The organism is Escherichia sp. KS167_9B (genome assembly GCF_030295215.1).
Taxonomy (GTDB): Bacteria; Pseudomonadota; Gammaproteobacteria; order Enterobacterales; family Enterobacteriaceae; genus Escherichia; species Escherichia coli_F.
Window position 1 is genome coordinate 1,095,760 of record NZ_AP025754.1, and the last position, 114,538, is coordinate 1,210,297.

Annotated in this window: 118 protein-coding genes, 2 tRNA genes and 2 pseudogenes (2 of these 122 running past the window's edge); 84 read left to right on the forward strand and 38 right to left on the reverse strand. The window is 50.4% G+C overall.

Annotated features, from left to right (window positions below):
* The 7 genes from ftsK to dmsC form a co-directional block, all read left to right on the forward strand.
* Window positions 1-1,179: the end of a DNA translocase FtsK gene (gene ftsK / locus QUE34_RS05335; protein ID WP_103253269.1), read on the forward strand. The gene continues 2,889 nt to the left of window position 1, outside the view; the window shows 1,179 of its 4,068 coding nt (coding positions 2,890-4,068); its start codon lies beyond the left edge, outside the window; it ends in the stop codon at window positions 1,177-1,179.
* Between the two features lie 158 nt (window positions 1,180-1,337).
* Window positions 1,338-1,949, forward strand: coding sequence for an outer membrane lipoprotein periplasmic chaperone LolA (gene lolA / locus QUE34_RS05340; RefSeq protein WP_001295343.1), 612 nt, complete (start codon window positions 1,338-1,340; stop codon window positions 1,947-1,949).
* Between the two features lie 10 nt (window positions 1,950-1,959).
* On the forward strand, window positions 1,960-3,303 hold the full coding sequence (rarA, locus tag QUE34_RS05345; protein ID WP_000067769.1) for a replication-associated recombination protein RarA: 1,344 nt from the start codon (window positions 1,960-1,962) through the stop codon (window positions 3,301-3,303).
* A 90-nt stretch (window positions 3,304-3,393) separates the two neighbouring features.
* Window positions 3,394-4,686 (forward strand): serine--tRNA ligase, encoded by a 1,293-nt coding sequence (serS, locus tag QUE34_RS05350; protein WP_000886683.1) that lies wholly within the window; start codon window positions 3,394-3,396, stop codon window positions 4,684-4,686.
* Between the two features lie 238 nt (window positions 4,687-4,924).
* Window positions 4,925-7,369, forward strand: a complete 2,445-nt coding sequence (gene dmsA / locus QUE34_RS05355) for a dimethylsulfoxide reductase subunit A (protein ID WP_000850333.1) — start codon at window positions 4,925-4,927, stop codon at window positions 7,367-7,369.
* A 10-nt stretch (window positions 7,370-7,379) separates the two neighbouring features.
* Window positions 7,380-7,997: a dimethylsulfoxide reductase iron-sulfur subunit DmsB gene (gene dmsB / locus QUE34_RS05360; RefSeq protein WP_000213098.1), complete on the forward strand. Its 618-nt coding sequence runs from the start codon at window positions 7,380-7,382 to the stop codon at window positions 7,995-7,997.
* A gap of 1 nt (window position 7,998) precedes the next feature.
* A complete protein-coding gene (gene dmsC / locus QUE34_RS05365; RefSeq protein ID WP_000534649.1) occupies window positions 7,999-8,862 on the forward strand; it encodes a dimethyl sulfoxide reductase anchor subunit DmsC in 864 nt (287 codons plus the stop codon).
* A gap of 35 nt (window positions 8,863-8,897) precedes the next feature.
* Here dmsC and ycaC read toward each other — a convergent pair whose 3' ends face one another.
* Window positions 8,898-9,524, reverse strand: a complete 627-nt coding sequence (ycaC, locus tag QUE34_RS05370) for an isochorismate family cysteine hydrolase YcaC (RefSeq protein ID WP_000165876.1) — start codon at window positions 9,522-9,524, stop codon at window positions 8,898-8,900.
* Window positions 9,525-9,838: 314 nt separating this feature from the next.
* Here ycaC and QUE34_RS05375 point away from each other — a divergent pair, with 314 nt between their 5' ends.
* Both QUE34_RS05375 and QUE34_RS05380 read left to right on the forward strand, forming a co-directional pair.
* Entirely contained in the window at window positions 9,839-10,987 is a 1,149-nt protein-coding gene (locus QUE34_RS05375; RefSeq protein ID WP_000109295.1) for an MFS transporter, read from the forward strand.
* Between the two features lie 209 nt (window positions 10,988-11,196).
* Window positions 11,197-12,627 (forward strand): APC family permease, encoded by a 1,431-nt coding sequence (locus tag QUE34_RS05380; RefSeq protein WP_000918528.1) that lies wholly within the window; start codon window positions 11,197-11,199, stop codon window positions 12,625-12,627.
* Here QUE34_RS05380 and QUE34_RS05385 read toward each other — a convergent pair whose 3' ends face one another.
* Window positions 12,628-13,536 (reverse strand): LysR family transcriptional regulator, encoded by a 909-nt coding sequence (locus QUE34_RS05385; protein ID WP_001242673.1) that lies wholly within the window; start codon window positions 13,534-13,536, stop codon window positions 12,628-12,630. It abuts the gene before it with no gap.
* A 99-nt stretch (window positions 13,537-13,635) separates the two neighbouring features.
* Between QUE34_RS05385 and QUE34_RS05390 the strand changes: the two genes are divergently transcribed.
* Window positions 13,636-14,226 carry an NAD(P)H oxidoreductase gene (locus QUE34_RS05390; protein WP_032302794.1) on the forward strand — a complete coding sequence of 197 codons (591 nt, stop codon included), beginning with the start codon at window positions 13,636-13,638 and terminating at the stop codon, window positions 14,224-14,226.
* An 81-nt stretch (window positions 14,227-14,307) separates the two neighbouring features.
* Here the strand turns inward: QUE34_RS05390 and pflA are convergent, their stop codons facing one another.
* From pflA to ycaO, 4 genes are all read right to left on the reverse strand, one after another.
* The gene (gene pflA / locus QUE34_RS05395) at window positions 14,308-15,048 is read right to left on the reverse strand and encodes a pyruvate formate lyase 1-activating protein (protein WP_000111043.1); all 741 of its coding nucleotides are present in this window, start codon (window positions 15,046-15,048) and stop codon (window positions 14,308-14,310) included.
* 191 nt (window positions 15,049-15,239) lie between these two features.
* Window positions 15,240-17,522, reverse strand: coding sequence for a formate C-acetyltransferase (gene pflB, locus QUE34_RS05400; protein ID WP_001292814.1), 2,283 nt, complete (start codon window positions 17,520-17,522; stop codon window positions 15,240-15,242).
* Between the two features lie 54 nt (window positions 17,523-17,576).
* Entirely contained in the window at window positions 17,577-18,434 is an 858-nt protein-coding gene (gene focA, locus QUE34_RS05405) for a formate transporter FocA (RefSeq protein WP_000642546.1), read from the reverse strand.
* A gap of 405 nt (window positions 18,435-18,839) precedes the next feature.
* A complete protein-coding gene (gene ycaO / locus QUE34_RS05410; protein WP_032302795.1) occupies window positions 18,840-20,600 on the reverse strand; it encodes a 30S ribosomal protein S12 methylthiotransferase accessory factor YcaO in 1,761 nt (586 codons plus the stop codon).
* A 129-nt stretch (window positions 20,601-20,729) separates the two neighbouring features.
* On the opposite strand from ycaO, the gene QUE34_RS05415 reads away from it, so the two are divergent.
* The 15 genes from QUE34_RS05415 to QUE34_RS05485 all read left to right on the forward strand — a co-directional run bounded on the left by QUE34_RS05415 (window position 20,730) and on the right by QUE34_RS05485 (window position 37,323).
* Window positions 20,730-21,422 carry a DUF421 domain-containing protein gene (locus tag QUE34_RS05415; protein WP_000642852.1) on the forward strand — a complete coding sequence of 231 codons (693 nt, stop codon included), beginning with the start codon at window positions 20,730-20,732 and terminating at the stop codon, window positions 21,420-21,422.
* Window positions 21,423-21,620: 198 nt separating this feature from the next.
* The gene (gene serC, locus QUE34_RS05420) at window positions 21,621-22,709 is read left to right on the forward strand and encodes a 3-phosphoserine/phosphohydroxythreonine transaminase (RefSeq protein ID WP_000057129.1); all 1,089 of its coding nucleotides are present in this window, start codon (window positions 21,621-21,623) and stop codon (window positions 22,707-22,709) included.
* A gap of 70 nt (window positions 22,710-22,779) precedes the next feature.
* The gene (gene aroA, locus QUE34_RS05425) at window positions 22,780-24,063 is read left to right on the forward strand and encodes a 3-phosphoshikimate 1-carboxyvinyltransferase (protein WP_000445247.1); all 1,284 of its coding nucleotides are present in this window, start codon (window positions 22,780-22,782) and stop codon (window positions 24,061-24,063) included.
* A gap of 213 nt (window positions 24,064-24,276) precedes the next feature.
* The gene (gene tnpA / locus QUE34_RS05430; RefSeq protein ID WP_000502112.1) at window positions 24,277-24,735 is read left to right on the forward strand and encodes an IS200/IS605 family transposase; all 459 of its coding nucleotides are present in this window, start codon (window positions 24,277-24,279) and stop codon (window positions 24,733-24,735) included.
* 208 nt (window positions 24,736-24,943) lie between these two features.
* Complete coding sequence (ycaL, locus tag QUE34_RS05435) at window positions 24,944-25,708, forward strand: metallopeptidase YcaL (protein WP_001353317.1); 765 nt, start codon at window positions 24,944-24,946, stop codon at window positions 25,706-25,708.
* A gap of 172 nt (window positions 25,709-25,880) precedes the next feature.
* The gene (gene cmk, locus QUE34_RS05440) at window positions 25,881-26,564 is read left to right on the forward strand and encodes a (d)CMP kinase (RefSeq protein WP_000125016.1); all 684 of its coding nucleotides are present in this window, start codon (window positions 25,881-25,883) and stop codon (window positions 26,562-26,564) included.
* A gap of 110 nt (window positions 26,565-26,674) precedes the next feature.
* The gene (gene rpsA / locus QUE34_RS05445; protein WP_000140327.1) at window positions 26,675-28,348 is read left to right on the forward strand and encodes a 30S ribosomal protein S1; all 1,674 of its coding nucleotides are present in this window, start codon (window positions 26,675-26,677) and stop codon (window positions 28,346-28,348) included.
* A gap of 159 nt (window positions 28,349-28,507) precedes the next feature.
* The gene (gene ihfB / locus QUE34_RS05450; RefSeq protein ID WP_000167336.1) at window positions 28,508-28,792 is read left to right on the forward strand and encodes an integration host factor subunit beta; all 285 of its coding nucleotides are present in this window, start codon (window positions 28,508-28,510) and stop codon (window positions 28,790-28,792) included.
* 205 nt (window positions 28,793-28,997) lie between these two features.
* Window positions 28,998-31,262 (forward strand): ComEC family protein, encoded by a 2,265-nt coding sequence (locus tag QUE34_RS05455; protein ID WP_103253260.1) that lies wholly within the window; start codon window positions 28,998-29,000, stop codon window positions 31,260-31,262.
* A 36-nt stretch (window positions 31,263-31,298) separates the two neighbouring features.
* The gene (msbA, locus tag QUE34_RS05460) at window positions 31,299-33,047 is read left to right on the forward strand and encodes a lipid A ABC transporter ATP-binding protein/permease MsbA (protein ID WP_000551266.1); all 1,749 of its coding nucleotides are present in this window, start codon (window positions 31,299-31,301) and stop codon (window positions 33,045-33,047) included.
* Window positions 33,044-34,030: a tetraacyldisaccharide 4'-kinase gene (gene lpxK, locus QUE34_RS05465; protein WP_032302796.1), complete on the forward strand. Its 987-nt coding sequence runs from the start codon at window positions 33,044-33,046 to the stop codon at window positions 34,028-34,030. The genes msbA and lpxK overlap by 4 nt, the downstream gene beginning before the upstream one ends.
* A 36-nt stretch (window positions 34,031-34,066) precedes the next feature.
* Complete coding sequence (gene ycaQ, locus QUE34_RS05470) at window positions 34,067-35,299, forward strand: crosslink repair DNA glycosylase YcaQ (RefSeq protein WP_000056506.1); 1,233 nt, start codon at window positions 34,067-34,069, stop codon at window positions 35,297-35,299.
* A gap of 51 nt (window positions 35,300-35,350) precedes the next feature.
* Complete coding sequence (ycaR, locus tag QUE34_RS05475) at window positions 35,351-35,533, forward strand: protein YcaR (protein WP_000350058.1); 183 nt, start codon at window positions 35,351-35,353, stop codon at window positions 35,531-35,533.
* A complete protein-coding gene (gene kdsB, locus QUE34_RS05480) occupies window positions 35,530-36,276 on the forward strand; it encodes a 3-deoxy-manno-octulosonate cytidylyltransferase (RefSeq protein ID WP_000011605.1) in 747 nt (248 codons plus the stop codon). Before ycaR ends, kdsB begins: the two co-directional genes overlap by 4 nt.
* Before the next feature lie 153 nt (window positions 36,277-36,429).
* On the forward strand, window positions 36,430-37,323 hold the full coding sequence (locus tag QUE34_RS05485; protein ID WP_286338935.1) for a YcbJ family phosphotransferase: 894 nt from the start codon (window positions 36,430-36,432) through the stop codon (window positions 37,321-37,323).
* On the opposite strand, the gene elyC is transcribed toward QUE34_RS05485, so the two are convergent.
* On the reverse strand, window positions 37,300-38,079 hold the full coding sequence (gene elyC / locus QUE34_RS05490; RefSeq protein ID WP_000899583.1) for an envelope biogenesis factor ElyC: 780 nt from the start codon (window positions 38,077-38,079) through the stop codon (window positions 37,300-37,302). The genes QUE34_RS05485 and elyC overlap by 24 nt on opposite strands.
* A gap of 135 nt (window positions 38,080-38,214) precedes the next feature.
* Here elyC and cmoM point away from each other — a divergent pair, with 135 nt between their 5' ends.
* The 7 genes from cmoM to gloC all read left to right on the forward strand — a co-directional run bounded on the left by cmoM (window position 38,215) and on the right by gloC (window position 48,975).
* Entirely contained in the window at window positions 38,215-39,000 is a 786-nt protein-coding gene (cmoM, locus tag QUE34_RS05495) for a tRNA uridine 5-oxyacetic acid(34) methyltransferase CmoM (protein ID WP_032302797.1), read from the forward strand.
* On the forward strand, window positions 38,997-40,319 hold the full coding sequence (gene mukF, locus QUE34_RS05500; RefSeq protein WP_001288847.1) for a chromosome partition protein MukF: 1,323 nt from the start codon (window positions 38,997-38,999) through the stop codon (window positions 40,317-40,319). Before cmoM ends, mukF begins: the two co-directional genes overlap by 4 nt.
* Window positions 40,300-41,004: a chromosome partition protein MukE gene (mukE, locus tag QUE34_RS05505; protein ID WP_001295347.1), complete on the forward strand. Its 705-nt coding sequence runs from the start codon at window positions 40,300-40,302 to the stop codon at window positions 41,002-41,004. Before mukF ends, mukE begins: the two co-directional genes overlap by 20 nt.
* Window positions 41,004-45,464 carry a chromosome partition protein MukB gene (mukB, locus tag QUE34_RS05510; RefSeq protein ID WP_000572670.1) on the forward strand — a complete coding sequence of 1,487 codons (4,461 nt, stop codon included), beginning with the start codon at window positions 41,004-41,006 and terminating at the stop codon, window positions 45,462-45,464. Before mukE ends, mukB begins: the two co-directional genes overlap by 1 nt.
* A gap of 260 nt (window positions 45,465-45,724) precedes the next feature.
* On the forward strand, window positions 45,725-47,572 hold the full coding sequence (gene ldtD / locus QUE34_RS05515) for a L,D-transpeptidase (protein ID WP_032302798.1): 1,848 nt from the start codon (window positions 45,725-45,727) through the stop codon (window positions 47,570-47,572).
* 180 nt (window positions 47,573-47,752) lie between these two features.
* Window positions 47,753-48,301 (forward strand): peptidoglycan L,D-endopeptidase MepK, encoded by a 549-nt coding sequence (mepK, locus tag QUE34_RS05520; protein ID WP_001295932.1) that lies wholly within the window; start codon window positions 47,753-47,755, stop codon window positions 48,299-48,301.
* 26 nt (window positions 48,302-48,327) lie between these two features.
* The gene (gene gloC, locus QUE34_RS05525) at window positions 48,328-48,975 is read left to right on the forward strand and encodes a hydroxyacylglutathione hydrolase GloC (protein WP_001109455.1); all 648 of its coding nucleotides are present in this window, start codon (window positions 48,328-48,330) and stop codon (window positions 48,973-48,975) included.
* A 49-nt stretch (window positions 48,976-49,024) separates the two neighbouring features.
* Here gloC and aspC read toward each other — a convergent pair whose 3' ends face one another.
* From aspC to pncB, 4 genes are all read right to left on the reverse strand, one after another.
* Window positions 49,025-50,215, reverse strand: coding sequence for an aspartate transaminase (gene aspC / locus QUE34_RS05530; RefSeq protein WP_000462687.1), 1,191 nt, complete (start codon window positions 50,213-50,215; stop codon window positions 49,025-49,027).
* A 184-nt stretch (window positions 50,216-50,399) separates the two neighbouring features.
* Complete coding sequence (gene ompF, locus QUE34_RS05535; protein ID WP_000977917.1) at window positions 50,400-51,488, reverse strand: porin OmpF; 1,089 nt, start codon at window positions 51,486-51,488, stop codon at window positions 50,400-50,402.
* 601 nt (window positions 51,489-52,089) lie between these two features.
* Window positions 52,090-53,490, reverse strand: coding sequence for an asparagine--tRNA ligase (gene asnS, locus QUE34_RS05540; RefSeq protein WP_000117877.1), 1,401 nt, complete (start codon window positions 53,488-53,490; stop codon window positions 52,090-52,092).
* A gap of 168 nt (window positions 53,491-53,658) precedes the next feature.
* A complete protein-coding gene (gene pncB / locus QUE34_RS05545; RefSeq protein WP_001354882.1) occupies window positions 53,659-54,861 on the reverse strand; it encodes a nicotinate phosphoribosyltransferase in 1,203 nt (400 codons plus the stop codon).
* Between the two features lie 265 nt (window positions 54,862-55,126).
* Between pncB and pepN the strand changes: the two genes are divergently transcribed.
* The gene (pepN, locus tag QUE34_RS05550; protein WP_286338936.1) at window positions 55,127-57,739 is read left to right on the forward strand and encodes an aminopeptidase N; all 2,613 of its coding nucleotides are present in this window, start codon (window positions 55,127-55,129) and stop codon (window positions 57,737-57,739) included.
* 205 nt (window positions 57,740-57,944) lie between these two features.
* Here the strand turns inward: pepN and ssuB are convergent, their stop codons facing one another.
* The 5 genes from ssuB to ssuE are packed head-to-tail and all read right to left on the reverse strand — an operon-like array spanning window position 57,945 to window position 62,181.
* Window positions 57,945-58,712 (reverse strand): aliphatic sulfonates ABC transporter ATP-binding protein, encoded by a 768-nt coding sequence (gene ssuB, locus QUE34_RS05555; RefSeq protein ID WP_032302800.1) that lies wholly within the window; start codon window positions 58,710-58,712, stop codon window positions 57,945-57,947.
* A complete protein-coding gene (gene ssuC, locus QUE34_RS05560; RefSeq protein ID WP_032302801.1) occupies window positions 58,709-59,500 on the reverse strand; it encodes an aliphatic sulfonate ABC transporter permease SsuC in 792 nt (263 codons plus the stop codon). The genes ssuB and ssuC overlap by 4 nt, the downstream gene beginning before the upstream one ends.
* Window positions 59,501-59,511: 11 nt before the next feature.
* Window positions 59,512-60,657: an FMNH2-dependent alkanesulfonate monooxygenase gene (ssuD, locus tag QUE34_RS05565; RefSeq protein WP_032302802.1), complete on the reverse strand. Its 1,146-nt coding sequence runs from the start codon at window positions 60,655-60,657 to the stop codon at window positions 59,512-59,514.
* Entirely contained in the window at window positions 60,654-61,613 is a 960-nt protein-coding gene (gene ssuA, locus QUE34_RS05570; protein WP_032302803.1) for an aliphatic sulfonate ABC transporter substrate-binding protein SsuA, read from the reverse strand. The genes ssuD and ssuA overlap by 4 nt, the downstream gene beginning before the upstream one ends.
* A complete protein-coding gene (gene ssuE, locus QUE34_RS05575; protein ID WP_032302804.1) occupies window positions 61,606-62,181 on the reverse strand; it encodes an NADPH-dependent FMN reductase in 576 nt (191 codons plus the stop codon). The genes ssuA and ssuE overlap by 8 nt, the downstream gene beginning before the upstream one ends.
* A 236-nt stretch (window positions 62,182-62,417) precedes the next feature.
* Here ssuE and pyrD point away from each other — a divergent pair, with 236 nt between their 5' ends.
* The gene (gene pyrD, locus QUE34_RS05580; RefSeq protein ID WP_032302805.1) at window positions 62,418-63,428 is read left to right on the forward strand and encodes a quinone-dependent dihydroorotate dehydrogenase; all 1,011 of its coding nucleotides are present in this window, start codon (window positions 62,418-62,420) and stop codon (window positions 63,426-63,428) included.
* A 173-nt stretch (window positions 63,429-63,601) separates the two neighbouring features.
* Complete coding sequence (gene zapC, locus QUE34_RS05585) at window positions 63,602-64,144, forward strand: cell division protein ZapC (RefSeq protein ID WP_286338937.1); 543 nt, start codon at window positions 63,602-63,604, stop codon at window positions 64,142-64,144.
* Here the strand turns inward: zapC and ycbX are convergent.
* Window positions 64,141-65,250, reverse strand: coding sequence for a 6-N-hydroxylaminopurine resistance protein YcbX (ycbX, locus tag QUE34_RS05590; protein ID WP_032302807.1), 1,110 nt, complete (start codon window positions 65,248-65,250; stop codon window positions 64,141-64,143). The genes zapC and ycbX overlap by 4 nt on opposite strands.
* A gap of 97 nt (window positions 65,251-65,347) precedes the next feature.
* On the opposite strand from ycbX, the gene rlmKL reads away from it, so the two are divergent.
* The 6 genes from rlmKL (at window position 65,348) to rmf (ending at window position 73,386) form a co-directional block, all read left to right on the forward strand.
* Entirely contained in the window at window positions 65,348-67,456 is a 2,109-nt protein-coding gene (rlmKL, locus tag QUE34_RS05595; RefSeq protein ID WP_001086527.1) for a bifunctional 23S rRNA (guanine(2069)-N(7))-methyltransferase RlmK/23S rRNA (guanine(2445)-N(2))-methyltransferase RlmL, read from the forward strand.
* A gap of 11 nt (window positions 67,457-67,467) precedes the next feature.
* Window positions 67,468-69,375, forward strand: coding sequence for an ABC transporter ATP-binding protein (locus QUE34_RS05600; protein WP_032302808.1), 1,908 nt, complete (start codon window positions 67,468-67,470; stop codon window positions 69,373-69,375).
* A 129-nt stretch (window positions 69,376-69,504) separates the two neighbouring features.
* Window positions 69,505-70,758 (forward strand): membrane integrity-associated transporter subunit PqiA, encoded by a 1,254-nt coding sequence (gene pqiA, locus QUE34_RS05605; RefSeq protein WP_032302809.1) that lies wholly within the window; start codon window positions 69,505-69,507, stop codon window positions 70,756-70,758.
* Window positions 70,759-70,762: 4 nt separating this feature from the next.
* A complete protein-coding gene (pqiB, locus tag QUE34_RS05610) occupies window positions 70,763-72,403 on the forward strand; it encodes an intermembrane transport protein PqiB (protein ID WP_000445539.1) in 1,641 nt (546 codons plus the stop codon).
* Complete coding sequence (pqiC, locus tag QUE34_RS05615; RefSeq protein WP_032302811.1) at window positions 72,400-72,963, forward strand: membrane integrity-associated transporter subunit PqiC; 564 nt, start codon at window positions 72,400-72,402, stop codon at window positions 72,961-72,963. Before pqiB ends, pqiC begins: the two co-directional genes overlap by 4 nt.
* 255 nt (window positions 72,964-73,218) lie before the next feature.
* Window positions 73,219-73,386, forward strand: a complete 168-nt coding sequence (gene rmf, locus QUE34_RS05620) for a ribosome modulation factor (RefSeq protein WP_000828648.1) — start codon at window positions 73,219-73,221, stop codon at window positions 73,384-73,386.
* Window positions 73,387-73,455: 69 nt separating this feature from the next.
* Here rmf and fabA read toward each other — a convergent pair whose 3' ends face one another.
* Together fabA and QUE34_RS05630 are read right to left on the reverse strand one after the other, a co-directional pair.
* Window positions 73,456-73,974, reverse strand: a complete 519-nt coding sequence (gene fabA, locus QUE34_RS05625) for a bifunctional 3-hydroxydecanoyl-ACP dehydratase/trans-2-decenoyl-ACP isomerase (RefSeq protein WP_000227927.1) — start codon at window positions 73,972-73,974, stop codon at window positions 73,456-73,458.
* Window positions 73,975-74,042: 68 nt separating this feature from the next.
* On the reverse strand, window positions 74,043-75,803 hold the full coding sequence (locus tag QUE34_RS05630; protein ID WP_105268692.1) for an AAA family ATPase: 1,761 nt from the start codon (window positions 75,801-75,803) through the stop codon (window positions 74,043-74,045).
* 185 nt (window positions 75,804-75,988) lie between these two features.
* Between QUE34_RS05630 and matP the strand changes: the two genes are divergently transcribed.
* Window positions 75,989-76,441, forward strand: coding sequence for a macrodomain Ter protein MatP (gene matP / locus QUE34_RS05635; RefSeq protein ID WP_000877161.1), 453 nt, complete (start codon window positions 75,989-75,991; stop codon window positions 76,439-76,441).
* 75 nt (window positions 76,442-76,516) lie between these two features.
* Here matP and ompA read toward each other — a convergent pair whose 3' ends face one another.
* Window positions 76,517-77,569 (reverse strand): porin OmpA, encoded by a 1,053-nt coding sequence (gene ompA / locus QUE34_RS05640; protein WP_000750415.1) that lies wholly within the window; start codon window positions 77,567-77,569, stop codon window positions 76,517-76,519.
* 356 nt (window positions 77,570-77,925) lie between these two features.
* Window positions 77,926-78,435 carry an SOS-induced cell division inhibitor SulA gene (sulA, locus tag QUE34_RS05645; RefSeq protein ID WP_000288710.1) on the reverse strand — a complete coding sequence of 170 codons (510 nt, stop codon included), beginning with the start codon at window positions 78,433-78,435 and terminating at the stop codon, window positions 77,926-77,928.
* Window positions 78,436-78,653: 218 nt separating this feature from the next.
* Between sulA and sxy the strand changes: the two genes are divergently transcribed.
* Complete coding sequence (gene sxy, locus QUE34_RS05650) at window positions 78,654-79,283, forward strand: CRP-S regulon transcriptional coactivator Sxy (RefSeq protein ID WP_000839153.1); 630 nt, start codon at window positions 78,654-78,656, stop codon at window positions 79,281-79,283.
* Here sxy and yccS read toward each other — a convergent pair.
* Both yccS and QUE34_RS05660 read right to left on the reverse strand, forming a co-directional pair.
* Window positions 79,246-81,408: a YccS family putative transporter gene (yccS, locus tag QUE34_RS05655; RefSeq protein WP_000875038.1), complete on the reverse strand. Its 2,163-nt coding sequence runs from the start codon at window positions 81,406-81,408 to the stop codon at window positions 79,246-79,248. The two genes, sxy and yccS, sit on opposite strands and share 38 nt — an antisense overlap.
* Window positions 81,409-81,417: 9 nt before the next feature.
* A complete protein-coding gene (locus QUE34_RS05660) occupies window positions 81,418-81,864 on the reverse strand; it encodes a YccF domain-containing protein (RefSeq protein ID WP_001261235.1) in 447 nt (148 codons plus the stop codon).
* A 122-nt stretch (window positions 81,865-81,986) separates the two neighbouring features.
* Here QUE34_RS05660 and helD point away from each other — a divergent pair, with 122 nt between their 5' ends.
* Entirely contained in the window at window positions 81,987-84,041 is a 2,055-nt protein-coding gene (gene helD / locus QUE34_RS05665) for a DNA helicase IV (protein ID WP_286338975.1), read from the forward strand.
* Window positions 84,042-84,072: 31 nt separating this feature from the next.
* Here the strand turns inward: helD and mgsA are convergent, their stop codons facing one another.
* Together mgsA and QUE34_RS05675 are read right to left on the reverse strand one after the other, a co-directional pair.
* Window positions 84,073-84,531, reverse strand: coding sequence for a methylglyoxal synthase (gene mgsA, locus QUE34_RS05670; RefSeq protein WP_000424181.1), 459 nt, complete (start codon window positions 84,529-84,531; stop codon window positions 84,073-84,075).
* A gap of 95 nt (window positions 84,532-84,626) precedes the next feature.
* Window positions 84,627-85,289 carry a DUF2057 family protein gene (locus tag QUE34_RS05675; protein WP_032302814.1) on the reverse strand — a complete coding sequence of 221 codons (663 nt, stop codon included), beginning with the start codon at window positions 85,287-85,289 and terminating at the stop codon, window positions 84,627-84,629.
* 172 nt (window positions 85,290-85,461) lie between these two features.
* On the opposite strand from QUE34_RS05675, the gene QUE34_RS05680 reads away from it, so the two are divergent.
* Entirely contained in the window at window positions 85,462-85,875 is a 414-nt protein-coding gene (locus QUE34_RS05680) for a CoA-binding protein (RefSeq protein WP_000665218.1), read from the forward strand.
* Window positions 85,876-85,919: 44 nt separating this feature from the next.
* Here QUE34_RS05680 and hspQ read toward each other — a convergent pair whose 3' ends face one another.
* Both hspQ and rlmI read right to left on the reverse strand, forming a co-directional pair.
* Window positions 85,920-86,237 carry a heat shock protein HspQ gene (gene hspQ, locus QUE34_RS05685; protein ID WP_001295356.1) on the reverse strand — a complete coding sequence of 106 codons (318 nt, stop codon included), beginning with the start codon at window positions 86,235-86,237 and terminating at the stop codon, window positions 85,920-85,922.
* 57 nt (window positions 86,238-86,294) lie between these two features.
* Entirely contained in the window at window positions 86,295-87,485 is a 1,191-nt protein-coding gene (gene rlmI / locus QUE34_RS05690) for a 23S rRNA (cytosine(1962)-C(5))-methyltransferase RlmI (RefSeq protein WP_000116275.1), read from the reverse strand.
* Window positions 87,486-87,579: 94 nt separating this feature from the next.
* On the opposite strand from rlmI, the gene yccX reads away from it, so the two are divergent.
* Window positions 87,580-87,858, forward strand: coding sequence for an acylphosphatase (gene yccX / locus QUE34_RS05695; protein ID WP_000048228.1), 279 nt, complete (start codon window positions 87,580-87,582; stop codon window positions 87,856-87,858).
* Here yccX and tusE read toward each other — a convergent pair.
* From tusE to dicB, 7 genes are all read right to left on the reverse strand, one after another.
* On the reverse strand, window positions 87,855-88,184 hold the full coding sequence (tusE, locus tag QUE34_RS05700) for a sulfurtransferase TusE (RefSeq protein WP_032302816.1): 330 nt from the start codon (window positions 88,182-88,184) through the stop codon (window positions 87,855-87,857). The two genes, yccX and tusE, sit on opposite strands and share 4 nt — an antisense overlap.
* A gap of 90 nt (window positions 88,185-88,274) precedes the next feature.
* Window positions 88,275-88,934, reverse strand: a complete 660-nt coding sequence (yccA, locus tag QUE34_RS05705; protein WP_000375142.1) for an FtsH protease modulator YccA — start codon at window positions 88,932-88,934, stop codon at window positions 88,275-88,277.
* 406 nt (window positions 88,935-89,340) lie between these two features.
* Complete coding sequence (locus tag QUE34_RS05710; RefSeq protein WP_001364438.1) at window positions 89,341-90,360, reverse strand: tyrosine-type recombinase/integrase; 1,020 nt, start codon at window positions 90,358-90,360, stop codon at window positions 89,341-89,343.
* Entirely contained in the window at window positions 90,329-90,580 is a 252-nt protein-coding gene (locus tag QUE34_RS05715; RefSeq protein WP_000273162.1) for a DUF4224 domain-containing protein, read from the reverse strand. Before QUE34_RS05715 ends, QUE34_RS05710 begins: the two co-directional genes overlap by 32 nt.
* 66 nt (window positions 90,581-90,646) lie before the next feature.
* Window positions 90,647-93,130 (reverse strand): 3'-5' exonuclease, encoded by a 2,484-nt coding sequence (locus QUE34_RS05720; RefSeq protein WP_100733987.1) that lies wholly within the window; start codon window positions 93,128-93,130, stop codon window positions 90,647-90,649.
* A gap of 93 nt (window positions 93,131-93,223) precedes the next feature.
* Window positions 93,224-93,415: a DUF1482 family protein gene (locus QUE34_RS05725; protein WP_001098307.1), complete on the reverse strand. Its 192-nt coding sequence runs from the start codon at window positions 93,413-93,415 to the stop codon at window positions 93,224-93,226.
* Window positions 93,412-93,600, reverse strand: a complete 189-nt coding sequence (gene dicB / locus QUE34_RS05730; protein WP_000413705.1) for a cell division inhibition protein DicB — start codon at window positions 93,598-93,600, stop codon at window positions 93,412-93,414. Before dicB ends, QUE34_RS05725 begins: the two co-directional genes overlap by 4 nt.
* A gap of 577 nt (window positions 93,601-94,177) precedes the next feature.
* Here dicB and QUE34_RS05735 point away from each other — a divergent pair.
* Complete coding sequence (locus QUE34_RS05735) at window positions 94,178-94,624, forward strand: hypothetical protein (protein ID WP_075843310.1); 447 nt, start codon at window positions 94,178-94,180, stop codon at window positions 94,622-94,624.
* Window positions 94,625-94,713: 89 nt separating this feature from the next.
* Here the strand turns inward: QUE34_RS05735 and QUE34_RS05740 are convergent, their stop codons facing one another.
* The 4 genes from QUE34_RS05740 to QUE34_RS05755 form a co-directional block, all read right to left on the reverse strand.
* Window positions 94,714-94,929, reverse strand: coding sequence for a hypothetical protein (locus QUE34_RS05740; protein WP_001171961.1), 216 nt, complete (start codon window positions 94,927-94,929; stop codon window positions 94,714-94,716).
* Window positions 94,930-94,958: 29 nt separating this feature from the next.
* Window positions 94,959-95,087 (reverse strand): protein YdfB, encoded by a 129-nt coding sequence (gene ydfB / locus QUE34_RS05745; RefSeq protein ID WP_000344891.1) that lies wholly within the window; start codon window positions 95,085-95,087, stop codon window positions 94,959-94,961.
* 1 nt (window position 95,088) lies between these two features.
* A complete protein-coding gene (locus QUE34_RS05750; RefSeq protein WP_050866356.1) occupies window positions 95,089-95,244 on the reverse strand; it encodes a DUF1391 family protein in 156 nt (51 codons plus the stop codon).
* Window positions 95,245-95,542: 298 nt separating this feature from the next.
* Window positions 95,543-95,962, reverse strand: a complete 420-nt coding sequence (locus QUE34_RS05755) for a helix-turn-helix domain-containing protein (RefSeq protein WP_000233320.1) — start codon at window positions 95,960-95,962, stop codon at window positions 95,543-95,545.
* A 79-nt stretch (window positions 95,963-96,041) separates the two neighbouring features.
* Between QUE34_RS05755 and QUE34_RS05760 the strand changes: the two genes are divergently transcribed.
* From QUE34_RS05760 to QUE34_RS05940, 37 genes and pseudogenes are all read left to right on the forward strand, one after another.
* The gene (locus QUE34_RS05760) at window positions 96,042-96,296 is read left to right on the forward strand and encodes a helix-turn-helix transcriptional regulator (RefSeq protein ID WP_075843309.1); all 255 of its coding nucleotides are present in this window, start codon (window positions 96,042-96,044) and stop codon (window positions 96,294-96,296) included.
* The gene (locus QUE34_RS05765) at window positions 96,293-96,718 is read left to right on the forward strand and encodes a toxin YdaT family protein (RefSeq protein WP_000693896.1); all 426 of its coding nucleotides are present in this window, start codon (window positions 96,293-96,295) and stop codon (window positions 96,716-96,718) included. Before QUE34_RS05760 ends, QUE34_RS05765 begins: the two co-directional genes overlap by 4 nt.
* 71 nt (window positions 96,719-96,789) lie before the next feature.
* Window positions 96,790-97,830, forward strand: a complete 1,041-nt coding sequence (locus tag QUE34_RS05770; RefSeq protein WP_123059908.1) for a DnaT-like ssDNA-binding domain-containing protein — start codon at window positions 96,790-96,792, stop codon at window positions 97,828-97,830.
* A complete protein-coding gene (locus QUE34_RS05775; RefSeq protein WP_000139472.1) occupies window positions 97,823-98,284 on the forward strand; it encodes a replication protein P in 462 nt (153 codons plus the stop codon). Before QUE34_RS05770 ends, QUE34_RS05775 begins: the two co-directional genes overlap by 8 nt.
* Before the next feature lie 34 nt (window positions 98,285-98,318).
* Complete coding sequence (locus tag QUE34_RS05780) at window positions 98,319-99,080, forward strand: DUF1627 domain-containing protein (RefSeq protein ID WP_286338938.1); 762 nt, start codon at window positions 98,319-98,321, stop codon at window positions 99,078-99,080.
* A gap of 56 nt (window positions 99,081-99,136) precedes the next feature.
* The gene (locus QUE34_RS05785) at window positions 99,137-99,391 is read left to right on the forward strand and encodes a DNA-binding protein (RefSeq protein WP_077630125.1); all 255 of its coding nucleotides are present in this window, start codon (window positions 99,137-99,139) and stop codon (window positions 99,389-99,391) included.
* A complete protein-coding gene (locus tag QUE34_RS05790; RefSeq protein WP_000699805.1) occupies window positions 99,388-99,621 on the forward strand; it encodes a hypothetical protein in 234 nt (77 codons plus the stop codon). The genes QUE34_RS05785 and QUE34_RS05790 overlap by 4 nt, the downstream gene beginning before the upstream one ends.
* Window positions 99,608-99,931 (forward strand): annotated as a pseudogene (locus QUE34_RS05795) (ead/Ea22-like family protein); the annotation flags it as partial. The gene QUE34_RS05790 and the pseudogene QUE34_RS05795, both read left to right, overlap by 14 nt.
* Before the next feature lie 139 nt (window positions 99,932-100,070).
* Window positions 100,071-100,427: a hypothetical protein gene (locus tag QUE34_RS05800; RefSeq protein WP_077902809.1), complete on the forward strand. Its 357-nt coding sequence runs from the start codon at window positions 100,071-100,073 to the stop codon at window positions 100,425-100,427.
* Window positions 100,428-100,475: 48 nt separating this feature from the next.
* Complete coding sequence (locus QUE34_RS05805) at window positions 100,476-100,688, forward strand: hypothetical protein (protein WP_075843161.1); 213 nt, start codon at window positions 100,476-100,478, stop codon at window positions 100,686-100,688.
* A gap of 35 nt (window positions 100,689-100,723) precedes the next feature.
* Window positions 100,724-101,047, forward strand: coding sequence for a hypothetical protein (locus QUE34_RS05810; protein WP_077902808.1), 324 nt, complete (start codon window positions 100,724-100,726; stop codon window positions 101,045-101,047).
* Between the two features lie 291 nt (window positions 101,048-101,338).
* A complete protein-coding gene (gene hokD, locus QUE34_RS05815) occupies window positions 101,339-101,494 on the forward strand; it encodes a type I toxin-antitoxin system toxin HokD (protein WP_000813254.1) in 156 nt (51 codons plus the stop codon).
* Window positions 101,495-101,661: 167 nt separating this feature from the next.
* Window positions 101,662-101,940: a hypothetical protein gene (locus QUE34_RS05820; protein ID WP_001360563.1), complete on the forward strand. Its 279-nt coding sequence runs from the start codon at window positions 101,662-101,664 to the stop codon at window positions 101,938-101,940.
* A 1-nt stretch (window position 101,941) separates the two neighbouring features.
* Entirely contained in the window at window positions 101,942-102,991 is a 1,050-nt protein-coding gene (locus QUE34_RS05825) for a DUF968 domain-containing protein (RefSeq protein ID WP_001360564.1), read from the forward strand.
* A gap of 12 nt (window positions 102,992-103,003) precedes the next feature.
* The gene (locus QUE34_RS05830) at window positions 103,004-103,375 is read left to right on the forward strand and encodes a RusA family crossover junction endodeoxyribonuclease (RefSeq protein WP_075843160.1); all 372 of its coding nucleotides are present in this window, start codon (window positions 103,004-103,006) and stop codon (window positions 103,373-103,375) included.
* The gene (locus QUE34_RS05835) at window positions 103,368-103,736 is read left to right on the forward strand and encodes an antiterminator Q family protein (protein WP_024212281.1); all 369 of its coding nucleotides are present in this window, start codon (window positions 103,368-103,370) and stop codon (window positions 103,734-103,736) included. The genes QUE34_RS05830 and QUE34_RS05835 overlap by 8 nt, the downstream gene beginning before the upstream one ends.
* A 153-nt stretch (window positions 103,737-103,889) precedes the next feature.
* Window positions 103,890-104,708, forward strand: coding sequence for a CPBP family intramembrane glutamic endopeptidase (locus QUE34_RS05840; protein WP_105283012.1), 819 nt, complete (start codon window positions 103,890-103,892; stop codon window positions 104,706-104,708).
* Window positions 104,709-104,995: 287 nt separating this feature from the next.
* Complete coding sequence (locus QUE34_RS05845; protein ID WP_000917767.1) at window positions 104,996-105,193, forward strand: hypothetical protein; 198 nt, start codon at window positions 104,996-104,998, stop codon at window positions 105,191-105,193.
* 150 nt (window positions 105,194-105,343) lie between these two features.
* Window positions 105,344-105,742: pseudogene (locus tag QUE34_RS05850) on the forward strand (DNA-methyltransferase); the annotation flags it as partial.
* A gap of 28 nt (window positions 105,743-105,770) precedes the next feature.
* Window positions 105,771-105,893: a hypothetical protein gene (locus QUE34_RS05855; RefSeq protein ID WP_236922851.1), complete on the forward strand. Its 123-nt coding sequence runs from the start codon at window positions 105,771-105,773 to the stop codon at window positions 105,891-105,893.
* Window positions 105,894-106,007: 114 nt separating this feature from the next.
* Window positions 106,008-106,083 (forward strand) — tRNA-Thr (locus tag QUE34_RS05860).
* A gap of 3 nt (window positions 106,084-106,086) precedes the next feature.
* A tRNA-Gly gene (locus QUE34_RS05865) sits at window positions 106,087-106,161 on the forward strand.
* Between the two features lie 343 nt (window positions 106,162-106,504).
* A complete protein-coding gene (locus QUE34_RS05870; RefSeq protein ID WP_038813804.1) occupies window positions 106,505-107,047 on the forward strand; it encodes a hypothetical protein in 543 nt (180 codons plus the stop codon).
* 213 nt (window positions 107,048-107,260) lie between these two features.
* Complete coding sequence (locus QUE34_RS05875; protein ID WP_000466935.1) at window positions 107,261-107,686, forward strand: tellurite resistance TerB family protein; 426 nt, start codon at window positions 107,261-107,263, stop codon at window positions 107,684-107,686.
* On the forward strand, window positions 107,683-107,835 hold the full coding sequence (locus tag QUE34_RS05880; RefSeq protein WP_000833649.1) for a DUF3927 family protein: 153 nt from the start codon (window positions 107,683-107,685) through the stop codon (window positions 107,833-107,835). The genes QUE34_RS05875 and QUE34_RS05880 overlap by 4 nt, the downstream gene beginning before the upstream one ends.
* 89 nt (window positions 107,836-107,924) lie before the next feature.
* A complete protein-coding gene (locus QUE34_RS05885) occupies window positions 107,925-108,317 on the forward strand; it encodes a putative holin (protein WP_075843157.1) in 393 nt (130 codons plus the stop codon).
* Window positions 108,307-108,582 carry a phage holin family protein gene (locus tag QUE34_RS05890; protein ID WP_075843156.1) on the forward strand — a complete coding sequence of 92 codons (276 nt, stop codon included), beginning with the start codon at window positions 108,307-108,309 and terminating at the stop codon, window positions 108,580-108,582. Before QUE34_RS05885 ends, QUE34_RS05890 begins: the two co-directional genes overlap by 11 nt.
* Before the next feature lie 2 nt (window positions 108,583-108,584).
* The gene (locus QUE34_RS05895) at window positions 108,585-108,962 is read left to right on the forward strand and encodes a M15 family metallopeptidase (RefSeq protein ID WP_075843155.1); all 378 of its coding nucleotides are present in this window, start codon (window positions 108,585-108,587) and stop codon (window positions 108,960-108,962) included.
* A 14-nt stretch (window positions 108,963-108,976) separates the two neighbouring features.
* Window positions 108,977-109,159, forward strand: a complete 183-nt coding sequence (locus QUE34_RS05900; protein WP_137566531.1) for a hypothetical protein — start codon at window positions 108,977-108,979, stop codon at window positions 109,157-109,159.
* 174 nt (window positions 109,160-109,333) lie between these two features.
* The gene (locus QUE34_RS05905; protein ID WP_001585563.1) at window positions 109,334-109,630 is read left to right on the forward strand and encodes a hypothetical protein; all 297 of its coding nucleotides are present in this window, start codon (window positions 109,334-109,336) and stop codon (window positions 109,628-109,630) included.
* 61 nt (window positions 109,631-109,691) lie between these two features.
* A complete protein-coding gene (locus QUE34_RS05910) occupies window positions 109,692-110,042 on the forward strand; it encodes an HNH endonuclease (RefSeq protein WP_075843154.1) in 351 nt (116 codons plus the stop codon).
* 147 nt (window positions 110,043-110,189) lie between these two features.
* Window positions 110,190-110,672 (forward strand): phage terminase small subunit P27 family, encoded by a 483-nt coding sequence (locus QUE34_RS05915; protein ID WP_001406049.1) that lies wholly within the window; start codon window positions 110,190-110,192, stop codon window positions 110,670-110,672.
* On the forward strand, window positions 110,672-112,429 hold the full coding sequence (locus tag QUE34_RS05920; protein ID WP_100733970.1) for a terminase large subunit: 1,758 nt from the start codon (window positions 110,672-110,674) through the stop codon (window positions 112,427-112,429). Before QUE34_RS05915 ends, QUE34_RS05920 begins: the two co-directional genes overlap by 1 nt.
* A gap of 11 nt (window positions 112,430-112,440) precedes the next feature.
* The gene (locus QUE34_RS05925; protein WP_075843152.1) at window positions 112,441-112,623 is read left to right on the forward strand and encodes a hypothetical protein; all 183 of its coding nucleotides are present in this window, start codon (window positions 112,441-112,443) and stop codon (window positions 112,621-112,623) included.
* On the forward strand, window positions 112,623-113,864 hold the full coding sequence (locus tag QUE34_RS05930; RefSeq protein ID WP_075843151.1) for a phage portal protein: 1,242 nt from the start codon (window positions 112,623-112,625) through the stop codon (window positions 113,862-113,864). The genes QUE34_RS05925 and QUE34_RS05930 overlap by 1 nt, the downstream gene beginning before the upstream one ends.
* Entirely contained in the window at window positions 113,842-114,492 is a 651-nt protein-coding gene (locus QUE34_RS05935; RefSeq protein WP_286338939.1) for an HK97 family phage prohead protease, read from the forward strand. Before QUE34_RS05930 ends, QUE34_RS05935 begins: the two co-directional genes overlap by 23 nt.
* 11 nt (window positions 114,493-114,503) lie before the next feature.
* Window positions 114,504-114,538, forward strand: partial view of a phage major capsid protein gene (locus tag QUE34_RS05940; RefSeq protein ID WP_089540288.1) — the start only. Its footprint extends 1,192 nt past the window's final position; the window shows 35 of its 1,227 coding nt (coding positions 1-35); it begins with the start codon at window positions 114,504-114,506; its stop codon lies off the right edge, out of view.

A 114,538-nucleotide genomic window follows, 5' to 3' on the forward strand; every position in this document is an offset into this window, starting at 1 on the left:
TTACCGAATAAAAAACGACAAACCGTTTATCTGCGCGAAGTTTTGGATAACGCCAAATTCCGCGATAATCCGTCGCCATTAACCGTGGTGCTGGGTAAAGATATCGCCGGTGAGCCGGTGGTTGCCGATCTGGCGAAGATGCCGCACTTGTTGGTTGCGGGGACTACCGGTTCCGGTAAATCTGTCGGTGTGAACGCGATGATCCTGAGCATGCTTTATAAAGCACAGCCAGAAGATGTGCGTTTCATCATGATCGACCCGAAAATGCTGGAGCTTTCGGTTTATGAAGGCATTCCGCACCTGTTAACGGAAGTTGTTACCGATATGAAAGATGCCGCCAACGCGCTGCGCTGGTGTGTTAACGAGATGGAGCGTCGTTATAAACTGATGTCTGCACTGGGTGTGCGTAATCTGGCGGGTTATAACGAAAAAATTGCTGAAGCCGATCGCATGATGCGTCCGATTCCAGACCCGTACTGGAAGCCGGGTGACAGTATGGATGCCCAGCATCCGGTGCTGAAAAAAGAACCGTACATTGTGGTGTTGGTGGACGAATTTGCCGACCTGATGATGACGGTAGGTAAAAAAGTGGAAGAGCTGATAGCACGTCTGGCGCAAAAAGCCCGTGCTGCAGGTATCCACCTCGTACTGGCAACGCAGCGTCCATCGGTTGATGTTATTACTGGTCTGATTAAAGCGAATATTCCGACCCGTATTGCCTTTACCGTTTCCAGCAAGATTGACTCCCGTACCATTCTTGATCAGGCTGGCGCGGAATCACTGCTGGGTATGGGGGATATGCTTTACTCTGGGCCGAACTCCACGTTGCCGGTACGTGTTCATGGTGCTTTTGTTCGCGATCAGGAAGTTCATGCCGTGGTGCAGGACTGGAAAGCGCGTGGTCGCCCACAGTATGTTGACGGCATCACCTCCGACAGCGAAAGCGAAGGTGGTGCGGGTGGTTTCGATGGCGCTGAAGAATTGGATCCGTTGTTCGATCAGGCGGTGCAGTTTGTCATTGAAAAACGCAAAGCGTCAATTTCAGGCGTACAGCGTCAGTTCCGCATTGGTTATAACCGTGCAGCGCGTATTATCGAACAGATGGAAGCGCAAGGGATTGTCAGCGAACAGGGGCACAACGGTAATCGTGAAGTGCTGGCCCCACCGCCGTTTGACTAATTAATGCATCGTAGGCCGGATAAGGCGAGGTAGCGTTGCATCCGGCACTCTATCAACTGAAAATTCAGTATTTTCTTCTTTCCTCAAGCTGATTATTAGCCTGGAATAGAGAGTAGAGGGAACTCCCGATCGGGAGTGACGTAATTTGAGGAACAATGATGAAAAAAATTGCCATCACCTGTGCATTACTCTCAAGTTTAGTGGCGTCCAGTGTTTGGGCTGATGCCGCAAGCGATCTGAAAAGCCGTCTGGATAAAGTCAGCAGCTTCCACGCCAGTTTCACACAAAAAGTGACTGACGGTAGCGGCGCTGCGGTGCAGGAAGGTCAGGGCGATCTGTGGGTGAAACGTCCAAACTTATTCAACTGGCATATGACTCAACCTGACGAAAGCATTCTGGTTTCTGACGGTAAAACACTGTGGTTCTATAACCCGTTCGTTGAGCAAGCTACGGCAACCTGGCTGAAAGATGCCACCGGTAATACGCCGTTTATGCTGATTGCCCGCAACCAGTCCAGCGACTGGCAGCAGTACAATATCAAACAGAATGGCGATGACTTTGTCCTGACGCCGAAAGCCAGCAATGGCAATTTGAAGCAGTTCACCATTAACGTAGGGCGTGATGGCACAATCCATCAGTTTAGCGCGGTGGAGCAGGACGATCAGCGCAGCAGTTATCAGCTGAAATCCCAGCAAAATGGGGCTGTGGATGCAGCGAAATTTACCTTCACCCCGCCGCAAGGCGTCACGGTAGATGATCAACGTAAGTAGAGGCACCTGAGTGAGCAATCTGTCGCTCGATTTTTCGGATAATACTTTTCAACCTCTGGCCGCGCGTATGCGGCCAGAAAATTTAGCACAGTATATCGGCCAGCAACATTTGCTGGCTGCCGGGAAGCCATTGCCGCGCGCTATCGAAGCTGGGCATTTGCATTCTATGATCCTCTGGGGGCCACCGGGTACCGGCAAAACAACCCTCGCTGAAGTTATAGCCCGTTATGCGAACGCTGATGTGGAACGTATTTCTGCCGTCACCTCTGGCGTGAAAGAGATTCGCGAGGCGATCGAGCGCGCTCGGCAAAACCGCAATGCTGGTCGCCGCACTATTCTTTTTGTTGACGAAGTTCACCGTTTCAACAAAAGTCAGCAGGATGCATTTCTGCCACATATCGAAGACGGCACCATCACTTTTATTGGTGCAACCACTGAAAACCCGTCATTTGAGCTTAATTCGGCACTGCTTTCCCGTGCCCGTGTCTACCTGTTGAAATCCCTGAGTACAGAGGATATCGAACAGGTACTGACTCAGGCGATGGAAGACAAAACCCGCGGTTATGGTGGTCAGGATATCGTTCTGCCGGGTGAAACAAGACGCGCCATCGCTGAATTGGTGAATGGCGACGCGCGCCGCGCGTTAAATACGCTGGAAATGATGGCGGATATGGCTGAAGTCGATGATAGCGGTAAGCGAGTCCTGAAGCCTGAATTACTGACCGAAATCGCCGGTGAGCGTAGCGCCCGCTTTGATAACAAAGGCGATCGCTTTTACGATCTGATCTCTGCACTGCATAAATCGGTGCGTGGGAGCGCACCCGATGCGGCGCTGTACTGGTATGCGCGAATTATTACCGCCGGTGGAGATCCGTTATATGTCGCGCGTCGCTGCCTGGCGATTGCGTCTGAAGATGTGGGTAATGCTGACCCACGGGCGATGCAGGTGGCAATTGCGGCCTGGGATTGCTTTACTCGCGTTGGTCCGGCTGAAGGTGAACGTGCCATTGCTCAGGCGATTGTTTACCTGGCCTGCGCGCCAAAAAGTAACGCTGTCTATACCGCATTTAAAGCCGCGCTGGCCGATGCTCGCGAACGTCCGGATTATGACGTGCCGGTTCATTTGCGTAATGCGCCGACGAAATTAATGAAGGAAATGGGCTACGGTCAGGAATATCGTTATGCTCATGATGAAGCAAACGCTTATGCTGCCGGTGAGGTTTACTTCCCGCCGGAAATAGCACAAACACGCTATTATTTCCCGACAAACAGGGGCCTTGAAGGCAAGATTGGCGAAAAGCTCGCCTGGCTGGCTGAACAGGATCAAAATAGCCCCATAAAACGCTACCGTTAATGTTATCGTTGCGGTAATGTTGTTACTGTATCCCTGTGGTCGCAGGCTGTGGCCACATCTCCCATTTAATTCGATAAGCACAGGATAAGCATGCTCGATCCCAATCTGCTGCGTAATGAGCCAGACGCAGTCGCTGAAAAACTGGCACGCCGGGGCTTTAAGCTGGATGTAGATAAGCTGGGCGCTCTTGAAGAGCGTCGTAAAGTATTGCAGGTCAAAACGGAAAACCTGCAAGCGGAGCGTAACTCCCGATCGAAATCCATTGGCCAGGCGAAAGCGCGCGGGGAAGATATCGAGCCTTTACGTCTGGAAGTTAACAAACTGGGCGAAGAGCTGGATGCAGCAAAAGCCGAGCTGGATGCTTTACAGGCTGAAATTCGCGATATCGCGCTGACCATCCCTAACCTGCCTGCAGATGAAGTGCCGGTAGGTAAAGACGAAAATGACAACGTTGAAGTCAGCCGCTGGGGTACCCCGCGTGAGTTTGACTTTGAAGTTCGTGACCACGTGACGCTGGGTGAAATGCACTCTGGCCTCGACTTTGCAGCTGCAGTTAAGCTGACTGGTTCCCGCTTTGTGGTAATGAAAGGGCAGATCGCTCGCATGCACCGCGCACTGTCGCAGTTTATGCTGGATCTGCATACCGAACAGCATGGCTACAGTGAGAACTATGTTCCGTACCTGGTTAACCAGGACACGCTGTACGGTACGGGTCAGCTGCCGAAATTTGCTGGCGATCTGTTCCATACTCGTCCGCTGGAAGAAGAAGCAGACACCAGTAACTATGCACTGATCCCAACGGCAGAAGTTCCGCTGACCAACCTGGTACGCGGTGAAATCATCGATGAAGATGATCTGCCAATTAAGATGACCGCCCACACCCCATGTTTCCGTTCTGAAGCAGGTTCATATGGTCGTGACACCCGTGGTCTGATCCGTATGCACCAGTTCGACAAAGTTGAAATGGTGCAGATCGTGCGCCCGGAAGACTCAATGGCGGCGCTGGAAGAGATGACTGGTCATGCAGAAAAAGTCCTGCAACTGCTGGGCCTGCCGTACCGTAAAATCATCCTTTGTACCGGCGACATGGGCTTTGGCGCTTGTAAAACTTACGACCTGGAAGTATGGATCCCGGCACAGAACACCTACCGCGAGATCTCTTCCTGCTCCAACGTTTGGGATTTCCAGGCGCGTCGTATGCAGGCACGTTGCCGCAGCAAGTCGGACAAGAAAACCCGTCTGGTTCATACCCTGAACGGTTCTGGTCTGGCTGTTGGCCGTACGCTGGTTGCGGTAATGGAAAACTATCAGCAGGCTGATGGTCGTATTGAAGTACCAGAAGTTCTACGTCCGTATATGAACGGACTGGAATATATTGGCTAATACCCAATTTTTCTGAATCTAAAAAGCGCCTGCGGGCGCTTTTTTTGTCTCCCTTTGATACCGAACAATAATTACTCCTCACTTACACGTAATACTACTTTCGAGTGAAAATCTACATATCTCTTTGATTTTCAAATTATTCGATATATACAAGCCTATATAGCGACCTGCTATAGAAATAATTACACAATACGGTTTGTTACTGGAATCAATCGTGAGCAAGCTTGAGTGAGCCATTATGAAAACGAAAATCCCTGATGCGGTATTGGCTGCTGAGGTGAGTCGCCGTGGTTTGGTAAAAACGACAGCGATCGGCGGCCTGGCAATGGCCAGCAGCGCATTAACATTACCTTTTAGTCGGATTGCGCACGCTGTTGATAGTGCCCTTCCGGCAAAGTCAGACGAAAAGGTAATCTGGAGCGCCTGTACAGTTAACTGTGGTAGCCGCTGCCCGCTACGTATGCACGTTGTGGACGGTGAAATTAAATATGTTGAAACGGATAATACCGGCGATGACAACTATGACGGCCTGCACCAGGTGCGCGCCTGTCTGCGTGGGCGTTCCATGCGTCGCCGTGTCTACAATCCGGACCGCCTGAAATATCCGATGAAACGAGTCGGGGCGCGCGGTGAAGGCAAATTCGAGCGCATTAGCTGGGAAGAAGCCTACGACATCATCGCGACCAATATGCAGCGCCTGATCAAAGAGTACGGCAACGAGTCTATCTATCTGAACTATGGTACCGGTACGCTGGGCGGCACCATGACCCGCTCCTGGCCGCCGGGAAATACCCTGGTCGCTCGCCTGATGAACTGCTGCGGCGGTTATCTGAACCATTACGGTGACTACTCTTCCGCGCAAATTGCGGAAGGTTTGAACTATACCTACGGCGGCTGGGCAGATGGTAACAGCCCGTCGGATATCGAAAACAGTAAACTGGTAGTGCTGTTTGGTAATAACCCTGGCGAAACGCGAATGAGTGGCGGTGGGGTGACTTACTATCTTGAACAGGCGCGCCAGAAATCTAATGCTCGCATGATCATCATCGATCCGCGCTATACTGACACCGGTGCCGGGCGCGAAGATGAGTGGATCCCTATTCGTCCGGGAACAGATGCCGCACTGGTTAACGGTCTGGCGTATGTCATGATCACCGAAAACCTGGTGGATCAGGCATTCCTCGATAAATATTGCGTTGGCTACGACGAGAAAACACTGCCAGCCAGTGCGCCGAAAAATGGTCACTATAAAGCTTATATTCTGGGTGAAGGGCCAGATGGCGTGGCTAAAACGCCGGAATGGGCCTCGCAAATCACCGGTGTTCCGGCAGACAAAATCATCAAATTGGCTCGTGAAATCGGTAGTACCAAACCGGCGTTTATCAGCCAGGGATGGGGCCCGCAGCGTCACGCTAACGGTGAAATCGCAACCCGTGCTATCTCGATGCTGGCGATTCTGACCGGTAACGTTGGTATTAACGGGGGCAACAGCGGCGCGCGTGAAGGTTCATACAGCTTACCTTTTGTCCGTATGCCGACCCTCGAAAACCCGATCCAGACCAGCATTTCGATGTTTATGTGGACCGATGCCATTGAACGAGGCCCGGAAATGACAGCGCTGCGTGATGGTGTGCGCGGGAAAGATAAGCTGGATGTGCCGATCAAAATGATCTGGAACTATGCCGGTAACTGCCTGATTAACCAGCATTCTGAAATCAACCGTACCCATGAAATCCTTCAGGATGATAAGAAGTGCGAGCTGATTGTGGTTATCGACTGCCACATGACTTCATCGGCGAAATATGCTGACATCCTGCTGCCTGACTGCACCGCTTCCGAACAGATGGACTTTGCACTGGATGCATCCTGCGGGAATATGTCTTACGTGATTTTCAACGATCAGGTGATTAAACCGCGCTTTGAATGTAAGACCATCTATGAAATGACCAGCGAACTGGCAAAACGTCTTGGCGTTGAGCAACAGTTTACTGAAGGCCGTACACAGGAAGAGTGGATGCGGCATCTGTATGCCCAGTCGCGGGAAGCGATTCCTGAACTGCCAACGTTTGAAGAGTTCCGCAAGCAGGGGATCTTTAAAAAGCGCGACCCACAAGGGCATCACGTTGCTTATAAAGCCTTCCGTGAAGATCCGCAGGCAAATCCACTGACCACGCCATCGGGTAAAATTGAGATTTATTCGCAGGCGCTTGCTGACATTGCCGCTACCTGGGAATTGCCAGAAGGCGATGTGATCGATCCACTGCCGATCTACACGCCGGGCTTTGAAAGTTATCAGGATCCGCTGAACAAACAATATCCGCTGCAGCTTACGGGTTTCCACTATAAATCTCGCGTTCACTCAACTTACGGCAACGTTGATGTGCTGAAAGCGGCTTGCCGTCAGGAAATGTGGATCAACCCGCTTGATGCGCAAAAACGCGGTATCAACAACGGCGATAAAGTCAGGATCTTTAACGATCGTGGTGAGGTTCATATTGAGGCGAAAGTGACGCCACGAATGATGCCGGGTGTGGTCGCACTGGGTGAAGGTGCCTGGTATGACCCGGATGCAAAACGTGTCGATAAGGGCGGTTGTATCAACGTACTGACCACTCAACGTCCGTCTCCTCTCGCTAAGGGGAATCCGTCACATACAAACCTTGTTCAGGTTGAAAAGGTGTAAGGAGTAACCGATGACAACCCAGTATGGATTTTTTATTGATTCCAGCCGTTGCACCGGTTGCAAAACCTGCGAGCTGGCTTGTAAAGACTACAAAGATTTGACGCCAGAAGTCAGTTTCCGCCGCATTTATGAATATGCTGGCGGCGACTGGCAGGAAGATAACGGTGTCTGGCACCAGAACGTGTTTGCCTACTATCTGTCGATTTCATGTAACCACTGCGAAGATCCGGCTTGTACTAAAGTCTGCCCGAGCGGTGCGATGCATAAACGTGAAGATGGTTTTGTTGTGGTCGATGAAGATGTATGCATTGGCTGCCGTTACTGCCATATGGCTTGCCCGTATGGCGCACCGCAATATAACGAAACGAAAGGCCATATGACCAAATGCGATGGTTGTTATGACCGTGTTGCGGAGGGGAAGAAGCCGATCTGTGTTGAATCTTGCCCGCTGCGGGCGCTGGATTTCGGCCCTATCGACGAGCTGCGTAAAAAACATGGCGATTTGGCGGCTGTTGCGCCGTTGCCGCGAGCTCACTTTACCAAACCGAATATTGTGATCAAACCCAATGCCAACAGCCGCCCGACCGGGGATACCACTGGCTATCTGGCAAACCCGAAGGAGGTGTGAGATGGGAAGTGGATGGCATGAATGGCCGCTGATGATCTTCACGGTCTTCGGGCAATGTGTAGCAGGTGGTTTTATCGTTCTGGCTTTGGCGCTGCTCAAAGGCGACCTGCGAGCAGAAGCCCAGCAGCGTGTTATTGCCTGCATGTTTGGCTTATGGGTGCTGATGGGTATTGGCTTTATCGCCTCTATGCTTCATCTTGGTTCACCGATGCGCGCCTTTAACTCGCTCAACCGGGTAGGGGCTTCAGCACTCAGTAACGAAATCGCCAGCGGTTCGATCTTTTTTGCTGTTGGTGGCATCGGCTGGTTACTGGCAATGCTGAAAAAGCTGTCACCGGCATTGCGTACGCTGTGGCTGGTGGTGACGATGGTTCTTGGCGTAGTCTTTGTCTGGATGATGGTGCGTGTCTATAACAGCATCGATACCGTACCCACCTGGTACAGCATCTGGACACCGATGGGCTTCTTCCTGACGATGTTCATGGGCGGCCCGTTACTGGGTTACCTGTTACTGAGTCTGGCTGGCGTCGATGGCTGGGCGATGCGTCTGCTGCCAGCTATTTCTGTACTGGCCCTGGTAGTGAGTGGCGTGGTGTCAGTGATGCAGGGCGCAGAGCTGGCGACTATTCATAGCTCTGTGCAGCAGGCCGCAGCGCTGGTGCCGGACTATGGTGCGCTGATGTCCTGGCGGATCGTGCTTTTGGCTGTTGCCCTGTGCTTGTGGATTGCACCACAGCTAAAAGGTTATCAGCCTGCGGTTCCGCTACTTTCCGTATCATTCATTCTGCTTCTGGCAGGGGAATTAATCGGTCGTGGCGTATTCTATGGTTTGCATATGACCGTGGGGATGGCCGTCGCAAGTTAATGAGTAACAACCGGGGTTTCGGCCCCGGTTCTCTTTTATTTCTGCTTCGTTAACGTGTCATAACTGGTCATCAAATTACGATAATCAGGAATATGGTTAGAGAACAACGTCGCCAGTCCTTCAATATCATTACGCCAGTCGCGATGCAGCTCGCACGCCACGCCGAACCATGTCATCAATTGCGCACCCGCTTGCGACATTCGATCCCACGCCGAGTGCCGGGTAATTTCGTTAAAGGTTCCTGACGCGTCAGTCACGACAAAGACATCAAACCCTTCTTCAATTGCCGAAAGTGCCGGGAACGCAACGCAAACTTCGGTTACCACACCAGCGATAATCAATTGTTTTTTACCTGTCGCTTTTACCGCTTTCACAAAATCTTCGTTATCCCAGGCGTTAATATTTCCCGGGCGAGCAATGTAAGGTGCATCAGGGAACTGTGCTTTCAGTTCCGGAACTAATGGGCCGTTAGGGCCGGTTTCAAAACTGGTAGTAAGAATTGTTGGTAAGTTGAAGTATTTAGCTAAGTCGCCCAGCGCCAGCACGTTATTTTTAAACTTATCGGGTTCAATATCCCGTACAAGGGAAAGTAAACCAGCCTGGTGATCAACAAGCAAAACGGCAGCATCATTTTTATCGAGACGAACATACGGTTTGGTCATCCTCTTCTCCTTTCGAGAGTCAGCGGTACGTCTGAAATCGGTCAGACGCGATGCATTGCTCTGAAAGCATAGACGGGAAATATGAGTTTGCTGTGACCATGAAATTTTTCGACTGAACGAAGCGTATGAAATTTGTGTTAGATCAATAAAAACAATCAGATGAGATTAATCGTCTCTCCAGCATTAGCGTTATGAATGAGTAATATAAATCGATAATACCTCAGCTGCGATATGCGCGTATTTTCACCCATTGACAATGTTTTTGGCGGTGGCATGATGCGCATGAAATTTGAACTTCCTCACGGTTTTAATTCATGTCCACGTATACCCGGCCTGTCATGCTTTTGCTGTCTGGCCTGCTTTTGTTGACTTTGGCGATCGCAGTGTTAAATACACTCGTGCCGCTTTGGCTCGCCCAGGAACATATGTCCACATGGCAGGTAGGCGTTGTCAGCTCATCCTATTTTACCGGCAACCTGGTCGGTACATTGCTGACAGGGTATGTCATTAAGCGCATTGGCTTTAACCGCAGCTATTATCTGGCCTCCTTCATTTTTGCCGCTGGCTGTGCCGGCCTTGGCCTGATGATTGGATTCTGGAGCTGGTTGGCGTGGCGTTTTGTCGCCGGCGTCGGCTGTGCCATGATTTGGGTGGTTGTTGAGAGCGCGCTGATGTGCAGTGGGACGTCACGTAACCGTGGGCGTTTGCTTGCTGCGTATATGATGGTTTATTACGTGGGAACGTTTTTAGGCCAGTTACTGGTCAGCAAAGTTTCAACCGAGCTGATGTCCGTATTGCCGTGGGTTACAGGTTTGACGTTGGCAGGGATCTTACCGCTGTTGTTTACGCGTGTGCTGAATCAGCAGGCTGAAAACCATGATTCGACGTCAATTACGTCCATGCTAAAACTCCGTCAGGCGCGGCTTGGCGTGAATGGCTGCATTATCTCAGGAATCGTTCTGGGATCTCTATATGGCCTGATGCCGCTGTACCTCAATCACAAAGGGGTGAGCAATGCCAGCATTGGTTTCTGGATGGCGGTACTGGTCAGTGCGGGTATCCTTGGACAATGGCCGATTGGACGTCTGGCGGATAAGTTTGGTCGACTGCTGGTGTTGCGTGTCCAGGTCTTTGTCGTCATTCTCGGCAGTATCGCGATGCTTAGCCAGGCGGCGATGGCCCCAGCGTTATTCATCCTCGGTGCCGCTGGCTTTACGCTATATCCGGTGGCGATGGCATGGGCTTGCGAGAAAGTTGAACATCATCAACTGGTGGCGATGAACCAGGCCTTACTGTTGAGCTATACTGTGGGAAGTCTGCTTGGCCCGTCATTTACTGCCATGCTAATGCAGAATTTCTCCGATAATTTATTGTTTATCATGATCGCCAGCGTATCGTTTATCTATTTGCTGATGCTGCTTCGCAACGCCGGTCATACGCCGAAACCCGTTGCTCACGTGTAAATGAATTAACGCAGAGTGTGAACTTACTGTTTCACACTCTGCTTTTTTGTTTCTTCTCTCTGACTTGCTTTTTTCAAAATTTTATTCGTTTCAAAATAAAATGTGCAGCAGGTTATAATTTTGCATTTCGCTATTTCCGCACTTCTTATTTGCCGCGCATAATCCCTCGTTTTACAGATGCCCCTTTAATTTTGGCGAAGGATTTGTCTATGGCTGGGAATGTTCAGGAAAAACAGCTGCGATGGTACAACATTGCGCTGATGTCTTTTATCACTGTCTGGGGTTTTGGCAACGTTGTTAATAACTACGCCAACCAGGGGCTGGTGGTTGTTTTTTCATGGGTGTTTATCTTTGCGCTCTATTTCACACCTTATGCGCTAATTGTTGGTCAGTTAGGCTCGACCTTCAAAGATGGGAAGGGCGGGGTCAGTACCTGGATTAAACACACGATGGGACCCGGACTGGCTTACCTCGCCGCGTGGACCTACTGGGTAGTGCATATTCCCTATCTGGCACAAAAACCCCAGGCAATACTGATTGCGCTCGGTTGGGCGATGAAAGGCGACGGTTCGTTAATCAAAGAATATTCCGTCGTAGCGTTACAGGGGTTAACGCTGGTGCTGTTTGTCTTCTTTATGTGGGTTGCTTCACGCGGTATGAAATCGCTGAAAATCGTCGGTTCTGTGGCAGGGATTGCGATGTTTGTTATGTCGCTCCTGTATGTGGCGATGGCGGTAACCGCGCCTGCGATTACTGAAGTGCATATTGCGACCACAAACATTACCTGGGAAACGTTTATTCCTCATATCGACTTTACCTACATTACCACTATTTCAATGCTGGTCTTTGCGGTTGGTGGAGCAGAGAAGATTTCTCCCTACGTTAATCAAACGCGCAACCCAGGAAAAGAATTTCCAAAAGGGATGTTATGCCTGGCGGTGATGGTTGCGGTGTGCGCGATCCTTGGATCGCTTGCAATGGGGATGATGTTTGACTCCCGCAATATTCCCGATGACTTAATGACCAACGGCCAGTATTACGCCTTCCAGAAGCTGGGCGAGTATTACAGCATGGGTAATACTTTAATGGTGATTTACGCCATTGCGAATACTCTGGGTCAAGTAGCTGCGCTGGTATTCTCGATTGATGCGCCGCTTAAAGTATTATTAGGCGATGCTGACAGCAAATATATTCCTGCCAGTTTATGTCGTACCAACGCATCTGGTACGCCCGTTAATGGCTATTTTCTGACCCTGGTGCTGGTGGCGATCCTGATTATGCTGCCGACTCTCGGCATCGGTGATATGAACAATCTCTATAAATGGCTGTTGAATCTTAACTCGGTAGTGATGCCGCTGCGTTATTTATGGGTATTTGTTGCATTTATTGCAGTTGTTCGCCTGGCGCAGAAATATAAGCCGGAATATGTCTTTATTCGTAATAAGCCGCTGGCAATGACCGTCGGAATTTGGTGTTTTGCCTTTACCGCTTTTGCCTGCCTGACTGGTATTTTCCCGAAAATGGAAGCCTTCACCGCAGAGTGGACATTCCAGTTGGCGCTGAATGTTGCAACGCCGTTTGTGCTGGTGGGATTAGGGCTGATATTCCCGCTGCTGGCGCGTAAAGCGAATAGCAAATAATTATTGTGGTCGGTGACGCTGACTCTGGCAGATCTGACCCGTTTTTACATAATCGAGAAATGCGCGCAAGCCGCAGGACATATACTGGCGGTTTGGGTAATAGATCTGGAAGCCTGGACGCTCTGTGATCCAGTCTTCCAGTACACATTCTAAACGACCGGTATCAAGGTACTCCTTGATCTGTTCATAGAGCAGATACCCGATACCAGCACCCATCAAAACGGCATCCAGTTCAGCATCAACATCATCCAGAATGATATTTCCTGCGACAGCAATTTCCAGCTCCTTTGCAAATTGCCAGTGGAAAGGTTTGCCGCTGGGATAACGAAAAACAACACATTGATGATTAAGCAGATCATGAGGATGGCGGGGTTTGCCATATCTTGCAAAGTACTCTGGCGTTGCTGCTACACATAATTTCACTGGCGGGCCGATCGCCACGCTGATCATATCTTTTTCGACGATGCCACTAAGTCGAACGCCAGCGTCAAAGCCCTGCTGGACGATATCAACAAGAGAGTCGTCAGTTGTGAGCTCGACTTTAATATCAGGATATTCACGTGTGAAACCAACCAGTAAAGGCATTAAAAATATACGTGCAGCTACCCGGGCGGCATTGATTTTGAGCGTACCTGTCGGTGTCAGACGAAAATCATTCATCTCATCTAACATGATCTGGATTTCGTCGAAAGCTGGGCGCAATCGTTCATAGAGATTAGAACCCGCTTCCGTTAACGATACGCTTCGGGTTGTCCGATTGAATAAGCGAATTTTAAGACGTTGTTCCAGTGTTTTAATACTATGGCTAATGGCGGACGAAGATAAGCCTAACTCATCGCCTGCTGCACGAAAGCTTTGATTACGGGCCACGGCAAAGAAAGTGGCAAAGTCAGACATATTCATCCGCATTAGTGAAAATCCTTCATTAACTCATCCTGAATCATCACGTTTACAGGATGATGCCGCCTGCGTAAAGTGCGCTCCAGAACTTAACGTGGAGGTAAAATTATGCAGTCTGAACGTATTTATTTGGTATGGGCCCATCCTCGTCATGATTCATTGACCGCACATATTGCTGATGCGATCCATCAGCGGGCAATGGAGCGGAAAATACAGGTGACGGAACTCGATTTATATCGGCGTAATTTCAACCCGGTGATGACGCCGGAAGATGAACCAGACTGGAAGAATATGGATAAACGTTATTCTCCAGAGGTTCATCAGCTTTATTCAGAGCTGCTTGAACATGACACGTTAGTGGTGGTTTTTCCTCTCTGGTGGTACAGCTTCCCAGCAATGCTAAAAGGATATATTGACAGAGTATGGAATAATGGGCTGGCTTATGGAGATGGGCACAAATTACCATTCAATAAAGTTCGTTGGGTGGCGCTGGTTGGAGGAGACAAAGAATCATTTGTCCAGATGGGCTGGGAAAAAAATATAAGCGATTATTTGATAAATATGTGCAGTTATCTTGGTATTGAAGATGCCGATGTCACTTTCTTGTGTAATACAGTGGTATTCGATGGGGAAGAACTTCACGCGAGCTATTATCAGTCGTTATTATCTCAGGTACGGGATATGGTAGATGCACTATAAGATGTGTTAAAAACGCTGTAGCAGAATGAAGCGCGGAATAACAAAGCGGCAACTCAATAAAGTTGCCGCTTTACGGGGAAATTAGAACATTACCTTATGACCGTACTGCTCAAGAATGCCTTTCACGCGTTCCATGGTCTCTTTCTTCGGTGGTTTAACACCATCAAGTTTGTATTCTTCACCCATCGCCACCCATTTGTGTTTGCCCAGCTCGTGGTAGGGGAGAAGCTCGATTTTCTCAACGTTGCCCATATCACGGGTAAATTCACCGAGGCGATGCGCTGAATCGTCATCGTCAGACCAGCCTGGGACAACAACGTAGCGGATCCACACCTTCACATTTTTATTCGCCAGATATTTAGCAAACTCCAGCGTGCGGTGGTTGGAAACTCCAACCAGATTTTGGTGGATCTCGTCGTTCATCTGTTTGAGATCGAGCATTACCAGGTCGGTTACTTCCAGCAGTTCATCAATCACCGGATCGTAACGACGAACAAAACCGTTGGTATCCAGACAGGTATGAATGCCTTCTTTTTTGCAGGCGCGGAACCAGTCACGAACAAACTCAGCTTGCAGGATTGCTTCACCGCCGGATGCGGTAACGCCGCCGCCGGAAGCGTTCATAAAGTGGCGATAGGTCACCACTTCCTTCATCAAATCTTCAACGGTAACTTCTTTACCGCCATGCGTGTCCCAGGTGTCGCGGTTATGACAATACAGGCAGCGCATCAGGCAGCCCTGGAAAAAGGTGATAAAGCGAATACCCGGGCCGTCTACGGTTCCACAGGATTCAAAGGAGTGAATGCGACCAATAACTGACATTGCGGTGTTTCTCCAGATGTGGCCCATCTGAGGCCGTGTTGGTGCGCAGCTCGAAGGCTACGTCGAGTCTGTTTTGGCAGTCACCTTAAAGTATAGATAGCTGACAAAAAAGGCTCTCGTGCTAAAAAAGGCCCCACTTTCGTGGAGCCTTTATTGTACGCTTTTTACTGTACGATTTCAGTCAAAACTAATTACATAGATTGAGTGAAGGTACGAGTAATAACGTCCTGCTGCTGTTCTTTAGTCAGCGAGTTGAAACGTACTGCGTAGCCAGATACACGGATGGTCAGCTGCGGATATTTTTCCGGGTTTTCCATCGCGTCGAGCAGCATTTCACGGTTCATCACGTTAACGTTCAGGTGCTGACCACCTTCGATGGATGCTTCGTGGTGGAAGTAACCATCCATCAGACCAGCCAGGTTGGTCTTACGAACTTCGTCGTCTTTACCCAGTGCGTTCGGAACGATAGAGAAGGTGTAGGAGATACCATCTTTAGCGTAAGCAAACGGCAGTTTAGCAACGGAAGTCAGAGATGCTACAGCACCTTTCTGGTCACGACCGTGCATCGGGTTAGCACCCGGTCCGAACGGCGCGCCAGCACGACGACCGTCTGGGGTGTTACCAGTTTTCTTACCATACACAACGTTAGAAGTGATGGTCAGAACAGACTGAGTCGGGATTGCGTCACGGTAGGTGTGCAGTTTCTGAATTTTCTTCATGAAACGTTCTACCAGGTCAACAGCCAGGTCATCTACACGCGGATCGTTGTTACCAAACTGCGGGTATTCGCCTTCGATTTCGAAGTCGATAGCCAGACCGTCTTCGTCACGAATCGGTTTAACTTTCGCATATTTGATTGCAGACAGGGAGTCAGCAGCAACGGACAGACCAGCGATACCACACGCCATGGTGCGGATAACGTCACGGTCGTGCAGCGCCATCAGAGAGGCTTCGTAGCTGTACTTGTCGTGCATGTAGTGGATGATGTTCAGTGCGGTGATGTACTGTTTAGCCAGCCAGTCCATGAAGTGATCCATGCGCTCCATCACTTCATCGTAGTTCAGGACGTCGCCTTTGATCGGTTCAGATTTCGGACCAACCTGCATTTTCAGTTTTTCGTCAACACCGCCGTTGATTGCGTACAGCATGGTTTTTGCCAGGTTTGCACGCGCACCGAAGAACTGCATTTGTTTACCAACGATCATCGGGCTTACGCAGCAAGCGATAGCGTAGTCATCGTTGTTGAAGTCCGGACGCATCAGGTCATCGTTCTCATACTGCAGAGAAGAGGTATCGATGGACACTTTAGCAGCGAATTTCTTGAAGTTCAGCGGCAGTTTTTCAGACCACAGAATGGTCATGTTCGGTTCCGGAGACGGACCCATGGTGTACAGGGTGTTCAGGAAACGGAAGCTGTTTTTGGTAACCAGGGTACGACCGTCGAGGCCCATACCACCGATAGATTCGGTTGCCCAGATCGGGTCGCCAGAGAACAGTTCATCGTATTCCGGAGTACGCAGGAAGCGAACCATACGCAGTTTCATGACCAGGTGGTCAACCATTTCCTGCGCTTCTTGTTCGGTGATCTTGCCAGCTTTCAGGTCACGTTCGATGTACACATCCAGGAAGGTGGAGGTACGACCGAAGGACATTGCAGCACCGTTCTGAGACTTAACAGCAGCCAGGTAGCCGAAGTAAGTCCACTGGATTGCTTCCTGAGCGTTGGTAGCCGGACCAGAGATGTCGTAGCCGTATTTCGCAGCCATTTCTTTCATCTGACCCAGAGCGCGGTGCTGTTCAGCGATTTCTTCGCGCAGACGGATAGTCTGTTCCAGGTTTACGCCGTTTTCCAGATCAGCCTGCAGAGAGGTGAACTGAGCGTATTTGTCTTTCATCAGGTAGTCGATACCGTACAGCGCAACGCGACGGTAGTCACCGATGATACGACCACGGCCATAAGCATCTGGCAGACCGGTCAGAACACCGGATTTACGGCAACGCAGGATGTCCGGAGTGTAAACGTCGAACACGCCCTGGTTGTGAGTTTTACGGTATTCAGTGAAGATTTTTTTGATCATCGGGTCCAGTTCGCGGTTGTACGCTTTGCAGGAACCTTCGATCATTTTGATACCACCGAACGGGATAAGAGCACGTTTCAGCGGAGCTTCAGTCTGCAGACCAACAACTTTTTCCAACGCTTTGTTGATGTAGCCAGCGTCGTGAGAGGTGATGGTGGAAGCAACAGCGGTGTCAAAGTCAACTGGCGCGTGAGTGCGGTTTTCCAGTTTAACGCCTTCCATTACTTTGTCCCACAGGGTGGTGGTCGCTTCAGTAGCGCCAGCCAGGAAGGACTCGTCACCCTCGTACGGAGTGTAGTTTTTCTGAATGAAGTCACGGACGTTTACTTCATTCTGCCAGTCACCTTTGGTAAAACCTTCCCAGGCTGTGGCTAACTTTTCATTAAGCTCGGACATGTAACACCTACCTTCTTAAGTGGATTTTTTATTTACTGCGTACTTCGACAACCATTAATGGTGATCGTTTTCACGCAGGTAAATGACCCAGTATGTCAACCCAACCAACAAACCACCGCCGATAATATTACCGATCGTAACCGGAATCAGGTTATCAGTGATGAAGTTCATCACGGTCAGGTGAGAAAAATTTTCCGGTGCAGAACCGACAGCGGTCCAGAATTCCGGAGATGCGAAGTCGCGGATTACAATACCCATCGGGATCATAAACATGTTTGCGATACTGTGCTCAAAACCGCTGGCAACAAACATCGCGACCGGCAGCACCATAATGAACGCTTTATCCATCAGGCTGCGGCCAGAATAACTCATCCATACTGCCAGACATACCATCAGGTTTGCCAGGATACCAAGGCAGACGGCCTCAATAAAAGTATGGTGCACTTTGTGGTCGGCGGTTTGTAGGACGTTTAGTCCCCATTGACCATTCGCGGTCATATACTCGCCGGAAAGCCACATTAAAAGTACAAACAGCAGTGCGCCGACCAGGTTGCCAAAATAGACATTTAGCCAGTTTTTCGCCAACTGACCCCAGGTGATGCGCCCACTCGCCTTAGCAACAACAATCAACACTGTGGAAGTAAAGAGATCGGCTCCGCAGACAACACAAAGAATCAGCCCCAGAGAGAAGCAAATGCCGCCAACCAGTTTTGCCATGCCGAAGGGCATTGTTCCTGTGCCAGTGGTTGCTGTGATATAGAAGACGAATGCGATTGAGATGAAAACACCGGCGGTAATCGCCAGATAGAAAGTCTTAAGCGGATGTTTCGTTGCTTTATAGACACCTGCCTCTTCGGCCACTTTGGCCATTGCTGCAGGAAGTAAAAGATCAAAAGGGTTGTCAGCTTTCACACTAACTCTCTCTTTATTAAGTCGGCGACGAGATACTAACAAAGCATTATAGATGAGAAATTGATATAGATCATATCTCGCCTGGCTTATAGGCCCGTAACTCGCATGGTTTTTATGCAAATACGGAGTAAATATTTGATTATCCAAATAAAAATAAATTTTAAAAATTAACAAATGAGTTGAATTTTTTCCGCATCCTCCGCTAAAACAGTTAATTAAAAGGGAGCACCAGGCGAATAAAGTAACAATATCGATCGTATTTATTAAATACAAATTACCGATATTTAACTTTATAATTACAATTATTTTATTAATGCAAATATATGTAAAACGGGGCATTAAAAAAACGCCCCGTAATATAACTCAGACGAATCATTAAGCCTACATTGCGTAGGCTATTTGATTTTATTTTGCCCAGAATGCTGCTTTGGCGCGCTGCAGCTTTTCGTATGCCTTCAACAACGACTGATGTGCAGCAAACGCGTGCAGATCGCTATCTACTGGTTGCAAGCCATAAAACGCCGCTTCGCCGCTCATTGCCGCACTGGCGGCTTCCACGGCATCTGCGCCGTACATGCGAACAAACGCATTCAGATATTGCAGCGGCTGGCGATCTTCTTCCTGCGCCAGTAATAACAACGTTTGCAGGCAGCGATAATAGTTGGCGCGTTCCGGATTAAATACTGATGAGTTAAACTCCATCGTCCATTCGGTCCAGACCAGAGCCTGTTCCAGATCGCCACCAGCCAGCGCCAGCATGGCTTTTAATTCTCCGATACGCAGGGTGTACCAACCGTTATCCGACCCGGTCGCCAGACCCAACAGCTCACGCACGCGAGTAAAGTCATCAAAACCTTCTTCATCCAGTTGCTCGATGAGGTTCAGGTAATCTTCTTTTTCCCACTCGCTGCCTGGGAGTGAAAGAATCGTTTCACGTAAATGGCTGCCCATGCTGTTATTCGCCAGCCACAGATCTTCTGCCGGATAAATATCGGACATGCCAGGCACGATAATGCGGCAAGCATAAACGCCCAGATGCTCGTAATCGGCAATATAAACTTCTTTATCTTCTTTGTTGAAGATAGCCATCAGCGTAGCAAACTCTTCTTCCGTGGTGCCTGAGAAGCTCCAGTCCACAAACGGATAATCGGCATCCTGCTTGAACAGGTCCCAGGAGATTAAACCGCTGGAATCGATAAAGTGCGTTTCGAGGTTGGTATGTTCAGCAACTTCTTCATCATCGAAGGTTGGCGGAGTAAACACATCCAAATCTTTCAGGCCACGACCTTGCAGCAGCTCGGTCACGGTACGCTCCAGTGCTACGCCAAAATCAGGATGCGCACCGAAAGAGGCAAAGCAGGTACCGTTAGCAGGATTGAACAGTACCACGCAAATCACCGGATACTGGCCGCCAAGCGAACCATCATAAGCAAAGATTGGGAAACCTTCTGCTTCCAGCGTTTCGATGGCTTCAACCACCGCTGGGTAACGCGCCAGCACGTCTGTCGGGATTTCCGGCAAGCTGATGCTTTCAGCAATAATGCGGTTTTTCACGTAGCGTTCGAAAACTTCGGACAACCCCTGAACGCGTGCTTCGTTTCGGGTATTGCCAGCGGACATACCGTTAGAAACGTACAGGTTACCAATGATATTCATCGGAATATAAACGATCTGATTGTCGGACTGGCGCGTAAACGGCAGACCGCAAATACCACGATCTTCGTTACCAGATTGTAGGTCAATCAGCATGCTGCCGGTCAGTTCATTCTCCGGATCGTAAAATGCGCGCAGACGGTCATCGAGCAGCCCTTCTGGTACATCGTCGTTTTCGGTCAGTGGGAACCATTTTTCGTTGGGATAATGCACGAATGGACCGTTGGCGATGGTTTCGCCCAGCCAGAAGTCAGCAAAAAAGTAGTTGGTAGACAGACGCTCGAAATATTCACCGAGTGCAGAAGCCAGCGCCGCTTTTTTGGTTGCGCCTTTACCGTTGGTAAAACACAGTGCGCACTCTTTGTCGCGAATATGTACAGACCAGACGTTAGGCACGGGATTCAGCCAGGAGGCCTCTTCAATCTGAAAACCGAGGTCTGAAAGTTTTTGCTGGAAGCGAGCGATGGAATCTTCCAGAGCGGCATCTTTGCCGGGGATAAATGTTTGCGTCATGAAAATCACTTTAGTCGTACGGAAAGCGCGCAATAATACGGGTTTTATCTCAAAGGCGCTATCACCGCCGCCAGGCAGATGAACTGTTGACTATGCTTTTAGTGGATAAACCACGATAAGAGCATAAAAATGAAGGCGTTTGATCTCCACCGTATGGCATTTGATAAAGTGCCTTTTGATTTCCTTGGCGAAGTTGCACTACGTAGTCTTTATACCTTTGTACTGGTTTTTTTGTTCCTCAAAATGACCGGCAGACGCGGTGTGCGGCAGATGTCGCTGTTTGAAGTGTTAATCATTCTGACGCTGGGGTCAGCGGCGGGAGATGTGGCGTTTTATGATGATGTGCCGATGGTTCCGGTGCTTATCGTCTTTATTACTCTGGCGTTGTTATACCGTCTGGTAATGTGGTTGATGGCGCACAGTGAAAAACTGGAGGATCTTCTGGAAGGCAAGCCGGTTGTCATTATTGAGGATGGTGAGCTGGCCTGGTCGAAACTCAATAACTCCAACATGACGGAATTTGAGTTCTTTATGGAGCTACGATTGCGCGGTGTAGAGCAGCTGGGGCAGGTACGTCTGGCGATACTCGAAACCAACGGGCAAATCAGTGTCTATTTCTTTGAAGATGACAAGGTTAAACCGGGTTTACTTATTTTACCCAGTGACTGTACTCAGCGTTACAAAGTGGTACCCGAGTCGGCGGACTATGCCTGCATCCGTTGCAGTGAAATCATTCATATGAACGCGGGGGAAAAACAATTATGTCCGCGCTGTGCAAATCCAGAATGGACGAAGGCAAGTCGGGCAAAACGGGTGACCTGACAGTAAAAACATCGGCTTTTTGCTAATAATCCGAGAGATTCTTTTGTGTGATGCAAGCCACATTTTTGCCCTCAACGGTTTTACTCATTGCGATGTGTGTCACTGAATGATAAAACCGATAGCCACAGGAATAATGTATTACCTGTGGTCGCAATCGATTGACCGCGGGTTAATAGCAACGCAACGTGGTGAGGGGAAATGGCTCAAATCTTCAATTTTAGTTCTGGTCCGGCAATGCTACCGGCAGAGGTGCTTAAACAGGCTCAACAGGAACTGCGCGACTGGAACGGTCTTGGTACGTCGGTGATGGAAGTGAGCCACCGTGGTAAAGAGTTCATTCAGGTTGCAGAGGAAGCCGAGAAGGATTTTCGCGATCTTCTTAATATCCCCTCCAACTATAAAGTATTGTTCTGCCACGGCGGTGGTCGCGGTCAATTTGCTGCAGTACCGTTGAATATTCTTGGTGATAAAACCACTGCAGATTATGTTGATGCCGGTTACTGGGCGGCAAGTGCCATTAAAGAAGCGAAAAAATACTGCAAGCCAAATGTCTTTGACGCCAAAGTGACTGTTGATGGTCTTCGTGCGGTTAAGCCAATGCGTGAATGGCAGCTCTCTGATAATGCCGCTTATATGCATTACTGCCCAAATGAGACCATCGATGGTATCGCCATCGACGAAACGCCAGACTTTGGTAAAGAAGTGGTGGTTGCAGCCGACTTCTCTTCAACGATTCTTTCCCGTCCAATTGACGTCAGTCGTTACGGTGTGATTTATGCTGGCGCACAGAAAAATATCGGCCCGGCGGGCCTGACAATCGTCATCGTTCGTGAAGACTTACTGGGTAAAGCGAATATCGCTTGTCCGTCGATTCTGGATTATTCCATCCTTAACGATAACGACTCAATGTTTAACACGCCGCCGACATTTGCCTGGTACCTGTCCGGTCTGGTATTCAAATGGCTGAAAGCGAACGGCGGCGTGGCTGCAATGGATAAAATCAATCAGCAAAAAGCAGAACTGCTGTATGGGGTGATTGATAACAGCGATTTCTACCGCAATGACGTGGCGAAAGCTAACCGTTCGCGGATGAACGTGCCGTTCCAGTTGGCGGACAGTGCGCTTGACAAATTGTTCCTTGAAGAGTCTTTTGCTGCGGGGCTGCATGCCCTGAAAGGGCATCGTGTGGTCGGCGGTATGCGTGCGTCAATTTATAACGCAATGCCTCTGGAAGGCGTTAAAGCGCTGACAGACTTCATGATTGAGTTCGAACGCCGTCACGGCTAATGCCGAAATTTTGCTTAATCCCCACAGCCAGCCTGTGGGGTTTTTATTTCTGTTGTAGAGAGTTGAGTTCATGGAATCCCTGACGTTACAACCCATCGCTCGTGTCGATGGCACCATTAATCTGCCCGGTTCCAAGAGCGTTTCTAACCGCGCTTTATTGCTGGCGGCATTAGCACATGGCAAAACAGTATTAACCAATCTGCTGGATAGCGATGACGTGCGCCATATGCTGAATGCATTAACCGCGTTAGGGGTAAGTTACACGCTTTCAGCCGATCGTACGCGTTGCGAAATCATCGGTAACGGCGGTCCATTACACGCAAAAAGTGCCCTGGAGTTGTTCCTCGGTAACGCCGGAACGGCAATGCGTCCGCTGGCGGCAGCTCTTTGTCTGGGTAGCAATGATATTGTGCTGACCGGTGAACCGCGTATGAAAGAACGCCCCATTGGTCATCTGGTGGATGCGCTGCGCCTGGGTGGGGCGAAGATCACTTACCTGGAACAAGAAAATTATCCACCATTGCGTTTACAGGGCGGCTTTACTGGCGGCAACGTTGACGTTGATGGCTCCGTTTCCAGTCAGTTTCTCACCGCACTGTTAATGACTGCGCCTCTTGCACCGGAAGATACGGTGATTCGTATTAAAGGCGATCTGGTCTCTAAACCTTATATCGACATCACACTCAATCTGATGAAGACGTTTGGTGTTGAAATTGAAAATCAGCACTATCAACAATTTGTCGTAAAAGGCGGGCAGTCTTATCAGTCTCCGGGTACTTATTTGGTCGAAGGCGATGCATCTTCGGCTTCTTACTTCCTGGCAGCAGCAGCAATCAAAGGCGGCACTGTAAAAGTGACCGGCATTGGACGCAACAGTATGCAGGGTGATATTCGCTTTGCTGATGTGCTGGAAAAAATGGGCGCGACCATTTGCTGGGGCGATGATTATATTTCCTGCACGCGGGGTGAACTGAACGCTATTGATATGGATATGAACCATATTCCTGATGCGGCGATGACCATTGCCACGGCGGCGTTATTTGCAAAAGGCACCACCACGCTGCGCAATATCTATAACTGGCGTGTTAAAGAGACCGATCGCCTGTTTGCGATGGCAACAGAACTGCGTAAAGTTGGTGCGGAAGTAGAAGAGGGGCACGATTACATTCGTATCACTCCACCGGAAAAACTGAACTTTGCCGAGATCGCAACATACAATGATCACCGGATGGCGATGTGTTTCTCGCTGGTGGCGTTGTCAGATACACCAGTGACGATTCTTGATCCCAAATGCACGGCCAAAACATTTCCGGATTATTTCGAGCAACTGGCGCGGATTAGCCAGGCAGCCTGAATGAACAACGTGCAATAAATAGCCAAATCTTTCTTTATCAAAACGTCGGCACATTGCCGGCGTTTTTTTTGTGCACAGAAAACCCCCAGCTAGGCTGGGGGTTCCGGAAAGCTTTCAGCTTTGAGCCAGTTATTAAAACCCCTTTTGATTTGTTAAAACACCTTGCGGTCTGGCAACTGCAAGTGTCAAACAAGAAATCAAAAGGGGGTCCCAATGGGGGACGAAAAGAGCTTAGCGCACACCCGCTGGAACTGTAAATATCACATAGTTTTTGCGCCGAAATACCGAAGACTGGCGTTTTACGGAGAGAAGCGTAGGGCGATAGGCAGTATTTTGAGAAAGCTGTGTGAGTGGAAAAGCGTACGGATTCTGGAAGCAGAGTGCTGCGCAGATCATATCCATATGCTTGTGGAAATCCCACCCAAAATGAGCGTATCCGGCTTTATGGGATATCTGAAAGGGAAAAGCAGTCTGATGCTTTACGAGCAGTTTGGGGATTTGAAATTCAAATACAGAAACAGGGAGTTCTGGTGCCGAGGGTACTATGTCGATACGGTGGGTAAGAACACGGCGAAGATACAGGACTACATAAAGCACCAGCTTGAAGAGGATAAAATGGGGGAGCAGTTATCGATTCCATATCCGGGCAGCCCGTTTACGGGCCGTAAGTAACGAAGTTGAATGCAAATGTCAGATCGTATGCGCCTGTTAGGGCGCGGCTGGTAACAGAGCCTTACAGGCGCATTTGAAAAACCTCCGGCTATGCCGGAGGATATTTATTTCGGACCTTGTGAGTCATTTTGATTAATGATAGCGTCGTTTGTCGATGTAAGTTATTGATACATAATATTTATATATGATTAATCAACGGATGATTCACATGAAGAATACTAAATTACTGCTGGCGATTGCGGCCTCTGCAGCTTTACTGACAGGGTGTCAGAATACCCACGGTATTGATACCAATATGGCTATCAGCTCAGGTTTAAATGCCTATAAAGCAGCAACGTTAAGCGATGCTGATGCAAAAGCGATTGCCAATCAGGGCTGTGCCGAAATGGACAGCGGCAATCAAGTCGCAAGTAAATCCAGCAAGTACGGTAAACGTCTGGCAAAAATCGCCAAAGCATTGGGTAACAATATTAATGGCACGCCGGTCAACTATAAGGTTTATATGACCAGCGACGTCAACGCATGGGCGATGGCGAACGGCTGTGTTCGTGTCTACAGTGGCCTGATGGACATGATGAACGACAACGAAATTGAAGGCGTTCTGGGTCATGAACTGGGCCACGTCGCGTTGGGTCACTCGCTGGCTGAAATGAAAGCTTCTTATGCGATCGTTGCCGCACGTGATGCGATTTCCGCTACCAGCGGTGTGGCTTCCCAGCTTTCTCGCTCACAATTAGGTGATATCGCAGAAGGCGCGATCAATGCTAAATACTCCCGCGATAAAGAGTCCGAAGCAGATGATTTCTCCTTTGATCTGTTGAAGAAACGTGGCATCAGCACCCAGGGGCTGGTTGGCAGCTTTGAAAAATTGGCCAGCCTGGATGGCGGCCGGACCCAGTCCATGTTTGACTCTCACCCACCATCAACAGAGCGTGCGCAACACATCCGTGATCGTATCGCCTCTGGTAAGTAAATCATTGTCATCTTTCGGGCTGGTCTTCTGCCAGCCCGCTATAATTGCGCAATAAATCCCCATCTGAATACAGACAAAACTGGTTTTTGCACACAACGTTAACGATTTGTGGCGTCGGCGCGTATAATGCGCGCGGTTATGTTAACGGTACGCCTGTTTTAAGGAGATAAAGATGACGGCAATTGCCCCGGTTATTACCATTGATGGCCCAAGCGGTGCAGGGAAAGGCACCTTGTGTAAGGCTATGGCGGAAGCGTTGCAATGGCATCTGCTGGACTCGGGTGCAATTTATCGCGTACTGGCACTGGCGGCATTACATCACCATGTTGATGTTGCATCGGAAGATGCGCTCGTGCCGCTGGCATCCCATCTGGATGTACGTTTTGTGTCGACCAATGGCAATCTGGAAGTGATCCTCGAAGGGGAAGATGTCAGCGGCGAAATTCGTACTCAGGAAGTGGCGAATGCTGCTTCACAAGTCGCGGCATTCCCACGCGTTCGTGAAGCATTATTGCGTCGCCAACGCGCGTTTCGCGAATTACCAGGCTTGATTGCCGATGGCCGCGATATGGGAACGGTGGTATTCCCTGATGCGCCAGTGAAAATTTTCCTTGACGCCTCCTCGGAAGAACGTGCGCATCGCCGCATGCTACAGTTGCAGGAGAAGGGCTTTAGTGTTAACTTTGAGCGCCTTTTGGCCGAGATCAAAGAACGCGACGACCGCGATCGTAACCGAGCGGTAGCGCCACTGGTTCCGGCAGCCGATGCTTTAGTGTTGGATTCCACCACCTTAAGCATTGAGCAAGTGATTGAAAAAGCGCTACAATACGCGCGCCAGAAATTGGCTCTCGCATAAGCGACCGAATTTGCAGTACCCCCGTTGCAATGGAATGACAGCGGGTATGTTAAACAACCCCATCCGGCATGGAGCCAGGTGGACGTTAAATATAAACCTGAAGATTAAACATGACTGAATCTTTTGCTCAACTCTTTGAAGAGTCCTTAAAAGAAATCGAAACCCGCCCGGGTTCTATCGTTCGTGGCGTTGTTGTTGCTATCGACAAAGACGTAGTACTGGTTGACGCTGGTCTGAAATCTGAGTCCGCCATCCCGGCTGAGCAGTTCAAAAACGCCCAGGGCGAGCTGGAAATCCAGGTAGGTGACGAAGTTGACGTTGCTCTGGACGCAGTAGAAGACGGCTTCGGTGAAACTCTGCTGTCCCGTGAGAAAGCTAAACGTCACGAAGCCTGGATCACGCTGGAAAAAGCTTACGAAGATGCTGAAACTGTTACCGGTGTTATCAACGGCAAAGTTAAGGGCGGCTTCACTGTTGAGCTGAACGGTATTCGTGCGTTCCTGCCAGGTTCTCTGGTAGACGTTCGTCCGGTGCGTGACACTCTGCACCTGGAAGGCAAAGAGCTTGAATTCAAAGTAATCAAGCTGGATCAGAAGCGCAACAACGTTGTTGTTTCTCGTCGTGCCGTTATCGAATCCGAAAACAGCGCAGAGCGCGATCAGCTGCTGGAAAACCTGCAGGAAGGCATGGAAGTTAAAGGTATCGTTAAGAACCTCACTGACTACGGTGCATTCGTTGATCTGGGCGGCGTTGACGGCCTGCTGCACATCACTGATATGGCCTGGAAACGCGTTAAGCATCCGAGCGAAATCGTCAACGTGGGCGACGAAATCACTGTTAAAGTGCTGAAGTTCGACCGCGAACGTACCCGTGTATCCCTGGGCCTGAAACAGCTGGGCGAAGATCCGTGGGTAGCTATTGCTAAACGTTATCCGGAAGGTACCAAACTGACTGGTCGCGTGACCAACCTGACCGACTACGGCTGCTTCGTTGAAATCGAAGAAGGCGTTGAAGGCCTGGTACACGTTTCCGAAATGGATTGGACCAACAAAAACATCCACCCGTCCAAAGTTGTTAACGTTGGCGATGTAGTGGAAGTTATGGTTCTGGATATCGACGAAGAACGTCGTCGTATCTCCCTGGGTCTGAAACAGTGTAAAGCTAACCCGTGGCAGCAGTTCGCGGAAACCCACAACAAGGGTGACCGTGTTGAAGGTAAAATCAAGTCTATCACTGACTTCGGTATCTTCATCGGCCTGGACGGCGGCATCGACGGCCTGGTTCACCTGTCTGACATCTCCTGGAACGTTGCAGGCGAAGAAGCAGTTCGTGAATACAAAAAAGGCGACGAAATCGCTGCAGTTGTTCTGCAGGTTGACGCAGAACGTGAACGTATCTCCCTGGGCGTTAAACAGCTCGCAGAAGATCCGTTCAACAACTGGGTTGCTCTGAACAAGAAAGGCGCTATCGTAACCGGTAAAGTAACTGCAGTTGACGCTAAAGGCGCAACCGTAGAACTGGCTGACGGCGTTGAAGGTTACCTGCGTGCTTCTGAAGCATCCCGTGACCGCGTTGAAGACGCTACCCTGGTTCTGAGCGTTGGCGACGAAGTTGAAGCTAAATTCACCGGCGTTGATCGTAAGAACCGCGCAATCAGCCTGTCTGTTCGTGCGAAAGACGAAGCTGATGAGAAAGATGCAATCGCAACTGTTAACAAACAGGAAGATGCAAACTTCTCCAACAACGCAATGGCTGAAGCTTTCAAAGCAGCTAAAGGCGAGTAATTCTCTGACTCTTCGGGATTTTTATTCCGAAGTTTGTTGAGTTTACTTGACAGATTGCAGGTTTCGTCCTGTAATCAAGCACTAAGGGCGGCTACGGCCGCCCTTAATCAATGCAGCAACAGCAGCCGCTAAATTTGCCTTTAAGGAACCGGAGGAATCATGACCAAGTCAGAATTGATAGAAAGACTTGCCACCCAGCAATCGCACATTCCCGCCAAGACGGTTGAAGATGCAGTAAAAGAGATGCTGGAGCATATGGCCTCGACTCTTGCGCAGGGCGAGCGTATTGAAATCCGCGGTTTCGGCAGTTTCTCTTTGCACTACCGCGCACCACGTACCGGACGTAATCCGAAGACTGGCGATAAAGTAGAACTGGAAGGAAAATACGTTCCTCACTTTAAACCAGGTAAAGAACTGCGCGATCGCGCCAATATTTACGGTTAAGTTTTTACTCAAACTTGAACGCGAGAAAAGCACCTGTCGGGTGCTTTTTTCATTTCTCTAATCTGGAACTGGAAGCTGCCTCGCAGAGTTTTGAGCAGTTTTCACCCTGTCGTTAAATTCTTCTGAACGTGCCTCGGGGAACGCAAAACTCCCACCAGACAACCATTCAACAAAGTTGCACACTTTCTATAAACAGGGAGGGTGCATGAAAATAACGACAGTCGGAGTATGCATAATTTGCGGAATTTTTCCGTTGCTGATTTTGCCCCAATTGCCAGGGACAGTAACCCTTGCGCTTCTGACTATCTTCGCCTGTGTACTGGCATTTATCCCTGTTAAAACCGTCCGTTATATCGCGCTGACGTTGCTGTTTTTCGTTTGGGGCATATTAGCAGCAAAGCAAATTTTGTGGGCAGGAGAAACCTTAACTGGCTCGACGCAGGATGCAATTGTTGAGATCATTGCTACTGACGGCATGACCACTCATTACGGTCAAATTACTCATCTACAAGGTCGACGTATATTCCCTGCGCCAGGCCTCGTACTGTATGGCGAATATCTTCCGCAAGCGGTTTGTGCCGGACAAGTATGGTCAATGAAACTCAAAGTTCGTGCAGTTCATGGTCAACTTAATGATGGCGGCTTTGATAGCCAGCGTTATGCCATTGCCCAGCATCAACCGCTCACCGGCCGTTTTCTGCAGGCAAGTGTCATTGAACCGAATTGTAGCCTGCGTGCACAGTATCTGGCGTCACTACAAACAACGCTGCAACCCTATATGTGGAACGCGGTTATTCTTGGATTAGGTATGGGGGAACGGTTATCCGTCCCCAAAGAAATCAAAAATATCATGCGTGATACTGGAACGGCGCATTTAATGGCGATATCAGGATTGCACATCGCTTTTGCGGCGTTGCTGGCTGCAGGACTCATTCGCGGTGGGCAAGTTTTTCTGCCTGGGTGCTGGATCCACTGGCAAATGCCATTAATTGGCGGAATCTGCTGTGCTGCTTTTTATGCCTGGCTAACGGGAATGCAACCTCCTGCATTGCGTACCGTGGTGGCGCTTGCCATTTGGGGAATGCTTAAGTTAAGTGGACGACAATGGAGTGGCTGGGATGTATGGATATGTTGTCTGGCGGCAATTTTGCTGATGGATCCTGTTGCCATTCTTTCGCAAAGTTTATGGCTCTCTGCCGCTGCGGTAGCGGCGCTGATTTTTTGGTATCAGTGGTTTCCCTGTCCGGAGTGGCAACTGCCGCCAGTATTGCGCGCGGTTGTTGCCCTCATCCATCTACAACTGGGAATCACGCTCCTGCTAATGCCTGTGCAAATCGTCATATTTCATGGCATTAGTCTGACCTCGTTTATTGCAAACCTATTTGCAATTCCCCTGGTGACATTTATCACGGTTCCGTTGATCCTCGCAGCGATGGTTATGCATTTAAGCGGGCCGTTAATCGTGGAGCAAGGAGTATGGTTTCTTGCCGACCGGTCTTTGGCTTTACTTTTCTGGGGGTTAAAGAGTTTGCCGGAAGGGTGGATCAACATTGCTGAACGTTGGCAATGGCTATCATTTTCCCCATGGTTCTTACTGGTGGTATGGCGATTAAACGCCTGGCGAGCGTTGCCGGCAATGTGTGTGGCTGGAGGCTTGCTGATGTGCTGGCCGCTGTGGCAAAAAACTCGACCTGACGCGTGGCAGGTGTACATGCTTGATGTCGGGCAAGGGCTGGCAATGGTGATAGCCAGAAACGGTAAAGCGATTCTCTATGACACCGGACTGGCCTGGCCGGAGGGGGATAGTGGGCAACAACTGATTATCCCCTGGCTACGCTGGCATAATCTTGAACCAGAAGGCGTCATTTTGAGTCATGAACATCTGGATCATCGGGGAGGGCTGGACTCGATATTACGAGCCTGGCCGACGTTATGGGTCAGAAGCCCTTTAAGCTGGGAACATCATCAGCCCTGTGTGCGTGGCGAAGCGTGGCAATGGCAAGGATTGCGTTTCAGCGTGCACTGGCCTTTACAAGGTAGCAACGATAAAGGAAATAACCATTCCTGTGTGGTTAAGGTTGATGACGGGACGAATAGCATTCTCCTAACCGGTGATATTGAAGCCCCCGCTGAACAAAAGATGCTAAGCCGTTACTGGCAGCAAGTACAAGCAACATTACTTCAGGTACCTCACCATGGCAGTAATACCTCATCATCGTTGCCATTAATTCAGCGAGTGAATGGAAAAGTGGCACTCGCATCGGCATCGCGCTATAACGCATGGCGACTGCCCTCAAGCAAAGTTAAACATCGCTATCAACAACAGGGTTATAAGTGGCTCGATACTCCACATCAGGGTCAAATAACGGTCAATTTTTCAGCGCAAGGCTGGCGGATTAGCAGCCTCAGAGAGCAAATTTTACCTCGTTGGTATCATCAGTGGTTTGGCGTGCCAGTGGATAACGGGTAGAATATGCGGCTATTTCAACAAATGCTGGTTTTTTGAATGCATAACGACAAAGATCTCTCTACGTGGCAGACGTTCCGCCGACTGTGGCCAACCATTGCGCCTTTTAAAGCGGGTCTGATCGTGGCGGGCGTAGCGTTAATCCTCAACGCAGCCAGCGATACCTTCATGTTATCGCTCCTTAAGCCACTTCTTGATGATGGCTTTGGTAAAACAGATCGCTCCGTGCTGGTGTGGATGCCGCTGGTGGTGATCGGGCTGATGATTTTACGTGGTATCACCAGCTATGTTTCCAGCTACTGTATCTCCTGGGTATCAGGAAAGGTGGTAATGACTATGCGTCGCCGCCTGTTTGGTCACATGATGGGAATGCCCGTTTCATTTTTTGACAAACAGTCAACGGGTACGCTGTTGTCGCGTATCACCTACGATTCCGAACAGGTTGCTTCTTCTTCTTCCGGCGCATTGATTACTGTTGTGCGTGAAGGTGCGTCGATCATCGGCCTGTTCATCATGATGTTCTATTACAGCTGGCAACTGTCGATCATTTTAATTGTGCTGGCACCGATTGTTTCGATTGCGATTCGTGTCGTATCGAAGCGTTTTCGCAACATCAGTAAAAACATGCAGAACACCATGGGTCAGGTGACCACCAGCGCAGAACAAATGCTGAAGGGCCACAAAGAAGTATTGATTTTCGGTGGTCAGGAAGTGGAAACGAAACGCTTCGATAAAGTCAGTAACCGAATGCGTCTTCAGGGGATGAAAATGGTTTCAGCCTCTTCTATCTCTGATCCGATCATTCAGCTGATCGCCTCTTTGGCGCTGGCGTTTGTTCTGTATGCGGCGAGCTTCCCAAGTGTTATGGATAACCTGACTGCCGGTACGATTACCGTTGTTTTCTCTTCAATGATTGCACTGATGCGTCCGCTGAAATCGCTGACCAACGTTAACGCCCAGTTCCAGCGCGGTATGGCGGCTTGTCAGACGCTGTTTACCATTCTGGACAGTGAGCAGGAGAAAGACGAAGGTAAGCGCGTGATCGAGCGTGCGACTGGCGACGTGGAATTCCGCAATGTCACCTTTACTTATCCAGGACGTGACGTGCCCGCATTGCGTAACATCAACCTGAAAATTCCGGCAGGAAAAACGGTCGCTCTGGTTGGACGCTCTGGTTCAGGTAAATCAACCATCGCCAGCCTAATCACACGTTTTTACGATATTGATGAAGGCGAAATCCTGATGGATGGTCACGATCTGCGCGAGTATACCCTGGCGTCTTTACGTAACCAGGTTGCTCTGGTGTCGCAGAATGTCCATCTGTTTAACGATACGGTTGCCAACAACATTGCTTACGCACGGACAGAACAGTACAGCCGTGAGCAAATTGAAGAAGCGGCGCGTATGGCCTACGCCATGGACTTCATCAATAAGATGGATAACGGTCTCGATACAGTGATTGGTGAAAACGGCGTGCTGCTCTCTGGCGGTCAGCGTCAGCGTATTGCCATCGCTCGAGCCTTGTTGCGTGATAGCCCGATTCTGATTCTGGACGAAGCTACCTCGGCGCTGGATACCGAATCTGAACGTGCGATTCAGGCGGCACTTGATGAGTTGCAGAAAAACCGTACCTCTCTGGTGATTGCCCACCGCTTGTCTACCATTGAAAAGGCAGACGAAATCGTGGTCGTCGAGGATGGTGTCATTGTGGAACGCGGTACGCATAACGATTTGCTTGAGCACCGTGGCGTTTACGCGCAACTTCACAAAATGCAGTTTGGCCAATGATCGAAAAAATCTGGTCTGGTGAATCCCCTTTGTGGCGGCTATTGCTGCCACTCTCCTGGTTGTATGGTCTGGTGAGTGGCGCGATCCGTCTTTGCTATAAACTAAAACTGAAGCGCGCCTGGCGTGCCCCCGTACCGGTTGTCGTGGTTGGTAATCTCACCGCTGGCGGCAACGGAAAAACTCCGGTCGTTGTCTGGCTGGTGGAACAGTTGCAACAGCGCGGTATTCGCGTGGGAGTCGTGTCCCGGGGATATGGCGGTAAGGCTGAATCTTATCCGCTGCTATTGTCGGTAGATACCACCACAGCACAGGCGGGTGATGAACCTGTGTTGATTTATCAACGCACTGGCGCGCCTGTTGCGGTTTCTCCCGTGCGTTCTGATGCGGTAAAAGCCATTCTGGCGCAACACCCTGATGTGCAGATCATCGTAACCGACGACGGTTTACAGCATTATCATCTGGCGCGTGATGTGGAAATCGTCGTTATTGATGGCGTGCGTCGCTTTGGCAATGGCTGGTGGTTGCCGGCGGGGCCAATGCGTGAGCGAGCGGGGCGCTTAAAGTCGGTTGATGCGGTAATCGTCAACGGCGGTGTCCCCCGCAGCGGTGAAATCCCCATGCATCTGCTGCCGGGGCAGGCGGTGAATTTACGTACCGGTACGCGTTGTGACGTTGCTCAACTTGAACATGTGGTGGCGATGGCGGGGATTGGGCATCCGCCGCGCTTTTTTGCCACGCTGAAGATGTGGGGCGTACAACCGGAAAAATGTGTACCACTGGCCGATCATCAGTCTTTGAATTATAAGGATGTCAGCGCGTTGGTAAGCGACGGGCAAACGCTAGTAATGACTGAAAAAGATGCGGTGAAATGCCGGGCCTTTGCAGATGAAAATTGGTGGTATTTGCCTGTTGACGCACAGCTTTCAGGCGATGAACCAGCGAAACTGCTTGCGCAACTAACCTCGCTGGCTTCTGGCAACTAGTTACGCCGCGGCAGCGTTCGATTGATGGAGTCATGAATGTCGCTGCCGCACCTCTCCCTTGCTGATGCGCGTAATCTTCACCTTGCTGCGCAAGGCCTGTTAAACAAACCCCGCCGTCGAGCGTCGTTGGAAGATATTCTGGCAACGATTTCCCGCATGTCCTTGCTGCAAATTGATACCATCAATATTGTTGCCCGTAGCCCATATCTAGTGCTTTTCAGTCGTCTGGGAAATTATCCTGCGCAGTGGTTGGATGAGTCTCTGGCGCGTGGCGAATTAATGGAATACTGGGCGCATGAAGCCTGCTTTATGCCACGTAGCGATTTTCGTCTTATTCGCCACCGCATGCTGGCACCTGAAAAAATGGGCTGGAAATACAAAGACGCCTGGATGCAGGAACATGCGGCAGAAATTGCACAGTTAATTCAACATATTCATGATAAGGGGCCGGTACGTTCAGCCGATTTCGAGCATTCTCGTAAAGGTGCAAGCGGCTGGTGGGAATGGAAGCCGCATAAACGGCATCTGGAAGGTTTATTTACTGCCGGAAAGGTGATGGTGATTGAACGGCGCAACTTCCAGCGCGTTTATGATTTAACCCACCGTGTCATGCCTGACTGGGATGATGAGCGCGATCTCGTTTCGCAAACAGAAGCAGAAATCATCATGCTGGATAACAGTGCGCGTAGCCTGGGCATATTCCGCGAACAGTGGCTGGCAGATTACTATCGGCTGAAACGTCCGGCACTGGCGGCTTGGCGCGAAGCGAGGGCTGAACAGCAGCAAATCATTGCTGTGCATGTTGAAAAATTGGGCAATCTTTGGCTGCATGCTGATTTGCTGCCGCTACTCGAACGCGCGCTCGCCGGAAAGCTCACTGCAACGCACAGCGCGGTACTTTCGCCTTTTGATCCTGTTGTCTGGGATCGCAAACGCGCGGAGCAGCTTTTTGATTTTAGCTACCGGCTGGAGTGCTATACCCCAGCGCCGAAACGCCAGTATGGCTATTTTGTTCTGCCGTTATTACATCGTGGGCAATTAGTTGGGCGAATGGATGCCAAAATGCATCGCCAGACAGGCATCCTTGAAGTTATCTCTCTGTGGTTACAGGAAGGCATTAAACCAACGACAACGCTGCAAAAAGGGTTACGTCAGGCGATTACTGATTTCGCTAACTGGCAGCAGGCAACGCGGGTGACATTAGGACGCTGCCCGCAAGGCCTCTTTACTGATTGCCGCGCCGGCTGGGAAATAGACCCCGTCGCATAAATGATTATGATAAGATTTATGCATTCATAACCCGATCCATCTGGAGGAACTATGGATCATCGTCTGCTTGAAATCATTGCCTGCCCGGTTTGCAACGGAAAACTTTGGTATAACCAGGAAAAACAAGAGCTTATTTGCAAACTGGACAACCTGGCTTTCCCGCTGCGCGATGGCATTCCAGTGTTGCTGGAAACGGAAGCCCGCGTGCTGACTGCTGATGAGAGTAAATCATGAGTTTTGTGGTCATTATTCCCGCGCGCTACGCGTCCACGCGTCTGCCCGGTAAACCATTGGTTGATATTAACGGCAAACCCATGATTGTTCATGTTCTTGAACGCGCGCGCGAATCAGGTGCCGAGCGCATCATCGTGGCAACCGATCATGAGGATGTTGCCCGCGCTGTTGAAGCCGCTGGCGGCGAAGTATGTATGACGCGCGCCGATCATCAGTCAGGTACAGAACGTTTGGCGGAAGTTGTCGAAAAATGCGCATTCAGCGACGACACGGTGATCGTTAATGTGCAGGGTGATGAACCGATGATCCCTGCGACAATCATTCGTCAGGTTGCTGATAACCTCGCTCAGCGTCAGGTGGGTATGGCGACTCTGGCGGTGCCAATCCACAATGCGGAAGAAGCGTTTAACCCGAATGCGGTGAAAGTGGTTCTCGACGCCGAAGGGTACGCACTGTACTTCTCTCGCGCCACCATTCCGTGGGATCGTGATCGTTTTGCAAAAGACCTTGAAACCGTTGGCGATAACTTCCTGCGTCATCTTGGTATTTATGGCTACCGTGCAGGCTTTATTCGTCGTTACGTCAACTGGCAGCCAAGTCCGTTAGAACACATCGAAATGTTAGAGCAGCTTCGTGTTTTGTGGTATGGCGAAAAAATCCACGTTGCTGTTGCTCAGGAAGTTCCTGGTACAGGAGTGGATACCCCTGAAGATCTCGAGCGCGTTCGCGCTGAAATGCGCTAATTTCACTTCACGACACTCCAGCCAATTTTGGGAGGAGTGTCGTACCGTTACGATTTTCCTCAATTTTTCTTTTCAACAATTGATCTCATTCAGGTGACATCTTTTATATTGGCGCTCATTATGAAAGCAGTAGCTTTTATGAGGGTAATCTGAATGGAACAGCTGCGTGCCGAATTAAGCCATTTACTGGGCGAAAAACTCAGTCGTATTGAGTGCGTCAATGAAAAAGCGGATACGGCGTTGTGGGCTTTGTATGACAGCCAGGGAAACACAATGCCGTTAATGGCAAGAAGCTTTAGTACGCCCGGAAAAGCCCGACAGCTGGCATGGAAAACCACCATGCTGGCAAGAAGTGGGACTGTCCGTATGCCGACTATTTATGGTGTGATGACGCATGAAGAACACCCCGGCCCCGATGTCCTGCTACTGGAGCGGATGCGTGGTGTTTCGGTGGAGGCTCCAGCCCGAACACCAGAACGCTGGGAACAACTCAAAGACCAAATCGTTGAAGCCTTACTGGCCTGGCACCGTCAGGACAGTCGTGGTTGCGTCGGCGCGGTCGACAATACTCAGGAAAATTTCTGGCCCTCATGGTACCGGCAACATGTTGAAGTGCTATGGACTACGCTCAATCAGTTCAATAACACCGGTCTAACGATGCAGGATAAGCGGATCCTGTTTCGCACTCGCGAATGTCTCCCGGCATTATTCGAAGGCTTTAACGACAATTGTGTGCTGATTCACGGTAACTTCTGTTTACGCAGCATGCTGAAAGATTCGCGCAGCGATCAGTTACTGGCGATGGTCGGACCGGGACTAATGCTTTGGGCACCGCGAGAATACGAACTGTTCCGACTAATGGATAATTCTCTGGCGGAAGATTTGCTCTGGAGTTATCTGCAACGCGCGCCAGTGGCGGAGTCGTTCATCTGGCGGCGTTGGTTGTATGTGTTATGGGATGAAGTTGCGCAACTGGTCAACACCGGACGATTTAGTCGGCGTAACTTCGATCTGGCATCAAAATCACTCTTGCCGTGGCTCGCCTGACGAACCTTTCAGCCACTGCCAGATCCGGCCAAGCGTTTCATAGCCAACGCGGTCGCTATGCATCAACCAAACCGGAGAAGGGATTGCCCGTTCCCACGGATTAAGCGGCGAGTCGATGGCCAACTGATTCGCCGGGGCTGGTAGCGGATTTAACCCTTCCTGCTGAAAAAAGATCATCGCCCGCGGCAGATGTGATGCGGAGGTCACCAGCAGGAAAGGTGCGTCACCAATTGCCTGTTTCACTGCCGCAGCTTCTTCTTCGGTATCTTTTGGCAAATCCAGAGTGATAATTTGCTCGCGCGGCACGCCCAGCGATTGCGCAACTCGGGCACCTACTTCGGCTGTACTCACCGTATTGGTTTTTGCTACGCCTCCCGTGAAGATCAGTTTTGATCCCGGATTTTCGCGCCATAAGCGGATACCTTCATTCAGGCGTGGCAGACTGTTATTGATTAAATTAGAGCTCGGTGCCCACTGCGGGTTCCAGGTATAACCACCTCCGAGCACCACGATATAGTCCACTTTTTGCGAATTATTCCATGTCGGATAGGTGCTTTCGATGGGACGCAGCAGGCGGTCGGCTATCGGTTGCAAACTCAATAACAAGAGCGCCAGCCACCCAATGCTAATAAAAATCTTCCCGGTTTTTTGAAAACGGCTAAACCACAGCAGCGCCAGGCCAGCGCCAATAATCAGCAACATCAGCGGAAGTGGCAGCAACATATTGCCAATCACTTTTTTCAGTGTAAAAAGCATCCTTTCTGGTTCCTTTTTTGACCATATAGCAAGGGATCGCCAGCGATATTACACCAGACGGGTTCATTCTCGCCGTGGCTGTGACAAAATAGCGTCTTTATCAGAAAACGTCTTAGCCAACCGGTGGAGAAAGCAATGCAGGATCGCAATTTTGATGATATTGCGGAAAAGTTTTCCCGTAACATTTACGGCACCACCAAAGGGCAGCTTCGACAGGCTATTCTGTGGCAGGATCTCGATCGCGTGCTGGCGGAAATGGGCTCGCAAAAACTGCGTGTGCTGGATGCTGGCGGTGGAGAAGGGCAGACCGCAATCAAAATGGCCGAGCGTGGGCATCAGGTCATTTTATGCGATCTTTCAGCGCAGATGATCGACCGCGCAAAACAGGCGGCAGAAGCAAAAGGTGTGAGCGACAACATGCAATTTATACATTGCGCCGCTCAGGATGTTGCTTCGCATTTGGAAACGCCCGTTGATCTGATATTGTTCCATGCGGTGCTCGAGTGGGTGGCCGATCCCCGCAGCGTATTGCAGACCCTGTGGTCAGTGTTATGTCCAGGCGGTGTGTTGTCGTTAATGTTCTACAATGCGCACGGTTTGTTGATGCATAACATGGTCGCCGGGAATTTTGATTACGTGCAGGCGGGAATGCCGAAAAAGAAAAAACGGACGCTTTCGCCAGATTATCCACGCGACCCGGCGCAGGTTTATCTGTGGCTGGAAGAAGCTGGTTGGCAAATTCTGGGTAAGACAGGCGTTCGCGTGTTTCATGATTATCTGCGCGAGAAGCACCAGCAGCGCGACTGCTATGAAGCATTACTTGAATTAGAAACGCGTTATTGCCGTCAGGAACCGTATATTACCCTGGGGCGTTATATTCATGTCACCGCGCGCAAACCGCAGAGCAAGGATAAAGTATGAGTGAATTTTCCCAGACAGTCCCCGAACTGGTTGCCTGGGCCAGAAAAAATGACTTCTCCATCTCGCTGCCGGTAGACCGACTCTCTTTTCTGCTGGCGGTTGCCACGCTGAACGGCGAGCGTCTGGATGGTGAGATGAGTGAAGGCGAGCTGGTGGATGCATTCCGCCATGTGAGTGATGCGTTTGAGCAAACCAGCGAAACCATCGGCGTGCGCGCCAACAACGCGATCAACGACATGGTGCGTCAACGTCTGCTGAACCGCTTTACCAGCGAGCAGGCGGAAGGGAACGCAATTTACCGTCTGACGCCGCTCGGCATCGGCATCACTGACTATTACATTCGTCAGCGCGAGTTTTCTACGCTGCGCCTTTCAATGCAGTTGTCGATTGTGGCGGGTGAGCTCAAACGCGCAGCAGATGCCGCCGAAGAGGGCGGTGATGAATTTCACTGGCACCGTAATGTTTATGCGCCACTGAAATATTCGGTAGCAGAAATTTTCGACAGTATCGACCTGACGCAACGTCTGATGGATGAACAGCAGCAGCAGGTGAAGGATGATATCGCCCAGTTGTTGAACAAAGACTGGCGGGCGGCGATTTCCAGCTGCGAATTGTTGCTTTCAGAAACTTCCGGAACGCTGCGTGAATTGCAGGATACGCTGGAAGCGGCAGGTGATAAATTGCAGGCTAATCTGTTACGCATTCAGGATGCGACGATGACTCATGATGATCTGCATTTCGTCGATCGTCTGGTGTTCGATCTGCAAAGCAAGCTCGACCGTATTATCAGCTGGGGCCAGCAATCCATCGACTTATGGATTGGCTACGACCGCCACGTACACAAATTTATTCGTACCGCTATCGATATGGATAAAAATCGCGTCTTTGCTCAGCGGTTACGTCAGTCGGTTCAAACCTATTTTGATGAGCCGTGGGCGCTAACTTATGCCAATGCCGATCGTCTGCTGGATATGCGTGACGAAGAGATGGCATTGCGCGATGAAGAAGTGACTGGGGAACTTCCTGAGGATCTGGAGTACGAAGAGTTTAATGAGATCCGCGAACAGCTGGCGGCGATCATCGAAGAACAACTTGCCGTGTACAAAACCAGACAAGTGCCGCTGGATCTTGGTCTGGTGGTACGCGAATATCTGGCGCAGTATCCGCGTGCGCGTCACTTTGACGTTGCGCGTATTGTTATTGATCAGGCGGTACGCCTCGGCGTAGCGCAAGCAGATTTCACCGGACTGCCAGCGAAATGGCAGCCGATTAATGATTACGGAGCCAAGGTACAGGCGCATGTCATCGACAAATATTGAACAAGTGATGCCGGTTAAGCTGGCGCAGGCACTGGCGAATCCGTTATTTCCGGCGCTGGATAGCGCCTTACGTTCAGGCCGTCATATTGGCCTTGACGAACTGGATAATCATGCATTCCTGATGGATTTTCAGGAATATCTGGAAGAGTTTTACGCGCGTTATAACGTTGAGCTTATTCGCGCACCGGAGGGGTTCTTCTATTTACGCCCACGTTCCACCACGCTGATCCCACGTTCCGTCTTGTCAGAACTGGATATGATGGTCGGGAAAATCCTCTGTTATCTCTATCTCAGTCCGGAACGGCTGGCGAATGAGGGGATTTTCACCCAGCAGGAATTGTACGACGAACTGCTCACCCTGGCCGATGAAGCAAAATTGCTGAAACTGGTGAACAATCGTTCTACTGGTTCAGACGTTGACCGGCAGAAGTTGCAGGAAAAAGTACGCTCTTCGCTCAACCGTCTGCGTCGCTTAGGCATGGTGTGGTTTATGGGCCATGACAGCAGTAAGTTCCGCATTACCGAATCGGTGTTCCGCTTCGGAGCCGATGTGCGTGCTGGCGACGATCCCCGTGAAGCACAGCGTCGCCTGATTCGTGATGGCGAAGCAATGCCGATTGAAAATCATCTGCAACTCAACGATGAAACCGAAGAGAATCAGCCAGATAGCGGAGAGGAAGAATAATGATTGAACGCGGTAAATTTCGCTCACTGACGCTGATTAACTGGAACGGCTTTTTTGCACGAACTTTTGACCTCGATGAGCTGGTTACGACGCTCTCCGGTGGTAACGGTGCGGGTAAATCTACTACCATGGCGGCGTTCGTTACGGCGCTGATCCCCGACCTGACCCTGCTGCATTTCCGTAACACCACGGAAGCCGGGGCCACCAGCGGTTCGCGCGATAAAGGTCTGCACGGTAAGCTGAAAGCGGGTGTCTGCTATTCGATGCTCGACACCATTAACTCGCGCCATCAGCGCGTGGTGGTCGGCGTGCGTCTGCAACAGGTTGCCGGGCGCGATCGTAAAGTTGATATCAAACCATTTGCCATTCAGGGCTTGCCGATGTCGGTGCAGCCGACACAACTGGTGACCGAAACTCTGAATGAACGTCAGGCGCGTGTACTGCCGCTTAACGAGCTGAAAGACAAGCTCGAAGCGATGGAAGGCGTGCAGTTTAAGCAGTTCAACTCTATTACCGATTACCACTCGCTGATGTTCGATCTGGGCATCATCGCACGTCGTCTGCGCTCAGCGTCTGATCGTAGTAAATTCTATCGTCTGATTGAAGCTTCGCTGTACGGCGGGATTTCCAGCGCCATCACCCGTTCTCTGCGCGACTACCTGTTGCCAGAAAATAGCGGCGTGCGTAAAGCGTTTCAGGACATGGAAGCGGCGCTGCGTGAAAACCGTATGACGCTGGAAGCGATTCGTGTTACCCAGTCTGACCGTGACTTGTTCAAGCATCTGATCAGCGAAGCGACTAACTACGTGGCGGCGGACTACATGCGTCACGCCAACGAGCGCCGTGTTCATCTCGATAAGGCCCTGGAGTTTCGTCGCGAGCTACATACTTCGCGTCAGCAACTGGCGGCTGAGCAGTACAAACACGTCGACATGGCGCGAGAGCTGGCTGAGCACAACGGTGCCGAAGGCGATCTGGAAGCGGATTATCAGGCGGCCAGCGATCACCTGAACCTGGTGCAAACCGCACTACGTCAGCAGGAGAAGATCGAACGCTACGAAGCGGATCTCGATGAGCTGCAGATCCGTCTGGAAGAGCAAAACGAAGTGGTGGCAGAAGCCATCGAACGCCAGGAAGAGAACGAGGCTCGTGCGGAAGCTGCCGAACTGGAAGTGGACGAGCTGAAAAGCCAGCTTGCTGACTACCAGCAGGCGCTGGACGTCCAGCAAACGCGCGCGATCCAGTATAACCAGGCGATTGCTGCGCTTAATCGTGCCAAAGAACTGTGCCATCTGCCGGACTTAACCGCCGACAGCGCTGCCGAATGGCTGGAAACCTTCCAGGCGAAAGAGCTGGAAGCGACCGAAAAAATGCTCTCTCTTGAGCAGAAAATGAGCATGGCGCAAACCGCGCACAGCCAGTTTGAGCAGGCTTATCAGCTGGTGGTGGCAATCAACGGCCCGCTGGCGCGTAACGAGGCGTGGGATGTCGCTCGCGAACTATTGCGCGAAGGGGTCGATCAGCGTCACCTGGCAGAGCAGGTTCAGCCGTTGCGGATGCGCTTAAGCGAACTGGAACAGCGTCTGCGTGAACAGCAAGAAGCTGAGCGTCTGCTGGCAGATTTCTGCAAACGTCAGGGCAAGAATTTTGATATTGATGAACTGGAAGCTCTGCATCAGGAGCTGGAAGCACGCATTGCCTCTCTTTCCGATAGCGTCTCTAACGCCCGAGAAGAGCGGATGGCACTGCGCCAGGAGCAGGAACAGCTGCAGTCTCGCATTCAGAGTTTGATGCAGCGTGCGCCGGTTTGGCTGGCAGCGCAAAACAGTCTCAACCAGTTGAGCGAACAGTGCGGCGAAGAGTTCACCTCCAGCCAGGATGTCACCGAATATCTGCAACAGTTGCTTGAGCGTGAGCGCGAAGCGATTGTTGAACGTGACGAAGTTGGCGCACGCAAAAACGCCGTCGATGAAGAGATCGAACGTTTAAGCCAGCCTGGCGGCTCTGAAGATCAGCGTCTGAATGCGCTGGCGGAGCGTTTTGGCGGCGTGCTGCTGTCAGAAATTTATGACGACGTTAGCCTGGAAGATGCGCCGTACTTCTCGGCGTTGTACGGCCCGTCACGCCACGCTATCGTGGTGCCGGACCTGTCACAGGTAACCGAGCATCTGGAAGGCTTGACCGATTGCCCGGAAGATCTCTATCTGATCGAAGGGGATCCGCAGTCATTCGATGATAGCGTGTTCAGCGTTGATGAGCTGGAAAAAGCGGTAGTGGTGAAAATCGCCGATCGTCAGTGGCGTTATTCACGTTTCCCGGAAGTGCCGCTGTTTGGTCGTGCTGCGCGTGAAAGCCGTATTGAAAGCCTCCATGCGGAACGTGAAGTGCTTTCCGAACGCTTCGCCACGCTCTCCTTTGATGTACAGAAAACCCAGCGTCTGCATCAGGCGTTCAGCCGCTTTATTGGTAGCCATCTGGCGGTAGCGTTTGAGTCTGATCCGGAAGCAGAAATCCGTCAACTGAACAGCCGTCGCGTCGAACTGGAGCGGGCGTTGAGTAATCATGAAAATGATAACCAGCAGCAGCGTATTCAGTTTGAGCAGGCGAAAGAGGGCGTTACGGCGCTGAACCGCATTCTGCCGCGTCTCAACCTGTTGGCTGATGACAGCCTGGCGGATCGCGTCGATGAAATCCGCGAACGTCTGGATGAAGCCCAGGAAGCCGCGCGTTTTGTTCAGCAGTTTGGCAATCAACTGGCGAAACTGGAACCGATCGTTTCGGTATTGCAGAGCGACCCGGAACAGTTCGAACAGTTAAAAGAAGATTACGCGTACTCTCAGCAGATGCAGCGCGATGCCCGTCAGCAGGCGTTTGCCCTGACGGAAGTGGTGCAGCGTCGTGCGCACTTTAGCTACTCTGACTCGGCAGAAATGCTTAGCGGTAACAGCGATCTCAACGAAAAACTGCGTGAACGTCTGGAACAGGCGGAAGCGGAGCGTACCCGCGCTCGTGAAGCGTTGCGCGGACACGCAGCGCAGTTGAGTCAGTACAACCAGGTGCTGGCTTCGCTGAAAAGTTCTTACGACACCAAAAAAGAGCTACTCAACGATCTGCAACGTGAATTGCAGGATATCGGCGTGCGTGCTGATAGCGGGGCAGAAGAGCGGGCGCGTATTCGCCGTGACGAGTTGCACGCGCAACTGAGCAATAACCGTTCACGCCGCAACCAACTGGAAAAAGCGCTTACCTTCTGCGAAGCGGAGATGGACAACCTGACCCGCAAACTGCGCAAGCTGGAGCGTGATTACTTTGAGATGCGCGAGCAGGTAGTGACCGCGAAAGCGGGCTGGTGTGCAGTGATGCGCATGGTGAAAGATAACGGTGTTGAGCGCCGCTTACACCGTCGTGAGCTGGCTTATCTCTCCGCTGATGATTTGCGTTCCATGTCGGATAAGGCGTTGGGTGCGTTGCGTCTCGCGGTAGCGGATAACGAACATCTGCGCGACGTGCTGCGTATGTCGGAAGATCCAAAACGTCCGGAACGTAAAATTCAGTTCTTCGTGGCGGTTTATCAGCATCTGCGCGAGCGTATTCGTCAGGATATTATTCGTACCGATGATCCGGTTGAAGCTATCGAGCAGATGGAGATCGAACTTAGCCGTCTGACTGAAGAGTTAACGTCCCGCGAACAGAAACTGGCGATCAGTTCCCGCAGCGTGGCGAACATCATCCGTAAAACCATTCAGCGCGAGCAGAACCGTATCCGTATGCTCAACCAGGGCTTGCAGAACGTATCGTTCGGTCAGGTGAACAGCGTGCGCCTCAACGTGAACGTGCGTGAAACGCACGCCATGCTGCTGGATGTGCTCTCTGAACAGCACGAACAACATCAGGATCTGTTTAACAGCAACCGTCTGACCTTCTCGGAAGCGCTGGCGAAACTGTATCAACGTCTTAACCCGCAGATTGATATGGGGCAGCGCACGCCGCAGACTATCGGTGAAGAACTGCTGGATTACCGCAACTATCTGGAAATGGAAGTTGAGGTTAACCGTGGTTCCGATGGTTGGTTGCGCGCGGAGTCTGGCGCACTGTCGACCGGTGAGGCGATTGGTACCGGTATGTCGATTCTGGTGATGGTGGTACAAAGCTGGGAAGATGAATCTCGCCGCCTGCGCGGTAAAGATATCTCTCCTTGCCGCCTGCTGTTCCTCGATGAAGCAGCGCGACTGGACGCCCGTTCCATCGCCACGCTGTTTGAATTGTGTGAGCGTTTGCAAATGCAGCTCATCATCGCAGCGCCGGAAAATATCAGCCCGGAAAAAGGCACCACCTATAAACTGGTGCGTAAAGTCTTCCAGAATACCGAACACGTTCACGTAGTCGGTCTGCGTGGTTTTGCACCGCAACTCCCTGAAACGCTTCCAGGAACTGACGAAGCGCCTTCCCAGGCGAGTTAAGATTGAGGCGGCAGCGATGCCGCCTTTCCTGTTTCTGAAAACTCCGTTTCTGCACTAAAAAAGTGCCACATTCTGGCGCGCTTTTCTTTAAACTTCTTTACATTAGGTTATGTAAAAACGTATCGGCGTTTATATACTGAAGATAAGCCTGATGAGTAACAGGCTTGCTCGTCATACTTTCGTGAGTATTGGCGTTGTACAGGCAAGTCGTAAAATAACAGCCTGGCTATTCAAAGTATGATAAAAACAGGGGGCAAGGGATGTTGCTTAATATGATGTGTGGTCGTCGGCTGTCGGCAATCAGTTTGTGCCTGGCCGTAACATTCGCTCCACTGTTCAATGCGCAGGCCGATGAGCCTGAAGTAATCCCTGGCGACAGCCCGGTGGCTGTCAGTGAACAGGGCGAGGCACTGCCGCAGGCGCAAGCCACGGCAATAATGGCGGGGATCCAGCCATTGCCTGAAGGTGCGGCTGAAAAAGCCCGCACGCAAATCGAATCTCAATTACCCGCAGGTTATAAGCCGGTTTATCTTAACCAGCTTCAATTGTTGTATGCCGCACGCGATATGCAACCCATGTGGGAAAACCGTGATGCTGTTAAAGCCTTCCAGCAACAGCTGGCAGAGGTGGCGATTGCCGGTTTCCAGCCGCAGTTTAATAAATGGGTAGAGTTGCTGACCGATCCTGGTATTAACGGGATGGCACGCGATGTGGTGCTCTCTGATGCGATGATGGGCTATCTCCATTTCATCGCAAATATTCCAGTCAAAGGCACTCGCTGGCTATACAGCAGTAAACCTTATGCGCTTTCCACGCCGCCGCTCTCGGTGATTAACCAATGGCAGCTGGCGCTGGATAAAGGTCAATTGCCGACGTTTGTTGCAGGACTGGCACCGCAGCATCCGCAATATGCGGCGATGCATGAATCTTTACTGGCCTTACTCAGTGACACCAAACCGTGGCCCCAACTGACCGGCAAAGCAACGTTGCGCCCAGGACAGTGGAGTAACGACGTACCGGCGTTGCGCGAAATATTGCAACGCACAGGCATGTTGGATGGGGGGCCGAAAATTACGCTACCTGGCGATGACACGCCAACTGACGCGGTAGTCAGCCCATCCGCTGTTACTGTTGAAACAGCAGAAACTAAGCCGATGGACAAGCAAACTACGTCTCGTAGTAAACCTGCGCCTGTCGTTCGTGCCGCCTACGATAATGAACTGGTGGAAGCCGTTAAACGTTTTCAGGCATGGCAAGGATTGGGAGCAGATGGCGCTATTGGCCCGGCAACGCGTGACTGGTTAAACGTAACGCCCGCCCAGCGTGCTGGCGTGTTGGCACTCAACATCCAGCGATTGCGCTTGCTGCCAACAGAGCTTTCTACCGGGATCATGGTTAACATTCCGGCCTATTCGCTGGTCTACTATCAGAACGGCAATCAGGTGCTGGATTCGCGAGTCATTGTCGGTCGCCCCGATCGCAAAACGCCGATGATGAGCAGTGCACTTAACAACGTAGTGGTAAACCCGCCGTGGAACGTACCACCAACTCTGGCACGCAAAGATATTCTGCCGAAAGTGCGCAACGATCCGGGATATCTCGAAAGCCATGGCTATACGGTGATGCGCGGCTGGAACAGCAGAGAAGCGATTGACCCATGGCAGGTTGACTGGTCTACAATCACGGCCTCGAATTTACCGTTTCGCTTCCAGCAGGCTCCAGGCCCACGGAACTCGCTGGGGCGCTATAAATTCAATATGCCGAGTTCAGAGGCCATTTATTTGCATGACACGCCGAACCACAATCTGTTCAAGCGTGATACACGCGCATTGAGCTCAGGCTGTGTACGAGTGAATAAAGCTTCCGATCTGGCGAATATGCTGTTGCAGGATGCAGGCTGGAATGACAAACGTATTTCTGATGCGCTGAAGCAGGGCGATACGCGTTACGTCAATATTCGGCAGTCGATTCCGGTGAATCTCTACTATCTGACGGCCTTTGTTGGTGCAGATGGTCGTACCCAGTATCGTACAGATATTTACAATTATGATCTGCCTGCGCGATCCAGCTCGCAAATTGTATCGAAAGCGGAACAATTAATCAGGTAAATGAAGCAGTTCGGGGAAATCAGTTGTCGTAATAATTAGCATGATCGGGGGCGCTTCTCTGCAGCCCCCGTCACTGCTGGGGTTGAGTCATCTTGACGTCTGCTTTACGGGCGGTTAAGGTGCCTCTTGTGCGCCAGAAGTGCATATAAACGATAACATTGACCTGTAGACTTGATTATCATGGACAAATTCGACGCTAATCGCCGCAAACTGCTGGCGCTTGGTGGCGTTGCACTCGGTGCCGCCATCCTGCCGACCCCGGCATTTGCAACACTCTCTACCCCACGCCCGCGCATTTTGACACTCAATAATCTTCATACCGGAGAGTCAATCAAAGCGGAGTTTTTCGATGGCAGAGGCTATATTCAGGAAGAATTGGCAAAACTTAACCATTTTTTCCGCGATTACCGCGCGAACAAAATAAAGTCCATCGACCCAGGATTATTCGACCAGTTGTATCGCCTGCAAGGGTTGTTAGGCACCCGCAAACCGGTGCAACTCATTTCCGGTTATCGTTCCATTGATACCAACAATGAACTACGCGCCCGCAGCCGTGGAGTAGCGAAGAAAAGCTATCACACTAAAGGCCAGGCGATGGATTTCCACATTGAAGGTATCGCGTTAAGCAATATTCGCAAAGCCGCGTTATCTATGCGCGCAGGTGGTGTAGGATATTACCCACGTAGTAACTTTGTGCATATTGATACCGGGCCAGCACGGCACTGGTAGTAATCGCTTAACGAAACAGGGGCAGTATGAACTATCGTATTATTCCGGTCACCGCATTCTCCCAGAACTGTTCATTGATCTGGTGTGAACAAACCCGTCTGGCCGCACTGGTCGATCCTGGCGGCGATGCGGAAAAAATCAAACAGGAAGTTGATGCCAGCGGCCTGACACTGATGCAGATCCTGCTGACTCATGGTCATCTGGACCACGTTGGCGCAGCGGCGGAACTGGCGCAACATTACGGCGTGCCGGTTTTTGGCCCGGAAAAAGAAGATGAGTTCTGGCTGCAAGGCTTGCCTGCGCAAAGTCGTATGTTTGGTCTGGAAGAGTGTCAGCCGCTGACGCCAGATCGTTGGCTGAACGAAGGCGATACCATCAGCATAGGGAATGTGACTTTACAGGTGTTACATTGCCCTGGGCATACGCCGGGTCATGTCGTGTTTTTTGATGAGCGGGCAAGGCTGCTGATTTCTGGCGACGTTATTTTCAAAGGTGGAGTAGGGCGCAGTGACTTCCCGCGTGGCGATCATAATCAACTGATTTCTTCAATCAAAGATAAATTGCTGCCACTGGGGGATGATGTGACATTTATTCCGGGTCACGGACCATTATCCACACTTGGTTATGAGCGCCTGCATAATCCCTTCCTGCAAGACGAAATGCCCGTCTGGTAAAGGCGCATAAAAAAGCCCGCTTTTCAGCGGGCTTCATTGTTTTTAACGCTTACAGCACTGCCACAATCGCTTCGCACAGCGGAGCCATATTATCTGGTGTCATCCCGGCCACGTTTACGCGACCAGAAGCAACAGCATACACGCCAAACTCTTCGCGCAGACGCAGCACTTGTTCTTTTGTCAGGCCACTGAAGGAGAACATGCCGTTCTGTTTGATGATAAAGCTGAAGTCGCGGTTTGCGCCTTTTTCCTGCAGCGTATTGACGAACAACTGACGCATACGCTGAATACGCTGGCGCATATCAGTCAGCTCTTGTTCCCAAATCGCACGTAACGCATCGTTGCTCAGGATGGTGGCAACAACAGAAGCGCCGTGTGCTGGTGGGTTAGAGTAGTTAGCGCGAATCGCCGCTTTCATTTGGCTGAATGCGCGATCAACGGTCTCACTGTCAGCAGCAACCAGAGTACAAGCGCCAACACGCTCGTTGTACAGGCCAAAGTTTTTAGAGTAGGAACTGGCAACAATCAGCTCTTTATGCATAGCCGCGAAAGCGCGCAGTCCTTCAGCATCTTCTTCCAGACCACGGGCAAACCCCTGGTACGCGAAGTCAAACAGCGGTAACCAGCCTTTCTCAACGGAAAGTTGTGCCAGTGTCTGCCATTGTTCCAGCGTAGGGTCGATACCGGTTGGGTTATGGCAGCAGCCATGGAACAGCACTACGTCGCCAGCCTGAGCTTCGTTCAGGCTGTTAATCAGTGCATCGAAGTCAAGGGTGTGATTTTCCGCATCATAATAAGCGTATTCACGAACTTCCAGACCTGCAGAGTTAAAGACGCTCTTATGGTTCGGCCAGCTTGGGTTGCTCACCCACACACGCTTAACGCTGGTATTTTTTGCCAGGAAATCGGCAGCCACGCGTAGTGCGCCAGTGCCACCCGGAGTCTGTGCCGTGCGAGCACGTTTGTCATTGATCAGGGCGCTACCTTTACCAAACAGCAGTTCCTGAGTGCAGCGACCAAATTCAGGGATGCCGTCAATGCCGAGGTAATTTTTGGTGGTTTCATTTTCGAGCAGATACTGTTCAGCCTTTTTCACGCTGGTCAGTACCGGGGTTTTGCCCGTCTCATCTTTATAGACACCAATCCCGAGGTTAATTTTGCCGGGACGTTCATCGGCACGAAACAGATCGGCCAGGCCCAGAATCGGGTCGGCAGGAGCGGCGGTAATGTTCTCAAACATGACGAGGTTCCATTATGGTTACAGAAGGGAAGTCCGCTATCAGGGTAACGGGAGATTTACAAAATTCCAACTATTACTGATGAAAACGCAGGCTGTTTTTGCAAGACGTGAGATTGCTCTGGAAGGCATAAAAAAAACAGGACCAAAGTCCTGTTTTTTCGGCATTTAACAAAGAGGTGTGCTATTAGAACTGGTAAACGATACCCACAGCAACGGTGTCGTCTGAACCTACGCCCAGTTTGTTGTCAGAATCGATCTGGTTGATGATGTAGTCAACATAGGTGGACATGTTTTTGTTGAAGTAGTAGGTTGCGCCCACTTCAAAGTAGTTCACCAGATCAACATCACCGATACCTTCTACGTCTTTCGCTTTAGATTTGGTGTAAGCGATGGACGGACGCAGACCGAAATCGAACTGGTATTGCGCAACTAACAGAACATCTTGCGTTTTGTTGGCGAAGCCGCTGATGTTTGTAAATTTATTAGTGATCGGCGTAGCGTTACGGGTTTCACCGTAGTTCGCTGCCAGGTAGATGTTGTTCGCGTCATACTTCAGACCAGTAGCCCACTGTTCAGCTTTTTTACCGTTGCCAAGAGGTTGAGCTTCTTGCAGGTTGGTACGGTCAGCGGCGCCATAAGCACCAACGATACCAAAGCCTTCGTATTCGTAGCTGATAGAACCGCCAACACCGTCGCCGTTAGAGCGGCGTGCAGTGTCACGCTCGTTTTTACCCAGGTACTGAACAGCGAAGTTCAGGCCATCAACCAGACCAAAGAAGTTGGAGTTACGATAGGTAGCAACGCCGCCAACACGACCAACGAAGAAGTCATCGCTGTATGCCGTGTCACCACCAAATTCTGGCAGCATATCGGTGTAACCCAGTGCATCATAAACCACACCGTAGTTACGGCCGTAATCGAAAGAACCAACGTCAGCGTATTTAAGACCCGCGAATGCCAGACGGGTTTTGTTACCAGTTTGAGCGTCAGCGCCTTCAGAGTTGTTACCCTGGAAGTTATATTCCCACTGACCATAACCGGTCAGATCGGAATTGATTTGAGTTTCCCCTTTAAAACCAAGACGGGCATAGGTCATGTCGCCATTGCCACCGTAACTGTTTTCACCGTTACCCTTGGAGAAATAATGCAGACCGACAGCTTTACCGTACAGATCTACTTTGTTGCCATCTTTGTTATAAATTTCTGCAGCGTTTGCAGTACCTGCTACTAACAGAGCAGGGACGATCACTGCCAGAATATTGCGCTTCATCATTATTTATTACCCTCATGGTTTTTTTATGACACCTGCCACTGCCGTCAATAAGTTCTGTCAATAAAAATTTACGGAACTATTGATGAGAGTTTGGTGTCTTTATGTGTCTGCAGGCATCTTTCCATTCAAACTAACGTTTCGCTACCGTGAAAGTGCTACAAAGATAAAGATTTGGTTTCAAAAAGAAAAAATATGTAACTAAAAGTAAAATTTAAGGAACTTTGTGAACGCCGTCATATTTCCATTGAATCATGATGATATTTACAGCAATTTTTATCTATTTATATGATTTCCTTATATTTAAATTAACTAAAAGGAAATTTTGTTTCTGATGGAAACTTTATCGACCTGGCAATAAATCCTCGTTCAGACATCCAGAACGCCAAAAAATAGTATGAAAATTGTGCTATCAGCTAAGAAAAAACTAATCCGCAATAAGAATGCGGATTATTTTTTGTGCGCAAATGTTGCAGTGTAATATTCCGTAACAGGATGATCGTTATGGCGGGGTTGCAAATAGATTGCTTGACTTAACAAACAGATAACTTGACAGAAAGGATAAAAAAAGAGCCAGCGGGCGCTGGCTCTTGAAGACGCTAAATTAGAAGCTGGCGTTACGCGGAGTACGTGGGAACGGAATCACATCACGCACGTTTTGCACGCCAGTTACGTAAGCAATCAGGCGTTCAAAACCAAGACCGAAACCGGAATGCGGAACAGTACCGTAGCGACGCAGATCGCGATACCACCAGTAATCTTCTTTATTCAGGCCCATTTCCAACATACGCTCGTCCAGCACGTCCAGACGCTCTTCACGCTGAGAACCACCAATGATTTCACCGATGCCCGGAGCCAGAACATCCATAGCCGCAACAGTTTTACCGTCTTCGTTAAGGCGCATATAGAACGCTTTAATGTCTTTCGGATAGTTTTTAACCACCACCGGTGCTTTAAAGTGTTCTTCCGCCAGATAACGTTCATGCTCAGAAGAGAGATCAACGCCCCAGTAAACCGGGTTTTCAAACTTCTTGCCGCAGTTTTCGAGAATGGTCACTGCGTCGGTGTAATCCACCTGAGCGAAGTCGGCCTCAATAAAACGTTCCAGACGTGAAACGGCATCTTTATCTACGCGTTCAGCGAAGAATTTCATGTCGTCAGCGCGTTCTTCGAGAACCGCTTTGAAGACATATTTCAGCATGGCTTCAGCCAGACCCGCGATATCGTTCAGGTTAGCAAACGCCACTTCCGGCTCCAGCATCCAGAATTCCGCCAGGTGACGGCTGGTGTTGGAGTTTTCAGCACGGAAAGTCGGGCCGAAGGTATAAATTTTGGACAATGCGCAAGCGTAGGTTTCGCCGTTCAACTGGCCAGATACGGTCAGGAAAGACTCTTTACCAAAGAAGTCTTTGTCGAAATCCACTTTGCCCTGATCGTTACGCGGCAGGTTTTCCAGATCCAGCGTAGAAACGCGGAACATTTCGCCAGCCCCTTCGGTATCAGACGCAGTAATCAGTGGCGTTGAAACCCAGAAGAATCCCTGCTCGTTAAAGAAGCGATGCAGCGCCTGCGCCAGCGTATGGCGAACGCGCGCGACGGCACCAATCAGGTTTGTGCGCGGACGCAGGTGAGCGACTTCACGCAGATACTCAATGCTGTGGCGTTTTGCCGCCATCGGGTAAGTGTCTGGATCTTCAACCCAACCAGCAACTTCAACCTTGCTGGCCTGAATTTCAAATTGTTGCCCCTGGCCCGGCGACGCCACGACTTTACCCGTCACAATGACCGAGCAGCCGGTGGTCAGACGCAAGACGTCTTCATTGTAATTGGGCAGAGAATTATTGATGACAGCCTGTACAGGATCAAAGCAGGAACCGTCATAAACGGCGAGGAAGGAGATGCCAGCTTTTGAATCTCGGCGGGTACGTACCCATCCGCGCACGGTGACTTCGCTGTCAACGGCTACGCGGCCCTGGAGTACGTCGGCTACAGGCACAACGCTCATAATATTCTCTCTGTTAATAGTCGGAAAAAATAAACACTTGTCCACCCGTAAATGGGGGGATACCTATGTTACCTGGCATCTGCAATCAGACAAGCAGAATTCGCAAATGCAGCGAAAGATTTCGGAATTAAAGGTAAAAAAAGGGAGCCGATTAGCTCCCTGATGATATTAACTGGCTTTTTTAATATGCGGAAGGTCGAACGCTTTGCGCAGCGCCCGAACAAACGCTTTATCGTGGCAGATAGTTTTGCCAGGGCTGTCAGAAAGTTTCGCCACCGGTTTACCGTTACACTCAACCAACTTAATGACAATATTCAGGGGTTTTACCTGGGGGATATCGCAGGTCAGGCGAGTCCCAATACCAAAACTTAATTGCACGCGGGAAGAGAAATGGCGGTATAGCTCAACCGCTTTGCGTAAATCCAGATTGTCAGAGAAAACCAGCGTTTTACTCTGTGGATCAATTCCCAGCTTCTCATAATGTGCAATGGCTTTTTCACCCCATTCAACCGGGTCGCCGGAGTCATGACGCAAGCCCTGATAGCGGCTGGCAAATTCTACGCCGAAATCTCGCAGGAAAGCATCCATGGTAATACAGTCGGTTAACGCAATGCCAAGTTGGTCAGGATACTCTTCCAGCCAGGCAGCAAGTGCAGCTCGCTGGCTGTTGGCAAGATCCGGACTGATTTGCTGATGCGCCTGGAACCATTCGTGTGCTTGTGTTCCCATTGGCGTGAGGGAAAGCCGACGCGCCAGATCGTAGTTGCTGGTGCCTACGAACCAGGATTCCTGTTGCAGACGTTTCACGATGGTTTCTTGTACTTCGCGAGAAAAACGTCGGCGGGTGCCAAAATCCATCAGATGGAAGCGCGACATATCAAGATCGGCGGTTAATGCCGAGAAGTCGACTAATTTGCTTTCCAGCGTGTCGAGGGCTTGCGCGACGTCAGCCTGCGGTGAGCGATAGCGATGCACCATTTCACTGATAACCGCCAGCAAAGGAACTTCCCAGAGGATAACTTCGCGCCACGGGCCGCTTAAACGAATATCCAGCTTGCCATTATCATTGGACACGGTGACTTGTTCCGGGTTAAAGCGGAATTCGCGTAGCCAGTTAAGATAGTCGGCCTTAAAGAAAGGCAGGGCAGAGAGCCACTGATATTCATCATCCTGCAGGCGCAGGTGCTGCATCGCCTGAACCTGTTCACGAATAGCATCGGCATAAATACCCAGCAGATCGTCACCTCGGCAACGAAACTCCGCCGCGACATGCACATCGTAATAGTGATGAAACACGGCTTGCTGCATATGCAACTTATAAGCATCTGTATCCAGCAACGAGTGCAGAACAGGAGAAGCGAATTGTGTCATAGGTGCGCAGTAGCGTCCTCGTACAGGAGCGTTTAGTACAATAAACATCTTCAGGAACTGCTGGAGTATACCTTGTTTCGTAATTTATTGAACCCCGATCACACCATATGTCACCTTTCTGGTCGATGGTATTGCGCTGCGTATGTTATAAAAATGTAGCAATAAAGGCGTTTGTACCTGAAAAGATGAAGATTCTGCATAGCGCGATTTACGCAACAGGAATAGACTGAACACCAGACTCTATAAAAGATGCTAAAGGTTATTTATGACTCAACAGCCACAAGCCAAATACCGTCACGATTATCGTGCGCCGGATTACCAGATTACTGATATTGACTTGACCTTTGACCTGGACGCGCAAAAGACGGTCGTTACCGCGGTCAGCCAGGCTGTCCGTCATGGTGCATCAGATGCTCCGCTTCGTCTTGATGGCGAAGATCTTAAACTGGTTTCTGTTCATATTAATGATGAGCCGTGGACCGCCTGGAAAGAAGAAGAGGGCGCACTGGTCATCAGTAATTTGCCGGAGCGTTTTACGCTCAAGATCGTTAATGAAATTAGCCCAGCGGCGAATACTGCGCTGGAAGGGCTTTATCAGTCAGGCGATGCGCTTTGCACCCAGTGTGAAGCCGAAGGTTTCCGCCATATTACGTATTATCTCGACCGCCCGGACGTGCTGGCGCGTTTTACCACCAAAATTATTGCCGATAAAACCAAATACCCGTTCCTGCTTTCCAACGGTAACCGCGTTGCGCAAGGCGAACTGGAAAATGGACGCCACTGGGTACAATGGCAGGACCCGTTCCCGAAACCGTGCTACCTGTTTGCGCTGGTGGCAGGTGACTTTGATGTACTGCGCGACACCTTCACCACGCGTTCTGGTCGCGAAGTGGCGCTGGAGCTGTATGTTGATCGTGGTAATCTCGACCGTGCACCGTGGGCGATGACCTCGCTGAAAAATTCCATGAAGTGGGATGAAGAACGCTTCGGTCTGGAGTATGACCTCGACATCTATATGATAGTCGCGGTGGATTTCTTCAATATGGGCGCAATGGAGAATAAAGGTCTTAACATCTTTAACTCTAAGTATGTACTGGCGCGCACCGATACCGCGACCGATAAAGATTATCTCGATATTGAGCGCGTTATTGGTCACGAATATTTCCACAACTGGACCGGTAACCGTGTGACCTGTCGCGGCTGGTTCCAGCTCAGCCTGAAAGAAGGTTTAACCGTCTTCCGCGATCAGGAATTCAGCTCTGACCTTGGTTCCCGCGCGGTAAACCGTATCAACAACGTGCGCACCATGCGCGGATTGCAGTTTGCGGAAGACGCCAGCCCGATGGCGCACCCGATCCGCCCGGATATGGTTATTGAAATGAACAACTTCTACACCCTGACCGTTTATGAGAAGGGCGCGGAAGTGATTCGCATGATCCACACTCTGCTGGGCGAAGAAAACTTCCAGAAAGGGATGCAGCTCTATTTCGAGCGCCATGATGGCAGTGCGGCAACCTGCGACGACTTTGTTCAGGCGATGGAAGATGCGTCAAATGTCGATCTCTCCCATTTCCGCCGTTGGTACAGCCAGTCCGGTACGCCGATTGTGACCGTCAAAGACGACTACAATCCAGAAACTGAGCAGTACACCCTGACCATCAGCCAGCGCACGCCAGCTACGCCGGATCAGGCAGAAAAACAGCCGCTGCATATTCCGTTTGCCATCGAACTGTATGATAACGAAGGCAAAGTGATCCCGTTGCAGAAAGGCGGTCATCCGGTCAATTCGGTGCTGAACGTCACCCAGGCGGAACAGACCTTTGTCTTTGATAATGTCTACTTCCAGCCGGTGCCCGCACTGCTGTGCGAATTCTCTGCGCCAGTGAAACTGGAATATAAGTGGAGCGATCAGCAACTGACCTTCCTGATGCGCCATGCGCGTAATGATTTCTCCCGCTGGGATGCGGCACAAAGTTTGCTGGCAACCTACATCAAACTGAACGTCGCCCGTCATCAGCAAGGTCAACCATTGTCTTTACCCGCACACGTTGCCGATGCTTTCCGCGCGGTGCTGCTGGATGAGAAGATTGACCCGGCACTGGCGGCAGAAATTCTGACGCTGCCATCCGTCAATGAAATGGCGGAGCTGTTCGATATCATCGATCCGATTGCTATTGCCGAAGTACGCGAAGCACTTACCCGTACTCTGGCGACTGAACTGGCGGATGAGCTGCTGGCTATTTATAACGCAAATTATCAGAGCGAGTACCGCGTTGAGCATGAAGATATTGCAAAACGCACTCTGCGTAATGCCTGCCTGCGCTTCCTCGCTTTTGGTGAAACGCATCTGGCTGACGTGCTGGTGAGCAAGCAGTACCATGCAGCAAACAATATGACCGATGCGCTGGCCGCGCTTTCTGCGGCGGTTGCTGCACAGCTGCCATGCCGTGACGCGCTGATGCAGGAGTACGACGACAAGTGGCATCAGGATGGTCTGGTGATGGATAAATGGTTTATCCTGCAAGCCACCAGCCCGGCGGCGAATGTGCTGGAGACGGTGCGTGGTCTGTTGCAGCATCGCTCATTTACCATGAGCAACCCGAACCGCATTCGTTCGTTGATTGGCGCGTTTGCGGGCAGCAACCCGGCAGCGTTCCATGCCGAAGATGGTAGCGGTTACCAGTTCCTGGTGGAAATGCTTACCGACCTCAACAGCCGTAACCCGCAGGTGGCTTCACGTCTGATTGAACCGCTGATTCGCCTGAAGCGTTACGATGCCAAACGTCAGGAGAAAATGCGCGCGGCGCTGGAGCAGTTGAAAGGGCTGGAAAATCTCTCTGGCGATCTGTACGAGAAGATAACTAAAGCACTGGCTTGATACTTTTGAGCCCAAATGCCGGATGCGACGCTTGACGCGTCTTATCAGGCCTACAAGTCCGTTGAAAATGCTGGTTTTGTAGGCTGGATAAGGCGTTCACGCCGCATCCGGCAGCCGTGCCCAAATGCCTGATGCGACGCTTGACGCGTCTTATCAGGCCTACAATCCGTTGAAACCGCTGGTTTTGTGCGCCACATCCGGCATATTAACCATGACGCCGAATCGGTTGTTCAGAGTGCCCACGCTGCATCACCCGTTGCAACACTTCCGCTTCCAGCTCCGCTAATCTCACCGACCCTAACCGGCGCGGACGGGGGATATCCACCGTCAAATCCAGACCAATTTTTCCCTCTTCAATTAACAACACCCGGTCCGCCATTGCTACCGCTTCGCTCACATCATGCGTCACCAACAGTACGGTAAAGCCGTGCTCCTGCCAAAGTGACACAATCAAATCCTGCATCTCGAGCCGAGTCAGGGCGTCCAGCGCCCCGAGCGGTTCATCAAGCAATAATAAACCCGGTCGATGAATCAACGCTCTTGCCAGCGCCACACGCTGTTTCTGCCCGCCAGAAAGTGCAGCAGGCCATTCCCGCGCGCGATTCTCCAGCCCTACCGCAGCCAGCGCCCGACGCGCGGCATCGCGCCACTGGCCTTTAAGGCCCAGCCCAACGTTATCAATCACCGATTTCCACGGTAGCAGACGCGCATCCTGAAACATCATTCGCGTGTCTTCCTGAATCTCAGCTAGCGGTGTGGTCCCCGCTAACACATCGCCTGCGGTTGGCGTTTCCAGACCTGCCAGCAGGCGCAGCAGGGTACTTTTGCCACCACCGCTGCGGCCCACCACCGCCACAAACTGACCTGCGGGAATATGTAAATCCAGTTGGTTCAGGACGATATTTTCCGCGTAATGTTTGCTTACTGCATTGAGTAACAAGGGTGTGCCCTGGTTCAGACGAGCAGTATTCATACCGTGGCCTCCTTCAAATGATAAGCCGGATTCCAGCGCAGCCAGAGGCGCTCTAACAGCTGCGCGCTGACGTCAGCAAGTTTGCCGAGCAGGGCGTAGAGAATAATGGCGACTACCACCACATCCGTTTGCAAAAACTCCCGTGCATTCATCGCCAGATAACCAATGCCGGAATTGGCAGAAATAGTTTCGGCAACAATCAGCGTCAGCCACATCAGGCCCAACGCAAAACGTACGCCGACCATAATTGAGGGCAGGGCACCAGGCAGGATCACATGGATAAACAGCGGAATGCCGGATAATCCATAGCTACGCGCCATCTCCACCAGACCGCGATCGATATTACGGATGCCGTGCCAGGTGTTGATATAAATGGGGAATAGTGTGCCGAGCGCCACCAGAAAGATTTTCGCGGATTCATCAATGCCAAACCACAAAATCACCAGTGGGATCAGCGCCAGATGCGGCACGTTGCGCAACATTTGAATTGAGGTATCCAGCAGCCGTTCTCCCCAGCGCGACAGCCCGCTAATCAGTCCCAGAATCAAGCCCAGCGATCCGCCAACTGAAAAACCAATCAGCGCCCGCCAGGAGCTGATCGCCAGATGTTGCCACAATTCGCCGCTGGCTGAGAGCGACCAGAACGCCGTCACCACCCCTTCCGGTGAGGGCAAAATACGCGTCGACAACCAGCCAACCGAGGAGGCCAGTTGCCACACCGCCACGATGCCCACCGGTAAAAACCAGGGGGCAACGCGCAATAACCACTTTTTCACTGGCGTTGCCATCATTTTGTTCCTTAGCTTTGCGCGACTTTACGGGGGATAAAATCATTCGCCACCGCTTCGCCTTGCGGATTCAGCGGTTGTGGCTGGGGAATTTCCGGAATGGCAATATCCAGATGTGGGAACAACAACTCGCCGACCCGATACGCTTCTTCCAGATGCGGATAACCAGAAAGCACAAAGCTGTCGATGCCAAGCGCAGCGTATTCGTTGATTCGCGCGGCGACCGTCGGACCATCGCCCACCAACGCCGTCCCGGCACCGCCGCGCACTAAGCCAACGCCCGCCCATAAATTGGGGCTGATCTCCAGATTGTCGCGCTTGCCGTTATGTAGCGCCGCCATTCGCTGCTGCCCCACGGAATCGGTGCGGGCAAACGCGGCTTGTGCTTTGGCGATGGTCTCATCATCAAGATGCGAGATTAACCGCTCGGCGGCCTGCCACGCTTCGTCGTTGGTTTCACGAACAATCACATGCAGACGAATACCGAAACGAATTTTGCGTCCATGCGCGGCAGCTTTCGCCCGCACGTGTTCGATTTTCTCTTTAACCAGTTCCGGCGGTTCGCCCCAGGTGAGGTAGAGATCAACTTGTTCTGCCGCCAGCTCCTGGGCGACGTCTGACGAGCCGCCAAAGTAAAGCGGAGGATAGGGCTGTTGAATCGGCGGGAAGAGCAGTTTGGCTCCGCGCACATGAATATGTTTGCCGTTGAAATCCACTGTCTCGCCAAGCAACAACCGCCGCCAGACCTGGGTAAATTCTGCCGAGGCTTCGTAACGCTCGCTATGATCAAGGAACACGCCGTCGCCTGCCAGCTCTTGTGGATCGCTGCCTGTGACCAGGTTAAACAACGCGCGTCCGTTAGAGAGACGGTCAAGCGTGGCGGCCTGGCGGGCGGCAACGGTAGGCGATGTCACACTGGGGCGCAGGGCGACAAGAAACTTCAGCCGCTGCGTCACCGGGATCATTGACGCTGCCACCAGCCACGCATCTTCGCAGGAGCGCCCCGTTGGAATTAGCACACCGGTATAGCCCAGACGATCCGCCGCTTGCGCAATTTGTTGCAGATAATCATGATCAACCAGGCGTGAACCTTCTTCCGTTCCCAGGTAATGTCCGTCACCGTGGGTCGGTAAAAACCAGAACATATTCAGACTCATAATTGTTTTCCTTCCAGTTGAGTGGGCTGCCAGATGCGCTGGCGGATATCGACTTTTTTCGGTACCAGACGGTTTTCATAAAACAGATCTGCCGTTTGCTGCTGTAAGGCGGCAACGTCGGCGTTAACTGGTTTGATGGTGGTAGGAGGGCGATGATCTAAGTAAGAGGCAATCACCGGTGCCGGTAAACCCATTGTTTTTGCCAGTAAAGCGATGCTTTGCTTACGCTGACTGCGGGTTAACGCATCGGCCTCACTAAAGGTTGCCAGCACGCCCTGAATAAAAGCGCCGTTTTTTTCTGCATACGGACGGGCAGCCAGATAAAACGATCCTGTTTGATTGAGACCGGTGCCATCTTTCAGCACCCGCACGCCGCCCTGTAATAATGCAGCGGAGTAGTAGGGATCCCAGATAGCCCAGGCGTCAACGTTACCTTGCTGGAACGCGGCGCGGGCATCGGCAGGCGTCAGGTAAGTGGGCTGAATATCCGTGAATTTAAGCCCGGCCTGGCGAAGGGCTCGCAGTAAAAGATTGTGCGAACTGGAACCTTTCTGAAAGGCAACTTTGTGACCTTTAAGATCGGCTACGGTTTTGATCGGGCTGTTTTCTGCCACCAGAATCACTTCGGCTTTGGGCTTCGGTGGCTCGACGCCCACGTATACCAAATCAGCCCCGGCAGCCTGGGCAAAGATTGGCGGAATATCCCCGGTACTGCCGAGATCGATACTGCCAACGTTTAACGCCTCCAGCATCTGTGGGCCAGCCGGGAACTCCACCCACGAGATTTTTGTTTGCGGATAGCGTTTTTCCAGCATTTGGTAATTTTTCGCCAGTACCGAACTGATATTGCTTTTCTGATAGCCAATCCTTAACGCTTCTGGCGAAGATTCCGCGGCAACTGCGAGTGTAGAGACGCTAAGCAATCCCGCAAGCGCCAGTTTAATGATGTTACGCATGGGCATTACCTCGCAGAGAAAGAAGGTCAGGAACCTGAACATCACGGCGGTGAAGTGCCTGCCAGAAAGTTTCTAGCGCGGTATCAAGACGGGTTTGCAGATTTGGCGTGAACTGGGGTTTGTGGTGGTAATCAATCACCTGCGAGTCATCGGCAAATACGCCGTGCAGGATCTCCTGGGCTTTCAGTGCGCTTAAAACCGGTTTAAGTGCGTAATCGACTGCCAGCAGATGGGCCACCGTGCCGCCCGTTGCCAGCGGCAGCACCACTTTGCCTTGCAAAGCGCGTTCAGGCAGCAGGTCGAGCAGGGTTTTCAGCGTTCCGGAATAGGCGGCTTTATACACTGGCGTGGCGACAATCAACCCATCGGCCTGTTGCAATTGTTCGGTGAAGGTTTTTAGCGCCGGACTATCGAAACGGGCATAGAGCAGATCTTCCGGGGCGAAGTTTTGCAGATTCCAGTGATAAACCTCTACATCCAGGCCATTCAGTTTTTCCCGCGCATATTCCAGCAAGGAGCTGGAGCGAGAAGGAAAGCGAGGACTACCCGCCAGGGTGATGACACGCATACTCTCTCCTTATAACCAATTGTTCTTGTTTTGTTAACATTGATAACAATTCGGTCAGTCTGACAGAGGTGGCCCGCGAGTCGAAATGATTTATCTGAGGAAGAAAAGCCAAAAAAAGCATAAAAAAAGCGCAATAAGAAAACGTTTGCTATTTTTTGCCACAGGTCAATTCCCTTTTAGTCCGAACTCGCACATAATACGCCCCCGGTTTGCACACCGGGAATCCAGGAGAGTTCATGTACTACCCCTTCGTTCGTAAAGCCCTTTTCCAGCTCGATCCAGAGCGCGCTCATGAGTTTACTTTTCAGCAATTACGCCGCATTACCGGAACGCCGTTTGAAGCACTGGTGCGGCAGAAAGTGCCTGCGAAACCTGTTAACTGCATGGGCCTGACGTTTAAAAATCCGCTTGGTCTGGCAGCCGGTCTTGATAAAGACGGGGAGTGCATTGACGCGTTAGGCGCGATGGGGTTTGGATCTATCGAGATCGGTACCGTCACGCCACGTCCACAGCCAGGTAATGACAAGCCGCGTCTCTTTCGTCTGGTAGATGCCGAAGGTTTGATCAACCGTATGGGCTTTAATAATCTTGGCGTTGATAACCTCGTAGAGAACGTAAAAAAAGCCCATTATGATGGCGTCCTGGGTATTAACATCGGCAAAAATAAAGATACGCCGGTGGAGCAGGGTAAAGATGACTATCTGATTTGTATGGAAAAAATCTATGCTTATGCGGGATATATCGCCATCAATATTTCATCGCCGAATACCCCAGGACTACGCACACTGCAATATGGCGAAGCGCTGGATGATCTCTTAACCGCGATTAAAAATAAGCAAAATGATTTGCAAGCGATGCACCATAAATATGTGCCGATCGCAGTGAAGATCGCGCCGGATCTTTCTGAAAAAGAATTGATCCAGGTTGCCGATAGTTTAGTTCGCCATAATATTGATGGCGTTATTGCAACCAATACCACGCTCGATCGTTCTCTGGTTCAGGGAATGAAAAATTGTGATCAAACCGGTGGCTTAAGTGGTCGTCCGCTTCAGTTAAAAAGCACAGAAATTATTCGCCGCTTGTCACAGGAATTAAACGGTCGCTTACCGATCATCGGTGTTGGCGGCATTGACTCGGTTATTGCTGCGCGTGAAAAGATTGCTGCGGGGGCCTCACTGGTGCAAATTTATTCTGGTTTTATTTTTAAAGGACCGCCGCTGATTAAAGAAATCGTTAACCATATCTAATTATTTCTTTGAATTTCTCTTTATAAGATAATCAGGGCTTTATTTTAAGCCCTGGTTGTTTTATATTCATCGCTGTTGCTTATTTAGACATTTTGTACTTTTATTGTTGAGGTTATTAAGCGAAGCGACAATGGATTGTGTTGCTGCGGTTTTATAGGGTAGGGGAGAGGCAAATGCGAATTAAACCAGACGATAACTGGCGTTGGTATTACGATGAAGAGCACGATCGAATGATGCTCGATTTAGCCAATGGTATGCTATTTCGCTCACGTTTTGCGCGCAAAATGTTGACTCCAGATGCCTTTTCTCCCGCAGGCTTTTGCGTTGACGACGCCGCGCTCTATTTCTCGTTTGAAGAAAAGTGCCGCGATTTTAATTTATCCAAAGAACAAAAAGCCGAACTGGTGCTCAATGCACTGGTAGCAATTCGTTATCTCAAACCACAAATGCCGAAAAGCTGGCATTTTGTTTCCCATGGTGAAATGTGGGTGTCCATGCCGGGCGATGCGGCCTGCGTTTGGTTGAGCGACACTTACGAGCAGGTCAATTTGCTGGTCGTTGAATCTGGCGAAAATGCCGCACTGTGCCTGCTGGCACAACCCTGCGTTGTTATTGCGGGTCGCGCGATGCAGTTGGGGGACGCCATCAAAATCATGAATGACAGGCTGAAACCGCAGGTTAATGTTGACAGTTTCAGCCTCGAACAGGCAGTTTAACGCGCTAGTTTAAGCGCAGTCTTCGGCACACAACTACAGCAAAGAATGGTGCCATCATTGCTGATTGCTGATTTTTTGAGGGGTGTGACTTCGCCTTCTAAAAGCTGAACACGGCAGCTTCCACAAATGCCCGCGCGGCAAGAATAAGGGATACGAATTCCCTGATTTTCTAATTGCTCCAGCAGCACCTGTTGGTTATTTCCACGAAATGCCTGCCCTTGCCAGTCAATATCTACATTTGCGTCCGGTTGCTGCGCGGCGTCGACGGTATCGTCCACGGCAGCTGCGCCGTAAACTTTCGCCGGAGCCGTTGCAAGAATTTCCACCTCGTCGCCAACGCGAATCACGCCACTATTACGGGCAATTAAATTCTGACCAAAATCGACATCGCCGTTATCCTGGGCTGTTCGGAAAGATTGCAATGTTTTTAATGGTTCACCTGCCGGATGCTTTTGTCCTTTTTCCGGACTGACGGTGGTGAAAATACAGCGGCTGCAAGGCTTAACCACATCAAACACCACATCACCAATACGAATCACTTTCCAGCTATCTTCTTCCCAGGCTGACGCGCCGGAAACCACCAGATTGGGGCGGAATTGCTCCATTTTTACACTGGCCGGACAACGTTGTTGGAGATCACGTAACGAGGCTTCGTTAGCAAGAAGGTAAGGATAGCCATCAGCAAATGACAGAGGTACAGTGTTGTGGCGTTTCACGCGCCGGGTCATTTGTGGCCCCACCCAGCGCAATTGCACTTCGCGGGAGAAAAATCCACTTAACCATTTGTTGATCGCGTCTGGCGCAATTCGCGCGGTAAAATGTGTGCCCCAAACTTCGGTTGGTGCGTCTTGTGTGGCGAAATCAGCAAAACGAACATATGCGCTACTGCCATCTGGTGCGGTGAGATGCAAGCCATCATGCACAGGTGAAGGAGTAAACCGTACCATCTGGGGAAACTGGCGAGCGGTAATAAACGTACCGTCAGGTTCCGTGATCATAAAGATGCGATCGAAGGCCAGACCACTGACATCTGCCAGAGCATGTGTAAGACCAATGCCGCGCATCGATTTAACAGGATGAATAAAAAGCCGGGTTAATGTCGCCACGGTGCGGTCCTCAAATGAAAATAAGCCCTCAACTTTATGACATGACGCGCTTATTAGCTATAATGCGCAACAATTTTCTTAGAGTAAAAGTGACGATATGAATTCTCTGTTTGCCAGTACGGCCCGTGGGCTGGAAGAGCTGTTAAAAACTGAACTGGAAAACCTGGGGGCCGTTGAATGCCAGGTGGTTCAGGGTGGGGTCCATTTTAAGGGCGACACACGGCTTGTTTACCAGAGCCTGATGTGGAGCCGCCTGGCCTCGCGTATTATGTTGCCGCTGGGCGAGTGTAAGGTTTATAGTGATTTAGACCTCTATCTCGGCGTTCAGGCGATCAACTGGACAGAGATGTTTAATCCTGGCGCGACCTTCGCTGTCCATTTCAGTGGTTTAAATGACACCATTCGCAACAGCCAGTACGGCGCGATGAAAGTGAAAGACGCGATCGTCGATGCTTTCACGCGGAAAAATTTGCCGCGTCCAAATGTTGATCGCGATGCGCCGGATATCCGCGTTAACGTCTGGCTGCATAAAGAAACTGCCAGTATCGCCCTTGATCTCAGTGGTGATGGTTTACATCTGCGTGGCTATCGCGATCGTGCTGGTATTGCGCCGATCAAAGAAACCCTGGCAGCCGCGATTGTGATGCGATCCGGCTGGCAGCCGGGAACACCGCTGCTTGATCCAATGTGTGGTTCTGGTACGTTGCTGATTGAAGCTGCGATGCTGGCGACCGATCGCGCACCAGGTTTGCACCGTGGGCGTTGGGGCTTTAGCGGCTGGGCGCAGCATGATGAAGCTATCTGGCAGGAAGTGAAAGCGGAAGCGCAAACTCGCGCCCGTAAAGGCCTGGCTGAGTATAGCTCTCATTTTTACGGTTCGGACAGCGACGCCCGGGTGATTCAACGTGCGCGCACTAACGCACGTCTTGCGGGGATTGGTGAACTGATTACCTTTGAGGTGAAAGATGTTGCGCAACTGACCAATCCGCTGCCGAAAGGGCCGTACGGTACAGTGTTGAGCAACCCGCCATACGGTGAACGTCTGGACAGCGAACCGGCGCTGATTGCACTGCATAGCCTGCTGGGCCGAATCATGAAAAACCAGTTCGGTGGCTGGAATCTCTCTTTGTTTAGTGCCTCGCCGGATCTGCTAAGCTGCCTGCAGCTGCGTGCAGACAAACAGTACAAGGCGAAAAACGGCCCGCTGGACTGCGTACAGAAAAATTATCACGTTGCCGAAAGCACACCAGACAGCAAACCGGCAATGGTAGCGGAAGACTACGCCAACCGCCTGCGTAAGAACCTCAAAAAATTCGAGAAGTGGGCACGTCAGGAAGGGATTGAATGTTATCGCCTGTATGATGCCGATCTGCCGGAGTATAACGTTGCCGTTGACCGTTATGCCGACTGGGTGGTAGTGCAGGAGTATGCGCCGCCAAAAACTATTGATGCGCACAAAGCGCGTCAGCGTCTGTTCGATATTATCGCTGCAACCATTTCTGTACTGGGGATTGCGCCAAACAAACTGGTGCTGAAAACCCGTGAACGCCAGAAGGGCAAAAATCAGTACCAGAAACTGGGCGAGAAGGGCGAGTTTCTCGAAGTCACCGAATATAACGCTCACTTGTGGGTGAACCTGACGGATTACCTCGATACCGGTCTGTTCCTCGATCACCGTATCGCCCGTCGTATGCTCGGTCAGATGAGCAAAGGCAAAGATTTCCTCAACCTGTTCTCATATACCGGCAGCGCCACCGTGCATGCGGGATTAGGCGGTGCACGCAGCACTACCACCGTGGATATGTCGCGTACTTATCTGGAGTGGGCAGAACGCAACCTGCGTCTGAATGGCCTAACCGGGCGTGCGCATCGCCTGATTCAGGCCGATTGCCTGGCATGGCTGCGTGAGGCAAATGAACAGTTCGATCTGATCTTTATTGATCCGCCAACCTTCTCTAACTCAAAACGAATGGAAGATGCGTTTGATGTTCAGCGCGATCATCTGGCGCTGATGAAAGATTTGAAACGTCTGCTGCGTGCTGGTGGGACGATCATGTTCTCGAACAACAAACGTGGCTTCCGTATGGATCTTGACGGACTGGCAAAACTGGGGCTGAAAGCACAAGAAATTACGCAAAAAACGCTCTCCCAGGATTTCGCCCGTAACCGCCAGATCCACAACTGCTGGCTGATTACCGCAGCCTGAAAGGAATAGTAATGTCATTAATCAGTATGCATGGCGCATGGCTGTCGTTCAGCGACGCGCCGCTTCTCGATAACGCAGAACTGCATATCGAAGATAACGAACGTGTTTGTCTGGTGGGGCGTAACGGCGCAGGCAAATCGACGTTAATGAAAATCCTCAACCGTGAACAAGGGCTGGATGACGGTCGCATTATTTACGAGCAAGATTTGATTGTCGCTCGTCTGCAACAGGATCCGCCGCGTAACGTTGAGGGTAGCGTTTATGATTTCGTTGCCGAAGGCATTGAAGAACAAGCGGAATACCTGAAACGCTATCACGATATTTCGCGCCTGGTGATGAACGACCCGAGCGAGAAAAATCTCAACGAACTGGCGAAGGTTCAGGAACAGTTGGATCACCACAACCTGTGGCAGCTGGAAAACCGCATCAACGAAGTGCTGGCACAGCTGGGGTTAGATCCTAACGTTGCGCTGTCGTCGCTTTCCGGCGGCTGGTTGCGTAAAGCGGCATTAGGACGCGCACTGGTGAGCAATCCGCGCGTGTTGTTGCTCGACGAACCGACGAACCACCTTGATATCGAAACCATCGACTGGCTGGAAGGATTCCTCAAAACTTTCAATGGGACGATTATTTTCATCTCCCACGACCGTTCATTTATTCGCAACATGGCGACGCGCATTGTTGATCTCGATCGCGGCAAGTTGGTGACCTATCCTGGGAATTACGACCAGTACCTGCTGGAAAAAGAAGAAGCCCTGCGCGTGGAAGAACTACAAAATGCCGAGTTCGATCGCAAACTGGCGCAGGAAGAGGTGTGGATCCGCCAGGGGATCAAAGCACGCCGTACCCGTAATGAAGGCCGCGTACGCGCCCTGAAAGCAATGCGTCGCGAGCGTGGCGAACGTCGCGAAGTGATGGGTACCGCAAAGATGCAGGTGGAAGAGGCCAGCCGCTCCGGTAAGATCGTTTTCGAAATGGAAGACGTTTGCTACCAGGTTGACGGTAAGCAACTGGTGAAAGATTTTTCTGCCCAGGTTCTACGTGGCGACAAAATTGCCCTGATTGGTCCGAATGGATGCGGCAAAACCACGCTGCTGAAACTGATGCTCGGTCAGCTTCAGGCGGACAGCGGGCGTATTCACGTTGGCACCAAACTGGAAGTGGCTTATTTCGATCAGCACCGCGCGGAACTGGATCCCGATAAAACGGTGATGGATAACCTGGCCGAAGGCAAACAAGAAGTGATGGTTAACGGCAAACCACGCCATGTACTGGGTTATTTGCAGGACTTCCTGTTCCATCCGAAACGGGCGATGACGCCGGTACGTGCGCTATCTGGCGGTGAGCGTAACCGCTTGCTGCTGGCGCGTTTGTTCCTCAAACCAAGCAACTTATTGATTCTTGACGAACCGACCAACGACCTTGATGTCGAAACGCTGGAATTGCTGGAAGAACTGATCGACAGCTACCAGGGCACGGTATTGCTGGTGAGCCACGATCGTCAGTTTGTCGATAACACGGTTACAGAATGCTGGATCTTCGAAGGTGGCGGTAAAATTGGTCGTTATGTCGGCGGTTATCATGATGCCCGTGGTCAGCAAGAACAGTATGTGGCGCTCAAACAGCCTGCGGTGAAAAAAACCGAAGAAACCGCCGTGCCAAAAGCAGAAACTGTAAAACGCAGCAGTAGCAAACTAAGCTATAAATTGCAGCGCGAACTGGAGCAGCTACCGCAATTGCTCGAAGATCTGGAGGCGAAGCTGGAAGCCCTACAGACGCAGGTGGCGGATGCTTCCTTCTTCAGTCAGCCGCATGAGCAGACACAAAAAGTGCTCGCCGATATGGCTGCTGCAGAGCAGGAGCTGGAGCAAGCCTTTGAACGCTGGGAGTATCTTGAAGCGTTAAAAAATGGTGGCTGATCGCAAAATAGTCGATTTAAACAGAGACAGCTGACAACGGTAAAATTGCCTGATGCACTGGGTTTATCAGGCATGAAAACCAACACTTTGTTAGTCATCTGTAAAATAGCGCATCATTAAGGAGTACCAATGTGCGAACATCATCATGCCGCGAAGCACATCCTGTGCTCGCAGTGTGACATGCTGGTGGCGTTACCGCGCCTTGAGCATGGTCAGAAAGCGGCATGTCCCCGGTGTGGCACAACGTTAACCGTGGCGTGGGATGCCCCTCGGCAGCGTCCTACCGCCTATGCGTTGGCTGCACTGTTCATGCTGTTGCTGTCCAACTTGTTTCCTTTTGTGAATATGAACGTTGCGGGAGTCACCAGTGAAATTACATTACTGGAAATTCCCGGCGTGCTTTTTTCTGAGGACTACGCCAGCCTCGGCACCTTTTTCCTGTTGTTTGTGCAACTGGTTCCCGCGTTTTGCCTGATAACTATTCTGTTACTGGTTAATCGCGCACAATTACCGGTCCGTTTAAAAGAGCAACTGGCACGGGTGCTTTTTCAACTCAAAACATGGGGAATGGCGGAGATTTTCCTCGCGGGTGTGCTGGTGAGTTTCGTTAAACTGATGGCCTACGGCAGCATTGGTGTAGGCAGCAGCTTTCTCCCCTGGTGTTTATTTTGTATCCTGCAACTGCGCGCCTTTCAGTGCGTTGATCGTCGCTGGTTATGGGACGATATCGCCCCAATGCCAGAACTGCGCCAGCCGCTAAAACCGGGCGTCACGGGGATACGCCAGGGGCTGCGTTCGTGCTCCTGTTGCACGGCAATCCTTCCTGCTGATGAACCTGTGTGTCCGCGCTGTAGTACCAAAGGGTATGTTCGTCGTAGAAACAGCCTGCAGTGGACACTCGCACTGCTTGTTACGTCCATCATGTTGTATCTGCCGGCTAATATTTTGCCCATCATGGTGACGGATTTATTAGGCTCGAAGATGCCGTCGACGATTCTCGCCGGGGTTATTCTGTTATGGAGCGAAGGCTCTTATCCCGTCGCTGCGGTTATCTTTCTGGCCAGTATTATGGTGCCAACGTTAAAGATGATCGCCATCGCGTGGTTGTGTTGGGATGCCAAAGGGCATGGCAAGCGCGACAGTGAAAGAATGCATTTGATTTATGAAGTTGTTGAGTTTGTAGGCCGCTGGTCGATGATTGACGTTTTCGTCATCGCGGTGCTCTCGGCGCTGGTGCGTATGGGAGGTTTAATGAGTATTTATCCGGCAATGGGTGCATTAATGTTTGCTTTAGTCGTCATAATGACAATGTTTTCTGCTATGACGTTTGACCCGCGTTTGTCGTGGGATCGTCAACCTGAATCAGAGCATGAGGAGTCCTGACAGTATGGAATCTAATAATGGGGAAGCCAAAATCCAGAAAGTGAAGAACTGGTCTCCCGTGTGGATATTTCCTATCGTCACGGCGCTCATTGGGGCCTGGGTTCTTTTTTATCATTACAGCCATCAGGGGCCGGAAGTGACCCTGATCACCGCGAATGCGGAAGGAATAGAAGGTGGTAAAACCACCATTAAAAGCCGTAGCGTTGACGTCGGCGTGGTTGAAAGCGCCACACTGGCTGATGATTTGACGCACGTTGAAATCAAAGCGCGGCTGAATTCCGGTATGGAAAAATTGCTGCATAAAGATACCGTCTTTTGGGTGGTAAAACCGCAGATTGGTCGAGAAGGGATTAGCGGTCTGGGTACGCTGCTGTCTGGGGTATATATCGAACTGCAACCAGGTGCGAAAGGCAGCAAAATGGATAAATACGATTTGCTGGATTCTCCACCGTTGGCCCCGCCTGATGCAAAAGGTATCCGTGTGATTCTCGATAGTAAAAAAGCCGGGCAGCTCTCGCCAGGAGATCCGGTGCTGTTCCGTGGCTATCGGGTAGGTTCGGTTGAAACCAGCACTTTTGATACGCAAAAACGCAATATCAGCTATCAACTGTTCATCAATGCACCTTATGACCGACTGGTGACCAGCAATGTTCGCTTCTGGAAAGATAGTGGCATTGCGGTTGATTTGACGTCAGCGGGAATGCGTGTGGAGATGGGCTCATTGACAACGCTGCTTAGTGGCGGTGTCAGCTTTGATGTGCCGGAAGGTCTGGATTTAGGGCAGCCGGTGGCACCGAAAACAGCTTTCGTTTTGTATGATGATCAGAAGAGCATTCAGGATTCGTTGTACACCGATCACATTGATTATCTGATGTTCTTTAAAGATTCGGTACGCGGTCTGCAACCGGGAGCTCCGGTAGAATTCCGGGGTATTCGCCTGGGTACCGTAAGCAAAGTACCGTTCTTTGCGCCGAATATGCGGCAGACATTTAACGATGATTACCGAATTCCGGTACTGATTCGTATCGAACCAGAGCGGCTGAAAATGCAGCTTGGTGAAAATGCGGATGTTGTTGAGCACCTTGGCGAATTGTTGAAACGTGGTTTACGCGGATCGCTGAAGACCGGAAATCTGGTCACTGGCGCACTGTATGTTGATCTCGATTTCTATCCAAATAGCCCTGCTATTACCGGTATTCGTGAGTTTAATGGTTATCAGATTATCCCGACCGTTAGCGGTGGCCTGGCGCAAATCCAGCAGCGTCTGATGGAAGCGTTGGATAAGATCAACAAACTGCCATTGAATCCGATGATTGAGCAGGCGACCAGTACGCTTTCTGAAAGTCAGCGCACCATGAAAAACCTGCAAACGACGCTGGATAGCATGAACAAGATCCTCGCCAGCCAGTCGATGCAGCAGTTGCCGACCGATATGCAGTCCACATTACGTGAGTTGAATCGCAGTATGCAGGGCTTCCAGCCTGGCTCCGCAGCCTACAACAAGATGGTGGCGGATATGCAGCGCCTTGATCAGGTGTTGCGTGAACTGCAGCCGGTGCTGAAAACGCTCAACGAGAAGAGTAACGCGCTGGTATTTGAAGCGAAGGACAAAAAAGATCCAGAGCCGAAGAGGGCGAAACAATGAAAAAGTGGCTAGTAACGATTGCGGCACTGTGGCTGGCCGGATGCAGCTCCGGCGAGATCAATAAAAACTATTACCAGCTACCTGTGGTGCAGAGCGGTACACAAAGTACCGCCAGCCAGGGTAATCACCTGTTATGGGTCGAGCAGGTCGCTGTTCCCGATTATCTGGCGGGGAATGGTGTGGTTTATCAAACCAGTGATGTGAAGTATGTGATTGCCAACAACAACTTGTGGGCCAGCCCGCTGGATCAACAGTTGCGCAATACACTGGTTGCCAACCTGACCAGGCAACTGCCCGGCTGGGTGGTTGCCTCCCAGCCTCTGGGAAGCGCCCAGGACACGCTCAATGTTACCGTAACGGAGTTTAACGGTCGCTATGATGGCAAGGTCATTGTCAGTGGTGAGTGGCTGTTGAACCACCAGGGACAACTGATCAAACGTCCGTTCCGTCTGGAAGGAGTGCAAACTCAGGATGGTTACGATGAGATGGTTAAGGTGCTGGCCAGTGTCTGGAGTCAGGAAGCCGCTTCTATTGCGCAAGAGATAAAGCGTCTACCTTAATTATAAAGATTTGTAAATATGACCGTCTCCGGTATGTAGCCTGAGGCGGTTTTTTTGTTTCTAACGTGCGGAAAAAGTTGTTCCTCTTCACATTTTTTGTACAACCGACATGCCCGTGTAGCTCACAAATATGACAGTGGCGTGAATTTTGCGCATTGACGGCAGTTATGATTCGCGGTATTGCTTAACTGTGATTGCACATTTAGTAATCACTGTTTTCTTTTCCACCAGAAACCAGTATGAGGGAAACGAGGCATGAAGAGACAAAAACGAGATCGCCTGGAACGGGCACATCAACGTGGTTATCAGGCCGGCATCGCCGGACGCTCAAAAGAAATGTGTCCCTATCAGACGCTGAATCAAAGGTCACAATGGCTGGGAGGCTGGCGAGAAGCCATGGCGGACAGGGTAGTAATGGCCTGATTCTGTCTCTTTAAAAAGAAACCTCCGCATTGCGGAGGTTTCGCCTTTTTATACTCTGTCTGATTTCAATCAGAAGGCAGACGTATCCTGGAACAGACCGACTTTCAGGTCGCTGGCGGTATAGATCAGACGACCATCAACCAGCACTTCGCCATCTGCCAGACCCATAATCAGACGACGATTAACAATGCGTTTAAAGTGAATACGGTAGGTCACTTTTTTTGCTGTCGGCAGAACCTGACCAGTGAATTTCACTTCGCCAACACCCAGTGCGCGGCCTTTACCTTCGCCGCCCAGCCAGCCGAGGTAGAACCCTACCAGCTGCCACATTGCGTCCAGGCCCAGGCATCCCGGCATAACCGGATCGCCAATGAAGTGGCATCCGAAGAACCACAGATCCGGATTGATATCCAGTTCTGCTTCAACATACCCTTTGTCGAAGTTACCACCCGTTTCGGTCATTTTGACCACACGGTCCATCATCAGCATGTTCGGTGCTGGCAATTGCGGGCCTTTAGCGCCAAACAGTTCACCGCGACCAGAGGCAAGAAGGTCTTCTTTTGTATAGGATTCGCGTTTATCTACCATGTTCTCTGTAAGCCTTATTTTATTGAAGCACGCAGGATAGCTAACACGTGTACGCTGAACAAGTCCGATCAGTTCGGAATAAACCAGTTCAGCCAACGTAATGGCCATGGAAAACGATGACGTCCTTCCTGTTGCGATGCTTGCGCGATACGTTCCTGGATGGTTTGCATCAGCGTCGTTTGGCCCTCGCCATCCCACACCAGATTTAATAATAACGGCAGTGCTTCAGTCACATCGTCTACTGCCCAGATGGTGAATTTGCCTTCCTCTACTGCTTTCACCAGTTCACTGTGAAGACTTAAATGGCGAACGTTAGCAGTGGGGATAATGACACCTTGTTTCCCCGTTAACTCACGTTGCTGGCAAATAGCAAAGAAGCCTTCGATTTTCTCATTTAAACCACCGACTGGCTGGGCGCGACCGAATTGATCGACTGAACCTGTGATAGCAATACTCTGATTCACCGGCACATCGGCGAGGGCGCTTATCAGGGCGCAGAGTTCAGCCATTGAGGCACTATCGCCATCCACTTCGCTATATGACTGCTCAAATGTCAGCGATGCTGAGAAGGGGATCTGTTGCTCAAGCTGAAGTTCCGACATCAGGAACGCCTGCATGATCATCATCCCTTTCGCATGGATATTGCCGCCAAGCTCCGCTTTGCGTTCGATGTCAGTGAATTCACCATCGCCAATATGTACAACGCAGCTAATGCGAGAAGGTTCGCCAAAAGCGCGCGGATGACCCGGAAATTCAATGACCGAAAGGGCGTTAATTTGCCCGATGCGTTCGCCTTCGGTTTCAATCAGGATTTGCTCCTGAAGGATCTCATCCTGCATGCGTTCAGCGAGGAAACCTTCGCGCCATTCACGCTGCTGTAACATTAAGTTTAGCTGCTCGCCGGAGAAGGTGTCGCCATCACACAGTGAGGCGACCTCTTTACACTGGCGGAGGATCCACTGCGGGCTAAGCGGCAGTGTTTCTTGTTCACCGGTGTAGCGTGCGGCTTCGCGAATAAGTACCGGCCAGGCATCCGCTCCCGGTGCAGGTAAGTGGTTATGTCTGGCGGTAAATGTCACCCAACGACACCACTGGTTTACTGACTCCGCATCGACAATCTGCAGAGTATCTTCAAATTCGCTATAAATAGCCTGCTCAGCAAGCTCTGGCTCCATCTCCTTGAAATCAGCTAATGATTCGCGTTCGCCTACCAGAATGACTTTCAGCTTCAATGGCATCGAAGGCACAGAGACGGGGAGAGGGCGCGACTCATCAAACGCAACCCAGTCAAAACGCTCGCGGTTAACGATATTTTTCAGCCGCATCCACAGCAGAGGTTGCGCCAGCAGTGTACGCAAAGAGACGATGAGAATACCGCCATTTGCCTGATGCACCAGACCTGGCTGCAGGGTAATGTCACCATTAAACTGGCGCAGGCAGCCAAAGAGTTGTTCCGCTTCTACCCAGTCGGCAGCGACAACTTGCGTTAAAGTCGCAAAATTATCATCTGCACTCACTGCGTTACGTAAGCGGATGGTGTGGCCGGAAACCTCATAGTGACCGCCCACCAGTTGGCCTGCATCGCTTTGTAGCGCACGCGCGGCATCGGCAATAAGATTCAGATACTCAGACTCTTCCGGGGCCTTCGCCAGCATGAAAGAGGAGGATGCTCGCGTATGCAGCAACTGCTCCAGCGCAAATTGCAGTCGCGGTTGAGTATCACTGAATAAAGGATCGTTTTCGTCAATCAAATGTGGCTGAGCAAATATTTCCTGATAGCTATCGGTATCAGGAACCAGGTCACGCCATGCAAGTTTCGTAATGGTCAAAGTTGATGTTTTTTAGTCTGTTGTCAAAGCCGCGATTATACCGTAACCGGCACTGCAGCACACGTAGAAAGCACCGACAATACTCCTGGCATGGGCGTTAAAGCTCACAGGATGGAGATTCTTTTCTTCACTGGCCTAAAAAGCTGATATTCTGTAAAGAGTTACACGGTAACATTGAGATCGCTATGAAATATCAACAACTTGAAAATCTTGAAAGCGGTTGGAAATGGAAGTATCTGGTGAAGAAGCACCGCGAAGGGGAGTTAATCACCCGTTACATAGAAGCCAGTGCCGCCCAGGAAGCCGTCGATGTGTTGCTCTCGCTGGAAAATGAACCCGTGCTGGTAAATGGCTGGATTGACAAGCATATGAATCCAGAGCTGGTCAATCGCATGAAGCAGACCATTCGGGCCAGACGAAAGCGCCATTTTAATGCGGAACACCAGCATACGCGCAAAAAATCGATCGATCTGGAATTTATTGTCTGGCAACGTCTGGCTGGTCTTGCGCAGCGTCGCGGTAAAACACTTTCCGAAACGATTGTTCAGCTGATTGAAGATGCGGAAAACAAAGAGAAATACGCGAATAAAATGTCTTCTTTAAAGCAGGATCTGCAGGCATTGCTGGGTAAGGAATAACTGTCGAGAGTCAGTTCAATTTACGCAAGGCGAAAAAAACCCCGCAGCTGCGGGGTTTTTCTATCAGACGATAACTTAAGCCTGCGGCTGAGTTACAACGTCTTTGATGCCTTTAACTTCGATCTCTACGCGACGATCCGGAGCCAGGCAGTCGATCAGCGCAGCACGCTGTTTCACGTTGTCACAGGTGTTGCCAGTAACCGGGTTGGATTCACCCATACCACGTGCAGAGATTTTGTCTGCCGGGATACCTTTAGAGATCAGGTAATCAACAACGGACTGAGCACGACGCTCGGACAGACCCTGGTTGTAAGCGTCAGAACCGATGCGGTCAGTGTAACCCAGAACAACTACGGAACCGTCTTTCGGATCCAGGTTGCTCAGCTGGCTGTACAGCTGATCCAGAGCAGCCTGACCTTCCGGTTTCAGGGTTGCTTTGTTGAAGTTGAACAGAACGTCAGACTTCAGAGTGAAGTGCTTGGTCTGTACTTCCGGTGCCGGAGCTGGTGCCGGAGCAACTACTGGAGCTGCTTCGCCCTGACCGAAACGGTAGGAAACACCCAGGCTCAGCAGGCCGTTGTCCGGACGAGTACCGATGGTGTGTGCGTCACCGATGTTGTTGGTCCACTGGTATTCCAGACGGGTAGCGATTTCAGGAGTGATCGCGTACTCAACACCGCCAGCGAAGACCGGAGAAACACCGGTATCGTGGTCTTTAAAGGATGCGCCACCAGGTACGTTAGCCTTGGTGTCTGCACGCCATACCATACCACCCAGACGAGTGTAGATGTCCAGATCGTCAGTGATTGGGTAACCCAGTTTGGCGGTCAGTTGAACGCCCTGAGCTTTATATGCGCCATTGATGTTGTCGCCTTTGTACGGCATACGACCTAACCAGTCGTAACCCATTTCAAAGCCAACATACGGGTTAACCTGGTAACCACCAAAAGCACCTGCACCCAGTTGGTTTTCGTGGGTCGGACCATTGTTGTTGATGAAACCAGTGTCATGGTACTGGGACCAGCCCAGTTTAGCACCAGTGTACCAGGTGTTATCTTTCGGAGCGGCCTGCGCTACGGTAGCGAAACCAGCCAGTGCCACTGCAATCGCGATAGCTGTCTTTTTCATTTTTTGCGCCTCGTTATCATCCAAAATACGCCATGAATATCTCCAACGAGATAACACGGTTAAATCCTTCACCGGGGGATCTGCTCAATATTAACTCTACCGATATCTTCGGCTTATGCCGAGCACCCCTGGCGATGTAAAGTCTACAACGTAGTTGAAAACTTACAAGTGTGAACTCCGTCAGGCATATGAAAAAAAAGTCTTGTATAAGGTACGTTTAATCTTTTTTGTCAGCGACAATTTACAGAAGAAAACCGCGGAAACCGCTTCAGACAAGCCTCTGCAAGGAAAATTAGTCACGACTGAAAGCATTGGCTGGGCGACAAAAAAAGTTCCAGGATTAATCCTAAATTTACTTAATGATACAAATTAGAGTGAATTTTTAGCCCGGAAAGTTGTCTCGTTGCGTGAGAGGATGCGCTTACCGGACGCATAATAAACCCCATAGCGTTACCTTCATTTGCCGCATCAACAAGTTCAGCATGCTCTTCTTCAGTCAAATCATCTGCCAACCAACCGATCACCACACTGTAATTGCCCGTGCGTAAAGCGCGAACCATTGACTCCACAGTGTGGCAAGGGGAGAGCTGGCTAATCTGCATCACTTTCGTTAAGGGTAGCCCAGATGCCTGAACCCATTCCCGACTCAGTTTTTGTTGCGGTGTTAACCAGAGTTGCCAGCGCGATTGCTGACCGAGTTGCTGTAACAATGGCAACAGTAGAAGTTGCGTCATCATGGGCTGATCTTCGCGATAGACAACTTCACTGATAAGCCCGGCTGTAGTGTTTTCCGTAGAGACACGCGCAATTTTACTTGCTGCGGATGAGAACGACGAAGAACGATGTGCATAGCCTGAAGTGTACATAATCAATCCAGCCCCTGTGAGTTACTGTATGGATGTACAGTACATCCAGTGACGACAAAGATCAACCCTATTTTCGGAAAGAGCCTCGCAAATTTTGTCGTTAGTGACGGGAAAACATAAATTAATCTTGCCCCTTAAGAATAAGTTGCCTATTTTCGTAGTTAACGGATCCGTTAATGTGAATCATTCTTTTATGTTATGATTTTAAAAGGAATTTTATGAAAAGCCTCTCCTATAAGCGGATCTATAAATCACAAGAATACCTGGCAACGTTGGGCACAATTGAATACCGATCATTGTTTGGTAGTTACAGCCTGACCGTTGACGACACGGTGTTTGCGATGGTTTCTGATGGTGAGTTGTATCTTCGGGCTTGTGAGCAAAGTGCACAGTACTGTGTAAAACATCCGCCTGTCTGGCTGACATATAAAAAGTGTGGCCGATCCGTTACCCTCAATTACTATCGGGTTGATGAAAGTCTATGGCGAAATCAACTGAAGCTGGTGCGTCTGTCGAAATATTCTCTCGATGCAGCGCTGAAAGAGAAAAGCACGCGCAATACCCGGGAAAGACTGAAAGATTTGCCCAATATGTCTTTTCATCTGGAAGCGATACTCGGGGAGGTGGGGATTAAGGATGTACGGGCGTTACGTATACTTGGGGCAAAAATGTGTTGGTTGCGACTGCGGCAGCAAAACAGTCTGGTGACAGAAAAGATTCTGTTTATGCTTGAAGGGGCCATTATCGGCATTCATGAAGCTGCGCTCCCGGTGGCACGCCGCCAGGAGCTTGCAGAATGGGCTGACTCTCTTACGCCGAAACAGGAGTTTCCTGCGGAACTTGAGTAATCTGGCGTTGCAGACGACCAATCTCTGGCAGTAATGCAATCAATAACCCGACTTGTTGTACGACCAGAGGTTCTTTGCTGTCTGCCCGTGGTTCAAGTTGCTGCATCCGCTGTTTCAGGTCAGCTAATGCCTGATTGACGCGTTCTTCATCAGCAGGTTGATGATGTAGCGCGTCATCAACATAGCAAACTGCGTCATCAAGAAACGCCAGAATTTCAGGATTAGTTAACTGCTCCCGGTGAGCACCGAGGGCTGAGATATAGCTGGTAAACGTATGGTTAAGGCACAGCAACCGAAACGCGGCCTCGCGAATTTGCGGGGTAACGTTCGGCTCGCTGGACATATTTGATACCACCGACGCCAGTTCAGCATCACGGTTGTGTGCATCGCGGCGGGCAATACGATACGCCAGACGGTTATCACGCCCCTGATGGTATTGCTCCAGTATGGCATCGAGATAGCGACAGTTGGCCTCGGTGGCACGTTCGAGCATGCGCGGCAGATTGCGAAACTTCCAGTCAGGCCAGATGTAGCTCACCGCCGCCCACGCAATGGCACAACCAATCAGCGTATCGATTACGCGAGGTAACGCCACTTCAAAACCTTCACCCAGCAAGTTAAAACAAAGTAGCACCAAAAGTGTGATGAACATCGTTGCATGGGCATATTGCACGTTACGGAAGGCAAAAAAGAGCACGCCGGTAATAACCAGCAGCACCAGCTGCCCTTCCAGTGACGGCACAAACCACAGCACAGGAATGCCAATGGCGATACCTACCAGCGTACCAATAATCCTTAACTTCAGGCGGTGGCGCGTGGCGTTATAGTTTGGCTGGCAGACAAACAAACTTGTCAGCAAGATCCAATACCCGTGATGCATTCCGGTTATCTGAATGATGGCGTAGCCGAAGCACAACACCAGCGACATTCTTACCGCATGACGGAAGAGGGCGGATTCCGGTGTGAAGTGACGGCTAAGACGCAGCCAGATATCACTCAATCCGTGCGGGCTGTCATCAGCGAGCTCATTTTCGTCATTATTATGGGGCAGTGCCTGGGCCTGTTCTGATTCAATTGTTGCCAGTTGGGCATCAATAGCGCGTAAATTGTTCAGCAAAAATCCCAGTGTTTTGAGTAAATCGGCAGGCGCGCCGTTATCGCGCATCCGCTCCAGCGCAGCATCAATATGCGTAAAAGCGCGCTCAAAATGCGGATCATGTTGATAAGGCTGACGCAGCAAAATACAGCGTGACAGTTGCTGGCACGCCTGGCCCTGCATCGACATCAGTCGCTGAAAACGGAACAGCACGTCGCTGTGGCGAAAATGTTCACGCAATGTTTGATACTGAATATGAGAAGAGCTGGCACGCTCGTGAATATCCTGCGCGACAAAGTAATAATGCAGCGTGCGACGCGTTCCCCGTTGACCACGATCGCCACGTAAACGGGTCAGCAGCGAGAGTTTCGTCTGATTCAATGTCGCCATCAGCTGTCCGTTGGCGAGAGCCAAATCGTACAGCGGTGCCTGGCTTTCATCTTCAATATCAGGATCAAACATGCGCGACTTTAGCTCAAGATAACGCGCCAGTTGTTCATAGCAACGCGCCAGGTTGTCCTGTAACGGGCGGACCGGGAACAGTAGATGACCAATAAGTGTCAGGACGTTGTACCAGACGGCACCGGCCAGCAGATACATCGGCTGCTGATACCAGTGCTCATACAGTGACGTCCCCAACATAGTGTAAATGGCGATCAGTAACGCACCGAAGGCAATTGTTGCATAGCGTTGACCCAGACCGCCGAGCAAAATGAAGCCGCTGGTAGAGAGCGTTAAACCAATTGCAAATAGCCAGGGCCAGGGAAACAGCAATTCTACTGAGGCCGAGGCGATAAAAAAGCAGAACAGCGTAATGATGAGGTTACGCAAACGTCCCGCCAGCCGGTCATCGAGATCGGTCAGCGCCGCTGCCACCATCCCCAGCGTCAGCGGAATCGTCAGTTTTACATCACCCAGCCACCACGGAAACGCTGTGGTTCCACAAAGCGCAATAAAAATACGCGCGTAATACAGCCAGGCGCTGTTCCAGGTATAGCGTTTGAGCAAAGGACTTAGCATAAAGGCCATATTAGTGGATTATTCAAAACGACGACGTGCATTGGCTTCACGCGCAGCTTGCGCTGTTTCTACCGATACCACGCGACGACCGACCGGCCATAGTGCAATAGCGGCAATTTTAAAGTTCGCAATGCCGACAGGAATGCCAATGATGGAAATACATTGTGCGATGCCCGTTGCAATGTGCATCAGGCATAACCACCAGCCAAAGAAAATCAGCCAGAAAATATTCAATACCGTACCGCCAGTATTCAGCAGCACATTTTTGCCAGCCGGGTTCAGTTCATCGACATGAATAGCTTCATTGCCATAAGGCACCAGAGACAGTTTAGTGATCTCCCAGCAGGATCGTGTCAGCGGTAAGGTAAAAATTAGCACAATACTGACCAGAGTCGCCAACAGCCAGCCCAGAGTGGTGGCAAATCCGCCAAGCACAAAGTTCAGAATGTTCAAAACGGTACGCATAAAACCTCGCTTTACTGTGGTTTTCAGTAATGGGCGGCAATTGTAACGTTTTTTTGGGCTGGAGCACGTTTTCTCTGACGGTTACACTGATAAGAAATCATTTCGTGTGGATCTACAGAGTCATGGAACTGAAAGCGACAACGCTTGGAAAACGTCTGGCACAGCACCCTTACGATCGGGCGATGATCCTCAATGCCGGGATTAAAGTCTCCGGCGATCGCCACGAATACCTTATTCCTTTCAATCAATTACTGGCAATTCACTGTAAGCGCGGTCTGGTATGGGGCGAGCTGGAATTTGTACTGCCGGACGAAAAAGTGGTGCGTCTGCACGGCACCGAATGGGGCGAGACGCAGCGTTTTTACCATCATCTTGATGCTCACTGGCGGCGGTGGAGTGGGGAGATGAGCGAAATTGCGGCTGGTGTTTTACGCCAGCAACTGGATTTGATTGCCACGCGTACCGGAGAAAATAAATGGCTGACGCGTGAGCAAACTTCTGGCGTGCAGCAACAAATCCGCCAGGCTTTGTCGGCGTTGCCGTTGCCGGTTAACCGACTGGAAGAATTCGATAACTGCCGTGAGGCGTGGCGTAAATGTCAGGCCTGGTTGAAAGATATTGAAGGCGCACGGTTGCAGCATAATCAGGCGTATACAGAAGCCATGCTTACCGAGTATGTGGATTTTTTCCGCCAGGTCGAATCTTCACCGCTGAATCCGGCGCAGGCCCGGGCAGTCGTTAATGGCGAGCATTCTCTGTTAGTGCTGGCAGGTGCAGGAAGCGGAAAAACGTCGGTGCTGGTGGCCCGTGCAGGCTGGTTGCTGGCGCGTGGTGAAGCGTTCCCTGAGCAAATTTTATTGCTGGCGTTTGGTCGCAAAGCCGCTGAAGAGATGGACGAGCGTATCCGAGAACGGCTACATACCGAAGACATTACCGCACGCACATTTCATGCGCTGGCGCTGCATATTATTCAGCAGGGCAGCAAAAAAGTTCCGATAGTCAGCAGACTGGAAAATGATACCGCTGCCCGTCATGAACTTTTTATTGCTGAGTGGCGCAAGCAATGCAGCGAAAAGAAAGCGCAGGCGAAGGGCTGGCGGCAATGGCTGACGGAAGAAATGCAGTGGTCAGTGCCAGAAGGCAACTTCTGGGATGATGAAAAATTACAGCGTCGTCTTGCCTCACGCCTCGATCGCTGGGTAAGTCTGATGCGGATGCACGGTGGTGTACAGGCAGAAATGATTGCCAGTGCGCCCGAAGAGATTCGCGATCTGTTCAGTAAACGTATCAAGTTGATGGCTCCGTTATTAAAAGCCTGGAAAGGTGCGCTGAAGGCAGAAAACGCTGTCGATTTTTTGGGCCTTATTCACCAGGCGATTGTGATTCTGGAGAAAGGTCGCTTTATCAGCCCGTGGAAGCATATTCTGGTTGATGAATTTCAGGATATCTCGCCGCAGCGTGCAGCGTTGTTAGCGGCATTGCGCAAGCAAAACAGTCAAACGACGTTGTTCGCTGTTGGTGATGACTGGCAGGCGATTTACCGTTTCAGCGGTGCGCAAATGTCGCTCACCACCGCTTTCCATGAAAACTTTGGAGAAGGCGATCGCTGTGATTTAGACACGACTTACCGTTTTAACAGTCGTATCGGTGAGGTGGCAAACCGGTTTATTCAGCAGAACCCAGGCCAGCTGAAAAAGCCGCTAAACAGCTTAACCAATGGAGACAAAAAAGCCGTCACGTTATTGGATGAGAGCCATCTTGACGCTTTGCTGGATAAGCTCTCTGGTTATGCCAAACCGGAAGAGCGCATTCTGATCCTGGCGCGTTACCATCACATGAGGCCTGCCAGCCTGGAAAAAGCGGCAACACGCTGGCCGAAGTTGCAAATCGACTTTATGACCATTCATGCCAGCAAAGGGCAACAGGCGGATTACGTCATCATCGTTGGCTTGCAGGAGGGGAGTGATGGTTTTCCGGCTGCGGCGCGGGAGTCGATTATGGAAGAGGCGCTACTACCCCCGGTTGAGGATTTTCCGGACGCTGAAGAACGGCGGTTAATGTACGTGGCGCTGACCCGGGCACGTCATCGGGTATGGGCATTGTTTAACAAAGAGAATCCCTCTCCCTTTGTCGAAATACTGAAAAATCTGGATGTGCCGGTGGCGAGAAAACCGTAGGAAACAGGTGGCGTTTGCCACCTGTGTAATATTACTTCAGACGGTCCGCGAGATAACGCTGATAATCGGGGATCAGAATATCGACCGCGTCGTTGAAATGCGGTGACTGGATAATGAAGTCTGCCGTTGCCACGTTGGTGGCAACCGGAATGTTCCATACCGTCGCCAGACGCAGCAAGGCTTTCACGTCAGGATCGTGCGGCACGGCATTTAGTGGGTCCCAGAAGAAAATCAATACATCAATTTTACCTTCTGAGATCAATGCGCCAACCTGCTGGTCCCCCCCCATTGGGCCACTCAACATCGCGTTGACGTTCATGCCGGTCGCGCGGGAAATTAAGTTACCGGTAGTGCCTGTTGCATACAGTACGTGTTGTTCCAGTAACGGTTGATGCCGTTCCACCCAGCTCATCAGCATTTGTTTGCAGTGATCGTGTGCCACCAGCGCAATATGTTTCCGCGCAGGTAAAGTACGTGTCGTCAGTTCCATAATGTACATCCGTAGTTAACTTTCCTACAGATTACTGTAAGCACTTATCGCTGCAAGAGAAAGACCGAAAAAGCCTGCGCACAGGCACAAAAATCTCAGGAAGATGGTTGTTTTTCCGCCCATTGCAGAAAAGTATTTCGCGTTTGTGGGTCAGCCAGTTTAAACCAATACTTCAGCCGTTGTTCTGTGAGCACCTGAGACTGCGGTGGAATAGCATCCAGCTCGGAAACACCCGAAAGCAGCGTACTGTCATCTGCCATCATCGTGGCAAATTGCGGTAGTGAAGCGCGTTTCGCGGATTTGTTATAACGTTCAACCTCGACCTCATAATCAATCGTTTTTGCCGTTGAGGTAATGGCGAGAATATCCAGCTTTACCGGAATCGGCGTCGCATCGCCATCCAACAATTCAAGGCGCGGCGCGGCATCAAAATGGTTAGCTTCCCGCTCATTCTCCAGGCGAGGCAGGCGAAAATTGACCTGGTTGATGAGCTGGGTATTAAAACTGACCACTAGTGGTGGGGAGATATACAGCCGTTCTTCACTATTGGAAAGATGAATCGTCGTCTCAACGCGAAACACTAACTGATGTGGTCCATTATCCAGTTCAATGCTGTCCGCACCGCGCAGCAGAGAGCTGGAAACCTTCTTGCCGTCGAGTACCAGAAGATCGACATCGGTTGAAAGCCGCAGCGTGGTGGCAAAAACGGATACCGGCAAACATAATGCAATCAAGGTGGTCACGATGCCGGTTTTCATAGGTAGCTCCTGTCAAAAGACCGCCCGAATAATAATGTGTCAAAATTTTTCTTTAATCATACTTACTAACATATAGACATAATTCCCGCTTTTGCTCTCATTCATTCGTATTAGCTGCATGGTTGGCATGTCGGCTTTGTCGTACACTTTGTTAAACAGTCTGGAGGAAATAATGAAAGAAACCGATATTGCAGGCATTTTAACGTCCACTCACACCATTGCGCTGGTGGGGGCAAGCGACAAACCCGATCGTCCCAGCTATCGCGTGATGAAATATCTACTCGACCAGGGGTATCACGTCATTCCGGTTTCGCCAAAAGTTGCTGGCAAAACGCTGCTGGGCCAGCAGGGGTATGGCACGCTGGCAGAAGTTCCGGAAAAAGTCGATATGGTCGATGTTTTCCGTAATTCAGAAGCGGCGTGGGGCGTGGCGCAGGAAGCGATCGCCATTGGCGCGAAAACCCTCTGGATGCAACTGGGGGTGATTAATGAGCAAGCGGCAGTACTGGCACGGGATGCCGGGTTAAATGTGGTGATGGATCGCTGCCCGGCTATTGAGATCCCTCGCCTGGGCCTGGCCAAATAAAAAATCCCCGGAAGGCCAAAACCTTCCGGGGATTTGTTCAGGGATTAGTTACGCAGACGCGGGGCCTGAAGTTGTTTGCGGATGGTCTGCGCCAGCTCATCCATGGATGGCTGTTCAGGATGTTCATCCTGCAATTCGCTACTTAGCTGGGCTTCAGCCAGGTAGGTATGAACCGGTAGGCCGTTATCGTCCTCCATCACCACGTGATACCACGGAGCGGCGCGAAGCTCGTCATTCACCGCCAGCTCATCAGGCGACGGTTCAGAGAGCGAATAAACCGGGTCGATATCCACGACCACTCCGAGATAACCTAACAGGGAATGGCGGACCTGCTGGCCGATACCGAATTTGCTGGCAATCATAGTCACCTCCCGGGAAATCTTTACCTTTGATATAAGGGTAAAATTCCACATTTCAAGTTACATGACGCGACAGGCAAACCCTTTCAGATATAGCCCTTCCGGGTAGGTAGCGATCACCGGATGATCGGCTGCCTGACGGAACTGCTCTATAAATTGTACATCACGACCGGCATCAATTGCGGCATCCGCGATGATTTTCTGAAATAAATCGCTGGTCATCAGACCGGAACAGGAGAAAGTCAGGAGAACTCCGCCTTCATTCAGCAACTGAATCGCCAGCATGTTGATGTCTTTATAGCCACGACACGCGCCCATCAACTGGCTTTTATTCTCAACAAACTTCGGCGGGTCCATCACGATAACGTCAAATTTTTCACCGCGATCGCGATAAGTACGCAGCAATTTAAAGACATCATCACGGACAAACTCAGCCTTGCTCAGATCCAGTTTGTTCAGCTCAACATTCTGCCGTGCAATATCCAGCGCTTCCTGGGAGGTATCAACGCTGACAACCTGGCTGCAACCGCCCATCAATGCCGATACGGCGAAACCACCGGTATAGGAGAAACAGTTAAGTACGCGTTTATTTTCAACGTAGCGGCGGGTAGCCAGGCGGCTGTCACGCTGGTCCAGGTAGTAGCCCGTTTTGTGCCCGTGCTGTATGTCCACCAGCAGCTTCATGCCGTGTTCTTCAATCGGCAGCAGGGCAGGCGGTAGCTCTCCGGTAACGGGGCCCTGGGTCAGTTCCATCCCTTCTTTTTTACGTACCGCAACGTCGCTGCGATCGTAAATTGCACATTCCGGGTACAGCGTTTGCAGGGCACTAATTAATGCTGCGCGCTGATATTCTGCCCCAGCACTCAGCAGTTGCAGTACCAGAAAATTACCGAAACGATCGATAGTAATACCCGGCAGGCCATCAGATTCTCCGGCGATTAAACGATAGCTGTCGAGGCCATCTTTTTGCGCCAGCCAGTCACGCCATTTTTGCGCTTGTTGCAAACGGCGGGTAAAAAAAGCAATGTCAATGGATTCAGAGGGGTCAAACGTCCAGACGCGCGCCCGGATTTGCGAAGCTGGCGAATAAGCGCCGCGTGCTAACCATTTTCCCTGATGATCAACAATATCGATGGTTTCACCGAGGTTGGCTTTACCTTCCATGCGGGCAACGGCCCCGGAAAAGACCCACGGATGGCGACGAAGTAATGATTTTTCGCGCCCTTTGGCTAACACTAAACGTACACTCATAATTTACTTTTCTGTCGATGCAAAGAAATGGGCGTCATTGTCCGGAGTTTTCCATGGATTTGCAACGCGTCCATTAAGGATAAGGAGAGCAGCAATGTCGAAAGTCTGCATAATTGCCTGGGTTTACGGGCGAGTTCAGGGCGTAGGATTTCGCTATACCACGCAGTACGAAGCGAAAAAACTCGGGTTAAGCGGCTACGCCAAAAATCTTGACGATGGCAGCGTGGAAGTGGTTGCCTGCGGTGAAGAAGGGCAGGTGGAAAAATTAATGCAGTGGTTAAAGAGTGGCGGCCCGCGTTCTGCACGTGTGGAACGGGTGCTCAGCGAGCCGCATCATCCCTCGGGGGAATTAACCGATTTTCGTATTCGTTAGATACATTTTACCGGTTTTGGCAGGCCAGCAATTTTGGTGGCTTGCTTAGCCGGACCTTTCGGAAACAGTCGGTATAAATAGCGGCTGTTACCTTTTTCTTCGCCAAATTTATTCGCCATCGCTTTTACCAGCATACGAATCGCCGGAGAAGTATTGAATTCCAGATAGAAATCACGCACAAAACGCACCACTTCCCAGTGTTCTGGTGACAGCGTAATCCCTTCGTTCTCTGCAATCATCACTGCCAGCGGCTCACTCCACTGGCTGCTTTCTTTGAGATAGCCTTCGGTATCCGTTTCTATCTCTTTACCTTCGAAGATCAGCATAATTATTACTACCTTAATCAGACTGGCGGCAGTGTAACAAAAAACAAAGCCCCGCATAAAGCGAGGCTATGAAAGTGTTAGCGGGTGAGATTAATCGCGGCTGGCGAAGCCCAGAATGCTCAGCAGGCTGACGAAGATGTTGTACAGCGAAACATACAGGCTAACCGTGGCACGAATATAGTTCGTTTCACCGCCATGAATGATGTTGCTGGTTTCAAACAAGATAGCGCCAGAGGAGATCAGAATGAAGACCGCGCTGATCGCCAGATGCAGGGCAGGCAGCTGCAGGAAGATATTAGCAACCATACCAATCAGCACCACCACAATACCCGCCATCAGCATACCGCCAAGGAACGACATATCTTTGCGGGTGGTCAGCACATACGCAGAGCAGCAGAAGAACACCAATGCCGTTCCGCCCAGCGCCATACCAATCACATCGCCCATTCCGGCAGACAGATAGGTGTTGAGAATTGGTCCGAGGATATAACCCAGAAAACCGGTAAAGGCGAATGCGGAGATAATCCCGGTCGGCTTATTCGCCGTTTTATAGGTCAGGAACATCAAACCATACATACCCACTAGCGTCAGAATCAGACCCGGAGATGGCAGCATCAGCACCGTACTGGCAGTTGCGGTAATCGCCGAAAAGGCCAGCGTCAGGCTCAGCAGAAAATAGGTATTACGCAGCACCTTATGGGTGCTAAGCAGCGATGTACGGTCATGTGAAGAACTAACAATACGATCCATTGAGTCACTCTCTATGACAGATGTAATTAATTAAGCAGCATAATGATAATGCGTAAGGGCACCCAGAAGTTTTACCCATCTTTACGCATTTGATCTGGAACAGGTTTAACAGCGGATTATCAGGTCATTAAGCAAATATAACGCCCTGAGAATTTCGACAGGCAAAAGAAAAAGGGGTTAGCATTTAGCTAACCCCTTATCTTATTTGGCGGAAGCGCAGAGATTCGAACTCTGGAACCCTTTCGGGTCGCCGGTTTTCAAGACCGAAGAAAAATAAAGAAAAATCAGTATAATACGCAAAATAGCCGAAAAGTTAATCAGACTTAACACCAAGAAAAATCAAGATGTTAGGGAGTTATTCAGAGTTAATATACCAGGTCTTTTGCCAGAAAATTTTCTGGATTGTCTACTTACTGACCACAAGCGGCAAATCCAGTGTTGGCGTGATTTTGGTTTTACGATCGTAAATCAACACCTGATTTTCTGTTTTGTGTCCACTGAAAATTTGTTTGTCGCGACTGCTGCCTTCGTAATCTGAAATTCCTTTGGCTTTTATGTCATGGAAGTTGCACCCAAACGGAACCCCGGCTTTTTGCTCGGCTGCACGTTTAGCCTGATTCCACCAGTTGTTCAGCGTTTTAGCTATGACCTTCCCGCCTTTGGTTGTGTTGATCACATACTCGCATGTGCCGGAAGATACATTTCGGGCTAACTGGATCGCCGTACGTAATCGTGGAGACCATTCCTTGATTTGTTTGGTGCCGGTCTTGTTTTGTTCAATGTAAATCCCTTTGTCCATAATATCCTGCCATTTCAGCTCGAGCACATCACCGAGCCTTGCCGCACAGAGATAGGATATCTCCATTGCAATGCGTAACTGTGGAATTGCTTCCGCATATATCGCAGCATACTGTTCATCGGTGATGTAAACAGTACGGGCTTTAAGCGTGAATTTTCTGACTCCTTTGCATGGATTATTTTTCACATACCCACGCTCATATCCCCATCCGTATACGCGACTCAGACTTGCCAGTTCATGGTTTGCCTGGGTCTTGCTCTCAAGCCCCCGCTTATCCATGAAAATTCTTACCTGCTCAATTTTTACATTATCAGCAAGCATTTTCCCGAATACCGCCAGTAATGCCCTTTGATGTTGCCGATAATCTTTTTGGGTTCGGGGGGCCAGTTCTGTAAATGCAGGGGAGTCCATAAACATGTGCCATAATTTAGCTACGGTCATTATGTCGTGGAGTTTTGCCTTTTCCAGTTCATAATTTTGCCAGACTTTAGCCACGCTGGTTTCCCGCACTCTTCCGAGCTTTATCGTCCTTGTGCTTCCTTTGGGCTTCCATACGTAACTGTAACCATTCGATCTAACGCGCGGTGGCAGTACATTATCTTTTTTGTCTTTTCTTGGTCTTCCCATTATTCAGTGCCTCAAAATCGGGTTCAGCAGAAACCAGTTCAGATACTTTTGACATTGCTGTTAGTCCACGTGGAATATCACAGCGTAGAACTATCGGCTCGTTTTTAGGCCCGATTAAAAATGGGATGCCGTGCAGTCTTAACTGGTGTTGCTGTCTTGTGTATCGCTTGTATTTCGTGATCTCTTGAATCTCTGCTGGCGATAGAGTTAATTCATACATGTGGTCACGTGCCTTACAGCATGACCGCCGCCAATATAATTCGGAGGCGGCGATCAGGGTTGAACATTAAAAATCAGCCTGACTCGGGATCAGTTTTTGTATCGTAGCTGTAACGTATTTTGCCTGGTGACGGGCGTCATCCAGTGCATTGTGGTGCACGCCTTCGAATGGAATAACGGTTCTGGCATCAAAGTCGATTGTTTTTCCCAGCTCAACGATTGTGCGTACATCGCGATCGTTGTGGTAGCGCCACGGGCAGGGGATGTCCAGACGTTCGTATGAGGTGCGCAAAATTGCGTTATCGAAAGTTGCACCATTACCCCATACCTGAACGAATTTTTCATCTGAGTATTCGTTGATGAACTCCCGAAACCGCGAAAGGGCATCCTTCAGTTTTACCTGGTCTGTTAAAATGGCAGCTCTGGCTTCACTGGACTGCTTCAGCCACCATTCGATGGTTCCACCGTCAGGAACAGCCCCTGTATTCATTGCGTCAGTCAGACTGATAACGATATAAAATACTGGCCCGATTTCCCCTGTTTTTGGGTCGAAGAAAACCGCACCAATAACCACGATGGGCGCATTGGTGTTGGTTCCCATTGTTTCAAGGTCGATCATCAGGTGGTACCACACTCTGCTGGTGGATGTGATAACGTGATGACCGTTCACCGCAATTAAGGGATCTGCCGTCTCGCCAGTTTCATTATCGCTGGCGTGGTCCTGAGCGCTGCCAGCATTCTCCTTGTGTGGATGTTCAGCGCCTTCCATTTCCTCCGGATCATTTCCCTGAACTTCAACCTGATTCTCTTCATCGAATGTTTCCTGGTATGTTGCGTCGCCCATCACCGCACCACAATCAGGGCAGTTGCCGCCGCCGGTCTGACCGCAGGCGGTGCAGACTTTTTCCGCTTCCTGTTGCGCTACTGGCTCAGGTTGTTTCGTTTCTGGCTCGTTTTGTAACGCATTTGGGCTGTTTTGTTCCGCTTTCTGGTCGTTCTGTTCCGTTTCTTGCTGGTACTGATTCACTGAATCGCGGGTTTCAATCCCCTTCACCCATTTCGGATCATTCGGGTCGCTAATCCCTGCAACAAATTCACCACGTGATACAGCAAGCAACTTATCGGCGTCAGGCTGGCTGATATTGGCTGCCTGCATAAATTTGTTTACTTCGTCAGCGGTAACTTTTACCGGCTCCGGTTGTGCGATCGTGTCAGATGCACCAGTATTTTGTTGTGAACCTGAGTATGTACCGTTTTTGCGGGCAAAATATTCTTCTTTCGTGATTTCAGTAGCCCCTGCAGCCAGCGCCTTATTCAGACCAGAAAGTTTGTTTGCACGACCGTATTTTTCGCCATCCTTGTCGGTGAAGAGGAAGTAGAACGGCCCCTCACGCTCTACAGATGATTCGACTTCCACTTTGCATTCGGTTTTTTCGTTGTCCTGAATTGCCGTTTCCACTGCGTCAGTTTCTGGTACTGGCGACGAGAGAGTATTAGCTGTGCCCTGATTTGTTCCTTCGTCATCTTCAAACACGCCCTTTGTAGTCAGGTATTCAGTGATGTATTTGTTCAGTGCCACGGGATCTTTGTGAATGTCGATCGGGCGTTCACGGACAAGGCCAAAAATAGTCTGGCGGCTGTAGCGAAGCGCATCAGGTTGTTTGCGCATTGATGCGGAGATGCGCTTCCAGTCTTCGCGATCTCTGGCGATAACTTCATTTTTAGCCCAGCGAAGGATGCTGCCGTCAATGTTTCCGGCATCCGCATCACCAGGCCAGAGATAGTAGGCCAGCTCCCTGCCCAGGGTTTTCCATGTCTGCTTGTATTCGCGATGAATGGCGGCAGTTACAGGAGGGATTTTTTCTGCTGGGTTTTCAGTGTGCTGTCGGTTGGCTTTGGCGCGGGCAAGATCAACAACAGACGTGTATTTTCCAGTCTCTTTGCGCTCTGCGTCCTGCCGTTTTTTCCAGTTACGTAATTCAGCCTGAATTTCGGGCCATTTGGTACCCGGCTTACATTTGTGTTTAACCCATCCGATAGCGAACAGTTTGCGTTCCGGATACATAGCGTTAATTTCAGGCGTTTTCATCAATGCTTCAACGATATGCCCGTCAAAGGTAGCCACGTCTTCTTGCAGTAATTCCTGCGCGTCAATCGCCATATCAACGGTGATGTTTTCACATGTACCGAACTTAACCAGGACCGCGTTCTGTACTTCAAGGGATAGCTTGTCAAAATTGACGTTAATAGGATCGGATTCTGGTTCGACCGGAATAAAGGAAGCGGATTCCTCATCCCAGCGGTTTTCCTGCATATATTCGGTATCCCAGGAGTCGATAGCAGGGCGGGGCATGCCGGGTTTATCTTCGCAGACAAGAAATTTATAAGCGCAGTCCTGAGCAGCAGGATATTGCTCCAGGAATTGCCAGGTAAATTTGGCACGGGCGCGGCGTTCATCACCGGCTTCAATGGCAGTGGCTACAGCAACTGCGCCCTCTTCTTTTATTGCCTGTTCGTCCGGAATGGCGGCGCAAATAAAGACTTTACTCATTTTGTTTTAACCTCATTACAGATTTAAGGGTGAACAAATCCCTGCCATTGCTGGCATATAAAAATGAAACCGGATATTAATTACGGTGCTGTTTTAAAGTCCTGCCGGTATTTCGTTATTATTAGTGTGAGTAGTTTTATCTACCGGATAACAGTTACCGGGAATTTTTTGTTCTGCTGCTGCAGCCATGCATTCTTTCATTGAACCGTATAAGCCAGTCACCAGCTCAAGAGATTCGCCGGAAACAAGATAAACTGTCAGAACGAGTGCAAATGTTGTATTCATTGTTTATATCCTTTTTGCAGCAGGTCCAGACGAGCCAGCATTGAAGGAATGCATACTTCATTTAACAGGTCCTGCTCGAGTTTTCTCTGCTTAATGGCGTCTTCAATAAATGTTTTGTCTCCAGTGATAACGCCAATTTCGAAACGAAGTTCAGACGTGCTGGCATTACATGATAACTTTTCCATTATCGCGTCCTCAACAATGAATTTTGTGATGCGGTGCCTGGTGCCTCCACGTGACGTTAACCAGTTAACAATTAACGCCGGATACAGAGAATCCACCCATAACACTGTTTTTGGTTTTAACTGTTCCGCGTGCGCTGAGCCGCATTCACCGCATCACAAAATTCACTTTTAAAAAAGGGCGGCAGAGCAGTCACGGAGTAAAACTGATACCGCCAAATGTCACCAGAATATTGATAACAGAGGGCGTTGTAGCGGGGTTGTCACTTAAGCGTATGGTCAACCTGACAACCCGGTGTCCTCAACGGGGAAAGGCGTCCCTCCCACCCCCGCCATACTTACCGCCGCGCCATTTCGCGGGTCGCCACAACCGGAAGCGCACGGTCGAATTAAATTTAACGACACCGTGCAGTGAGACGAACTTCGCCGTGCGCTTTCGTGTTGTGTGCCTGCTTTTAACCACGTCAGGCGAGGTGGTTTCCGTCATTCCCCAACGACAGGAAATCTGTATAATCTGGATATCCCCAACGATCCAAGGAAATCATATGACAGAGCAAAGAGCACAAGCAGGTGATGGTGTATGGACCGGGATGATATTCTTGACAGAATTTTATATGGCTATTTTCTTGAGCAACTGTTTTCTGTAGCGACTGGTTGTCTCGATAAACTTCTCTCAGTAGTGAGTATTATCTTCGGTTCATCTGTCATTGGCGGATTCATTCCGGAAATTTCTGGCGTTTTTATTGTTGTGATCGCAACCGTCCAAACGATTTATGGATTCGGACAAAAGTCAGGTAATGCCATGAGAAAATCCGCAGAATATTTGCAGCTTTTTGATGATGCAGAAAAATATTCTGATTCGGAATTAAAAATTCAGTTAAAAACTCTGGAAAAAACAGATGATCATATTTGGTCATCACTTAAAGATATTGCGATCTTAAAAACACAGATCAAAATAGGCGTCTCCATCGAACAACAAGAGAAGTTGCCCACAAAATCCAAATTGATGCGATTTCTTTGTGGTTAGGAATATCCAGATTGTTAAAGAGCATGCCGGAGGTTTATCCGTGTCCGGCGCACGCACTTCATCTGCGGAGAACTACTTGAGCTCATTGGTCAGTAGTTTTCAATCACTCGCGAAACGTTTAATGCCGCGCTTTTTGCCAGAGTGGTAATATCCTGCTCCGCTGACACCAGTTCTTTAGAGAGGCGCTCTTTGTAGTCAGCGGCCTGCTTCAGGTCATTAATGGCGCGTATCTTTCCGCACATCCATTCGTAAATTTCATCCTCGGTATAGTCTGGTGCGATGATGACGGGTTCTCGTTTCTGCATACTGATTCCTCGCGGTGCCGCTTCGCTTATCAGTCGTTAGATTTTGCCGAACTGGAAAGCGCCTGTTTAAACTCACTGAAGCTGAGAGCTTCTTCGCCTTCGGCAAGGCCTTCGAAGTATTCTTCGTAAGCCTTTTCCATGATTGCGTCGAAATCCATATCACTCACCTGAATTTCTTTCCAGCCAGCGACGCGCGCCAGCTTCGGTTTTAAACGTTTTGCTTCTGGTATACGTCATCGCGGTGAACGTGCCGTCCTGGTTGGGAAACACGCCGTACACCAGAGATTCGTTGTTGCCAAGATCGATAGTATCCATGCTGACCTCATTTCCCCTTAACGCCGGGGTAGCGGAACAAAAACCTGCTGCATAGTTATTAAAGTTGAACCCTGCCGTCATGTTCTTACGCCTCGGGCTGGCTACTTAACCCCTGACCACTGCCTGGTAACTCGAAGTATTGCCCTGCGTTCTGTGGGGCGGGGTGGGTTGGTATGTATATAATGTACTTTATGTTCAGTGTTGTAAAGTACTTTGAGTACATTTTATGTGTAAAAAAATGAGATGGGAAAAAGTGAAGCACAAACCCGGAGGGGGACGCTACCGGATTTATGCTGGTTTAAGAGGCTTTTTGTTTTTTCTTTCGTGCTAACTCTTCGTAAATTGCATTGTACTTTTGTTTTTTCTCCTCAAGAGTTTTTAAAAGTTCATCTGTCTCACTGTCAGGGAGTTCGTCCAGAAGATCAATGATGATTTTTTGTCTTGGATTTAACTCCTGATAGAAACGTACCTGTCCACTTTCTTCTGTATCCTCTCCCAAAAGATAGGTTGGTGTTGTTCCAATGAGTGTTGCTAATTCCCTTAATTTCTCTCGGCGAGGAATTGTTTCGCCATTAAACCATTTGCTAACCGCTTTTGGTGTTAATTTCATTCGACGGGCAATTTCTGCCTGCCTTCCATGTTGTTCATAACCAGCGTTTTCACAGGCTAGCGCAAGCCTACTGGCGAACTCTTTACGCGCTTTATCTTCATGAACCATAAGTTCAATGATATTCGCTCTTGAATGTACTGTCAGTTCTGTTATAGCATGTACTCAAAGTTCACATTGTGAGGGTGATATGAACCAGAAAACACTTGAAGATGTAATCAAAACTGTTCGCGTTTCTGTTGTGGCCAACGTTTGTGGTGTCAGCCAAAGAGCAATCTACAAATGGATGGATAACGGAAAATTGCCTCGCACTGAATATACTGGCGAAACAAATTATGCTGAAAAAATCGCTCATGCATCAAACGGATTATTTTCTGCCGATGCAATTTTAACTATTGGCAGAAATAAAACTACTACGAAAAAGCTGTTGGGAGTTGATTCATGAAAATCAAGCATGAACACATCCGCATGGCGATGAATGCCTGGGCGCGTTCTGATGGAGAAAAAGTTCCAGCAGCTGGAATAACCCGGGCTTATTTTGAACTGGGTATGACGTTCCCGGAACTGTATGACGACAGCCATCCGGAAGCCCTGGCTCGCAATACTCAGAAAATTTTCCGCTGGGTGGAGAAAGACACCCCTGATGCGGTTAAAAAAATTCAGGCGTTGTTACCAGCTATCGAAAAAGCAATGCCGCCTCTGCTGGTGGCCAGAATGCGCAGCCACAGTTCAGCTTATTTTCGGGAGCTGGTGGAGATGCGGGAGCGACTGGTGAGAGACGCTGATGATTTTGTCGCAGTGGCAATCGCCGGTTTCAATCAGATGAACCGTGGTGGCCCGGCAGGAAATGCTGTGGCAGTACATTGACTGACAATAGCCATATCGAATCGCTTCCGGCAATTCGTGAGTAAAAAGATTCGGTATCAGAAGAGGTGAGAATGGCTAACGCCTGGCTCAGATTATGGCATGACATGCCAAATGATCCTAAGTGGCGAACAATTTCCAGGGTGTCAGGACAGCCAATCGCAACAGTGATGGCTGTGTATATCCACCTTCTGGTGAGCGCGTCACGAAATGTCACGACATGTCACGGCGTGTCACTACGTGGTCACATTGATGTCACGACGGAAGATTTAGCAAGTGCGCTTGATGTGACGGAAGAAGTAATTGATTCAATTTTACAGGCAATGCAGGGGCGGGTGCTTGATGGAGATTTAATCACTGGATGGGAAAAACGCCAGGTACTGAAAGAGGACAACGGTAACGTTTCTCAAACCGCGAAATCTCCGGCAGAGCGCAAGAGAGCGCAGCGCGAGAGGGAAAAATTACGAAAACAGAATGAGGGGGGCCACGACGAGTCACGCATATGTCACGACATGTCACGACGAGTCACGACAGATAAAGATACAGATAGAGAATTAAACCCCACACATAACGCGCGCGCGCGAGAGAGTGCTCCGACCAGTGAGTTGAATGGTGTGCCGTTGCAGACAGCGGAACCTGATTACCTGGAAGGCCTGAGCGAACCCATCGGGAAATTTCCGATGACCGATAGCTGGTATCCGTCACGGGATTTTCGACGACGGGCTGCGTTGTGGGGAGTGGCTCTGCCGGAGCCGGAATTTACACCTGCTGAACTTGCCGCCTTTCGGGACTACTGGGCAGCGGAGGGGAAAGTTTTCTCGCAGGTTCAGTGGGAGCAGAAATTCGCCCGTCACGTAAATCACGTCAGGGCACAGGTTAAACCAGTCAGCAAGGGGGTAAACCATGCAGCAGCACCAGGTGGCACCGCATCACGGGCAGTTCAGGAAATTCGGGCAGCACGTGAGCAGTGGGAACGTGAAAACGGATTTATCAGCGACGGAAACGGCCTGGAAGCTGTGGGAACTCATGGGGGAGGTTTATTCGAACCGCTGGCCCCGGAAGAACGGGGCCGCACCTTCGAAGCTCTGGATTGCACAGATTGGCGCGATGACTGAGCAGCAAATCCGGCAGGTCTGCCGCCAGTGCATGGACCGCTGCCGGGCGGGTGAAACATGGCCTCCGGACCTGGCTGAGTTTGTGGCACTGATTTCGGAAAGCGGAGCCAATCCATTCGGTCTGACGGTGGATGCTGTGATGGAGGAGTACCGCCGCTGGCGCAATGAGTCCTGGCGATACGACGGAAGTGATAAGTACCCGTGGTCTCAGCCTGTGCTGTATCACATTTGCCTCGAGATGCGTTCAAAGGGGATTGAGCGCCAGATGACCGAAGGGGAGTTAAAACGGCTTGCAGAACGGCAACTGACGAAATGGGCAAAGCATGTTGGTAATGGCCTGAGCATTCCGCCAGTCCGGCGACAACTGGCGGCACCCAAACGCCCGTCGGGACCAACGCCAATTGAGTTGCTGAAACAGGAGTATGAACGCCGGAAAACGGCTGGTTTTGTTTGAGTTGAGAAGTGATTTTTACCGGGAGGAAATTTTAATGGAGACTGTTTTTGACGCACTGAAAGCAATGGGGAAAGCCACGTCGGCAGAACTGGCTGCGCGACTTGATATCAGTCGTGAAGAAGTGCTGAACGAGCTGTGGGAACTGAAAAGAAATGGCGTCGTTGATAAAACGGGTCACACCTGGTTTCTGGCTGGTGAAGGTGAATCCGGGGTAACCGAAGAGCAGCCAGCACAATCTGAAGTACCGGATGTGCTGACCGGGGAGGTCGAACAAAAAGTTACCGCGGACATGATGATTGAGTTTATCTGTCAGGATGGGGCTAAAACGTGTGAGGAACTGGCGGATAAGTTCGGTGTCAGCACTCGCAAGGTTGCTTCCACGCTGGCGGTGGTAACCGCAACGGGACGTCTGGCACGCGTAAACCAGAACGGTAAATTTCGCTACTGCATGCCGGGAGATAATTTACCAGCAGAGCCGAAAGCTGCATCGGTAGCGGAAACCGATGGTAAAGCCTTTCCTCAGCCAGCCGGTGTTGCGTTACCAGTACAGGAAGCTGCAACACAGGAAGATATTAAAACAGAAACTGTGGCGGACATGGTGCAGTCGTTACCATCGCTCACCGAAACGCAAGGGGATGACCTGATTTTACCATCACTGCATCTGGCAAACCGCGAACTGCGTCGGGCGAAAAATCATGTCCAGAAGTGGGAGCGTGTCTGCGCCGCGCTGCGGGAGCTGAACAAGTACCGGGATATTATACGGCAGATGAATTGTTCCAGAGAGGATGTGAAGTGAGATGGCGTGGCTGGGTGCGGGCTGAAATCCTTATTCTTCGGCAGTGCGCGGGAACAATGAAGGTAAAAAGCATCGGCAGTCTGATTGGCCGTAGTGAGGCGGCGGTCAGGACGAAAGCCCGGGAGATGGGAATAAGTCTGATTCTGCGTGGTGATTTTCACCAGTCAGCAAAATATCCGCAGAGTGATATTGAGCTGACGCGACAATTGCATCAGCGTGGCGTGTCCAGGAGAGAAATCGCCAGAAAATTTGGAATGCCGCTGCGCACAGTGAATAACTACGTTTATTTCGACAGGAGGGTGTCTGCGTGAAAATCCTGTATCAGGATTACGGCCCGGTGGGACAGGTGGTTATCAGCAGTACTGTAATGGAGTTCCGGAAGCATAACCGTGTGGTGGATGCAGTACTGTTAGCCTGTCCGGGGATATCGGCGAGCCGTGCAGGTGTGTTTTTTATGAAGACGAAGTTATATGGCAGTACAGCGTGGATAAAGAAGGCGTACCGGGTAGCGTTACAGGAGGTAAACAGTGAGCGAAATTAACTGTCAGGCACTGCGAGAGGCGGCAGAGAAAGCAACTAAAGGAAGCTACATCGTAGGGCATACGTCTGTTAACCAGCATGGCAATTTAACAGGAGTTTTTGTTTGTCAAAAATGGAAAGGAGAACCCGGTGGCGTGATTGCAGAATGTCATGTTAACTGCCTGGTTGAAACAGATGCTCAGGCTTACGCAAACGCTGAATTTATTGCTGCCTTTAATCCAAAGGTTGCGCTGGCGATACTGGATAAGCTGGAAGCTAAAGACAAGCGCATTGCAGAACTGGAGGCGAGGGAAATCCAGTTACCTGCTGGCTTCGACCTTCGATATGGACACCCGATAAATGCTGATGAGCGACATGTGATGATACCTAAAGAAAATGGCAACTGGATTCATCGGACTGACTTAGAGCACTCACTACGTGTTGCAGGGATTCGTATTAAAGGAGACTAACGTGGAAATAAAACCAGAAGATGAGTTAAGTAATATTGTTTTATTTCCGGTAAAAGAGGATGACCCACGTAATCAGGTTAATTTTCTTTATGAGCCATCGGAAAGACCATATTGTCATCACGACTCTGTCCGGGTTGACGAAAAAGAGCGTCAGGTCCGCTGTAAAATCTGCGGTGCAGTTGTGGAGCCATTTGACTGGATGCTCTCTGTGGCGAAAAGAGAAACCAGACTGGCAGATGATGTAAGGATCTTGCGCCAGGAGGAACGGGAAAGGCGGAGAAATATAGAAAAGCTAATTCAGATTGAGCGTAACGTGAAATCGCGGATACGCAGGGCGACAAAATCCAGAACAGAATAATTAAATTTAGCACTGTTAAAAATTTAATCCTTAACCGGAGGTATATCAATGTCAAACGCACAGAAAGTTATTAACGCTGAAAAATATAACGAGTGGGTGAAAAAGTTCTCAGAGCAGATTTTTAAAATTACTGGCGACGAGAATGCGGCAAAAAATGAATTAGAGCCGTGGACACCTGAAGGTGTCGACCCAAATTATTGCTGGTGTGATGTTGATCCAGTTGATGCTGCAAATGAAGCTATGAGTTATCACAACGATTAATGTCAGGAGGCCGCCCGAAAGGGCGGTAATGAAAAGTGACTGAATTAACCAAAGAGCAATTAATCGAAGAAGCCAAATTAAAAATAGCGATTGCGAAATGCCACCCCAATTCAGGGATGGCACGGATAGAGGGCGAGTTATTCAAAATTGCACTGGCATCGCTGGTAGCAGAGCCAGCTGGTAAATTGCATGAATACAAACCAGTGGGATATCAGCGTCTGGTCGACGAGTTAACCATGCTGGTAAAGCAGTTAGCTTGGCAACTGAGGAAAGCGAAACCGGGCTGCAAATTACCGGATAAAGCGATGGACTATCTGGAGCGAAACGGACTTATAAGCGTGGAGGATGTTTTACGATGACCTGGCCTGAGGCGTTCACAACGGCAGGAATTGCACTGGCGGTGGCGCTGGTGGAGTATTCGATTTGCCGCTGGGGATAAAAACGATTTGCGGGAAAAGGATAGTTAAGTAGAATTGCTGCGGGTGCTTGAGGCTGTCTGTCTCAGGCATGAACACCAAAAGGCAGATAGAGAAAAGCCCCAGTTAACATTACGCGTCCGGCAAGACGCTTAACATTAATCTGAGGCCATATCTATGCTCTACACACGTAGGTTAGCCTCTTACGTGCCGAAAGGCAAGGAGAAGCAGGCTATGAAGCAGCAAAAGGCGATGCTAATCGCCCTGATCGTCATCTGTTTAACCGTCATAGTGACGGCACTGGTAACGAGGAAAGACCTCTGCGAGGTACGAATCCGAACCGGCCAGACGGAGGTCGCTGTCTTCACAGCTTACGAACCTGAGGAGTAAGAGACCTGGCGGGGGAGAATTCCCTCGCCACCTCTGATGTGTCAGGCTTCCTCAACGCACCCGCACTTAACCCGCTTCGGCGGGTTTTGTTTTTTCTGTGCATTCTGGTTTACAATTCGCACGCCAGCCTGAACAACTGGCACCTGCTGCGCCAGCAGAGACAACCGATGGCGCATGATACCAAATTACACAATTCTGATGATTCTGCCGTCTTTGCCAGCAGGCACGGGCTGCGTTCTCACGCATTCAAATATGACTGGTATCAGCACGATCCCTGCACTGAAGAACAGGCCGAATGGCTGATTCATAACTACCGCAGACGTGGGTATGAGTTTAAGAAAGCCCTCAGTCTCGATTATCGTCACTGGATAATCTACGTCAGGCTCCCTTATTCCGAACGCCCGCCGCGTCCATCCCGCACATTCCAGCAACGGATCTGGAGGTAACGTGCGGGTATTACTTCGACCTGTTCCGGTGCCGGAACTCGGGCTGGTGGTCCTTAAGCCGGGCCGTGAATCTATGCAGGTATTTCATAATCCCCGGGTACTGGTGGAGCCGGAACCGAAAAGCATGCGCGGTCTGCCGTCCGGAGCTGTTCCTGCCGTTCGCCAGGCGCTGGCGGAAGATAAATCATTACTGCCATTTTTCAGCGATGAGCGGGTGATTCGTGCTGCTGGCGGCGCTGGTGCACTGTCTGACTGGCTGTTGCGTCATGTCAAATCCTGCCAGTGGCCTCATGGTGACTATCATCACAGTGAAACCGTCATACATCGTTACGGTACCGGCGCGATGGTGTTGTGCTGGCACTGCGACAACCAGTTGCGTGACCAGACCTCCGAATCACTCGGGCAACTTGCTCATCAAAACCTGTCGGCATGGATGATTGACGTCATACGCCACGCAATGAATGGCACACAAGAGCGGGAATTATCGCTGGCTGAATTGTACTGCTGGGCTGCTGTAAATGATGTAGTGGATGCCATGACCGAAAATATGGCGCGTCGAATCCTGAAGCGTCCGGGTGAAAAAATCCGCTCAATATACCGCGAGAGCGACATCATACCGGGAGAACCGACAGCCACCAGCATACTGAAGCAGCGCACAAAAAATATTGCGCTACCACCTTACGCCCACCAGCAACAGAACCCACCACAGGAAAAGACGGTGGTCAGCATCGCCGTTGATCCGGAGTCTCCTGAATCTTTCATGAAGCGACCTAAACGTCGCCGTTGGGTAAATGAGAAATATACGCGCTGGGTGAAGACACAGCCGTGTGCGTGTTGTGGTCAACCAGCCGACGATCCCCATCACCTGATTGGTCATGGTCAGGGCGGAATGGGAACAAAGGCCCACGATATTTTTACACTACCGCTGTGCCGGGAGCATCACAACGAACTTCATGCGGATCTGCTGGCGTTCGAAGAAAACCATGGTTCCCAGATTGATTTAATTTTTCGTTTTCTTGATCACGCCTTTGCAACCGGCGTGCTTGGGTAAAAGAGGTTACTGATGCGTATAGAGTTTGTTTTGCCTTACCCGCCGACGGTGAACACCTACTGGCGACGTCATGGCAGCACATATTTTGTATCAAAAGCCGGTGAGCGTTATCGCCGTGATGTGGCGCTCATTGTTCGCCAGCAGCGGTTGAAATTAAACCTCTCCGGAAGGCTGGCGATAAAGATTATTGCAGAGCCACCGGATAAGCGCCGTCGTGACCTGGACAATATCCTGAAAGCACTGCTGGATGCGCTGACACATGCGGGGCTGCTTATAGACGACGACCAGTTTGATGAAATCAATATTGTGCATGGTCTGCCTGTTTGCGGTGGGCGACTGGGTGTGAATATATTCGTAATAAGAGGATGTAATGATGTTGCGTGATATTCAGCTGGTTATGGAGCGGTGGGGAGCATGGGCAGCAAATAATCATGAAGATGTAACATGGTCCTCGATAGCTGCTGGTTTTAAAGGATTAATCCCGACTAAAGTGAAATCACGTCCTCAGTGTTCTGATGATGACGCCATGATAATTTGTGGCTGTATGGCACGATTAAACAAGAATAATCAGTATTTGCACGATTTGTTGGTGGATTATTACGTAGGTGGAATGACATTTATGGCTCTTGCACGTAAGCATAGATGTTCTGATGGGCTTATTGGTAAAAGACTTTATAAAGCTGAAGGTATTATTGAAGGAATGCTTATGGCTCTGAATGTCCGGTTAGATATGGATATGCGGTAGGGATATATAGTGACGAGGGTTATGTTTCCTGTGTTTATAATTAATATGTTTATTTTTTGATGGTCATGAATTTTATGGAAGGTAAACAAAATGTTGCCAAGTGAATTGAAAATATTGATAATCAATCATCATCATTAAATAAAAGGAGTGTTTATGTGGATTGTGTTAGCACTGTCACTGTCAACTCTCAGTTGGCATAAGGTAGTGGCTTTTTCATTGTTGACGGTGTCTGTTGTCCTGGCTGTGCTTAATGATATTATTGATTGGCCGGTGTTGTTTTTTGTTGCTACAATCGTTTTTTTTATTATTTTGAAGTTCAACTGGAAATATAACGCCTGGGCTAAATCCATATATGAAGCTGGCATAGTTTTATCAGCCATAGCATTATCTTTCCATTTATGGCCAGGGTTTCACAATCCTGTAGTGCTAAAGTCTGTCACTATCGGACCTCAAAGCACTCCCTATACAATGTATTTTAATTTTGATAAAGCGCTGGTGCCATTTTTGTTAGTCCTGTGTACAGCTTCTTTGTTTAAAAAAGAAGTGAAATCAGAAGTGTCTTTGTGGAAATGGGGGGCTATGTTGCTCTCTGTTCCTCTTATACTGTTTTTGGCTGTTTTTTTTGGTGGGTTAAAGCCAGAGATTCATTTCCCAGAGTGGTTGCCAGAGTTTATATTGGCTAATTTGTTTTTTGTGTCTCTGGCAGAGGAGTCATTATTTAGAGGGTATATTCAATCACGGCTATCAGAAGTGACGTCTCCATTGGTTGCGTTAATTGTGGCGTCTTTGTTGTTTGGTTTTTATCACTATTCAGGTGGTGCTTTACTTGTATTATTTGCCACGTTATCTGGTGTTGTGTATGGATTGTCATGGATGTGGAGTGGGCGCTTGTGGGTGGCAACCCTTTTCCATTTTGGTCTGAATCTGTGTCACTTGTTATTCTTTACCTATCCATTCTTAAAACATAATTGATTTTTTTCTATGGCTTTAAATTTATAACACAGAAAAATAGCAGTATGTGACATTTGCATGAAAAATATGCACGGCAAAGCATTTACGTACGTAAAAAATCATGTATGCTTTTAAGAGTGGTTATTTCACCGCATAGCCTGAACCCGCCTCTGAGCGGGTTTTTTGTGCCCGCAAAGTAGCGCAGTGCGTTAAATGTGCTGGTAGTTATTAATACTGGTCTTTCTGCTTGCTGGCTTTTTAGACAAGAGTTATTGGTATGTTACGTTAACCAGAAAAGGGAAAAAGACATGCTAAAACAGCAGGATATGACCGAAACCGCCAGAGTGGTGTTTAATGAATTAAGCGTCACCGAACCGGCGACCGTCGGGGAGATTGCGCAGAATACTTACCTTTCACGCGAGCGCTGCCAGTTAATACTGACTCAGCTTGTTATGGCGGGTCTGGCAGATTATCAGTTCGGTTGTTACAGACGCCTTCCGCAGTGAAGGCTTTTTAATTTGTGGTAATGGGCGGCTGGTGGGTGTTAGCGGCACCTGCCAGCCATCTGCTCATGCGTTGGGGTCACAAGCAAACCTCAGGCCCATCTGCTTTGCGCAAAAGCGGTATGAGCCTATCAGAGAAGTGCTTATTGATCTATGGCTAATACTGTAAAAATATCCAGCTTCGAGTTAATCAACGCTGATTTCCTAGAATTTATCCAGACCTTACCGGAAAACTCTGTCGATCTGATAGTCACAGACCCGCCATACTTTAAAGTGAAGCCCGAGGGCTGGGATAACCAGTGGAAGGGCGACGATGATTACCTGAAATGGCTGGATCAGTGTCTGGCGCAGTTCTGGTGGGTATTAAAACCCGCCGGAAGTCTTTACCTGTTCTGTGGTCATCGCCTGGCATCTGATATCGAAATCATGATGCGTGAGCGCTTTAATGTGCTGAACCACATTATCTGGGCGAAGCCGTCCGGGCGCTGGAACGGGTGCAACAAGGAAAGCCTGCGGGCGTATTTCCCGGCAACAGAGCGCATTCTGTTTGCGTCCGGGAGATTTGGTTGCCGACTTTTTCATGGGGTCAGGCTCCATAATAAAAGCAGCGCTGGCACTTGGGGGCATGGCGTTAAGCGTTGAACTTGAGTCTGAACGTTTTGAGCATACTGCGGGTGAAATAGTTACGTTGGCAGATAATTAAATCACTGCACAATAAGCTAATGAATTGATGTTAACTTCCCGTATTATTGGGCTACTTCGAGAGAAAGGTGCATTACATTTCAGATGTATTTCATCTCACATCCGAGGAAGCAATGTCGACTTAGCTCAGCAGGCAGAGCAACTGACTTGTAATCAGTAGGTCACCAGTTCGATTCCGGTAGTCGGCACCATATGCGGGTATCGTATAATGGCTATTACCTCAGCCTTCCAAGCTGATGATGCGGGTTCGATTCCCGCTACCCGCTCCAACATTTGATAGAGGCGTATTGCAGCACTGGCGTATTTTTATTACGTGAGGACAGATTGTTTTTTTAGGAACTCTCAGTTTTCGGGCTATGTTTTGAGGCCAGGTTAGCCTCAGTGCTGATTTTTTACAATACCGGAATGGTGCATTATTGGTTGGGCTACGTAGTGAGCCCTATGGCAGGTACCGGTAATGCACCATTCCGATGTTGTAAACATCACTTAGAGTAAGTTATAGAACAATTTGCTACTAAGTAAAACCTGAAACCTGGGAATACATCTTTACCGCCACACCTGGCGGTTTTTTTTTATTCTGTTTTTTCATGGCTCGCTACGGCGGCCTTTTTCATGTATACCCTGGCGGTTATTATGATGGCTTGTTTATTTGTTCATAAGAGGATTGATACAGTGGTCACTTATGCTGATATCAGGGCAAAACGGGCCGAAATACTGAAAGCTAAGCAGGAATACATTCAGCGGTTGCGGGATACAGCCACAAGGCTGGTCAATGCCTATGAGTCTTCACTGGCGTTGCCGGAACTGCAATGGCGAGACATTGAGGGTGAGTTACATCCTTACGTCTATATTTGCCTCAATGGCTTCAGTGTCCGACCGGAGGATTTGCAGGTAGACCTTAGGGACGGAGTTGCGTTTAATTTATACACGGTTGTTGATGACAATCCCCGCCAGTCTGCAAGTGTGGAAGTTGGTGTAAAGATTGTGCTGCTTGATGGCGATAACCTGACGATTTCAGTTAATGGTTATGGGGACAGAACATTTTCGCACGTAGATACCGATGCAAAAATTAACGAGGTATGCGAGTTCATCAAAGACAGTATTTTAATGTCGATGAATGATGTGAATTTGGCAAAGCATCTCTGCCGAAGATAGAAGGCAGGAGTCGTAAAAAGGAATCGTTCGAAAATCTCAGAATCACCAGGCTGCGCATTTGCGTGGCCTTTTTTGTATCCGCGCCACGCCCGGCGCATATCAAAAACCACAGAGCCTTTCAGGGGTGAGCTTACGGGATGGTCAGTGTGACTTTCTCTGTGGGCTGGTCACCCCCCCCGGGCGCAGGCTCACCCCCTAAAAGGAAAAGTCACGATGTTTGGTATTTTCAAAAAGAAAACTCGCAAGGCCATTACCGAAGTGAAGAAGATGGAGAACCGCGACGCAGTGGAGGCGACCGTCTGGGGTGCGTATTCCATTGCATACGCTGACGACACCTGTGACGCGAAAGAAATCGCGGTACTGGAGAAAACCATTGCAGCACTTCCTGCCTTTGCGCCGTTCTCCGGTGAGATTGCACAAATGAGTGCAAATATCCGCGCCCGTTATGAAGCGTCGCCGCGCTCTGCCAATGCTGAAGCCCTTCGTCAGCTGGCTGATGTTGCAGGTACTGATGACGCAGTTAATGTGCTGTGCCTGTGTCTGGATATCGCAGACCAGGATGGCATTGGTCCGGATGAAGAAGCACAGCTCAAGAAAATTGCTCAGGCGCTGCAGTTACCGCTGGAGCAGTATCTGTGAAAAGTGCGCGCCTTGTACTGGCTGCCATCCTGCTGTTTCTGGTAGTGGTGGTGGATTTCACCGGACGGCTGATGTCGGTGCTGGCAGATGGTGTGCTGGTGGCGATGGCGCTGGTCGTGCTCCGGCCTTTACTGCGCAAATCTGAATGACACCACACAAAAGGCATCTGCGGGTGCCTTTGACGGGGTGTTTTTTACGGGCCGCTGGTGGCCCTTTTTTATTTACAGGAGAAAAAAGTATGTCTGAACCCTTATCCGGTTCCGGCACGGCGGCGGCGCTCGGTGGGGCGACGGTATTCGGGCTGTTCACCGGAACGGATTTCGGGATTGTGTTTGGTGCGTTCGCGGGTGCGTTGTTTGTGGCCACGATACCACAGACGATTTCTGTCTGGCGGGTGGCGGCGCATTTTCTGGTGTCGTTCATTGTTGGCGTGCTGGGGGCGGATGTGATGGCGTCTTATCTGGTCGAAAAACTGGGGCTTCACAGTAAATCTGTCGACGCGCTGTGTGCGGTGCTGGTGTCTGTGGTGTCGGTGAAGATTCTGTCGTTCATCCACCAGCAGGATATCGCATCACTGGTGTCCGGCCTGTTTTCCCGCCTGCGAGGCGGAGGAGGCGGTAATGTTAAGTAACCTTCCCGGATTGCTGAATGTGGTTTTATGCACGGTTATCGTGCTGACGCTCTTTTTTTATCGTCGCCGTGATTCCAGACATAAACCGCTGGTGTCATGGCTGGCCTGGCTGCTGATGCTGCTGTATGCCTTTGCGCCACTCAGCTATCTGTGTGGTCGCCCGCTAGCAACGGGCTGGCTGGAAGTGTTTTTTAATCTGCTGTTCTGCGTGCTGGTGATGCGTGCACGTGGGAACGTCACAAAAATCCTTTCATTCCGGAGGTGAGCATGTCGGGTAAATTCAGATTCAGTCGTCGCAGTGAAAAAAATCTGGAAGGCGTAAAACCACAGCTGGTTGCTGTCGTTCGTCGTGCCCTTGAACTGACGGAGGTTGATTTCGGCATTACGGAAGGCCTGCGCACGAAAGAACGCCAGAAACAGATGGTTGCAGAAGGCAAGAGCCAGACCATGAACAGCCGCCACCTGACAGGTGATGCGGTGGATGTTGTTGCTTACATTGGCAGCCAGGTGTCATGGAACTGGCCTCTGTACGAGAAAATCGCGCAGGCATTTAAGCAGGCCGCCGCAGAGATGGGTACTGCCATCGAATGGGGCGGGGACTGGAAAACACTGAAAGACGGACCTCACTTTCAGTTGAAACGCTGATAACCAGGTGGGGTATGAGCAGAAAACACTGGACACACAGAATGCCACGAACGGCGGCGAAATGGGCACTGGTAGCGATACTGGTGCCTTTTTTATTGGTGGGATGCGTCAGCCTGGATAAGGCGCGCCAGCTTTTCGATACAGCTTCTCAGGTCTGCGAAATTGTCGACGGTGTTCGGCAGTGTCTGCAGAACTGATCGCCTGTAAGAGCAGAATATTTTGCTGAAAAATGAAGGATGCGCCAGCGTCCGGAAAGCATGAAATTCTGTGTTTGTGGCTACTCAATAAAATAAATTCTTTCTGTCGCCGCGAATACTCAAATGTTGATCAGTGCCCGGTGCGGCGACGGGCTTCAATATCAGGAGACGATGATGGAAAAAACAGAAAACAAACCGATTGTAATTGGTGCTGATGCTGCTCCGTTTAAGTTTGAGTTGTCTCAACTGGTGGAGATGCGCATCAGTGATGAATGGGGTGAGGTTAAAGCCCGCGCGCAGTATGCGGATGGCGAAAACCAGTACTTAATCCACTACAAAGCAGCTGATGGTCGCGCCACGACAGAGTGGTTTGGTGAGTCAATGCTGGAAGCAACAGAAGATGATCGCCATCCGGGCTGTCCGGTATTTGCCGGTATGAAATTACCGGAAGGCGCAGTTGTTACTGAGTAACAGGCATTACAGCAGCCCTTCAGTGAGGGGCTGCGATAATGCCGGTATTAAGGAGATTCCAATGCCATCACGAATACCCCGCGCCTGTCGTAAGCGTGGATGTGCAGGCACAACAACAGACAGTTCGGGTTACTGCGATAAGCATCGCGGTGAAGGCTGGGTGCAGCACCAGCGCGGACTGAGCCGCCACCAGCGTGGCTATGGCTCAAAATGGACGGTGATTCGTGCCCGTATTCTGAAGCGCGATAAAGGTCTGTGTCAGTTGTGTCTGCGTGTCGGTGTGGTGAGCGAGGCGAAAACTGTCGACCACATCATCCCGAAAGCGCATGGCGGAACAGACGCAGACAGCAACCTGCAGAGTCTGTGCTGGCCCTGCCACAAGGAGAAAACAGCGCGCGAACGAATCAGGTGATAATTATTCTCACTTGTGGGGAGGGGCGGGTCAAATCCCTGCAGTCCTGGCTGTCCGGGACCGCCCGCCAACCCTTCTTCGCATCGCCGCAGGTTCGAAAACTTTTTTTTGGGAATGCGATCAAACGATTGATAGGTAAAACCGATTATGTCAGGACCCCCGAAAACCCCGCCACGCCTGCATTTGATACGAGGCAACCCCTCAAAGCGTCCCGTTAAAGACTCCAAAAAAACCGCTAAAAAGGACGAAAAAGGTCTCCCTAAAATTCCGCAGCATTTAGGGGCGCAGGGGAAGTACTGGTTCAGGCGAATGGCGGAAGAGCTGAATGCGGAAGGGATCATTTCTCAGCTTGATGCGCGTGCACTCGAGTTACTGGTGGAAGCCTACACCGAATACCGGCATCACTGCGAAACACTCGATGTTGAGGGTTATACCTACCGCACGGAAACGCAGAATGGCGATGTGATGATCAAGGCACATCCGGCTGCGGCGATGAAGGCAGATGCCTGGAAGCGGATCCGGGCGATGCTTGCAGAGTTTGGTATGTCACCGGCAAGCCGGGCGAAAGTAAATATCGCCGGACCGGATGATGTTGATCCGTTGGCAGAGCTTTTAAAAGCGAGAGACTGATGGCAAAAGTGGCTGACGGGATCCGCTACGCCGAACGTGTTGTTGCAGGAGAAATTGTCGCTGGCGAATTTGTCCGTCTGGCCTGCCAGCGTTTTCTTGATGATCTGAAGTACGGCGAAGAGCGGGGGATTTATTTCAGTGAACCCCGTGCGCAGCACATCCTGAATTTCTACAAATTTGTGCCCCATGTGAAAGGGGCGCTGGCAGGCCAGCCCATTGAGTTGATGGACTGGCATGTATTTATCCTCATTAATATTTTTGGTTTTGTCATTCCGCTGGTCAATGAAGAGACCGGGGAAGTTGTCATGCGCAGCGATGGCAGCGGACGCCCGGTGATGGTGCGCCGGTTCCGGACGGCATACAACGAAGTCGCCCGTAAAAACGCAAAATCTACGCTGTCATCGGGTATCGGGCTGTATATGACCGGGGCTGATGGTGAAGGCGGGGCTGAGGTGTATTCAGCCGCAACCACGCGTGACCAGGCCAGAATCGTGTTTGAAGACGCCAAAAATATGGTCAGAAAAGCCCGGTCTACACTCGGGCGATTGTTTGATTTCAACAAGCTGGCGATTTACCAGGAGCAGAGCGCATCAAAATTTGAACCGCTTTCCTCGGATGCAAACAACCTGGACGGTCTGAACATCCACTGCGCCATTATTGATGAGCTGCATGCACATAAAACCCGCGACGTGTGGGACGTTCTGGAAACGGCAACCGGTGCCCGTCTGCAGTCCCTGTTATTTGGTATCACCACGGCAGGCTTTAACAAGGAAGGGATTTGTTACGAGCAACGCGATTACGCCATCAAGGTATTGCGAGGCTATAACAGCGACGTGGAGGGCGCAGTAAAAGACGATTCCTACTTTGCGATTATTTACACGCTCGATGAGGGAGATGATCCGTTTGATGAAACGGTCTGGCAGAAAGCGAATCCGGGCCTGGGCATCTGTAAACGCTGGGATGATCTGCGTCGTCTGGCGACAAAAGCAAAGGAACAGATCTCGGCGCGGGTGAATTTTTTCACAAAACACATGAATGTGTGGGTCACTGCCGAGTCTGCCTGGATGGACATGATTAAGTGGGAGAAGTGTGAATACATCGCTCCACAGCATGAGCTGAAAACGTATCCCATGTGGGTCGGCGTCGACCTTGCTCATAAGATTGATATCTGTGCGGCGGCAAAACTCTGGCGAACCGATAACGGACATGTTCATGCTGATTTTAAATTCTGGCTTCCGGAAGGGCGACTGGATCGGTGTTCACGGCAGCAGGCAGAACTTTACCGGAAGTGGGCGGAAATGGGGAAGCTGATTCTGACGGATGGTGATGTTATCGATCATGCTCAGATAAAAAGTGACTTACTGGAATGGATTGGCGGTGAAAACCTGAGGGAGCTGGGATTTGACCCGTGGAGCGCAATGCAGTTCAGTCTGGCGCTGGCTGAAGAAGGGATACCGCTGGTGGAGGTTCCGCAGACGGTCCGCAATCTGTCAGAGGCCATGAAGGAAACGGAATCACTGGTCTATGCCGGACGTTTCCACCACAGCAATCACCCGGTCATGAACTGGATGATGTCTAACGTTACGGTGAAACCGGATAAAAACGACAATATCTTCCCGAATAAATCCACGCCGGAAGCCAAAATCGACGGTCCTGTTGCGATGTTTACAGCAATGAGCAGGATGCTGGTCAATGGCGGTGAACCGGAGCCGGATCTGTCTGAGCATCTGGTCAGCGTTGGTATCCGCTCGCTTTAACCGAGGTCATTATGTTTCTGATAATTCTCACACCACTGGTTGGCGTGCTGGGGGCGCTTTTGCTGTCGTATGGCACATGGCTGATTTATCCCCCGGCAGGTTTTGTTGTTGCAGGGGCGCTGTGCCTGTTCTGGTCGTGGCTGGTTGCTCGTTATCTCGATCGCGGTCAGCGGGTCGCCTCCGGAGGTGAGTAATGTTTTTCCAGGGGCTTTTTCAACGCAAAAATAACACTCCCGTTACAACACCCGGGATGCTTGCGGAAGAGCTGGGATTGTCATACGACACCTATACCGGAAAGCGGATCAGCAGTCAGCGGGCCATGCGGCTGACGGCGGTGTATTCCTGCGTCAGAGTGCTGGCGGAGTCTGTTGGTATGCTGCCCTGCAGCCTCTACAAAATCACCGGTACCCTTAAAACACGGGCGGTGGATGAACGACTGCATAAGCTGGTTTCGGCAAAACCCAATGGCTACATGACGCCGCAGGAATTCTGGGAACTGGTCATTGTCTGCCTGTGTCTGCGGGGTAATTTTTATGCCTACAAGGTAAAGGCGCTGGGGGAAGTGGTGGAGCTTCTTCCGATAGATCCGGGCTGTGTGGAACCGAAGCTGAACAGCCAGTGGCAGCCGGTTTATCAGGTGACGTTTCCGGATGGTTCCGTGGACGTGCTGACTCAGAATGAAATCTGGCATGTACGTACTCTGACGCTGGACGGACTTGTCGGGCTGAATCCCATTGCGTATGCGCGTGAGGCCATTTCACTGGCAGCGGCAACCGAGGAGCACGGTGCCAGGTTGTTTGGTAACGGTGCGGTGACATCCGGTGTGTTGCGTACGGATCAACAACTTTCTGATCAGGCTTATGCGCGTATCAAAAAGGATTTTGAGGAACGGCATGTCGGGCTGGGAAACTCTCATCGTCCGATGATTCTGGAAATGGGGCTGGACTGGAAAACGGTGGCACTGAATGCCGAAGATAGCCAGTTTCTGGAAACCCGCAAGTTTCAGCTGGAAGAAATCTGTCGCCTGTTCCGCGTGCCGCTGCATATGGTGCAGAACACCGATCGCGCCACCTTCAACAATATTGAAGAACTGGGGCTTGGCTTCATTAACTATTCCCTTGTGCCGTATCTGACCCGTATTGAACAGCGGATCAATACAGGGCTGGTCAGGGAGAGCAAACAGGGGAAGTTTTACGCCAAATTTAATGCCGGAGCATTGTTGCGTGGCGACATGAAATCCCGCTTTGAAGCGTATGCCACGGGGATCAACTGGGGGATTTATTCCCCTAATGACTGCCGTGATCTGGAGGATATGAATCCCCGACCGGGTGGTGATGTGTATCTGACACCGATGAACATGACCACCAGTCCCTCTGCTGGCGATGACAACGGTAAGAAAAAGGAGAGTGGAGATGCAGACAAAACAGCGTCTTGATATACCGCTGAACCTGAAATCCGTCAGTGATTCCGGGGAATTTGAAGGTTACGGTTCTGTTTTGGGTGTTAAGGACAGCCACGATGATGTGGTGGTCCCCGGAGCCTTTACCACAACACTCCAGAAATGGAGCGAAAAAAAGGCGCTGCCTGCGTTGCTCTGGCAGCACCGCATGGATGAGCCCATCGGTGTGTACACCGAAATGAAAGAAGATGATGTCGGGCTTTATGTCAGGGGACGATTACTCATTGATGATGATCCCCTGGCAAAACGTGCACATGCCCATATGAAGGCCGGTTCTTTAACCGGCCTTTCTGTTGGCTACATCCTGAAAGACTGGGAGTACGACCGGGAAAAAGGGGTATTCCTGCTGAAAGAGATCGACCTGTGGGAGGTCAGTCTGGTGACGTTTCCTTCCAATGATGAAGCACGCATCAGTGATGTGAAAAATGCGCTGGCGCGTGGGGAGATCCCTGATCAGAAAATTATTGAGCGGGTCCTGCGCGATGTTGGACTCTCGCGAACCCAGGCCAAAGCATTCATGGTCGGGGGATATGGCGCTTTATCCCTGCGTGATGCTGAGGATGTGGATGCCGCACTGAATGCACTGAAAAATCTTAAATTTTAACCAGGAGAAAAATAATGGCTGATGTTAAAGATGTGGAACAGGTCGC

Bases quoted from the DNA above. Each gene is read 5' to 3' on its own strand.
- lolA (WP_001295343.1), top strand. From the start codon at position 1,338: ATGAAAAAAATTGCCATCACCTGTGCATTACTCTCAAGTTTAGTGGCG.
- serS (WP_000886683.1), top strand. From the start codon at position 3,394: ATGCTCGATCCCAATCTGCTGCGTAATGAGCCAGACGCAGTCGCTGAA.
- dmsA (WP_000850333.1), top strand. From the start codon at position 4,925: ATGAAAACGAAAATCCCTGATGCGGTATTGGCTGCTGAGGTGAGTCGC.
- dmsB (WP_000213098.1), top strand. From the start codon at position 7,380: ATGACAACCCAGTATGGATTTTTTATTGATTCCAGCCGTTGCACCGGT.
- dmsC (WP_000534649.1), top strand. From the start codon at position 7,999: ATGGGAAGTGGATGGCATGAATGGCCGCTGATGATCTTCACGGTCTTC.
- ycaC (WP_000165876.1), bottom strand. From the start codon at position 9,524: ATGACCAAACCGTATGTTCGTCTCGATAAAAATGATGCTGCCGTTTTG.
- QUE34_RS05375 (WP_000109295.1), top strand. From the start codon at position 9,839: ATGTCCACGTATACCCGGCCTGTCATGCTTTTGCTGTCTGGCCTGCTT.
- QUE34_RS05380 (WP_000918528.1), top strand. From the start codon at position 11,197: ATGGCTGGGAATGTTCAGGAAAAACAGCTGCGATGGTACAACATTGCG.
- QUE34_RS05385 (WP_001242673.1), bottom strand. From the start codon at position 13,536: ATGCGGATGAATATGTCTGACTTTGCCACTTTCTTTGCCGTGGCCCGT.
- QUE34_RS05390 (WP_032302794.1), top strand. From the start codon at position 13,636: ATGCAGTCTGAACGTATTTATTTGGTATGGGCCCATCCTCGTCATGAT.
- pflA (WP_000111043.1), bottom strand. From the start codon at position 15,048: ATGTCAGTTATTGGTCGCATTCACTCCTTTGAATCCTGTGGAACCGTA.
- pflB (WP_001292814.1), bottom strand. From the start codon at position 17,522: ATGTCCGAGCTTAATGAAAAGTTAGCCACAGCCTGGGAAGGTTTTACC.
- ycaO (WP_032302795.1), bottom strand. From the start codon at position 20,600: ATGACGCAAACATTTATCCCCGGCAAAGATGCCGCTCTGGAAGATTCC.
- QUE34_RS05415 (WP_000642852.1), top strand. From the start codon at position 20,730: ATGAAGGCGTTTGATCTCCACCGTATGGCATTTGATAAAGTGCCTTTT.
- serC (WP_000057129.1), top strand. From the start codon at position 21,621: ATGGCTCAAATCTTCAATTTTAGTTCTGGTCCGGCAATGCTACCGGCA.
- aroA (WP_000445247.1), top strand. From the start codon at position 22,780: ATGGAATCCCTGACGTTACAACCCATCGCTCGTGTCGATGGCACCATT.
- tnpA (WP_000502112.1), top strand. From the start codon at position 24,277: ATGGGGGACGAAAAGAGCTTAGCGCACACCCGCTGGAACTGTAAATAT.
- ycaL (WP_001353317.1), top strand. From the start codon at position 24,944: ATGAAGAATACTAAATTACTGCTGGCGATTGCGGCCTCTGCAGCTTTA.
- cmk (WP_000125016.1), top strand. From the start codon at position 25,881: ATGACGGCAATTGCCCCGGTTATTACCATTGATGGCCCAAGCGGTGCA.
- rpsA (WP_000140327.1), top strand. From the start codon at position 26,675: ATGACTGAATCTTTTGCTCAACTCTTTGAAGAGTCCTTAAAAGAAATC.
- ihfB (WP_000167336.1), top strand. From the start codon at position 28,508: ATGACCAAGTCAGAATTGATAGAAAGACTTGCCACCCAGCAATCGCAC.
- QUE34_RS05455 (WP_103253260.1), top strand. From the start codon at position 28,998: ATGAAAATAACGACAGTCGGAGTATGCATAATTTGCGGAATTTTTCCG.
- msbA (WP_000551266.1), top strand. From the start codon at position 31,299: ATGCATAACGACAAAGATCTCTCTACGTGGCAGACGTTCCGCCGACTG.
- lpxK (WP_032302796.1), top strand. From the start codon at position 33,044: ATGATCGAAAAAATCTGGTCTGGTGAATCCCCTTTGTGGCGGCTATTG.
- ycaQ (WP_000056506.1), top strand. From the start codon at position 34,067: ATGTCGCTGCCGCACCTCTCCCTTGCTGATGCGCGTAATCTTCACCTT.
- ycaR (WP_000350058.1), top strand. From the start codon at position 35,351: ATGGATCATCGTCTGCTTGAAATCATTGCCTGCCCGGTTTGCAACGGA.
- kdsB (WP_000011605.1), top strand. From the start codon at position 35,530: ATGAGTTTTGTGGTCATTATTCCCGCGCGCTACGCGTCCACGCGTCTG.
- QUE34_RS05485 (WP_286338935.1), top strand. From the start codon at position 36,430: ATGGAACAGCTGCGTGCCGAATTAAGCCATTTACTGGGCGAAAAACTC.
- elyC (WP_000899583.1), bottom strand. From the start codon at position 38,079: ATGCTTTTTACACTGAAAAAAGTGATTGGCAATATGTTGCTGCCACTT.
- cmoM (WP_032302797.1), top strand. From the start codon at position 38,215: ATGCAGGATCGCAATTTTGATGATATTGCGGAAAAGTTTTCCCGTAAC.
- mukF (WP_001288847.1), top strand. From the start codon at position 38,997: ATGAGTGAATTTTCCCAGACAGTCCCCGAACTGGTTGCCTGGGCCAGA.
- mukE (WP_001295347.1), top strand. From the start codon at position 40,300: ATGTCATCGACAAATATTGAACAAGTGATGCCGGTTAAGCTGGCGCAG.
- mukB (WP_000572670.1), top strand. From the start codon at position 41,004: ATGATTGAACGCGGTAAATTTCGCTCACTGACGCTGATTAACTGGAAC.
- ldtD (WP_032302798.1), top strand. From the start codon at position 45,725: ATGTTGCTTAATATGATGTGTGGTCGTCGGCTGTCGGCAATCAGTTTG.
- mepK (WP_001295932.1), top strand. From the start codon at position 47,753: ATGGACAAATTCGACGCTAATCGCCGCAAACTGCTGGCGCTTGGTGGC.
- gloC (WP_001109455.1), top strand. From the start codon at position 48,328: ATGAACTATCGTATTATTCCGGTCACCGCATTCTCCCAGAACTGTTCA.
- aspC (WP_000462687.1), bottom strand. From the start codon at position 50,215: ATGTTTGAGAACATTACCGCCGCTCCTGCCGACCCGATTCTGGGCCTG.
- ompF (WP_000977917.1), bottom strand. From the start codon at position 51,488: ATGATGAAGCGCAATATTCTGGCAGTGATCGTCCCTGCTCTGTTAGTA.
- asnS (WP_000117877.1), bottom strand. From the start codon at position 53,490: ATGAGCGTTGTGCCTGTAGCCGACGTACTCCAGGGCCGCGTAGCCGTT.
- pncB (WP_001354882.1), bottom strand. From the start codon at position 54,861: ATGACACAATTCGCTTCTCCTGTTCTGCACTCGTTGCTGGATACAGAT.
- pepN (WP_286338936.1), top strand. From the start codon at position 55,127: ATGACTCAACAGCCACAAGCCAAATACCGTCACGATTATCGTGCGCCG.
- ssuB (WP_032302800.1), bottom strand. From the start codon at position 58,712: ATGAATACTGCTCGTCTGAACCAGGGCACACCCTTGTTACTCAATGCA.
- ssuC (WP_032302801.1), bottom strand. From the start codon at position 59,500: ATGGCAACGCCAGTGAAAAAGTGGTTATTGCGCGTTGCCCCCTGGTTT.
- ssuD (WP_032302802.1), bottom strand. From the start codon at position 60,657: ATGAGTCTGAATATGTTCTGGTTTTTACCGACCCACGGTGACGGACAT.
- ssuA (WP_032302803.1), bottom strand. From the start codon at position 61,613: ATGCGTAACATCATTAAACTGGCGCTTGCGGGATTGCTTAGCGTCTCT.
- ssuE (WP_032302804.1), bottom strand. From the start codon at position 62,181: ATGCGTGTCATCACCCTGGCGGGTAGTCCTCGCTTTCCTTCTCGCTCC.
- pyrD (WP_032302805.1), top strand. From the start codon at position 62,418: ATGTACTACCCCTTCGTTCGTAAAGCCCTTTTCCAGCTCGATCCAGAG.
- zapC (WP_286338937.1), top strand. From the start codon at position 63,602: ATGCGAATTAAACCAGACGATAACTGGCGTTGGTATTACGATGAAGAG.
- rlmKL (WP_001086527.1), top strand. From the start codon at position 65,348: ATGAATTCTCTGTTTGCCAGTACGGCCCGTGGGCTGGAAGAGCTGTTA.
- QUE34_RS05600 (WP_032302808.1), top strand. From the start codon at position 67,468: ATGTCATTAATCAGTATGCATGGCGCATGGCTGTCGTTCAGCGACGCG.
- pqiA (WP_032302809.1), top strand. From the start codon at position 69,505: ATGTGCGAACATCATCATGCCGCGAAGCACATCCTGTGCTCGCAGTGT.
- pqiB (WP_000445539.1), top strand. From the start codon at position 70,763: ATGGAATCTAATAATGGGGAAGCCAAAATCCAGAAAGTGAAGAACTGG.
- pqiC (WP_032302811.1), top strand. From the start codon at position 72,400: ATGAAAAAGTGGCTAGTAACGATTGCGGCACTGTGGCTGGCCGGATGC.
- rmf (WP_000828648.1), top strand. From the start codon at position 73,219: ATGAAGAGACAAAAACGAGATCGCCTGGAACGGGCACATCAACGTGGT.
- fabA (WP_000227927.1), bottom strand. From the start codon at position 73,974: ATGGTAGATAAACGCGAATCCTATACAAAAGAAGACCTTCTTGCCTCT.
- matP (WP_000877161.1), top strand. From the start codon at position 75,989: ATGAAATATCAACAACTTGAAAATCTTGAAAGCGGTTGGAAATGGAAG.
- ompA (WP_000750415.1), bottom strand. From the start codon at position 77,569: ATGAAAAAGACAGCTATCGCGATTGCAGTGGCACTGGCTGGTTTCGCT.
- sulA (WP_000288710.1), bottom strand. From the start codon at position 78,435: ATGTACACTTCAGGCTATGCACATCGTTCTTCGTCGTTCTCATCCGCA.
- sxy (WP_000839153.1), top strand. From the start codon at position 78,654: ATGAAAAGCCTCTCCTATAAGCGGATCTATAAATCACAAGAATACCTG.
- yccS (WP_000875038.1), bottom strand. From the start codon at position 81,408: ATGGCCTTTATGCTAAGTCCTTTGCTCAAACGCTATACCTGGAACAGC.
- QUE34_RS05660 (WP_001261235.1), bottom strand. From the start codon at position 81,864: ATGCGTACCGTTTTGAACATTCTGAACTTTGTGCTTGGCGGATTTGCC.
- helD (WP_286338975.1), top strand. From the start codon at position 81,987: ATGGAACTGAAAGCGACAACGCTTGGAAAACGTCTGGCACAGCACCCT.
- mgsA (WP_000424181.1), bottom strand. From the start codon at position 84,531: ATGGAACTGACGACACGTACTTTACCTGCGCGGAAACATATTGCGCTG.
- QUE34_RS05675 (WP_032302814.1), bottom strand. From the start codon at position 85,289: ATGAAAACCGGCATCGTGACCACCTTGATTGCATTATGTTTGCCGGTA.
- QUE34_RS05680 (WP_000665218.1), top strand. From the start codon at position 85,462: ATGAAAGAAACCGATATTGCAGGCATTTTAACGTCCACTCACACCATT.
- hspQ (WP_001295356.1), bottom strand. From the start codon at position 86,237: ATGATTGCCAGCAAATTCGGTATCGGCCAGCAGGTCCGCCATTCCCTG.
- rlmI (WP_000116275.1), bottom strand. From the start codon at position 87,485: ATGAGTGTACGTTTAGTGTTAGCCAAAGGGCGCGAAAAATCATTACTT.
- yccX (WP_000048228.1), top strand. From the start codon at position 87,580: ATGTCGAAAGTCTGCATAATTGCCTGGGTTTACGGGCGAGTTCAGGGC.
- tusE (WP_032302816.1), bottom strand. From the start codon at position 88,184: ATGCTGATCTTCGAAGGTAAAGAGATAGAAACGGATACCGAAGGCTAT.
- yccA (WP_000375142.1), bottom strand. From the start codon at position 88,934: ATGGATCGTATTGTTAGTTCTTCACATGACCGTACATCGCTGCTTAGC.
- QUE34_RS05710 (WP_001364438.1), bottom strand. From the start codon at position 90,360: ATGGGAAGACCAAGAAAAGACAAAAAAGATAATGTACTGCCACCGCGC.
- QUE34_RS05715 (WP_000273162.1), bottom strand. From the start codon at position 90,580: ATGTATGAATTAACTCTATCGCCAGCAGAGATTCAAGAGATCACGAAA.
- QUE34_RS05720 (WP_100733987.1), bottom strand. From the start codon at position 93,130: ATGAGTAAAGTCTTTATTTGCGCCGCCATTCCGGACGAACAGGCAATA.
- QUE34_RS05725 (WP_001098307.1), bottom strand. From the start codon at position 93,415: ATGAATACAACATTTGCACTCGTTCTGACAGTTTATCTTGTTTCCGGC.
- dicB (WP_000413705.1), bottom strand. From the start codon at position 93,600: ATGGAAAAGTTATCATGTAATGCCAGCACGTCTGAACTTCGTTTCGAA.
- QUE34_RS05735 (WP_075843310.1), top strand. From the start codon at position 94,178: ATGGACCGGGATGATATTCTTGACAGAATTTTATATGGCTATTTTCTT.
- QUE34_RS05740 (WP_001171961.1), bottom strand. From the start codon at position 94,929: ATGCAGAAACGAGAACCCGTCATCATCGCACCAGACTATACCGAGGAT.
- ydfB (WP_000344891.1), bottom strand. From the start codon at position 95,087: ATGGATTTCGACGCAATCATGGAAAAGGCTTACGAAGAATACTTCGAA.
- QUE34_RS05750 (WP_050866356.1), bottom strand. From the start codon at position 95,244: ATGGATACTATCGATCTTGGCAACAACGAATCTCTGGTGTACGGCGTG.
- QUE34_RS05755 (WP_000233320.1), bottom strand. From the start codon at position 95,962: ATGGTTCATGAAGATAAAGCGCGTAAAGAGTTCGCCAGTAGGCTTGCG.
- QUE34_RS05760 (WP_075843309.1), top strand. From the start codon at position 96,042: ATGAACCAGAAAACACTTGAAGATGTAATCAAAACTGTTCGCGTTTCT.
- QUE34_RS05765 (WP_000693896.1), top strand. From the start codon at position 96,293: ATGAAAATCAAGCATGAACACATCCGCATGGCGATGAATGCCTGGGCG.
- QUE34_RS05770 (WP_123059908.1), top strand. From the start codon at position 96,790: ATGGCTAACGCCTGGCTCAGATTATGGCATGACATGCCAAATGATCCT.
- QUE34_RS05775 (WP_000139472.1), top strand. From the start codon at position 97,823: ATGACTGAGCAGCAAATCCGGCAGGTCTGCCGCCAGTGCATGGACCGC.
- QUE34_RS05780 (WP_286338938.1), top strand. From the start codon at position 98,319: ATGGAGACTGTTTTTGACGCACTGAAAGCAATGGGGAAAGCCACGTCG.
- QUE34_RS05785 (WP_077630125.1), top strand. From the start codon at position 99,137: ATGAAGGTAAAAAGCATCGGCAGTCTGATTGGCCGTAGTGAGGCGGCG.
- QUE34_RS05805 (WP_075843161.1), top strand. From the start codon at position 100,476: ATGTCAAACGCACAGAAAGTTATTAACGCTGAAAAATATAACGAGTGG.
- hokD (WP_000813254.1), top strand. From the start codon at position 101,339: ATGAAGCAGCAAAAGGCGATGCTAATCGCCCTGATCGTCATCTGTTTA.
- QUE34_RS05820 (WP_001360563.1), top strand. From the start codon at position 101,662: ATGGCGCATGATACCAAATTACACAATTCTGATGATTCTGCCGTCTTT.
- QUE34_RS05830 (WP_075843160.1), top strand. From the start codon at position 103,004: ATGCGTATAGAGTTTGTTTTGCCTTACCCGCCGACGGTGAACACCTAC.
- QUE34_RS05840 (WP_105283012.1), top strand. From the start codon at position 103,890: ATGTGGATTGTGTTAGCACTGTCACTGTCAACTCTCAGTTGGCATAAG.
- QUE34_RS05845 (WP_000917767.1), top strand. From the start codon at position 104,996: ATGCTAAAACAGCAGGATATGACCGAAACCGCCAGAGTGGTGTTTAAT.
- QUE34_RS05855 (WP_236922851.1), top strand. From the start codon at position 105,771: ATGGGGTCAGGCTCCATAATAAAAGCAGCGCTGGCACTTGGGGGCATG.
- QUE34_RS05870 (WP_038813804.1), top strand. From the start codon at position 106,505: ATGTATACCCTGGCGGTTATTATGATGGCTTGTTTATTTGTTCATAAG.
- QUE34_RS05875 (WP_000466935.1), top strand. From the start codon at position 107,261: ATGTTTGGTATTTTCAAAAAGAAAACTCGCAAGGCCATTACCGAAGTG.
- QUE34_RS05885 (WP_075843157.1), top strand. From the start codon at position 107,925: ATGTCTGAACCCTTATCCGGTTCCGGCACGGCGGCGGCGCTCGGTGGG.
- QUE34_RS05890 (WP_075843156.1), top strand. From the start codon at position 108,307: ATGTTAAGTAACCTTCCCGGATTGCTGAATGTGGTTTTATGCACGGTT.
- QUE34_RS05895 (WP_075843155.1), top strand. From the start codon at position 108,585: ATGTCGGGTAAATTCAGATTCAGTCGTCGCAGTGAAAAAAATCTGGAA.
- QUE34_RS05900 (WP_137566531.1), top strand. From the start codon at position 108,977: ATGAGCAGAAAACACTGGACACACAGAATGCCACGAACGGCGGCGAAA.
- QUE34_RS05905 (WP_001585563.1), top strand. From the start codon at position 109,334: ATGGAAAAAACAGAAAACAAACCGATTGTAATTGGTGCTGATGCTGCT.
- QUE34_RS05910 (WP_075843154.1), top strand. From the start codon at position 109,692: ATGCCATCACGAATACCCCGCGCCTGTCGTAAGCGTGGATGTGCAGGC.
- QUE34_RS05915 (WP_001406049.1), top strand. From the start codon at position 110,190: ATGTCAGGACCCCCGAAAACCCCGCCACGCCTGCATTTGATACGAGGC.
- QUE34_RS05920 (WP_100733970.1), top strand. From the start codon at position 110,672: ATGGCAAAAGTGGCTGACGGGATCCGCTACGCCGAACGTGTTGTTGCA.
- QUE34_RS05925 (WP_075843152.1), top strand. From the start codon at position 112,441: ATGTTTCTGATAATTCTCACACCACTGGTTGGCGTGCTGGGGGCGCTT.
- QUE34_RS05930 (WP_075843151.1), top strand. From the start codon at position 112,623: ATGTTTTTCCAGGGGCTTTTTCAACGCAAAAATAACACTCCCGTTACA.
- QUE34_RS05935 (WP_286338939.1), top strand. From the start codon at position 113,842: ATGCAGACAAAACAGCGTCTTGATATACCGCTGAACCTGAAATCCGTC.